This window comes from Acetomicrobium sp. UBA5826 (assembly GCF_002433005.1).
GTDB lineage: Bacteria > Synergistota > Synergistia > Synergistales > Acetomicrobiaceae > Acetomicrobium.
On record NZ_DJHF01000021.1, the window covers coordinates 238 to 90,242 of the forward strand.

Sequence of the window (90,005 nt, forward strand, 5' to 3'; positions counted from 1 at the left end):
GGTTGTTGTCGATCATCACCTGAAAGGCCTTTCCCTCGATGCATTTTCCCTTATACTCGTCGATGGGCCGTCCCCAGATGCGGCCCTTCGGCCTGAAGCGGTAGCCGTAGATGCGCCCCCTGGTGAGCAGCTCTTCCATGAACTCCGGCGCCAGCTTTTCGTGAAGCTCCTCCGGGACGTAGCGAAGGGCGTTCTTTAAAGCCAGCTCCGCCTCCTTTTGGCTTAAAGTGAAGCCTCGGTTCGGCGCTCTTCTTATGTTTGGTTCAAAGGGAGGGTATTCGGGAAGTTCCGGGTCGAGTTTGATGGTCATGGCCTTGCTGTTCAGTTCGTTTATCTCTTTCACGTCAAACTACCTCCTTCTTCGTACTTTTTATTTAAGACTTTCTTTTATAAACTCTTTTTTTAAAGTTTTGATCCTATGCGGCGGGAAGCCTCTTTCAACATCTGCGCTATGGCCTCTTCTCGACCGTCGAAGCTGGCAGCCAACCCCGCCAGCCCCAGCTGGGCGACGAAGGTTCCCCTCGAGTCGAAGAGAGGTACGCTTATATCACCGGCGTGGGTTATCCATTCCTCTCTGCTGTAGGCAAATCCGTCGTTTTTGATCTTTTCAAGTTCACTTATAAGGCGGTGAGCGTCGACATCGGAAGGAAGGCATGAAAATATGATTCGCTCCTGCAGCTCCCTGGGGCTGAAGGCAAGAAGCACCTTTCCCGTGGCGCTTACGTGCAAGGGTATGGTCATTCCGGGATGGGCTACGTATTTTACGGGGCTTGAGGGTTCAACATGGTGTATACATAACCCTACCGAGCCCTCCAGGACGCTTAGGATGGCGGTCTTCTCCGTTTCGCGGACGAGGCGCTCCATTTCGGGAGAAGCTGTGTTGATCAGAGCCTGGTGGAAGAGCCTTTCGTTGTGAAGGAGAAAGAACCTCACGCCCGGGCGGTATCGCTCCGTTTCGGGATCGGCGTAAACCCACTCTTCCCTTTCCAGGGATTTCAACAGACGATGGAGGGTGCTTTTCGGTATCCCTGTCAGGCTTTCTATCTCCCTTAAGCTGTAGGTGCCATCGGAGGAGCACAAAAGCTCCATCACAGCAGTTACTTTTCCGACGGTATCGGCCTTGAAAGATCTCTCTGTCATATTCTCCTCCCAAAAAACGGGACATGTTGTCCCACATATCTATAAGATATGAAATATTCTTTCATTTGTCAATTGAAGTAGAAAAGAAAACCCCTCAAGCGTTTAAAAAAGCGCGAAGGGGCTTACAGCATATGAATTTTGGCAAAAAGGGCTAGCGCCTTGCCTTGTCGTAACCGAAGCCGGGGATTTGGACCTTTCGTTCTATTTTGCCGACGATCCAAGTGGCTGCAAGGACTATCACAAGATAAATGATTGCTACGATGAGGTAGACCCTGAAGAACTGGTAGTTTCTGCTTGCGATGAACTTTCCCTGGGTCAGAAGGTCGGGTGCGCCTATTATGTAGGCGATGGAGGTGCACTTTAAAAGATATATGAATTCGTTCATCCAGGCCGGGATGGACCAGCGAATGGCCTGGGGAAGGACTACGTAAAATATGGTCTGCCATTTGCCCATGCCGAGAGAGTAGGCTGCCTTGAATTGGTCTTCGCCTACGGCCTCGATGGATCCGCGGGTGTACTCGGCCTGGTAAGCTGCCGAGTTGAGGATGAAGCCCAAAAAGGCCACGGATACGGCAGATAACCTGATGCCGTAAGGCGGAAGAGCGAAGTAAAGTATGAAAAGCTGTGCTAACAGAGGAGTGCCCCTGATCAGCTCAACGTAAGCTGTGCATAACCAGGAGAGTAGCCTTTTGCCGAAGCTTCGACCCAGGGCAAGCAAAACCCCCAGTATTGTGCCGAAAAACATGGCGACGATAGCAAGCTCGAAGGTGAAGGCAAGGCCCTTCATTAACGTGCCGAAGTTGGAGATGAAGATATCAACGATCAGGAATTGCCTTAAAAATTCGAGCACGGCCTATTCGCCGCCTTCCCCGTAAAGATCCTTGAGCTTAAAGAGAAATTCCCTCGTTCGCTGATGCTCGGGATCCCTGAACATCTTTTCCGGAGAGGTCTGTTCGACTATTTTGCCCTTTTCTATGAAAATAATCTCGTCGGAGACGGAGCGGGCAAAGCCCATCTCATGGGTTACGACGAGCATCGTCATCTTCGATTCGGCAAGCTCTTTCATGACGGCCAGCACCTCCCCAATCAGTTCCGGGTCAAGTGCCGACGTCGGTTCGTCGAAAAGCATCAGTTTCGGCTCCATGGCGAGCGCCCTGGCTATGGCGACGCGCTGTTTTTGCCCTCCCGAAAGCTGAGCGGGGTAAAGGTCTTCTATTCCCGATAGTCCGACCCTGTTCAGCTCGTAACGGGCCTTTTCCACGGCCTCTTTTTTCGGCATCTTTTTCACTTTGGTGAGGCCGATCATGACGTTTTCCAAAGCCGTCAGGTGGTGAAAGAGCCCGAAGTCCTGAAATACATAGCCGATCTTCTGGCGCACGGCATTTATGTTCTTGCACCTTATGATTTCCGTTTCCTCGAGCCATATCTCGCCCTCATCGGGGACGACGAGGCGGTTTATGGACTTAAGCAAGGTGCTCTTTCCGGTGCCGCTGGGACCTATGATTACCTTTGTCTCGCCTTTGTTCAGTGTAAGGGAGACCCCGTCGAGGACGACCTTGTCCCCGAAGCTCTTTTTTACGTTTACGACTCTAAGAAGCGGTTTACCTGCCATTTTGACCTCTTTACACTCCTATCCCGGGGATCTTAAGTTTGTTTTCGAGCTTCTTTAAGAGCCTCGCCACGCCGAAGGTCAAGACGAAGTAAATACCTGCGATGGCAAGGAAGATGGGCAGCGGTTCATATTCCACCGTGATTATGTATTGTCCCTGTCTCAGGAGCTCTACTACGCCAATGGCGTAAGCTAAAGAAGTGTCTTTTAATATGATAGCGTATTCGTTTGCGAAGGGCGGGATGAAGGCCCTCATCGCCTGGGGAAAGATGACATAAATGAAGGCTTTGTATTCGCTCATGCCGAGGGAGTAGGCGGCAGTAAGTTGGTCCGAGCCTACGGACATGAAGCTTCCTCTGAAGATTTGGCCCATGTAGGCGGCGGCACGAAGCCCCAGGGCAACCACGGCTGCGTAAAAGGGGCTCAACCTCAGACCGATGCCCGGCATTCCGTAAAAGATTAAAAGCAGCAGAACGAGTTCCGGTATGCTCCTGAAGATCCTATCGTAAATGGCCACCGCGATGCGAAGGGGCTTACTTCCATAGATCTGACAAAAGGCCAAAATTAAGCCCAAAATGAGACCCATGGCCACGATCAGTATGGTCAGTTTTATCGTTACAAAAGTCCCTTCCAACAGAGTTGGGAGGGACTTTTTTACTAGTTCAAAAAAATCTAACAAAACAAATCCCTCGTCTGCGCGCCTTTATTTAAAAATATTTCTTTAAAAGTTCGTCCATCTTGCCGCTCGTCTTTACTTCTTCAAGCCCTTTGTTCAACTTTTCGAGGAGTTCTTTGTTGCCCTTGGCGACCGCGAAGCCGTATTCCTCGCCGGTGATTATTTCGGCCACCATCACGACCGGATTTTCCGCCGCATACCGTAGGGCAACAGGGGTATCCAAGACGACGCCATCCACGTTTCCGTTTAAGAGGTCTTGAATTGCCAAAACGAAGGTATCAAAGCGGGTTACTTTGCCTTTCAGTATACCCGTTTTCTCTAAGTTTTCCTCTACCCAAAGGTCTCCCGTGGTTCCCGTCTGCACTGCCAGCTTGTGGTCTCCAAACAAAACAGTGACGGTTTTCCCGCCTCCCTCTTTTACCAGCACGGCTTGATTTGCCGAATAGTAAGGCTCAGTAAAGTCCACGACCCTTGCCCTTTCTTCGGTAATGGTCATGCCGGAAGCTACGATATCGATTGTGCCGGCATTTAAACCGGGGATGAGGGAGTCAAAGCTGATATCCTGAAACTCGACCTCGATGCCCTGACTTTCAGCAATCGCCTTTATCAAGTCGATATCAAATCCCACTATTTGGCCGTCTTTGATGTACTCAAAAGGTGGGAAATCGGCACTGGTGCCCACCACGTAGGTCTTGGCCACGGCGGGCGTGATGGCCATGAACAGCACCAACGCTATTATCGACAGATAAAATAAACATTTTTTCATTACATGCACCTCCCGACGATACTTAATGATAATTCCCATGAAAGAACGATTCAAACTACTTAAAGCCCTTCGACGATTTAAATATATATGCAGTTGGAAGTCTTGTCAATAAACTTAAGTTCATGGTTATGGGGAAGGCAGGCGATATTTATGAAATATTTTTAATGTAATTTTTTCTTGAATAATTCTCATTTGTCAATTATAGTAACTGTTGTGATGATCAAGTTTACTTTTCAAAGTATCCTGCCCTTAAATTCCCCCGAAGGGAAGGGACGACAATGCCGTAACAGAGTGAGATTATTCAAAAAATGAAGTAATACAATGCACAATATATTAAATTGAAATCATTATTAGGTTTATTATAGTATCGCTGGTCCTCTCTTTAGCTTTATTCAAAGCCAAAACCACGAACAAAAGCGCCCTCGTCTCAGATTTTCTATAGCAAAATCATTTAGCCCTGCAGGAGCATGTCGACATTTGGTCAAACCTATATTAAGGAGGTAGCAGAGTAATGGAAGGTTTTATTCAAGCGGTTGAGGCTTTTTCGGCCTGGCTCTGGGGAATTCCCATGATGGCAGTTTTAGTTGTGACAGGTGTCTTTCTCTCCTTCAGGCTTCGTTTCTTTCAAGTGAAGTACATTGGCTACATCATTAAGCAGACGCTGGGAAAGATATTTTCCAAGGAAGAATTGGGGGAGGGGACGATCTCTCCCTTCCAGGCGCTGACTTCAGCCCTCGCTTCCACGCTGGGCGCGGGAAACATAGCGGGCGTTTCTGTTGCGATCTATTACGGAGGGCCTGGGGCGGTATTTTGGATGTGGGTGGTGGCTATGATGGGCATGGCCACCAAGTTTACCGAGCCAAGGTGCTCTGGCATTTCCTCGACATCAGTCTGGCCATGATAGTGATACCGAACGTGTTGGTTTTACTCCTGCTTTCTAAAGAAGTTGTGGAATTAAAGAATGAATTCTTTTATACTGACGGAAGGTACTATTTGAAGGACAAAACGAAAGGTTAAAACCTAAGGGGAGGCGAGGCTGTGGGAGCATCTAAGAGGCTTCGGGTTGCGTCTTTTATTTTTCTGGTGTGCATTATAGCGGTTGCGCACGCTGGCGGAGCCAGCGCAATTTCGAGGGGCGAAGTGGTCTATGAAATAATGACGGCTCTGGATCTGCCGGTGGTGCAGGATGGCGCCGGCTTTGCCGACGTCTCGAAGCTCACTCTTCATGGAGAGTCCATTCAGGCAGCCAAAGCGTTGGGAATATTGCCGCCCTTTGAACATTTCTATCCAACTTTGGACGCGACGAACGCCGAGGCCTTGATGTTCGCCCTTCGCGCCCTCGGTCTTTTCAACGAGGCCGAAATATTGGACAAAATATGCGAGTTTGGCGAAAAAGAGGATGTTCCGCCCCATCTTACGGTCTATCTGACCATGGCCGAAGAGATGTCTCCAAAGGCACCTGAACTGCTTTCAAACGAGCCTGCGGCCAACGTTAGCCAAGAAGGCTTGAATTCCCTCATAAGCTGGCTGAAAAATTGCAAGAGGGGATTTATATTCGAAAAGACCCTTGAAGAAGGTCCCCTCGCGGTGACGATGCACAGGGAAGGTGTAGGGCGACCTCCGAAGCTGTGGCTCGTGTTGATAGACGAAATTCCCCTGAACGCCGAAGCTCGTGCCCGAGACCTGGCGGACTATTTGAAAAATTTGGGGTTTCCCGCATTCATCGTGAAGCAGGAGTGGGCCTATTTGGTCTCCGTCGGGCCCTTCATGGACTACGTCAAAGCCCATGACGTGAAGGCGCGCCTCCCCAAAGGCATGACGGCCTCCATAGTTCCCTACAACGGTTTCGAGGAAAGCCCAGCTCTTTATTGGGTTTGCCTTTCCTACGACGCCACTTCCGAGACGGGGAAGATAGCCCTGTCCAGCGCTCGTTTCGGGACATTTAGACCTTTAAGCGACATGGCCGGGGCGACGGGGGCGAAGGCTGCGGTAAACGGAGGATATTTCAGCGGAACGAGACCCATTGGGCTCGTGGTGACCGACGGAGCTATCTCTTACATGCCCTACAGGGGCAGGACCGCCATAGGCTGGGACAACAGCGGAAAGGTCTATATCGGACAAGTCGAAGCAGCAGCAAGGGTAGTGGTGGGATCGAAGGCGGAATTCGCTCTAGATGGCGTGAACGTGTCGCCGAGCTATCACGGCATAAGCGTATATAGGCCGGAATTCGGCATGGAGGTTTCCAAACTGCCCTCCGATGCCCTGGTAGTAATGGTGAGGGAGGGGAAGGTGACTTGGAAGCAAAGCTCCGCCACGACAAAAAGCCACTACATCCCGCCCGACGGTTTTTTGCTCGTCGCCAGGGGCAATAGCAGGCAATACTTTGCAAACGTGGTTTTGGGCACGGAAATTGAGTTAAAATCAGCCCTTGCCCCCGAGGAGTTTAACGGCGCAAAGTGGGCCTTCCAGGCAGGGCCGCCTCTTTTGCGCAACGGAAGAGAGGTCTATGCAAACGAAGGTTTTAAGCCGAGTTTCACCGATAAAAGACACCCTAGGACGCTTTGGGGATACGACGGAAGGCGGATTTACTGGGTTGTGGTCGATGGTCGCGACCCGTGGCACTCCAGGGGCATGACCCTGTCGGAGCTGAGGGCCCTTGCCAGACAATTCGGCATGAAAGAAGCCGTCAATTTAGACGGGGGAGGATCATCCGGGCTTTGGTGGAAGGGTGCTTTGATCAACCACTCACCCGGCGGCAGGGAAAGGCCCCTTCCATATATAATTTATCTTGAATGATTCTTTGGGGGAGGTGTAGGGTATGGAAAAATTGACGAATCAAAGATGCGTACCCTGCGAGGGAGGCATTCCTCCCATGACAAGGGAGGAGGCCGAAGAATATTTGAGCCAGGTGCCTTCATGGAGAATCGTGGAGGATGAGGGCATTCTTAAACTTAATAAGACCTTTAAATTCAACAGCTTCAGGGAATCCTGGCAGTTTTTCGATAGAATAGCTGAGCTGGCCGAGTCCGAAGGGCATCATCCTGACATATCGGTTCACTACAACCGCGTGATCGTAACTTTGTTCACCTATGCCATAAAGGGACTGTTCTTAAATGATTTTATAATGGCTGCCAAGATAGAGGAAATCCTAAAGGAGCTTTAAAAAGGCCACCGGTAAGATGGTGGCCTTTTTCTTTTCGTAAACTATTCGGTTATTATGTCGTCGTCCGTATCCATGCGCCAGAATATGAACTTGCCCATGGCTGTCAGAACTATGGCCACTATGGGGTTGATGTAGTTAAAGAAGGCAAAGGGCGCGAACTCAAGGGTAGGTATGCCAAAGAGGCTCGTATGATAGGCGCCGCAGGTGTTCCAGGGTATCAAAACGGAGGTAAGGGTGCCGCTGTCTTCAAGAGTTCTCGACAGCATCCTGGGGTGCAGCCCCATCTTGTCGAAGGCAGGTTTGAACATCCTTCCGGGAAGCACAATTGCCGTGTATTGATCGCCAACCAGCAGGTTTGTGGCAAAACATGCGATTATGACGGAGACGACCATTCCCGTAACGCTTTTAACGTGTTTCAGTATTGCCTCAAGCAGCACCTCGAGAAAGCCGCATCTTTCCATGACTCCGCCGAAAGAAAGGGCACAAAGTATCAAAGAGACCGTCCACATCTTTGTCAGCATGAATTATAATAAAGAATAATTAGTATATCATAAGAACATAAAATATTAATAATTCGATAGCAGGGTATATCAAAAAGTAAGTCGTGGACGAATAAAAAAAGCACGAACATCCCTCTGTCCGTGCTTTTTTAAAGTTCCCATATATGCATTCGAAAATCCTATCCGCCTAACTTGAGCAGCTTTATGGCAATGTTGAAGTAAACCATCAGCGACGTGATATCCACCACGGTGGTTATAAGGGGGGCGGAAAAGACGGCCGGATCCAGTCTGAAGGCCCTCCCGACGATGGGAAGTATGGCACCGATGGTGGAGCTTACGATCAAAACCACCGTTACGGTTACGGCGACGACAGCTGCGACGCCAGTTGAACCGCTGACCGTCCAGGCGAAGAAATACCCGATCGTTCCCATCACGATTCCGATGAGGGCGCTTACGCGAAGCTCCTTGAAGAGTATGACGGCTATGTCCTGGACCGTGATCTCGCCAAGGGCAAGGCCCCTTATGATGAGAGAAGAAGCCTGGGTCCCGGAATTGCCTCCCACTCCCGCAAGCAGGGGCATGAAAAAAGTAAGGGCCACGACGCTGCTTAAAACTCCCTCGTAATGTTTCAGGATGTTGCTCGTCACTGCCTGTGTTGCGAAAAGAACCACGAGCCAGCCGATGCGCTTGCTGAAAAGCGTCGTCAATGTCGATTCTAAGTAGGGCAGGTCCAAAGGCTGGCTTCCACCCAGCCTGTGAATGTCTTCAGTGTCCTCTTCCTCGATGACGTCCATGATGTCGTCGGCCGTGATGACGCCTACGAGGCGACCCTGTTCGTTCACCACTGGTAGTATCATGAGGTCGTACTGGCTCATGAGCTTAGCAGCCTCTTCCTGATCCGCCGTAGCTAAAACCGTTATGATGTTGGTGTGCATTACCTCTTCAACCTTTGTCTTGGGCTCGTTTAATAAAAGCTCCTTCAGGGAGAGGACGCCGACAAGCTTGCCCACGGCATCTACGATGTATATGTAGTTTGTCACGCTTTGTTTTCTGCCGACCTTTCTGAAGTGTTCTATCACCCGCTCTATAGTCCAGTATTGCCTGGCCTGGATGTAGTCCAGGGACATTATGCCCCCGGCGGAATCCTCGGGATAGGACATGAGAAACTTTATGCTTTCGAGATACTCCCGGGGAATCATGGCCATGATCTCCTGGGCTTTGTTGGGGTGTATGGCCATAAGCAGGTCGGCTATAGCATCTCGCCCCATAGCGGCGATTATTTTGCTTGCTGACTCTTCGTCCAGATGATCGAGGAGCCTGTATTGGTCGTCGTAATCAAGGTGCTCCAAAGCCTCAGCTGCTGCCTCCGGCAGAGTGAGAGAGAGGATGACGAGCTGTTCGGACTCTTCGAGTTCGTCCAGGAGCGCGCCAATCTCATAGGGGTGAAGCTCCTCCAGATAAAGGCGCAAAGCTTCCAGGTCCTGTTTTTCGAGCATTTCTTCGACCGTTTCCTTGAAGAAATCGATGTTTCTCTGTTCCATGCAAATCACCTCCCAGAGAGCTTTTTGGTTAAAGGGCAAAGGAATACGGAGGCAACATTACGTTGCCCAAGCCGATTGCCCAGGGCCTTCAAAGGTTGCTCTCGTCTTATCGGAAGGTTCTGCCGCTTATTTGGGAAACGCTTTGAACGGAGGCTATCGAGAGTATCGAGAGGCTGAAGCTGTCAAAGCGGCGGCAGTGTAGCTGCGACCTTCCGAAGGAAGAAGAGCGCGCTTGAGGCGATGTCCTTCATTTAAAAACGTAACTTCATCCTTCATTGCACTGTACCGACGACTACCGGGTCCAGCGTCCACGCACTGCCACCACCTTTCTTGTGAATGGAATTCAAAAACCGTAGTTAGCCTAACATATATAATGAAATTTTGCATCCCCCTTACCGTAAATATTTTGATAGCTCTTCCTGACATGTATACATAGACATAGAGGCTTTGCGTATATAATATACATGTAATTATGGAATAAATACACATGCGGAGGTGATGCCCGAGGTTAGAGCAGGTCGGATCGGTTGTGTTCGCATTATTTTACTCATTTAAGTTATCATTATAACAAATGATAGGAGGTCTTTTGATGTTTAAGAGGATGGGCTTACTGCCAAGGCTGATCATAGCCATTATTTGCGGTATATTGATCGGGAAATATTTTCCCCAGTGGTGTGTCGGGCTTCTTGCCACCTTCAACGGCATTTTCGGAAATTTCCTGGGGTTTGTCATTCCCCTCATTATCCTCGGATTTGTCGCCCCCGGCATAGCAGATCTGGGCAAGGGAGCGGGAAAGCTCCTTGGGATGACGGTCGCGTTTGCCTACGGTTCTACTATACTGGCTGGCCTTTTTGCCTTCTTTGTCGGGACTAATATTATGCCTAAGATAATCAACTTCGCCTCCGACATAATGGCCACCAACCCCGAAGAGCACCTGTTGCCTCCCTATTTTACGATCGACATGCCGCCGCTCATGGGCGTGATGACGGCTATTCTGCTGGCTTTTATCCTCGGGATCGGCATATCCGCCCTGAAAGAAAAAACCCTCTACAACGTAACGGTCGAATTCCAAAAGATCGTGAGCATGATCATTGCTTACGTGGTAATTCCCCTACTTCCCTTTCACGTGGCGGGCATATTTGCGAACATGACCCATGCTGGAGAAGTGGGCAGGATAATGTCCGTTTTCGGCAAAGTCTTTCTGCTCGTCATCGCTTCCCATCTCATATTGTTAATTGTCTATTTTGCCATAGCCTGCGCCTACGGAGGCAAAAACTTCTTTCAGTGCCTTAAAAACCAGATTCCCGGCTATGTTACTGCTTTAGGAACGCAGTCCTCGGCTGCTACGATTCCCATAAACGTCCAGTGCGCCGAAAGAAACGGCGTTTCCAAGGCGGTAAGGGACTTCGTCATACCCCTTTGCGCCACCATACATCTGGCAGGTTCTACGATAACGATCACAATGTGCTCCCTGGCGGTCATGATGCTTCATGGAACGCAGTTTACCTTTGCCTCCATGGTCGGCTTTATTGCCATGCTTGGCATTACCATGGTCGCAGCTCCCGGCGTTCCCGGCGGAGCCGTGATGGCTGCCCTAGGCGTGCTGGAAAGTATGCTCGGCTTTAGCGAGGCCCAGCTCGGCCTGATGATAGCCCTTTACATCGCACAAGACAGCTTCGGAACGGCCTGCAACGTTTCGGGAGACAACGCTATCGCCATAGTCGTCGACAAAATCGCCTCTAAGATGAAGATGGGCGTAAGGCGAGAAGAATCGCAGTTTGTAGGAAAGTAACGACATGATTACAGAATTAAAAGTTGCATACTACGGCCATGTAAGCCCACGAGGCTGCATGGCCGTCATTTTTTTATTGTAATATAAATAATATAGTGTTAGGCTATGTTTATATATTGTTAAAACGTTCTTATCGAGCTCATCAACCCCTGCGGTATAAAGGAATTTTCCGTGGCCTCGCTAGATGACTACGTCAAGGGTGTAGATTTTCGCGAGGTCGTAAAAAAAGTAAAAGAAAAATTCTCTTTAGTTTTTGAAACTAACTTCAAAAAGGAAATATTAGAGGGGATGTCGTAAATTTGCAAGTTATCCCGGTAATGGATCTTTTGGATGGTTTAATCGTGCGAGCATACAGGGGAGAGAGGAACAAATATCGCCCTATGGAAAGTCCTTTGGTAAATTCGCCCCATCCTGTGGAAGTGGCAAAGGCGTTGCTTTACGTAACAGGAGGAAGTGACCTTTACGTCGCTGATCTCAACGCCATTCAAGACATGGGAGATAATCTCGAGGTTTTGAGAAAAGTGCGGGAAGAGACAATGGCAACCCTTTGGATAGATGCGGGAACAGGAAGCTTGGATGAAGTGCTTTACCTGATGTCCGAGATCCCATCCTGCAAGGTTGTCGTTGGCTCTGAGACGCTTGAAAGCAGCGTCGAATTTGAAAGGATAAGCAAAGCATGTCAAGAGGATCGTATGATCTTCAGCCTGGACATGAAGAAAGGCAGTATCCTGACTCGCAGCGAATCGCCCCTTGCAGGCAAGACTTTAGAGGAGGGAATTGATCTATTGAGGTTGGCGGGCTGGAGGAGGGTTATCCTGCTTACGTTGGATGGCGTTGGGACGGGGAGGGGATTGCCATTGAAGATGTATGAAAGAGCGACGCGAATGGCGCCCGATATGAGCTTTTACGGCGGTGGAGGGTTTAAGTCCAAGGACGAGCTTTTTGACATAAAGAAGTCGAACATGGCGGGGGTGCTTGTGGCTACAGCACTTCATGAAGGATGGATCAATAAAAAGGACATAAAGGAGCTTGCGTAATGAATTCATTATTTCCTGATAGAACGGCATTTTTGGCAAGCGTCGTCTCAAAGGAAGAAGCTATTGTGGCACTGAAAGCCCATATTGACGTGGTAGACGTAAAAAACCCAGCGGAAGGGGCTTTGGGGGCAGCCTTGCCGGAGACGATAAGCGAGATACGAGGCGTCGTCCCCAAGACAATCCCCGTGAGCGCCGCCATCGGAGACATGCCCTATCTTCCGGGCACGGCAGCGCTTGCGGCCATTGGAGCAGCCCAGGCGGGGGCTTCGATCATTAAAGTGGGCCTTTATGGAGCTAAAACTCCGGATGAAGTCCTGAAGCTGCTTTTTTCGGTATCGACTGCGTTAAAAAAGTATTGCCCAGAATTTTCATTGGTTGTCGGAGCTTACGCGGATGCTCAATTTTTTGGCGGCATAGACTTTCTCGCTGTCCCGTCCATGGCGGCAGAGGCAAAAGCTGCAGGTTGTCTTCTTGATACTTTTGATAAATCCTTCGGCCACAATTTGCTTGAGATTGCCTCCATGGAGGGGGTAAGGGATTTTGTCTCGGCCTGCAGGAAGTGGGGCCTTTTTTCTGCCTTGGCTGGTTCTTTAAAACTCGAAGATATACCTTTATTATTGCCCCTTAAGCCTGATTACCTGGGCTTTAGAGGCGCGCTTTGCGAAGGGGGTCGGTCGGGCAAGCTTTCGTCAAGAAAGGTCCTGGAAATTTCGTCGCTCATTGCAGGCGAAAGCAGCACCTGTCGCCGCTGCTGACGGTGTTTTGTAGCGAAAGCTTCTTACTTCCGTCGCACAGCCAGACCTCTCCATTGTAGCGGGAAAGGAACCGGAAGAACATTGGATCGACCCAACTTGTGCCCCTAAGGTCCTTCACGTCATAGGGAGGAATGTTGTCTTTAAGCAAGACAAGTCTTGAGGCGTCGAAGGCTGCGGCGATAAAGCAGGCCAAGCTGTCAGAGGTTGTTTCCCAGCTTTCGGGTATTCCTCTTTGCTCCCTAAGCCAGCTAGATGGCAAAAATATAGGGATCTTTCCTGAAAGCCAGGCCTTTGATATATCTTCTTTGCCGTAGGCCGTTACGGAGTGTGGTACCTTTTCGGCAAGCACGTATCCAAATTGGTCCATCGCCAGCACGGCCATCCAGTGAGAAGTGAAAGCCGCTAGCTTCCATTGCCTGTCGCATAGGCGCACCTCATCGGCAAATTTACCGCCTCCCGGTACCACTATGGATTTGTGGCCTCGCAGTGACTCGCTTAAATTTCTGCATATCTCAAGAAATCGTGGCAGCCTTTCAAGGCTTCCGCCAAATTTTACTACGACTTCGACAGACATGACAGGTAAATGGCCAAATCCTTGGCAGCAGCATAGGCGGGAAAATGTTTCTTAACCACATCAGGGATGATCGTCTCGGCATTTAAGATTGACAGATTTGTCCGGAGGGCTGCCTGAATTCCTAAGAATTGGCCTGCTCCCGTGACTGCGGCAGGCCCCTTTACGTGAGGCTCGGAGCAAACTTGATACAGCGCGTCAACTATTAGCCCGATTTGACGTTCCTTCAAATATCCGGCCAATGGCAACAGATCTTCTGGCTTTGCAAGAGAAGCGTCCGCACATATAAGTCGAGCCAGCCGACGGGCAGCGCCCTCGGTGTTAACGGATCCGCTGTCAGGTGGGGTACAGCTGTAGTCTTCCGGGTCGATTTCACCTAAAAGAAGGTAGCAGTCTCCCATGACGGCAAAATATTCGTTGGAAGTACGATACCAGTCTCCCCTAAAGGGAAGCCGTGAGGCTAGGGCGTTGGGATTTGAGCGGATTAAGCCCGTATAGACCAGCTCACCGAAGCGCAGTCTGTCTGTGTCGTTTCTTCCTCTAACGTACAGGGCATTTTCTTTGATGGGTATTATGTCCGTTGTGGTGCTTCCCACATCTATCCATAATCCGTCGCCGATGGACCTTGCCATTTCGCGGCCTGCCGCTATCCAGTTCGTTGCCGCAAAGTTGATCGGATCGTCCATAGCTTTTTCTACCGGCACCCACCTTTCGTTCGTGCCAAGGCACATAAGTTGGATGCTAGGAAAGGTATCGATGAAAGCCTCCAGCACGAAGCGCACACCTTCAGCTTTTGTGGTGAAACAATCGGAAAGTTCAGCCGTCATGGTGATAGCCATGGCTGTGTTGGAGAGGGGAATGTCTGAGGCAAGGTACTCAAGCACCGTCGAAAGCTTGTCGGGGTCCTTCCATATCTCAAAGGTCATATCCTTAGAGCTTAAAAAGGCAAAGTCGCCTGAGATGCAGGCGCACTTACTCTGTACCCCACCAATGTCCCAGCCCACGATCACGTCGTATGGTTTTAGCATGATAAACCCTCCACAGTGAAATCAATTTTTGGCACTGCAGGATCTGAGGGAAGCTTGTCGAGGAGACAGGCTTCCCTCAATGTCTCGGCTATGTTCCAAGTTGCAAACTTCCCCAGGAAGGCCAAAGGCGTAGTAATCCTTGGGTTTACCTCAAGCACCTGGGGGCCCTTCGTAGTCATGATCAGGTCAATTCCAACATATCCCATAAGACCCGGTATCGCGTCTACGACAGTCTGACTAAGCCCTTGAAGGTATTCCAGGCTTGTGCCTCCGTAGGCAGCATAGTCATCTTCGGAAAGGCCAGTTTTTCCTCCTATGTACCTGAAGCTTGCGGATTTGCCATCATCGCTTTCGCTTAGGGCGATCTTTTGCTCGTTTACCGAGACGAGATATGCCTTTCCGCTGCCGGTTGCCAAAATAGATAAACTGGCTGGGAATCCTTTTATGAATGGCTGAATAATTAAACCTCTTGAATAGGCCTTCTTGGACGTTAAAAATTCATCAAGTTCGATTTTGTTACTAAGTAAGACACTTCCCTCTCCTCCGGTCCCGCAGGAGGGCTTGACGACAAGAGGAAAACCCCACGACAGAGCCGCCTCTTTTATCGTGGTTTGGTCGCAGACTACGGCAAAAGGTGAACACGGCACTCCTTTGCCGGCAAGCAATTCAAGAAGGCGGGCCTTGTCCGATGCTATCTTTACGGCACCTGGGGCTGACCCTAAAATTATACCGCCGGCCTGAGTCACCTTTAAGGCAAGACGCGCGGATAGCCCCTGTGTCTCTGGGGCAATGAGCACAACGGGCCTGCTGCCGCAAAGCTCAAACAGTGCCCTTTCTCCTTCGTCATTGTGCACGATGTACTGGTTTTGCCCTTCGGTAGGGTCAAAGGCGGAGGAGAACCTTTCGTTCAAGATCAAAAGGGGCTTTATGTAATCCAGACGAGAAAAACAGGAAAGCATCGTCTTCGCCATAAAGAGGCCTTCATTTGCAAACGATCTGTCGTTTTTTCCTTTAGTTTCGCCCGACGAAAAATGTTCGTATATTATTACCTGCCGATACGAGCCTGATACATTTCTTAAAAATGGCAATATATCACCTTAAGCAGCATCATCGACGTATTACAGCCCCGCCACATATCCGTACTTTTCTACGAACTGCTGCGGCGTCATGTTGGCGATGCGCGACATCTTGTTTAAAAGGAATTCCGATTCCAAGTCGCGCTGCTCCAAGCGTATCATGTATTTTCTTGCGATGCGATACTGCAAAGAGTCGGTATCGACGAGCCTTATCTTCATCTTGCCCGTCTCGGGATCCACGATGTCCTCGAAATTGATGGGGTTGAGCTCGTTGTTTTGGATGGCAATTACAGCGTTGGAGCCGCCCTCGGCGAGGAATTTAAAGGCACCGTAACCCAGGTTTCTGGTGTATTCTACGTCGAAGGGGTTTGGGGGAGCGCATCTTACTTCGTATCCGATCTCCTTGTTTTGGACCGATATGGAAATGCCCATCTTTTTTAGCTCGCAGTTGAGCTGCTTTTTTAAGACGTCGGAGAAGTTGATCTCAGCGTATCGGACGTGGCCGAAGTCGTCTTTTTCGATGCAGTCGATGGCCGCAAGTTCCTGTGAGGACACCTTCGATATCAGGCCCTCGGCGGCGACAATGAGGCCGTGATCTTTCTCGAGGGCGAGCCTTTTTATGATGGCGCCGCTCATTATGTCGATGACGTGATGCAGGCTTATGGTTTCGCTTTCAAATTCCTCTGGTATGATTGTGAGTGTGGCGCTTGCGCTTTTGCCTATACCTAAGGCCAAATGCCCACTGGAACGTCCCATGGTAACCACCAGAAACCAGCGTCCCATGGTCTTTGCGTCTTCCATGAGGTTCATCACCAGTTCCGCACCCAGTGCCCTAGCTGTCTCAAAGCCGAAGGTGGGCAGCCCTTCAGGCAAAGGCAGGTCGTTGTCTATGGTTTTGGGGACGTGGACGAAGTGGATGTTTAATCCCAGCCTTTCTCTAGCGAACTCCGAGACCTTATAGGCAGCGTAGGCCGTGTCGTCCCCGCCGATGGTGACGATGTGGGTAACGCCCAGGTCCACTAGGTTTTCCACGACGGTGCGCATGGTCGCCTCGCTTTTGGTGGGGTTAAATCTGGAGGTTCTTATGATACTTCCGCCTTCCTTGTGGATGCGGCTGACCTTGTCGATGGTAAGGGGGATGACCTTTTTGTTGGCCGTAGCAAGGCTTGAAAATCCGTCGCAGATGCCCAAGACGTCCCAACCGTTGTTGCGAGCCTCTATGGTGACTGAAGCTATTACGTTGTTGATGCCCGGTGCGGGTCCTCCTCCGCAGATTAGGGCCAATGTGTTCTCCTGAAAATTCATAAGTCCATACCTCCTTTATTTACCGTATTTTAACTACATTTGTTTATTCTGTCTATCAGCGTATAAGTTCGGCCTGTCGCTGGATCTGGTAGAATAATGCTATGGACAAAGGGATAATTGCGATTTACGAAACTTTGCTTGATGCTTACGGCCCACAGGGGTGGTGGCCCGTTGCAGGAAGTTACCACCAGGGGGACTACGGATATCCCAGAAACGAAGAAGAGACCTTTGAGATCATCGTAGGGGCGGTGCTCACGCAAAATACGGCCTGGACGTCGGTTGAGAGGACGCTTAAAAATTTGAGGCGCATCGATGCGTTGAACCCTCATAAAATCCTTGCCTTAAGCTTGGACGCGCTTAAATCGGCCATAAGGCCCGCAGGGTTTTTCAACCAGAAGGCGATTTATTTGAGGGAAATGGCCGACTTTTTCGTCGGATTGAAGGGGAGGACGCCATCCAGAAAGGAGCTTATGTTCGTCAAAGGTGTGGGAAACGAGACTGCCGATTCTATCTTGCTTTACGCCTACAAACGGCCTGAGTTCGTTATAGATGCCTACACGAAGCGCATCGCTACTTCCTTGGGCCTTGCCGAAAGAAAAGCAGGCTACATGGAACTTAAAAATCTGTTTGAATCAAACCTGCCCAGGGATGTAGCTATTTATCAGGAATATCACGCCCTGTTGGTCGAACATGCAAAACGGTTTTACAGCGGCAAAGCAAGAGCATCTTCGATAACATTTGTGGACTTTTTAAGGGAGATTTTGTAAACTATAGACATTGATTTTATATATAAAGCGGAATATTGGGGTGAAGGGAATGGATAATGAATTAAACAAGCATCATGAGCGCAAGCCGTACTATGAGGAAAAAATTGACCTTTATCAACTTATACAGGTCCTTTTGAAGAGAAAAAAGCTTATCGTAGGCGTGTTTTTGGTGGTTGTAATTGTTACGATTGCGGCTTCATACATTATGAAACCGGTTTACAGGGTTTCGGCGGTACTGGCTCCGGGACAGATCTACGAACCAGAATCTGTACGCGATGCTTTAATTTGGCGTGAGAAAGAGATAGATACGCCCGAAAACATCGAAAGGCTCATTTCGCAAAACCCTTTTCATTATGAAATATTAACTCAGTTGAGCTGGGATTACCAAGATCCGCAGAATCAATTTGATATCAAAACTAATGTTCAGCAGAGAACTAGTTATATATCTGTTAATATCGATTCTTCAGAACCGGAGAGGGCAAAGGAGTATTTATATACCCTTTTAGATAAATTGCAAGCATTTTACCGCCCCAAAATTGAGGCCAATGTTACTTTATTAAATAACGAGAAAAAACGGTTTATTAATCAAAAACAAAACATAAATAACCAAATCGAATTAATAAAAACTAATATAAAAATACTCGACACACAAAGCGAAAGACTTCAGAAACAGATCGAAGAAATAAAGAAAAACAACGAACAAATTATCAAACAACGTGACGCAGTGTTGGCAAAAGGGCATAATCCTGAAGATGCGATGACATTATTGCTTTATTCTAATACTATTCAGCAGAATTTGGCTCAAATAGATCAATTAAATCTAAAGTTGGAGGATAACTCATTCCAACGACAGCAATTAAATAAAGATATGAAAAACTTGACAACGCAGTTGGCAAACCTTGATTTGCGCTTAGAAGAGATAGATTCTCTTCTTGTAAACATCGATATAAAAGCGAAAGAAATAAATAACATTGCCGATGGATCGGAATCCCAACAGGTTAATTCCAAGACTAATGGCGTAGAGCTATACGGCATCAAAATCGTCCAGGAACCGACCATCGATCCCCAGCGTGTTTCTCCAAAGCGCACGCTCATGGTCGCCGTAGCGGGTGTTCTTGGACTTTTCGTGGGAATATTTGCAGCCTTTGCAGCAGATTTTTGGCAAAGCCATAAGGTTTCGGCCTGAATACACCTGAATATATAGGACGCTTTTTGTAATATTTTTGTTATAATAGTAAAAGTTGCGTAACCGCCTTAAATGGCTTTCGGCCAAAAGGGGCGGTTTGCTTTTTTATCAACGGAGGCGTGTCGAATTGAACTACATGATATTTGCGACGGTAAGCGTGGCTTTGATGCTTTCTTCGATCAGCGCTACGTCCATCGCCGTGGCTTTTCCCATAATTACGTCCTATTTCATGGTGCCATTGACCATAGCCGGCTGGATCATAAGCGTTTACCAACTGGGCTTTACCGTTACGATGCCCATAATCGGCAAGGTAAGCGACGTGTTCAGCAGAAAGTCTACCTTTATAGTTTGTCTGGTGCTGTTCATCGTCTCTTCGGCGATGTGCGCTGTTGCCAAAAACATCGAGATGTTGATATTTTTCCGCCTGCTGCAGGCCTTTGGCGGAGGTGGATTCATGCCCTCGGCCGTGGGCATCATATCCGAAGTCTTTCCTGAGTCGAGGCAAAAGATGATCGGGCTGTTTAGCAGCATCTTTCCGATAGGCCAGATCATTGGGCCAAACGTGGGCGGATGGCTGGTCGATTCCTTCGGATGGAGGTCCGTGTTTTTAATCAATATACCCATAGGGCTGTTTGCCCTGGCCTTGTCCGTTTTTTTGCTTCCTGCAGGCGAGCGAAAAAGGGGCAGTATAGACTTCTTTGGGGCAGGGTTGTTGGGAATGTCCCTTGCAATGCTGATGCTGGGGCTGACGTTTTTGGGCTACGGCTCGGCGGCACAGTGGGCATGGCCGTCCTTTGTGGCATCCCTTGTCCTTGCCGTCCTGCTTTTAAGGCATGAACATAAGGTTTCAGATCCCATCCTGGACCTCGATATCCTTAAAAGAAAGCCCTTCGTGGCAGCCAATTTGTACAACCTGATCTACGGCGGTGCCGTGGTGGGCGTGCTGTCACTTATTCCTATGTTTGCTACGGCGAATTATGGCATGACGCCCTCAGAGTGCGGCCTGCTTCTTACGCCCAGATCGGTGGGCATGATAATAGCCTCGGTACTGACAAGCATCTACATAATGAAGTGGGGCTATCGCTGGCCGCTTATTATAGGCAACACCGCGACCGTCGTGGGGCTTTATTTTCTGGGCCTGGAGCCTGCAAGTGTCCTCTTTTTGTACCTCATCATGTTTCTGTTGGGCGCGGGTGTGGGGGTGTTGTCGCCGACGGCAAATAACGCCTGCATAGAGCTTCTTCCAGAGAGGGCTGCTACCATAACGGGCATAAGGGGCATGTTTCGACAAATGGGCGGCGCCCTTAGCGTTACCATAGCTACGCTCATCGTCCAAACCGTCGGTGACCCCTCCCGGGGCTTTACCATCGTGTTTTTTGGCCTTGCCATTGCCTTCATTGCGGCCATGCCCTTGATCTTCATGATGCCAAGCAGGCCAAGCATAGGCGTCGAACAAAGCGAATGTTCCTTAAAGCGTCTGAAACCGACTGCGAAAGAACGTGTTCAATGACAATACATACAAAAGATTTTCACACCGCCGATGCAAGGCCTGCGAGAAATGCAGCCTCTAAACTTGTGGCTTCAAGTGAAAGCGGCCTTTAACTAAAGTGAGGCTGACTTTACATGCAAAGGGGATGCTACATCAATGTCTGTGGAAGATCGCATATACGAAGAGCTGATAAAGCTTGTTCGCATTCCAAGCGTCACGGGTTCTGACGGTGAAGTCGAAATCGCAAGGTACATATATGATAGCCTGAAGAAAGAACGCTACTTCATGGAACATCCAGGCCACTTAAATTTTGTGCCCGGCCCTGACGGCCATCGCCATTCGGTTGTTGCCTTGGTTCGCTCTTTTTTGAATGTGCCCGATACCGTCCTTTTCATCGGACATTTAGACGTGGTAGGAGCAGATGTGTACGGAGATTTGGCGGACAAGGCCTTTGACCCTGAAGCCTTGATGCAGTTTATGGCGAGCCGACCCATGGACGGGCAGGCAAGGGCCGACCTTGAAAGCGGCAACTGGATCTTTGGACGGGGCGTCATGGACATGAAATGCGGCGTGGCCCTGGAACTTGATTTGCTCAAAGAATTTGCCCGTGATCCTTCGCTTTTTGGCGTAAACGTCGTCGTTGATTTGGTTTTCGACGAGGAAGGTTCAAGCCAGGGGATGATATCGTCCTTGCCCTTTTTGGCGGATTTGGCCGAGCAGGAAGGGTTGCACTTTATCGGCGCCATAAACACCGAGCCGACGGATGCAGGCCTTCCCGGTGCCCCAGGGCCCGGATATTTTTTAAGCACCATGGGAAAGGCCCTGGTAATGACCTACGTCATAGGGAAAGAAGCACATGGGGGCAGCTATTTTGAAGGCCTAAGCGCGTTGCTTTTGCAGGACTTCATCGACCTGGAGATTGAAGCCCGTCCCGAGATTTGCGACGTCCTTGGTGCAAGTGTTACCTTGCCGCCCTTTGCGCTCAACCGACAATGCCGGCAAAAGGAAGTGTACTCGGTTTCCATTCCCCACCTTAGCATGGCCTACTTCAATGTCTTTACTGTAACTCGAACGCCCGGTGACGTGCTTGAGCTCTTTAAGGAGGCTGCAGCCAGGGGTGCAAAAAGGGCCTTAGACTACATCGACGCTTCCTATAAGGAAATGAAGAATTTTGGCTACGCTGGAGCGGCACGGGAAAGAAGCGACGTTTCGATAATTGACTTTGCGGAGCTTCGCCGTCAGGCGGCCCGCAACTACCCCGGCGACTTTGAAAGGGCAGAACGCGAGATGGCCTTAAAGCTCAAATCATCAGGCAAGGACTTAAGGGAACAAGGCATTGCCTTAGTCGAGTGGGAGATGTCCTGGCGCGACAAAAAAGAGCCTGCCGTCATAATCGGGTTTCTGCCGCCGTTTATGCCCCATCGATCAAGTTACGGCCGGACAGAGGTGGGACTGCGCTTTAATCGTGCTGTCGAGGCTACGGTATCTTACGCCGAAAACGTCTTTGGCAGGCGTTTGATGGAGTATCCCGCCTTTGGAGGTTTGTGTGATTTAAGCTACATAGGTTGCGAGATAGATGAAGGCGAAAGGCAGACCTTGAAGGAAAACACCCCCGGTTGGGGCATTATATACGACCTCCCCTTTGATCTGATGGAAAAGCTTAACATGCCCATAATAAACCTGGGGCCGCTGGGAAGGGGAGCGCATACGTGGCTTGAAAGGCTGGAGCGGGATTACGCCCTGGGCGAGCTACCTCAGCTGCTGCGACAGTTTCTAAGGGAGCTGGCACGGGAAGATCATTGAAAAATTTATCTGACCCTTAAGTTCTTAAGTTTCATAATGTTAAACGAACATTGATCTGCGATTCCTCGGTGTTGATTGCGTTGAGCTGGGGGTTGTTAGCCAAGGAAAGACTATAACTATAGAGGAAGCTCAAGCGAATTTAAAGTAAGCTGTGGAGTTATATATAGAAAGCTTTGGGTGTGAGAATTTACCAGAAAGTGGCTGTGAAGTGATACTATATCCCTTTGAAGTTGCTATAGGTGAACAAACTGCCGGTTCTGTCTGGAGAGGAGTCAATTAAAGCTATTCAAAAGGCTGGTTTTACAATAGTTCATCAATGGGGAAGCCAGGTAAGTTTTCAAATTATCCCCTTATCCTCCTTGCAAAATCCGCCCTTTCACATGCACTTGGAAAGGGCGGATTCCTTTTATTAATTTTGGCTATTCCTCATAAAATACTTTGAAATTAGGGTCGACCTCTCCAATGTTCATGTATCTGGCGCGGTAGTCCCTCAAGAGAGAAAGGAACTTCGGTGTCAATAACAAAATTGCAAAAAGATTGATGAAAATTGGAACCCCCATGGAGACATCGATAAACATCCACACCTTATAAGTGGGAAGCCCGTAAACATAAGCATATAACACAAGCAGGAATCCCGGTAGAGGGTAAATGATCTTATTGGCCTTTAAAATAGTTCCTAAATGAGGAAAATGTGCGCCTACTATATAAGTAAAAAGCGTTTCAAATTGCGCAAAAAGAGCCGCTGAAGTTGTCAGTCCAAACAAGAAAATACCTGTGACTAATATGACTGCTCCAAGCTTTCCAAACCCCGTAGAAAAGGCGCTCAAAGTCAAAGTAGCCCCCTCCAAACCAGATGTCCAGACACCTGAATTGATAATCATCAATGCCGTGACTGAGCAAATTATTATCGTGTCGACAAATACCTCAAAAATTCCCATAATTCCCTGTTTAATCGGGTGATTAACCATGGCCGTAGCATGAATCATGGGAGAAGAACCCCATCCCGCCTCATTGCTAAATACTGCTCTAGACATACCAACCTGTATCATCTTTGAAAACGCAGCACCCGTAAACCCACCTATAGCAGCTGTCCCGGTAAAGGCGCTTTCAAAGATCATTTTAAAAGTGTTGGGGATCATTTCTGCGTCTTTAAATATAACAAAAAGCCCGGTCCCAATGTAGAAAACACACATAAAAGGAACAATCATAGATGCAATCTTTCCTAACCCCTTTATTCCACCCCATATGTTAGCATAAAGGAGTACTAGGAAAATAATACTTACAATAAGTATATTAATGTTATATGTTCCAGCAACTGCCTCAGAAACTGTGTAATTTTGTATGTTAAAGATGTAACCAACGAAAAAACCGACCAGAAAAAGAAAGCTCATCACCTTCGCAAGTTTTTTCCACCCTCTCTCTTCACCGATACCGCGACTAATGTAATATGTAGGACCTCCATATGTAGCATCTTTGCCAATGTGAGTTCGATAATGGAGGGCCAAGCTAACTTCAACCATCTTAATGATCTGTCCAAAAATGGCTTCCAGCCACATCCAAAAAACTGCTCCTGGGCCACCTACCGCTATAGCCGTTGCTACACCACCAATATTTCCAACGCCAACTGAATTCCCAACTACAACGCTTATTGCCTGATAGGCTGTTAGCATTCCTGGGCCTTTTTCAACATCTTTTGAAAATATTTGCCCAATCGTGCTTTTTATGACATACCCAAAATGCCTGAATTGAAAGAATCCAGAGACCACCGTGAAGAAGACACCTGTTCCAAGGATTAAAACGATTAATGGCGTCCCCCACATCCAGTCGACGAGTTGCTCTACAATATTAAATAGCCACATTCCTTCATTCTCCTCCTCTTCATAGCGACTACCTTAGAAGTCGTGTATTTTCGACAGCTATGCAACTACCAACTTCTCGATAAAGGTCTAGTAAGACAAGTCGGGCCTCCTGTGCCGCAAAGGGAAATATTGTCTCCGGGATATTCATAAACTTCAGCGCCATAGCGCCTCAACTCAGATGAAACGGTTGCATTTCCTTCAAGAAGAACACATATTCGTGGAGCTAACGTTAAAACGTTACATCCGAGGGTCTTATACTCCTCCTCCGGAACTTCAATAAGCGAATAGCCCCGTTCAAGCAAGTACTGACGCAATCGCACCGGCATCAGTGGCGAATATACGACAGCCAAATCCTTGTCTATAAGGCTGACTATCGACATTAGATGGAGGCATTCCTCTGGGCCTCTGTCGTGCGGCAAATCAAAGATCATGTGGTTTTCAACAAAATTCGTAAGCGAGATAAATTGCCAGATGCCCTCGTCATTAGTACGATATCCCTTTCCCAGGGCTACTGTATTCTCGTCCAGCCACAGCACGTCGCCACCTTCCATCTTTCCCTGTTCAGCTATCGCACCATAAATCGGAATGTTAAGGTTTTCTAAATAAGCCTGTATAGCCGCGGGCTCTTTTCTACGCAAGGCTTTGCTCATGTTCATTAGGATCGCACCATTCTTGGTAATCTGCACTGGGTCGTGAGTATAAATAGAATCCAATTCCGTTTCTTCGTATGAGGGAAGGTAAAAGATGTCGTCAACAAACCGTCTCAGCATTGACTCAAAGTATCCATATTCCTCCAACGCCTTGTCAAAGCTGGGACAGCCAAGATAACCGAAACGTTTCCACTCTGCATTGAGATGCTCCTGCGAAAGAAAAGCAACGCGAGGATGTTTTAGGAGCACCGATCGAAGCGGTGCGATCATAGATTGACAACCAAATGACACCATGACGATCTATCTCCTTTTAATTAATACTGCCTGAGCAAAGGGCGTGTGAGGCAAGTAGGTCCGCCGCCGCCTTTCCAGCATATCTCCGTGCCAGGAAATTCCAAAACTTCTAGGCCCGCCTTTCTCATTCGATCCCTCGTGATGGGGTTGCCCTTGATCATGAGAACTAATCCCGGCTCTAATGCAAGGACATTACAGGCCATGGTGTCATATTCTTCATCGGGAACTTCGATCAAGGTAAAACCCCGACGGATCAGTTCCTTGCGGAAAGTAACGGGCATTTGTTTCGAATAGACAACGGCCTTCCTGTGATCTACGGGGCTTATGAAGGACATTAAATGGAGACATTCCGCCGGCCCATTCCAATGGGGAATCGGATAATCTAAAACGGTAAATTTTCCTTGGGCAAACTGTTTAAGCTGCAAGATCCCTTCGGAATTTGTCCTATAACTGATCCCTACAGCAAGGGTTTCCGGGTCAAGCCAGGCCATGTCGCCACCTTCCATTGTGCCCTCTCCTTGAATCCATCCAAGAATCGGAAGGCCAATTTCATCGAAAAATCTGCCTGCGGCAGCTGCTTCACCGGAACGCTGCGGTTTTCCCATGTTGAAAAGAATGGCTCCCTCATCGGTAATCATGCAGCTATCCCTTGTGTATATGGAATCGGGGCCGGTAGCGTCGTCGACAGGAAGAGTAAATACCTCTTTGACATGGCTTTTGATTATCTCAAAAAAACAAGCGTATTCTTCAATAGCTCTGGAGAAGTCAATAGGCCCCGTATATCCAAGGTCTTTCCAATTGGCATCCAGCGTTACCTGATCGCGGTATGCCTCTTGGGGCTTTTTTACAAGTACCTTTTCAAGCTTTCCAACTTCAGACTGTGCCCCCCATGATCTCACAAAAATTCCTCCTTTTTTAGTGATAGCATTATTGTTTATAATCACATATACATGATAAATTGGATCTGTGCCATGACATATGTAACACAATGCTAAAAAATATGTTATATTTATGTAGAAGCATCAACAGAATATAAATATATGTTAATATATCGGAGGAAAAATATGACAAACGTTAAGAAAAAAGTAATCATTGACGAAATTGACAAGAAAATATTGGATGAATTGCAACAGAACGGAAGAGTTTCTTTTAGAGAATTGGCCAAAAGAGTAGGGCTCTCAGCGCCATCTGTGATAGAGAGGGTAAGAAAGCTGGAGGATGCAGGGATAATAATGGGATACGGCGCCTTTGTTGATCATAAAAAAGTCGGCTATCCGATAAAAGCGCTTGCATATATGTATACCAGTTTTAATAACCCGGATTTACGTATTTTAGGAGAGATAAGCGCAATACCAGAAGTATTACGTTATTGGAGCATAACCGGTGAAAACGATTATTGCATCGAGATTATTGCCAGGTCTATCGAGGATCTTGGTCGCATTTTGACTGATCTCGCAAAACTTGGCAAGCTCTCAACCTGCGTAGCCCTTAGCTGGGAAGATAAAAGAATCATTCCAATAAATGTCAATGACTTAGACTAGGGTTAACGTGAAAACAACACCATATGCAAGGCCTGCCGCAAGGTGTATTTATCTGCTACTGTTTTGTTGTGAGCTGTCCCAACCCGAAGGGATACAAAATTTCATCTACCTGCAATAAATTTATAGAATCAAGGAAATGTCATCAAGTTTGCGTGTCTTGCCCTGCTGTCCATTTATTGTCAATGTACTATGGTTGACATATGACGATGGAACGCTTTACATCCATCATATAATCAGATACCATGAAATTACAAAATTTAAGGAGGTAGGGAATTATGCAAGAAGTTCAGTTTGACCCCAAGGTATTGGAGGCAGCTTTTGAGGAAGCCAGGAGGATTTACAAAGAAAGAGGTTTCCAACGCAGGATGGGATTTGGAAAGAAATTGGCGATCATTAATGTAGACTTGGCGAACGCATGGACAAGGCCGGGACATCCTTTCTCCTGCGATGCCGATTCTGCGGTAGAGGCAACAGCCAGATTGCTTGATGCAGCTCGCGCTTGCAAACAGAAAATACTGATTTGGTTCTCCTGTACAGCCTTTAATGAAAACGGGCTGGAGGACAACGGTCGATGGGAGGAAAAAATACCTTTAAGCACATTACATATTGGAAGCGAGTGGGCAGAGATCGATTCTCGCCTGAAAGTGCAGCCCAATGAAACGGTATTCTATAAAAAGATGGCAAGTTGTTTTGCCGGGACGCCGCTAAACTACCAGCTCAGATCGCGCGACATAGATACAGTAATAGTGACCGGTGCCACTGCCTGCGCATGCGTAAGGCACACCGTCATGGATGCCGTTGCACTCGGCTATAAGGTAATCGTCCCCGCCGAAACTATAGCCGACCGCATCCCGGGGGCGATTCAGTGGAACCTTTTCGATATGGACGCTAAATTTGCTGACGTTATGCCGGTAGACGAGGTCATAGCCTATATAAACAACCTGAAATAAGGATATCTTCAGCATGTCAACTCTATGGGTGCTCAAGTGATTAGCTGATTTTTAGAGAACCCATCGAGGTATTCGAACGCTGGTTCTCTGGCAGGACCGGCGTTTTTTAAAAGAGGGGGAGAAAGATGAGCTTACTAATTAAAAATGGCACAATTGTCACGGCGTCAAATGAGTTTGTCGGTGACGTTTACGTAAAAGGAGAGAAGATCGAGGCTATCGGGATTGACCTTAACATGCAGGCTGACAATGTCATTGACGCCACGGGGAAGTACGTTTTCCCGGGAGGGGTCGACGAACATGTGCACTACGGCTCCTTTGGTGCGCTGCTTTTTGAGACCTCCCATGCGGCGGGTGTGGGTGGTACCACGACCATCGTAGATTTTGCGCCTCAGGATCAAGGGGTGCCACTTTTGGAGGCAATTAGCATGCAGGCCTCTAAGGCGGAGAACGTCGCTTCCGTAGATTACGCCTTTCATGGCATCATAATGGACCCGAAGGACAGCGTATTTGACGAAATAGAACATCTTCCGGAAGTTGGCGTTTCGTCCCTCAAGTTGTTCATGGCCTACAAGGGGACCAGCTTCTACAGCGATGACGAATCCATTCTCAAGGCGATGATGAAGGCAAAAGACGTCGGTGTCACGATGATGGTACACGCAGAAAACGCTGACATCATCAACGTCTTGCAGAAATATTATCTCGATCAGGGAAAGACCGATCCCGTGTATCATTATTATTCCAGGCCACCCATCGCCGAGGAAGAAGCGACGAACCGGGCAATTGCCCTGGCAAAGGTGGCCGACTGCCCGCTTTTCGTCGTCCACGTAAGCGTGAAGGGAGCTATGGAATCGATTAGAAGTGCCTACGAAGGCGGGTTCCCGGTTTACGGTGAGACTTGCACTCACTACCTTACGCTAACGACGGATTACCTCGCAAAGCCCAACTTTGAGGGCGCAAAGTACGTTTGCTCGCCCCCGTTGCGACCCCAGGAACATTTGGATGCGCTTTGGGAGGCCGTTCAAAAGGGCTGGCTGGTTTCGGTTGGGTCAGATCATTGTGCATTGGTCGGAGGGTATGAAATAACCAAGAAGAAGGGCTTGGGCAACTTTGCAAAGATACCTAATGGGTGTCCGGGTGTCCAGGATCGCATGGTTATGCTCTGGACTTACGGGGTATGCGAGGGGAAGATCACAAGACAGAGGTTTGTCGATCTATTTGCGACAACTCCAGCCAAGGTAGTGGGACTTTATCCTCAAAAGGGGCAGATAGCAGTTGGTTCCGACGCCGACATCGTAATATTTGATCCCAACTTCAAGGGGACCATTACCAACGCCGAAAGCTATCATGGGATTGATTACAGTCCCTTTGAAGGCTTCCCGATCAAAGGCAGGCCGGAGCAGGTATTCTTGCGCGGAAAGTTGATCGCTAAAGAGGGAAAATTTGTCGCCGAAAAGGGTAAAGGACGAAGACTGACCTGCAAACCTTACGCTTTATGCTATACCTACTATCATAAAGATGATAAGTAGAAGATATAGATGCATATCGATGGCCGTAAAAAATTTTAGGGAGCCTTTAAAGGCCCCCTAAAATTTATGCGTGCAGGTTTTCAGGGATGATAGGGCTATCGTTAGGTGATTTTTCGAGGTCCTCCGCCCATTTCAGCAAAAAAGCCTCGACGTCCTCCTTCTTTTTATATGCAAAGGGATTTTTTCTCCACATCTTTTCTAATACAGTTGAGGTCGCGTTCACTATCGTGTTTTCATCGCAGAAACGCATGCCCTCTTCGTCCATTTGGACCAGCCAGTTATTCTTCTTGCACCATAGGTTCATATTCGTGTCGATTATGTTGTTTTCCTTCAAGGTCAAGCCAATTTTTAAATTTGGAAATTTTCTCATCCTCTCGACGTCGCAGCGAATTCCTCGGGCTATCTGCTTCCTGCTGACTATTACATCCCGGCCTGCAAGCAGCGAAAGGCTGCAGCTTATGAAGGGTCCGACGAACATCTTTCTATACATCTCATCCAATTGAAATAGTACTTTAATCTCGGTTTCGCCATCACACCGAGAAAGGTAATCATTCATGAGGGCCGTGAGCAGTTTATTTGCCTTCATGCAGTACCTTATTTTTTCGTCGATGACGTTATTTTCAAGGAGAACTCCTTTTATAATTTCTGGATCTGTAAACGCAAAAGCAGGTGCAGGAAGATAAACGTATATGGTTTCGTTTCTTCCCGGTTGAGGGCGTACAACGCCGAAGAGTTTCAAAGTATCCTTAGGTTCGATGTCGACGAACATGTTCTTGCAGCTTTTCAACACCATCTCTACCACGTTTTTATGTTGCATGATGGAATGGGGATCTGTGAACACCATGGTGCTCGATTGCTGTGGATCCATCGACATGCCCATGACAGAGGCGGCATGTTCTAGGATGAAGAAGGAAAACCAGTACACGTTCTCATCGTAAAATTCGTGGTAAAACCACTGCGCATTTCGGTGAAAGATGAGGGGGGAACAAAGCTCAAAGAAGCGCAGGACTTCGTCCTTATGAAGCATGAAGTGAATGATGAACTTAGCCTTGAACCCGCGCCTCAGCAGGTTAAGCATTCTCTCCTTCCATCGTTCGGTGTATTCTTCATCCTCCAGCAGCCAGCGGTACTGTTCACAGTCTATGTATATGATGTTTCCTGGATCGCTTTGGACTTCTGCCATGTCAAGGAGGTTGGATATTGCCTGCCGCCGTCCCTCTCCTTTTTCATATAGGAAGGCTTTCACTTCGCGAACTGCTTTGTTTCCTATGAAGTCGTTGGAGGGGGTTGAGAAATTTTCATCGGCGATCATGTTTTGCAAGAAATATCGAAATTTCCCGGTGTCCTCGAAATCCTCCAGGGGGTACTGCTTCTTTAATGGGTCTTTTAGAATGTATCCTCCCTGACGGTCGTTTTCTTCGATCAAAAATTCAACGATCTCATCGAAAAAAATGGATTTTTTCGATATCCGGCGATCGCCGCTTTTCCATTTACTCACTAAGCTGGGATCCACGTGAAGGCGCTTTGCAATGGTGATCGTCGGAATGCCCAACTGTTCCAAGAGAAACCCGAAACCGGACAGCTTTCTTCTTTCCGTCATATTGGATCACCCAGTTATTATGTTGCTTAAACACGTGTGGACCATTTATGAAATGACAAATATATGAACAACATCATAGATATTAGTACACGACCATTATAAGATAATAAATGGCATAAAGCATTATATAATAGCACACAAAATAACCTTAAAAAGGCGCCTTCAATTGTGCATAACAACAACCAAGAATTTGCGAGGTCAGATACTGTATTGCCTGTCAATTGAGTATGGAGGGTCATCTGACCCCAATGATTTGAGGAAGATTGCCGTGGCAAGCTTCATGCTGTCTTTGAAGTTCCAGGGGGAAAGGCCGGTGATGGACTCTATCTTTTTGAGGCGATAAAGAAGTGTGTTTCGGTGCAGCGATAGGTTTTTAGCGGCTTCCTTCGTCTTGAATGAATAATCGCACCAGGCGCAAAAGGTCTCGATGAGCTGGTTAGAATCGGGGTGAGCTGTTAGTTTGCCGAGGACTTGCTCGACAAAGTCATTTTGTTTCTTTAAAGGGATGGACGCTAGGGCGCATTCCATGATGAAGTCGCTTGCAGAAAAGCAGTTCTCACCTTTTTGGCAAATCTTTTTGCCCAGGGTCAAGGCCTCTCTGGCCCTCCTGTAGGATTCGGCAAGCTCTCCGATGTCTTTAGCTGGTTGCCCGATGCCGATCGAGATGGCAATGCCTTCTTTGGAAAGCAAGCTCATGCATGAGCGACACAGTTCGAAGACGTAACGTTCAAATTTGTCGTCGTTAAGTTTGCGGTCGTTGACGAGGAATGCGCATGCAGAGAAGCTGTTTAAGGGGCAGAAGACGTTTTTGGGATGGTGAAAGGTCTCTTTTAAGCGGTCCAGCACACGGCGCATCGTGAATCCCACTTGTTCGCCCACGTAGGATTCAAGCTCTACGATCATCGCTATGCGGCACAGTTTAAGGTCGTAGCCAAGCTCTTCGCCCTGCAGCAAAATAAGCGTCTCGTTTCCGTACGCAGGATTGAAGGACGCTATACTTTCGGCCAAATCGCGTAACGCCTTTTCGCGAAGCATGTTCTGCTGCATGAGGGCCTGTTGCCGTAACATTATTTCAGCCTGCTTTTGCACGAGCAACCCGAACTTTTTGACCTCACCGGGGTCGCCTGCTATGGCGATGGACCCGACAACTTCTTCGACCAGTAAGATCGGCAGCGTGAATCCAGGTTTTACGCCGGACATCTTTGATGCCTCGGCTTCGGTGGTCACGAGGGGCTTCTTTGATTTCATTACCTCAAGCGAAGGGGTGTGGCAAACTCCGATTCGAGACACATCGTCGCACCCGATTATGACCCCCCTGTCATCGGTCACCAGGACTCCGTGGCCGATGATGTCGCTTACCGTGACGGCAATATCCTGTGCCACCTGATTTAACATTTAACACACCTCTATCTCAGAGACATGGCAAATGCATTATGCATCCGCCTTATATAAAAATAATTATAGCATATATATTTATGCCATCACCCAATGTTTTTTGAGCATCGCTATTTTACAATATCTTTAAGTCATTACGCGTGAGGAGGGCTTGTCATGCAGCTAAAGTTGCATAAGGTAAAGGTGCGCGACGTCCGTTGGGGCGACGTCACCAAGGTCCAAGAAGGAGTCTTGTACGTAGATAAGGCGTCCGCTTTAGAGGCGGTAAAAGACGACGCCTTCGCCAAGGTCGACCTTGAGCTTGCAAGACCTGGCGAAAGCATAAGGATAATCCCTGTCAAGGACTGCATCCAACCTAGGGTGAAGTTATCGGGCGGAAAGGAATACTTCCCTGGCTTTTGTGCCCCCTTACAAAGGGCAGGAGACGGGGCAACACTTGTGCTTGACGGCGCTGCGGTCGTGACCTGCGGGTCCATCGTGGCCTTCCAGGAGGGCTTCATCGACATGAGCGGCCAAGGAGCACGCTACACGCCTTTTTCTGAGACCAACAACGTAGTCCTCGTCGTAGAGCCAACCGACGGCCTGGATAAGCACAAATACGAAGCCGCCCTGCGTATCGCAGGATTAAAGCTTGCCACATACTTGGCCAAGGCATGCATGGACACAAAGGCAGACGAGGTGGCAACCTTCGAAAAAGGTTCGATCGCTGAAGAAAGCGCTAAATTCCCTGGCCTTCCAAAGATTCTTTACGTATGCATGTCCATAGCCCAAGGGCTGCTTCACGATACCTACGTCTACGGCACGGACGTAAAGATGAGCTTTCCCTTTTTACTTCACCCAAACGAAGTCTTAGACGGCGCCGTTGTGTCGGGAAACTGCGTTTCGGCCTGCGACAAAAACACGACCTATCACCACGTAAATAACCCCGTCGTGCGCGACCTGTACGAGCGCCACGGCAAGGACCTTAACTTCCTTGGCGTGGTGATCTCGCCGGAAAGCACCGTTTTGGCGGGAAAGGAAAGAAACGCCAGGATGAGCGCCGCGATAGGAGCAGATCTTGGCGCCAACGGGGCAGTCATTACCGAAGAAGGCTACGGCAACCCCGATACCGACCTTTGCCTTACGGCCAAATATTTCGAGGAAGCCGGCATCAGGACGGTCGTCATCTCAGACGAAGCAGCAGGCACGGACGGCAAAAGCCAGAGCTTGGCGGACGCGACGCCCGAGATGAATGCCTTTGTGTCGACGGGAAACGTCAACGAGATGATCGTCGTCCCTCCCATGCAAAAGGTGATAGGCGACCCTAAGGCAATAGCCCTGCTTTCGGGCGGTTCTGCCGAATCCTTGTGGGAAGACGGCTCCATGTACGTTGAGCTTCAGTCCGTCATCGGCTCAACGGTGGAAATTGGCTACAGCCAGGTCGGCTGCGAGTGGGTATAAGGGGGGAGTGCGATGTCTTACCGCGTTGTTTGCTACATAAACCAATTTTACGGAGGAAAGGGAGGAGAGGAAGTTGCCGATTTCAAGCCCGAGCTCGTCGAAGGTCCCGTGGGGCCGGGGCTTGAGCTTCAAAAGTTATTTGGCGACGAAGCGAGGGTAATAGGCACCATTATCTGCGGCGACGGCTACTACGCCGAACACATCGAAAAAGCCCGTGCCGAGTGTTTGAAGATCGTCGAAGATTTAAAACCAGACCTTTTCGTGGCGGGCCCTGCCTTCAACGCCGGTCGCTACGGTGTGGCCTGTGGCGACATATGTGCTGCCATCACGCAAAGCTTGGACATACCTTCCCTAACGGGTATGTTTCCCGAAAACCCGGGCGTTGAGCTGTACCGTGCCCAAACGTTCATCGTTAAAACCGAGGGCAGCGCCAGGGGCATGAAGCAGGCGTTGACGAGCATGGCGCGCCTTGGCCTTAAGCTGATAAAAGGCGAGCTGCTCGGCCCTGCATACGAAGAAGGCTACATCCACCGCGGCATACGCAAGAACTTCTTCAAGGATAAAAGAGGATCGCTTCGGGCCATCGACATACTGCTTCAAAAAATCGCAGGGCAAGAATTTCGTACGGAATACGAGATGCCCACCTTTAAAAAGATCCCTCCAGCGCCTCCGATCAAGGACATTAAACATGCAACCATAGCCTTGGTCACCTCTGGCGGGATCGTGCCTAGGGGCAACCCCGACAGGCTTCGCGTTTCCTCGGCCGAAAGTTATGCCAAATACGACATCTCGGGGCTGGATGACTTGACCCCCGACGAATTTGAGTCGATCCATGGAGGATACGACCGTATGTGGGCAAACTTAGACCCCGACGTGGTAGTGCCCTTAGACGTCATGAGGGAGCTTGAAAGGGAAGGGGTGTTTGGCAAACTTCATCCTTATTTATACACGACCACGGGAACGGGGACGTCCGTCGCGAACGCCGAGCGCTTTGGCCAAGAGATAGGCCGCGAACTGAAAGAAGCGGGTGTGGACGGCGTAATTTTGACCTCCACCTGAGGGACGTGCACACGATGCGGCGCATCGATGACGAGGGAAATAGAAAGGGTGGCACAAATCCCAGTTGCCCAGATAGCGACGATAGTGCCCATAATGCTTACCGTGGGGGCCAATCGGATCGTGCCGGGCGTTGCCATACCTCATCCCGTGGGCAACCCCGAGGCAGGCCCCGAGGAGGACAAAAAGACGAGAAGAAAACTCGTGCTTCGGGCTTTAAAGGCCCTCCAGGCAGATATATCCGAACAGACAATATTTGAATCCTAGCCCTGTGGGGGCTACTTTAAAGGGGGTCTTTATGTAATTGAATCCAAAAAAGATTCAAATTTAGCTATCTGTTCTTCCAATTCACAAATAATATCATCCAATCTTTCGACTAAAGGTTGACATTTATCCCATTTTAGCTCAAAACCGTATATATTCCGAAAAAGATGGCGAAAACGAAGGTATTCTTCGAGATCATTTTCTAATTTTTCATCAATTACTTGAGGTCGGATCCCTTCTATTGGAATTGTCATCCTTTTGAGCAGTTGAATATGCCAACCTTCGCCTGCAGGTAAGTCTTGGTCTATCTTTATTGCAATTTGGCTAAATATTTTTTCAACTCCAGTATAAAAGTCGTGAAGCAAACTGCCGACCGCACGCGTTCTTGCGATTGACCCCTCTTTTGTTGCTGTAAGTATGTCGTCTAATTCTTTGGCTAATCTTTTGAGGTTGCGTAATTCATGGTCGATATCCGCTTTTAGCGCAGCAAATCTAGTCATCAATAATTACCCCTTCTTTTAATATTCGACTCAAAAAAACAGGGTCGACATCTTCTAAAGGAATCAAATCCAACTCCAAGCCGGCGGGCAGTTCACGCCAAAGTTCGGCAAGAGCCTTAAAATAGAGGTGCGACGGAAGCCCTTCGACTGCGAGGTCAATATCGGATCTTTCGTGAAAATCCTCAGGATTGGCAAGAGAGCCGATCAGATAGACTCTGCGGACCCTGTATTTGTCGTAAAGTATGTGCGCACATTTGCGCGCAGCAATATAGGCTTCACGCATTCGTTTGCATCTGCTTTTTCTTTCGACCTCGAGCCTCTCAGTCCAACCTGCAGTAAATGTATCTGTATCCATTTTGATGTCTCCCTTAAACATCTTTCTTTAAAGACATTATAGCAATTATATTAACAATCATGGCAATGGGATGTCTTACCAGTGTGTCCGTGGGGGGCCTACCGTTCATTTAGTGGTTTTATAATGGTAGACTCGAAGTTACCGACCCCGAAGTTACAAAGTGTTTATAAATTCTTTTGCTGTTACGATCTTAATATCTTTGTATTCCTTCAATTTCAACAGATGATGATCTCCAGAAACGATGAACTTGCATTCGCCGGCTAAGGCACATTCTATGAAGATATTATCTTTAGGATCGTCTTCGATCAAGCAGATTTTTTCTTTCGGGTCTACCAATACTACATGCTCAAAGGATAGCATCATGTGAATTAGATTTAGCCTTTCTTCTGTAGTGCCCAGGGCCGAAAATTTATCTCTCACCATGACCTCGCAGTATTCTTGAATGATCTCACTGCTCACTGTAGGCTCAAAGTTCTTGGCAATCCAACTGTCGATTACATTGGCCGGATAACTTTCCCTGCTTATGAAACCTGAAAGTAGCACATTCGTATCTACTACAATGCGCATCACGAATTCCTTGTTTTTTCGATCTCTTCCTTTACATCTGCCTCGGTCAGTCCGGCCTTTGAGGCTCTGTCTCTGAATTTGTTGACCAACAGGGAAACTTCAAGCCGCTTTGCTTTTTCGGTCACTTCTTTTAATTCCCTGTATTTTGAATAACTGAGCAAAACGCCCTTTAACTTTGATCTTGATGAAATGACGAAGGTTTCGCCCTTTTCTGCCTCATCCAAATATTTGCCCAACTTTGGCCTTAATTCGTTTACGCCTATTACTTTTTCCATTGTTAGCACCTCCGTCGACTGCCAAATAAGGTAATCTTCAGCCTATATTATAACATGCCTGTTAACATTATTGTTTATTGTTTTCACAATATTTCCTTCAGGCATTCGATGCACCGCGGGTAATTTCCCCCTATCGACGGCTTGCGACCTCTATGAAATTGGTCATTATTCCATGGTCTCGTTCTTAGATCAAACGCCTGTGTTTTATCACGTTGAAGGGGAAAATAAAGTTTGTTATGTTCAACGGAACAATTTGAAAAGGATGGCCCCCTTAAACAAATTAAACAAATGCTGTCCTCGTTCTGCTTTAACTAAACCTTTTTTAAATTGGCTGGCCATGGTATATTTGTAACGTCAAACGAAACAGACTCTGCGAGAATGGGGGAGGATACCTGTGAACCTGGCTCAGGCTTTTGTCAACTTAAACCCTATTGTGCAGGCGTTATTGGCGACGCTTTTTACCTGGGGTGTTACGGCCCTTGGTGCTTCGGCGGTCTTTTTGACCAAAGAGGTGAGCAAAAAGCTGCTTGACAGCATGCTTGCCTTTGCCGGGGGCGTCATGATAGCGGCAAGCTACTGGTCTTTGCTTGCGCCTGCCATAGAGATGTCCGAAGGAAAGGACATTGCCTCGTGGGTTCCGCCTGCCGTGGGGTTTTTGGCCGGCGGAGTCTTCATGAGGGCCATCGACATGGTCCTTCCCCACCTTCACATAGGGTTGGAAAGGACCGATGCCGAGGGAATTCAGACATCGTGGCGGCGCAGCACCTTGCTGGTGCTTGCCATAACTCTTCATAACATCCCCGAAGGCCTGGCCGTCGGCGTCGCCTTTGGAGCGCTCGCCTACGGGCTGCCAACGGCGTCGCTGGCCGGAGCCGTATCTTTGGCGTTGGGCATCGGCCTTCAGAATTTCCCTGAGGGATTTGCCGTATCCATGCCCTTGCGCCGCGAGGGCGTTTCTCCCAGAAAATGCTTTATGATGGGTCAAATGTCGGCGGTGGTCGAACCCATCGCAGGCGTCATAGGCGCCTGGGCCGTCATGATCGCCCAGCCCATACTTCCCTACGCGCTTGCCTTTGCGGCGGGAGCGATGATATTCGTGGTGGTCGAAGAGGTCATCCCCGAAGCACAGCGCAGCGGTGAAACCAACATCACCACTATGGCCGCCATGCTTGGCTTTACCATAATGATGATTTTGGACGTGGCGCTGGGGTAGGTGTTAAAATAAAGTTTTATTTACGGTAAATGCTATAGGTTAAGTGAACAATTACGAAGTCCAAATTTTGCCAGATAAAAGCGAGGGGGAAATTATGCTTCGAGTAGGAGTATTGCAACTTGACGTTCAAGTGGGTAATAGAGAAGCAAACTTCATACGCGTAAAAGAATGGATAGAAAGGGCATTTGTTCCATCTGAATTGCCGACAGCGATCGTACTTCCGGAACTTTGGGATACCGGTTATGCCTTGGAAAAAGCTTACATGCTTGCATCAGTTGAAGGAAACGAGACCGCCTCTTTTTTGGGAGAATTAGCAAGGAAATACGGCGTTTGGTTCATCGGTGGTTCCACCTTGGCCAAAACAGAAAGAGGCGTTACGAACAGAGCTCAGGTAATAGATCCGCAAGGCAAGCTGATCGCCTTTTATGATAAAGTGCATTTGTTCCCATTGATGGAAGAAGACCAATACCTTGCGGCGGGAGATAGGGATTGCATATTCGACTGGGAAGGCGTAAGTGCAGGATGTGTAATATGCTACGACCTGCGTTTCTGCGAATGGATGAGATGTTATGCCTTAAAGGGGGTGAAACTCCTTTTCATAAGTGCCGAATGGCCATCTGCACGGGCCAAGCATTGGGAAATACTGCTTAAAGCGAGGGCCATAGAAAATCAAGTATTCGTTATATCGTGTAATAGGTGCGGAATCACAACGGAAAATGCCTTTGATGGGAGGTCGCTGGTCGTCGATCCATGGGGTGAGGTTTTGTTAGATGCCGGGAGCAAAGAAGGTTTATATTTCGTCGACATTGATCCAGACAAAGTTCTTGAAGCAAGAACTAAAGTTCCAGTATTCAAAGATAGAGTGCCAGCTCTTTATGATTATATCACTATGATATGACTGTATTATTAAAGTCTTTCTTTTAATTATGCATATTTTAATTACTCATATGATTGAGGATCTGCCATTACAAAAAACACTAAATAAGCGGTAGGCCCCAAGGGGTTTGCTAGTAATAGGCTATCTTTCTTCTGACCCGTTCCGTATCGAGAGTCATCATTATGCCCCCACTATTTCCTTTAGATATTTGATGTAACGCGGGTAATTTTCCCCGTAACGACGGCTTATCATCTCCATGAAATCGGTAACAGCATCATGATCTCGCTCGTAGATCAGCCGTCCTTTTCTTATGACGTTAAAGGCGAAGATGCAGTCCGTTATGTTTAAGGGGACGACCTGGAAGGGGTGCCCATCGATGGGGTCAAGGAGTGTCTCCGCGGCAAGGGCTATGTCTAAATAATATTTGTCCGGCTTGCCGTAAAGCGGTTTTATGACCAGGCCGATATCTATATCGCTGTCGAGTCGGCACAACCCAAGGGCAGAACCAAAGAGGTAAACTCCGGCAATTTCTTCCATATCTCCTAATGTCGTAAAAACGGCATTTTTTATGAGGTTCTCATCGATCTGAACCATGCTTCTCAATTTGCATTTCTCCCCTTTTGATCTTTTAATTCCATGTTTTTATTATACATGCAAGTGGCAGTCGAGTAGGTCATCCTCAAAGCACGACGCAACAGTGAAACCAACATCACCACCAGGCTACCATGCTCGGGGTTGCCATAATGATGGTCTTGGATGTGGGGCTGGGGTAAAAAATCGAGGGGGAGATACATCCTGATCTCCCCTTATGTCAAGCCCTGCTTATTTAGCAGCCTTTATCACGGCGCTGCCGAAGGCCCCGTCGAGCAGGTCGAAATCGGCCGAATCGATCTTTGCCTCGTCTCCGAGCATGGATTTTATCACGTCTTTGGTATACACGTGTTCCAAGGAAATCGTGATGTCCTTAAAGCCGACGTGGGCGAGCGTTTTGTTCAATTCGTCGACGGGCATGGAGCCGGCTATGCATGACACCCAAAGATCCGTAATTTGTCTTACGCGGTCGGGGACCTCCTTTAAAGTAACTATATCTGCTATGGACAGGTGGCCGCCCTTCTTTATGACCCTGTAAATTTCCCTGAAGACCTTCTCCTTGTCCTCCGACAGGTTCACGACGCAGTTTGAAATGACCACGTCGACGGATTCATCGGGCAGGGGGATATCTTCGATGTAGCCTTTAATGAACTCCACGTTCGTAAGGCCCGCCTTTTTTCTGTTTTCCTCGGCGAGGGCAAGCATGTCGTCCGTCATGTCAAGGCCGTAAACCTTTCCGCTGTCTCCGACGATCTTTGCTGCCAAAAATGCGTCGATACCGCCGCCGCTTCCCAAATCGAGCACCACGTCGCCTTCCTCTAGATCGGCAAATACCAGCGGATTGGCACATCCCTGAGAGGCCATCAAGGCTTCCTCGGGCAGACCCTCAAGAAACTCTTCGCCGTAAATGAGCGGTGCATTTGCGATGGGCCCGCAGCATGAGCCGCTGCAGCAGCAGGAATTTCCCGCTTTTGCGTTTTTTGCTATCTCTCCGTAAAAATGTCTTATCTGCTTTTTTATGTCTTCACTCACAGTAACAACCTCCCGATCTTTGGGTTACTGTTTTATTATACAGGGTTTAAATAAAGGTGTGTCGCTCAAATTTCCTATAGCTGCTATGTCTTTTTCTCTTGTGATATGTGATAAAATATTTCGGCCCTTTATGCCCTGTTTCTTTATGTGCTTAAGTGATTCTAATTATCTGACATAATGGAGGATGAAACGATGAATGAACCCCTTGCCAAAACTCCTTCGTGGCCGATGTCTTTAATTGCTTTTGGGTTTTACTTTTCCCTCTTTTTCGATCCCTGGGGTCCCATTCCCAGGTATTTGGGGTGGCTTTTTTGCATCATCGGGATAGTCGGTCTGTTTATCCTTCGAAACCCGGAGCTACGAAGGCCTGTTTTGGACCATGCAGTTAAAATTATTATATACATAATGATAATATGGTCTGTTTTTACCACGCTGCTTAACTTTTACGGATGGTACCATTTTGGCAAGGGGGTATCAAACCCTTTGGAGGCCGCCTTTGGCATATGGCTGACGGCGTTCGTCGTGTCTAAAGAAGGTACAGGGCGTTTTCAAAAGGTGTGGTGGGCTTCCAGCGTCCTGATATTCGTAGCATGTATTTTGCAGGCAGTGAACGTGCTTAAGTTTAACGTCTTTTCTCATCACAACACCCTTGGTTTGTATGCCGTCGTGACCCTTCCCATGTCACTTAACTTTGCAGTTCGAAGATACGACAGCAGGCTGCTGCACGTCATTTCTTCTTTGACGGTTGTCCTTAATTTAATAGCGCTTTTTCTAAGTTTTAGCTCTGGCCCCTGGCTGATAGGCGGCATAGAGATCTTGCTTTTCTTTATAATAGCTCGCCCTGGGAAATACGGTTTATTTAAGGGGTTATTAATTCCCCTTTTAGTTACGGCCATTCTGGGATTTTCGTTTGCTTTAGTTCAACCTACTTACCTTGACCTCTTTAAACGAGAGATATCTCAATTGATATCTTTCTCGGGGGATTTCGCGAAATTTACCACAAATCGCACGCGCATATGGGAAAAAACGGCGCACTTGATCTCCCAAAAGCCCATTACGGGATGGGGATGGATTAGATACAAGACCTTGTTTTTGATGAGTAATTTTGAAGCGATACCAGGAGTAGGCATTCCCGTAGAACCTCACAACATGTATATTCAGTTGCTGACTTATGGAGGTTTTCCGCTTCTTATCGTCGTCGTGGGGTTGATGCTTCGCGGTGCATGGCTTGCCTGGAGAAAACTTAGAAGCTGCAAAGGCGAAAATATGTATCTTTACGCGGCAGTCCTTGCCACAATATTGGCTATCTTGGTCTATAGCATGGGGGGAAGTGTCTTTGCCGCCAGACAAAAGATCGGCTTTCTTTTCTGGGCCTTGCATGGCATCGCTGCAGCACTGCCGGAAAGGGGCAAAGGTAAGGCTTGAAAGGAGTTGTGATGGTAAAGTCAACCACATTAATTATAAATGACAATGAATGAGACTGCTGAAAAAGTGCTTGAACCTCTATTAAAAAGATACAGTTTTAATTGGGGCCAGACAAATATTAAGTTTTATTTTGTAATTAACTTATTATAATATATATCGTGATTTTCAGCAGTCTCCTGAATATTATGAAAAGGTCAATTCCAAGGCAGGGCCAAATGTGATGATGTTAGGCTATCAGCCCTCTGAGGTGCTCCGAGATTATATGCAACGGGCTAAAGCCTTTGTCTTTGCAGCCGAGGAAGACTTTGGTATAGTTCCGGTAGAAGCTCAAGCCTGTGGTACTCCGGTAATAGCCTAGAACCTGGAGGAGATCTTCGGTCCCGTTATAAGTGAGCTAGGATGTATAACGGTACTCGACACCGGAAAGGTAACGCCCTTATACACGACCTTAAAGGGCATATGTCATGGCGGGTTTGATTTTTAGCTGACCTAAAACGTTGCCCCTTAGGATACATGGGGAGTGGTTCAGGGAAATCCTACAAAAACTTGATGCGGTTACGTTTCGCACACTACTTGACACACTTGACAGGCTAATTTCCGAGTAGTATTTTTACTCATAAATAACTATGTGTGCAGGTGAATTCATTGACCATAAAGCTTGATTCTTTGATAACCTCCCAGACAAGGGTAAAGCTGCTTTTAAGGTTTTTCTTAAACCCAGAAAGCAGGTCGTACCTTCGGGAACTTGCAGAGGAGTTCGGCGAATCGACCAATTCCGTGCGGGTTGAGCTAAACAGGCTTACTGAAGCAGGGCTTTTAAATTCCTTCGACGAAGGCAGGACAAAAGTTTATCGGGCAAACACCAACCACCCCCTTTTTCCCGAGATACACAGCATGGTGCGTAAATTCACAGGGATTGACCAGCTGATCCCTCAAGTATTGTCAAAGCTTGGCGACATACATTCGGCCTACATCGTGGGCGACTACGCAAGGGGGATGGATTCGGGTATAATTGACCTCGTCTTGGTAGGCAAAGTTGACAAAGCTTACCTGCAAAATTTAATAGACAAGGTCGAGCCCATGCTTCATCGAAAAATACGCTGCCTGTCTTTAAGCGAAGACGAGCTTGAAAAGTACAAGGCTACGCTTAAGCTTGAAGAGGCCATAGAGCTGTGGAGCAGCGGCAGGGGTGAGTGAGGGTGAGGGTGGGGGATTCAAGATTAAAGATGTGACCCCAAATTGGATGGGAATTGACTGAAAAGGCTACTGGTGTCTAGAATCAAAGCGAAGGTGCTATTCTACGGCACGCCGAAGGCACACGAAGGAGGTAACCAATGCGCGTCTGCATGATAGGAACAGGATATGTGGGGCTCGTCACCGGGGCATGCCTTGCCGAACAGGGCAACCACGTCTGGTGCGTCGACATTGACGAAGACAAGATCTCAAGGCTCAATGCCGGAATCGTCCCCATCTACGAACCCGGCCTGGAGGATATCATCAAAAGAAACGTCTCCCAGGGACGGCTTAAATTCACCACCGACACAAAAGAGGCCGTCAAAAACAGCTTCTTTGTCTTCATCGCCGTAGGGACCCCGCCCGACGGAAACGGCAACGCTGACCTCAAATACGTCATGCAGGCTGCACAAAACATCGGCTCTTGGCTGGAAGGCTACAAGATCATCGCCATCAAGTCCACCGTCCCCGTGGGGACCACCCACAAGATCAAGATCATCATCGCAGAAGAACTTACAAAGCGCGGGCGGACCGACATCGACTTCGACGTGGCCTTCTGCCCCGAATTCCTCAAGGAAGGCTCCGCAGTGGACGACTTTTTGAGCCCTGACCGCATCGTCATCGGGACGGAAAACGACAGGACTTCGGCGTTTCTCAGGGAGCTTTTCTCCCCCTACGTGCAGAGGGAACCCAGGATCCTCACCATGAGCATCACTTCCGCCGAACTCACCAAGTACGCTGCCAACGCCATGCTGGCCACCCGCATCAGCTTCATGAACGAGCTCGCCAACTTTTGCGAGACCGTAGGCGCCGACATCGAGGAAGTCCGCCGCGGCATCGGCACAGACAAACGGATCGGCCCCGCCTTTTTATACGCCGGCGTCGGCTACGGAGGGTCATGTTTTCCCAAGGACGTGAAGGCTCTCATCCGATCCGCCAAAGAAAAAGGCAAAGACCTTACAATACTCCAGGCCGTGGAAGAGGTAAACATAAACCAGAAGTACAACTTCCTCAAAAAAATCTTGAAACACTTCGACGACAAGATAACCGACAAAACCTTCGCCATCTGGGGCTTGAGCTTCAAGCCCCACACCGATGACATCCGGGAGGCTCCGGCCATAGAGATAATCAAGGAGCTGACGAAAAAAGGCGCAAAGATTCGTGCCTTTGACCCCGTCGCCATGGACAACACAAAGCCCCTTTTCGAGGACGACCCAAACGTCTGCTTTGCCGACGATGAATACAACGCCCTCGAAGGTGCCGATGCCCTGGTGCTGGTTACCGAATGGCCCCAGTTCCGCAAACCCGACTGGGAACGGGTGAGGGAACTTTTGGCCGAACCGGTGGTCTTTGACGGAAGGAACCAGTACGACCCGGGCAAAATGAAGCAGATGGGGTTTGAATACTTTGGGGTTGGGAGGCATCAGGGTTGATGGATAAGAAAACACTGGTCACCGGTGCAGCAGGATTCATAGGTTTCCACAAACCTACAGGGACGGAATAGATTGAAAAACACCCACATGAACCTCGTAAAGAAAATTCAAGCCTTCCTCCGAAGACCATTTGTCCGCAACGTCACCATAGTTGCGAGCGGGACTGCAGCAGCCCAAGTCATAACAATGGCCTTTTCGCCATTGATTACACGAATCTATGGGCCGGAGGCTTTCGGATTGCTCGGTATCTTTAAATCACTGGTGGCCATTCTCACTCCCATCGCGGCCCTGGCCTACCCGATTGCTATTGTTCTACCCAAAGAAGATTCCGAAGCCAAAGGGCTGGTAAAACTCTCTTTTTTGGTTTCTGCCGCCATATTTTGCGCCGTTGTGGTTGTCATGCTGACTGGTGGAGAAAAGCTTCTCGCTCTACTCGATTCGGAAGCCATTGCACCCTATGTTATGCTCATCCCTTTGTCCATGGTCTTTGCGGCATACATGCAGATCGGCCAACAATGGCTGATCCGAAAGAAACAATTTGCCATTACCGCAAGGGTAGCTGTCCTTCAGTCTTTCTTGCTCAACTCTGCTAAAACAGTCATTGGTTGGGTCAAACCTGTTGGAGCAGTCCTTGTAGTGCTCGCAACATTAGGGCATGGTCTCCATGCGGCAATGCTTTGGGTGGGGATAAAAAAATCTGGTACACTTACAGAAAACACAGCTCTGAAAGAACCATCCGAGATACCACTGAAAAAACTTGCGAAACAGTACTACGACTTTCCCCTGTATAGGACTCCACAGATGTTTATAAATGCCATTTCCCAGAGCCTGCCAGTACTTATGTTGGCAAGCTTTTTTGGTCCCTCTTCTGCTGGTTTCTATACGATTTGCAGAACTGTTTTAGGAATGCCGTCTAGTTTGGTAGGACAAGCCGTTGGTGACGTGTTTTATCCACGTGTGACGGAGGCCTCTCACAGGGGGGAAGACGTTTCAAGGCTCATCCTGAAAGCTACGCTTGCCCTGGCAGCAGTGGGGTTTCTTCCTTTCGCCGTCGTCGTAGTTTTTGGGCCACAACTATTCTCTTTTGTATTTGGAGCCGAATGGGTCAAGGCTGGGGAATACGCACGCTGGATAGCATTGTGGATGTTTATGGGTTTTATCAACCGGCCGAGCGTCGCCGCAATTGCCACCTTATCAATCCAAGGATTTTTCCTAATCTTTGAATTCCTAAGTATTGGCAGCCGGATTACTGCTTTAGCTGTTGGTTTTTTGTTTTTTAAAAACGACGTTATAGCTGTTGCGTTGTTTGCTCTTGTAGGTATGTTGCTAAATCTTTTTCTGATTTCTGTTACTCTCTTTCGAGCGAAATCACTTAGAGGAGCTGTGTGACAATGAGCGACTTTTTATTTTCTTCCATCCAGAAGCCGCAGGGAGAACTTACTCGACACATTCAATCCATCTATCATTCCGATGCTCCCGAAGTGAAGGAATTCCACGGCCCCTGGGGCTCGCTGGGAGTCAGCCGAAACCTGTACAACGGTTTCCAACCACTGGAAACGGAACAACATATCTTTATTATCATAGGAGGCCCTGTCCTTTATTTTCGGGATAATCGTTTTCTTACGGAATCCGATCCGGTAGCGGGAACAAAGGCGGTATACGAACGATGGCTAAATGAGCAAATAATATGGGATGAAGACTTAAGCGGCCCATTTGCGGTTTTCGTAGTGGATAAGTTTGCAAATCAAATCACATATATTACAGATATGATGCTCTTTATTCCAATATATCGTTACAGGGAGGATAATAATCTCTTTCTTGGGACGCATATAGATACTTTGGCAAAAACGGCTGGACGAACAGACAATGTAGATACAGCATCTCTTGTAGACTTCGTACTTAACGGTGCCGTAACTTATCCGTACACGGTCTACAAAGATATATATCTTGCTTTGCCTGCCTCTATCACAATCGAAACGGCAGATCGTGTTTTAACCACTGAAACTTATTGGGTTCCTGAGGAAACCAATCCCTATAAAAACATAAACGAAGCAGCGACAGCTCTGAGAGAGGGCTTAAAAAAACACGTAGATAGAATAACCGAAAACATGAAAGAGGTGGCGCAGTTTTTAAGCGGCGGTGAAGATTCACGCACGCTTTTGGGGCTTATACCTTCAGATTTAAAACGAGACGCCTTTATCTTTCTTGACAGCATGAACCGAGAGGGGAGAACCGCCCAAAAGGCTGCAAGGGCCTACGGGGCAAATTTCCATGTCGAATTTCGCAGTCCGACACATTACTTAGAGATCTTAGAGGAGGCCAGCGATCTCGTTGGCAGCGGGCACGAATACATACACGCCCATAGCCTCAAGTTTCATAAAACTTGCGGTCTGACCGAATATTCTGGAGTTTTTGGTGGCTATTTGTCTGATTCCCTGCTGAAAGCTCTTTACGCTCGTAAAATACGAGGTTTCGGCAGGTTTCCATTTTTGCCTGAATTCATCCTTCCCGGAGAAACACGGACAAAGCCCATGACATGCCCTTTGTTTGAAAAGAGTATCCTCGCAGAAATTGACGAACGCCGGTTGAAACACATGGAAAGGGTGCGTAAAATTCGCCCCGTGACATCTCATGAGTGGTTCGTTTTATGGCCCTCCACAATGCGAATTGCAATCCCAAACCTTTACAGCAATAGACGCCTCTTTCGCAGCTACGAAGTCTTCTTGTCAAAGGATGTTGTAAAGATCAGTGCCGCCGTTCCCACCAAGTGGAAGCTGAATCGTCGATTGTTCAATAAAGCAATGCGACCCTTTTTGAAACCAACACGTTGGTTGTTTCATCCTGATGGAAGACTTCCCTATTTCCCATGGTGGTTTAATGTACCTGTGCGCTTTTCTGTCTGGTCTTGGCATCAATTTACCAAACGCACTGGGATCGCCAAAGAAACAGGAAATCAGGGACCTTGGTTTGACTGGGATAATATAATAAATAGTGATAAGTGGAACGAATTGGTCAAAAAGTATTGGAAAAACATATCATATCTAGGTCTGGCAAAAATAAGTGATCCTTTAGAAAGGGTTTTTAGTGACGAGATTTTGACAAAAATCCAAAAATTGGATTTGCTTCAAACTTTATATAAACTGGACAGTGTACGTAAATAAGACATACTTATACATTAAACTTTATTTGCCTGAGAAGCAAAGTTTTTAATTCAGAGGTGTCAGATAACAAGCACGACTACTTCATATTGCAATGAAGATATGGGTTAATGAAGGATGAAAATATTTTTTTGCTCTAAGCCGAATTTGGAGAGGAAACAAACATGACAAAAATGCAGGCTAATTCAGTCGTGAGCGTTTATTATTCCGATAAATATAAGGCACCTGGGCAGATATATATATAAGGACAACGAGACGGAAGCCCTGAAGAAACGCGAATCGAAACTTTACCAGCAGATCGGCCAGCTCAAGTACGAGGTCGACTGGCTCAAAAAATCTGAGAAGCTTGCCTAAATCTCCTTCGGACCGTCGCAAGGCGCTGGATCCGAAAAACAGAAAACTTTCCCTGCGCAGACAGTGCGAGCTTTTGGGACTCAACCGTTCGAGCTTCTACTACAGAAAGCGCAGCAGGGAATCTGCACGGAACGTGCTGATGATTGAGATACTTGACAAGCAATACACGCAACATCCTAGCTAGGGCGTCAAACGGATGACCGCGTGACTGAGACGAAAGGGCAAACAGGTCAACCTGAGGCGGGTTCGAAGGCTGCTCCGGCTCATGGGACTTGAAGCTGTCTACCAGAAGCCGAGGCTGAGCAGGAAGCACCCGAAGCACAAGATCTACCCCTATCTTTTAAGGAATCTTGACATAACTGGACCAAACCAGGTCTGGTGTTCGGACATCACCTACATCCGGATGAACAGTGGCTTTGTCTACCTGACGATCCATTGCAGACTGGTATAGTCGGAAGGTGTTGTCTCCTGGGAGCTTTCGATGACGCTGGATTCATTCTTTTGCGTCAGCGCCCTGGAAGAAGCCCTTGCCACCCATAGGAGTCCAGAAATCTTCAACACCGACCAGGGGCGGCGCAGTACACCGACCAGGAATTCACGAACGTCCTCAAGAACCATGGCATCAGAATCAGCATGGACGGTCGCGAGGCAGAGTGTTGGATAATATCTTCGTCGAGAGGCTGTGGCGGACTGTCAAGTACGAGGAAGTGTACCTGAAGGAATACCGGACGCCACTGGAAGCTAGAATCAACCTGGGAGCGTTCTTCTTGCACTACAACAAACGGCCGCACCAGAGCCTGGATGACAGAACGCCTTGCGAGGTTTATAATTTTCAAGGAGCGGAAGTACAGGTCAGTACCTGAGAACCGCCGGACTGATCTCCTTATTTTCGTCACCCCGCGGTACGAAGAGTGGGGATAACGCAATAATCTATTTATATCTAAATACTCAAAGGATTCATATTGGACAAATAAGTTTAGCATTTTCAGATGAAGGAGTTAAAAATGAGAATATGTTTTGTAGCCCATTCAGCGGCAAAAGGCGGAGCTGAAAGGTCTTTACTCGAAACAATAAAAGTGTTGCGGGAAAAAGGACACAAGTGTTACGTAATTTTACCCCGAAAAGGGCCGTTAATAGCAGAATTGGAAGCAATTGGAGTTAATTCATATGTAATACCCTACCGTTGGATGGTGATAGGCCGGGGAAAACCTTTAAAGCGTGCACTAAAAAAAATATTGTTCTTTATTTTGAACACAATAATGTTAGTACCTGTCGCAATTACGATAAAACGTCACAAATGCGATATAGTTTATACAAATACAATAACAATATTTGTTGGCGCTATTACTGCTAAGTTCTTAAAGCTACCACATATATGGCATCTACGAGAATTTGGTGAGGAAGATCATGGTTTAAAGTTTATCTTAGGGGAAAGACTTTCATATGCAATAATGAAAAAATGCACTTCTGCCTTTATAGCAAACTCAAAGGCCGTTGCGCATAAATACAAAAATCACGTTAATAAAGACATCTACGTAATCTACAACCCTGTTTGTATTGAAGATACTCAGCAAAAAATAAAAGGTATCGGTTTCGATGAAAAAAGAAATAAGCGCAATTTGAATTGTACTATCGTAGGGACACTAAGCGAAGGCAAACGACAGGATGAAGCTATACGAGCCATAGGGGAGGTGGTAAAAAAAGGTATTACTGCAAATTTATATATAGTAGGCGACGGACCCGTTGTATATAAAGATTATCTAAATCATCTTATTACGGAACTGGGATTAAAGAATTTCATAACTTTTACAGGTCGTGTCGAAAACATAGGACTGATAATGAGAGAAATTGATATATTACTAATGTGTTCACGAAACGAGGCATTCGGAAGAGTAACAATAGAGGCGATGCGTTATGGTAAGCCGGTCATTGGCTCAAGAAGCGGAGGCACAACAGAATTAATACGAGATGGGTTTAATGGATTCCTATATGAACCTGGTGACTATAAAAGTTTAGCAAATTTGATAACCCTTTTTTATCATAATCCTAATTTATTAAAAAAAATGGGTGAGAACGGAAAGCTTTGGGTAGAAAAAAATTTTACAATTGAGAAATTTGGGAACCAATTAACTGACGTATTAAACAGCGTAGTTTATAGGAACCAATATTATGCGAATCAACGTACTTAAAAGATAAATAACATTTTTTAATCGGACGTGATTTTAATGCTCATCGCCATCACTGGCCCTAACGGCCTCTTAGGCCGCGAAGTTCTTAAGGTCTTTAAAAAAGAATGCGAAGTCGTCGAGTTGCCTCACGACATCCTAGATATCACGGACTTAAATCAGGTACGTGAGGTGCTGTCAAGTTACATGCCTACGGTTCTTGTAAACTGCGCCGCCTACACCGCCGTAGATAGGGCAGAAGAGGAGCCGGAAAAGGCAAACTTGGTTAATGGCCTTGGCGTGCGAAATCTTGCTTTGGCGTGCAGGAAGCTTGATATTTCATTGGTCCACATAAGCACTGACTACGTCTTTAACGGAAACACAGATACGCCCTGGCGCATATTTGACAAACGTCACCCAATAAACGCTTATGGTTACAGCAAATACTTGGGCGAAAGGTACCTTGAGACCATAAACCACAAATACTTTCTGGTGCGCACTTCCTGGCTTTTTGGCTCCGGTGGACCTAACTTTGTAAGCACCATCTTGCGTGCCGCCTTAAAAAAAGGTGAGCTTCGAGTCGTAAACGACCAGTTTGGTTGTCCTACTTACGCTTTAGATTTAGCTTGCTTTCTGCTTAAGCTCGTCAAAACAGGCGCCTACGGGGTGTATCACGTAACAAACCAGGGCATCACAAGCTGGTATGAATTTGCCAAAGAGATTTTACGTCAGGCAGGCATAAACATACCCGTCGTTGCCGTTTCAAGCGACGAATACGTCAGGCCTGCCAAGAGGCCTAAAAATTCTGCCCTTGATCCTTTTCCATTAAAAGAAACCGTTGACATCTTACCTCCTTCCTGGCAGGACGCACTGAGCAAGTTTTTATCCGAAGCCTTAACAAAGGAGTGTCTCGATTGAAAATTCTTGTGACAGGCGGAGCGGGATTCATAGGCTCAAACTTCTTGCGGACGTATGTCCCTAAATATCCAAATCACTCATTTATAAACTTAGACAAGCTCACCTATGCCGCTAACCTTTATAACTTAAAAGATATAAGTGATGCTAAAAACTACTTCTTCATTCAAGCCGACATCGCAGATTTTGAAAGCGTCAAAGCCGTCTTTGACCGCTTTGAGCCTGACATCGTGGTGCACTTTGCAGCAGAAAGCCACGTGGATAGAAGCATCCTTGGGCCTGCAGAGTTTATAAAGACTAACATCGTAGGCACCTTTAACCTCCTTGAGGCATGCCGATTTTATTGGAAGGATAAAGAAGATAAATTATTTCACCACGTAAGTACCGACGAGGTCTACGGATCACTTGGAGATACGGGATACTTCACCGAAGAAAGCAAGTATGACCCTTCAAGCCCTTACTCGGCATCTAAGGCATCAAGCGACCATTTGGTGAGGGCCTATTACCGTACCTATGGACTTCCCGTTAAGGTCACAAACTGCACAAACAACTACGGCCCCTACCAGTTCCCCGAAAAGCTCATACCTTTAACGATACTTAACGCCTTAGAAGGAAAACCCATCCCCATCTACGGAAAGGGCCAAAACGTCCGAGACTGGCTTTACGTAAAAGACCACTGCGAGGCTATCTGGGCCGTGATACAAAAGGGACGCATTGGTGAGACCTATAACATAAGCGGAAACGAGGAAAGAAAAAACGTAAACGTGGTAAACGAGATCTGCCAAATCTTGGCCGAAGAACTTGACAGGTCGGCAGAGAGGTTTAAAAGTTTAATCACCTTTATTGCAGATAGGCCCGGACACGACTTAAGATATGCCTTAGATTCGTCTAAAATAAGATGCGAGCTTGGATGGAAGCCCAAAGAAACATTTAATACTGGTTTAAGAAAGACCGTGAAGTGGTACTTAAGAAACACCGAATGGGTAAGTGCCGTAAAAACGGGCGAATACAAAAAATGGATCGAGCGTAATTACGCAGATAGGCTGCAGGGTTAGGTTAAAACTTTCATTAAACCCAGGTGAAGTTCTAGAAGTTGGGATTGGAAATGGATTTGTTTCTCGTTATCTTCGTGATAGGGGAGTTAATGTTATCACATTAGATATTGATAAAGAGTTGAAGCCGGATGTCGTGGGGTCGGTTTTAGATATTCCATTTCCTAATTAAACCATGCTTTTAAGATTCAGGGGGCAGTAAGCATATGAACCAAAGTGAATTTAATTATAAGCTAGCGCCAAGCGTTGGAATATTAATCATTTTTACAAGTACTCTATTATTCTCTTTAAGCAATAATCTACCTCACGGAAAGGGGATACCGATATTCCCTCGCCCTGGTGTATTGATGTTTACTGTTCTTGTTTTAGTGTTTATAGTAGTGCTTCCTAATATTGAGATTTGGATCTCTGAGCTTTACACACTAGTTCTGCTACTATTAATTGCATTGTCTTTGTTTAGCTTAGTATCCACATTGTGGTCCAATGTGCCACTTCATTCTTTGAAAAGGGCAACATTTATATTTGTTCCTATGGTATGCTTGTTTATTATTACAGTCTGCGACAAGAGGCCGATTGAAACCTTTTGGAAAGTAGCGTTTTTGTTAACTGTCTATGGGGTAATGTTGTCCGTAATTGGAGTAGCTTTGACTTTTTGGGGAACAATAGTTCCAACTGACTTCGGTAAGATACAAATTATGAACATAGGTAGTTTCAAAATAGGACAAACTATTCATATTATGCCTCCCTTTATACGCATTTCGTCCCTAACTGGCCAGCCTAATTCTTTGGCATCATGGTTGATGATTACTATAAATTTAACTCTGGCTCAGAGATTAGCTAGGAGAATTTCACAATTGAAGTTCATCATACTTGGGGGGCTACAGGCAGTAGCTTTGTTTTTAACGGTTTCCCGCACCGGGATTGGTGCAACCGTTATTATTGCAGTACTGCTTTATTGGCTTACCGCTCGTAAAAATTCGAAGATATTGTTTATGATTACGATTATGATTACGATACTGATCATGTTATATATTGCAAATCATTTTACACAGGTGATATTTGTATTTTTAGAGCCCCTTTTGAAAAAGGGTTTAAGTAGTCGAAATTTAGCCTGGTCTTTAGCATGGGATCATTTCTCGCGAAGGCCATTAATAGGATATGGGATTGGTACTTCCACTATGTATATTTCCGAAACAATTGACATATTAGGTGCACACAATCTTTTTTTGACACTTTTATTTGAAGTTGGTATATTCGGGTTTATTTTGGTTTTAGCGATATGGTTACTCGGCTTGTTTGGCTCATGCTATATCAAGAAAGGGTTAAGGTGTAATTTTAATATGGATAATAATATAGTTGTGGTTAGTAATACTATTTTTGCTGTTTTAGTTGGTTTAGTGTTTCATGAATTTTTTGAGACATACATATTTATTGATTTATTTTTTAGCTTATATTGGATATACATTATTGGCGTTGCATTAAACCATAATGCTATCTTAATGTCATGTAATAATAATGATCGTTAAAATATCGATTAATATCAATTATAGAATGTGATGTGGAAGGCAATGCTTACTCTTACTAAAAACAATTATAAAGTTCGGTTTATATGTATTAGCAGTCCGTAAGTGCCAGAGATAATAGAGTTGTAGTGGAATCTATTAATGATGAGAGAATCAAATATATAAGAAATAGCAAATCAATGGGAGCAGCCTTTGCACGAAATCTCGGTATAAAACATTCACGACCGTGAAGTGGTATTTAAGCAACACCGAATGGGTAAACGCCGTAAAAACGGGCGAATACAAAAGATGGATCGAGCGTAATTACGCGGGCAGGCTTTAAGCTTTGCGGTAAAAGCACGAGACTACCATTAGAAAGGGTTGTTACCATGAAGGGCATAATACTGGCAGGAGGTTTAGGAACGAGGCTTTATCCTTCAACGCTTGTGACGAGCAAACAGCTTCTTCCCATTTACGACAAGCCCATGATCTACTATCCCTTGTCCACCCTGATGCTTGCTGGAATAAAAGACATACTTATCATCTCAACACCCCAGGACACACCAAGATTTAAAGAAATACTTAAAGGTGGAAGCAGGCTTGGATTAAATATATCTTACGCCATCCAGGAAAGGCCCGAAGGCATTGCCCAAAGCCTTATCATAGGCGAAGACTTCATAGACGGCGATAAGGTTTGCCTCATACTTGGAGACAACGTCTTTTACGGCCACAGCTTTCCCGAGACCTTAAGGAAGGCATCACGCTTCGATAAAGGAGCCGTGATATTTGGCTACAGGGTAAAGGACCCTCAAAGGTATGGCGTCATAGAGTTTGACGAACAGGGCAAAGCTTTAAATATAGAAGAAAAGCCCGCCCGTCCTAAGTCAAACTACGCAGTGCCCGGCATATACTTCTACGACGGACGTGTGCCTGAAATTGCAAAAAGCTTAAAGCCCTCACCTCGTGGGGAGCTGGAAATAACTGACCTTAACATGGTATATTTAAGGCAAAGCTGCCTTCACGTGGAGCTTATAGGAAGAGGTGTGGCTTGGCTTGATACGGGAACACCCGACAGCCTGCTTGAGGCTTCAAACTTCATAGCCACCATAGAAAAAAGGCAGGGCTTAAAAATTGCCTGCATCGAAGAGGTGGCCTACAACATGGGCTTTATAACCAAAGACGACCTAAGGAAGTTAGCCGAAAGTTTACCGAAGGGCGCTTACAGAGATTACCTGTTGACTTTACTTTAAAAGGATTGATAGCCATGGAATGGACAAAGGGACAGATAGAAGGCGTAGTGATAAAAAAGCTCGTAAAACACGTTGACGAGCGCGGGTTTTTGGTCGAGACCTTTAGGATAGATGAACTTCCTGAAAATTTGCAACCCCTCATGAGCTACGTATCTTACACCGAACCGGGCATAACCCGCGGGCCACATGAGCACAAGGCTCAAACTGACATATTTTCATTCATAGGTCCTGGCAATTTCATGGTAAAGCTCTGGGACAACAGGCGCGACAGCAAAACTTACGGCAACTACATGAAGTTTTTCGCAGGAGAAGACAACCCCCTGACCGTCATCGTTCCTCCCGGAGTCGTTCACGGCTACAAAAACGTCTCAAAGACCACCAGAGGCATGGTCTTAAACTACCCCGACAAACTCTTTATGGGCTGGAACAGGAGCGAAGAGGTGGATGAAATAAGGCATGAGGAGAAAGAGGATAACGAGTTTGGGATGGAGTGAGCGGAAGCTTTATCTTTGGGGATACCCGTAGTCTCGACTGACTGCCCTCACGGACTCTGGAAAATCCTTCAAAATGGACAATATGGCCCATTGGTCCCTGTTGGAGATAGCAATGAGATGGCCAGAGCTATGCTCGATACCTTAGAATCTCCATTGCCATCGGAAATATTGCGTAGAAGAGCGGAGGAGTTCAGCGTTTATCGAGCGGAGAATGTCTATCTTGATCTTTTCGATAGGTGGAAGCATAAAGTAAAATATTAAGCATAATATTTGCATAAGCACAAGGGTGGATTGGAATCGAGATGAGTTACCCCCCGTCGGTATTTATCATAATTGTTAACTATAATGGCTGGAAGGATACAATAGAATGTTTGGAATCGTTACAAAATGTTACCTATCCCAACTATCGCATTATTGTAGTTGACAATAATTCCACTAATAGCTCGCTTGAATATATCAAAAAATGGTGCATTGGAAGCATAAAGGTTAGCTCTAATTTCGTAAAATATAATCCAGATAACAAACCAGTGTTTTATATTGAATATGATAGCGAAACTGCAAAATCAGGAGGAACTACAGAAAAAGAAGGTTATATTGCCGGGGTTACACCTAACAGAAGCTTGGTTTTGATAAAATCAGAGAAAAATTTGGGCTTTTCTGGGGGGAATAACATTGGAATTAGATATTCTCTCAATAGAAATGCGGAATACATATTGCTTTTAAATAACGATACAGTCGTTACCTGTGACTTTATTGAACGACTTGTTGAAGCTGCAGAGAGCAATGATAGGGTTGGGGCAGTAGGTGGTAAAATTTTTTATTATAATAAACCAAATACAATTGCTTTCGCGGGCGGAAAGGTAGATGAGATCAGGGGTAATGGCTATCATTTTACAGATGATAGGTTTAGGAAACCTTCACCTGTAACTTTTTTAACAGGTTGTTTGTTATTGATTAAGGCTGAAGTTTTTGATCAAGTTGGCTTATTAGATGAATACTATTTCCTGTACGTGGAGGATTTAGATTTTTGCTTTAGAGTACAAAAGTATGGCTACTTATTGGTCTATGTCCCTGATAGCATAATCTACCATAAAGAGGGAAGCAGCACTGGAAGGCTCTCTCCATTGTCGCTATATTACTCCAGCAGGAATAGGCCTTATTTTGTTCATAAAAATGTCGAGAAACATTTTAAGGTTATCTTGTTTTGGATGTTCTACCTTCCAACTCGCTTGTTAAGATCCATACAATATGGTAAAAAGGGAAGGTATATCATTAAGGGTATAGTTGATTTTGTTGTGTTTAAAATTAGGAACTATTTCCCTTCAAAAACATCTTAATTTGTCCTTAATAAATTATATATTTAAAATTATCCATCCTTATTTTTTAAGTTCAGAGTGAATTGAAGTTGCCAAAAATACACAAAGTAAGGTAAAATGTTAATGAGCAAATGGTAATTTTTTGGTGATTCTATTAACGTGAGATTTTATTATTCAATCTTACGTTATTTTAATTAAGTACCATGCATTGGAGGTTCATTATGAAGGCCTTTCGGAAAAGTTGTGTTTTGAAGTTATCTATTGATTGGTTTCTCTCTTGTGTTTTATGTGTTTTGTTGGCTTTTTATTTGCGGTTGGAAGGCAGCGTATTCGCTTATGTGCAATTAATACTTCCTTACATATTCGTGTCTACTGCAGCTTTATTCGTTGCTGAATTTATCTGGCGACTTCCTCTGCGTTCTTGGCGAAGCACGGGAATCCCGGATTTGGTGACGTTATTGAAAGCCATGATATTTTTTGGTTTATCCGTTTCTGGGTTATGCTTCATAGGGGGCACGGCTTTTCGGGTGCCCCGCAGCATTCCCATTATACATGCCTTTCTATCGATGCTAGCCTTGGGCGGGTCGCGGATGCTTTTCAGGTGTTACTATGAACGTCACGGCTGTAAAATTTCAGGGCGATATAGCGATGCCAAAAATATCCTGATAGCCGGCGCAGGCGAGGCTGGAACCATGATTGCCCGCGAAATGCTTCGGCATTCGGAAGCAGGCTTGAGGCCTGTTGGTTTTTTGGATGACGACCCGACAAAGAAGGGCATCAAGATATTAAATCTTCCCGTGCTTGGCCCAATTGACTCCTTACCAGAGGAGGTAAAAAAGCACAACATAGAGGAGGTTTTAATCGCAATTCCTTCCGGTGATGGCCGCCTTGTACGACGAATTGTGGATTTGTCTCAAAAAGCAGGGGTTTCCTATAGAATTATACCGGGGATTTACCAAGTTCTTTCCGGAGCCGTCTCCATTTCGCAAATACGAAATGTAGATATCGAGGACTTGCTGGGGAGGGAACCGGTTAAGCTCGATATTGACGCCATATCGAAATATCTAAGGGACAAACGCATCCTTGTGACGGGGGCGGGAGGATCAATAGGATCTGAGATCGTCAGACAGGTTGCGCTTTTCGGCCCTGAATTTATGGTTCTTCTTGGAAGGGGCGAAAACAGCTTATTTGAGCTTGAACTTGAGATCAAAACTTCATTTCCGGGCTTGAAATATGAGCTTGTCATTGCCGACGTGCAAAATCGTCAAAAACTTGAGCGGGTCTTCAAGAAATTTCGACCTCAAGTAGTGTTTCACGCTGCAGCACATAAACACGTTCCCATGATGGAAGTTAATGTTGACCAGGCCATAATAAACAACGTAGGCGGCACCCGCAACGTAGCAGAACTGGCCCTTGAGTGGGGTGTGGAGCATTTTATTAATATATCCACAGATAAGGCCGTTAACCCCACGTCGATCATGGGAGCTTCAAAGCGCATTGCCGAAATGATAGTGCGAAGCATTGCATCGAAGGCTGCTCCTTGGCAATCTTTCGTGTCCGTTCGATTTGGAAACGTCTTGGGAAGTAGGGGCAGCGTAATTCCCATATTTAAGCGTCAGATAGCAGGAGGTGGGCCAGTAACCGTGACACACCCCGAGATGAAGCGCTACTTCATGACGATCCCAGAGGCCGCGCAGCTCGTTTTGGAAGCCGCGGCATTGCCCTATAACGGAAAAGTTTACGTCCTAGATATGGGTGAGCCGGTTATGATAAAAAACTTGGCGGAAGACCTCATTAAGCTATCTGGATTTACGCCCTATGAAGATATAGATATCATATACACCGGGCTAAGACCTGGCGAAAAACTTTTCGAGGAATTGCTTACCGCCGAGGAGGGTACCATACCGTCGCCCCATGAGAAGATCTTTATTGCGAATCAAAACGGCATCGACGAAAGTTTTTTTGAGAAGCTCAATTATTTACTCAAGGTAGCTCATGAAGGGGATGTTGAAGAGATTATAGCCACGATAAAATCGATCGTTCCCAATTTCAGGGTTGATAAAGAAAAAGTTGCTCCGGCAGATAGGATCACTATAAAGAATATCTAAAAATATACCTCCAGCCTCATTACAAACAAGGCTGGAGGTATATTAGGTTTAAAATTAAATCCTTCGGAGGTAAGACTTAAGCAGCGCCATCTTATCAGCGCTTTCTGGATTCTTTGAAGAGTTGTCTATGAATTCCTTGATCAAGGCGGCAAATATACCGACAAATAATCCAAGAAAACCGGCAACGATTAACATGAGCTTTCGTCTTGGCTTTATTTTAAGCTCAGGGGGTATGGCTGGATCTATCACCTGTAAAACCAAGCCTTCGCTTGCTTCGGCCATGACGGCGGCTTGGTATTGCTGCAGCAGCGTTTCGTATAAAGTCTCTTGAAATTTGAGGTCGCGTAAACGTCTTGCATATTCCATCCCTGCCTTAGGTATTTCTTCGAAAGCCGGGATGAAGTTTGGGTTATCTGTACCGGCCTTGGCCTCCAAGTTTTTAAGTTCTTTTTTAAGCCCAGCCAGCTCAGCTTGAAGGCGTTTAATTTCCGGGTTTTGAGCCGTGGCAAATGTCCTGGCAGCTTTTAGTTGGACTTCTTTTACGGCAATTTGGGCTTGGATGTTTGCGATGGAATCCATCAATGCCTGCATCTGAACGTCCACGTTCAGTAATCCTGATTGTGCTTGATATTTTTGAAACTCCTCTTCTGCCTGCATCAAGTTGTGATGGGCTTGCTTAAGTTGGTTTTCCAGGAAAAGACGTTGCTGAGATACTTGAGTTAACGCCAGGCCTTGAAGCAAGTCTTGAAGCTCATCGGCAATAGCGTTAGTTATATCTGCAGCCATGACTGGATCTTTATCCTCGACAGCAATCGTTATGAGACTTGTCTTCTCATCGACATTAGCGCTTATTGCTCCGGAGAGGGCAGAACGTGCAGCATCTCTTTTTTCAGCATGATAGTAATCCATTAGGTTAAATTTATCAATTATATTATCGACTAAGGTGCGACTTTTTGCAATGCCAGCAACCAAGTCAGCCGTTGTTTTTATGGCACCGGACTGAATGGCAAATGTTCGAAACTCCGGGGGAATCATCGTCAATATGCTAGAAGGAAGTTGCCCGGCAAGCGATTGTGGCGGCACAAGGTGAGTTTCCGCCCTATAAATAGGCGTCATTATAAATCCCAATATTAAAGCGACAAGACAGGCAACAAAGGCGATACCTATAATCAACCTTTTATGCTTGGCCAAAACTAATGCCAAATCGAGCAGATCGATTTCATCCTCCTCATAAGCGCTGGATGGGGGGACCTCAACAGGTCCGTATTCTCCCGGTTCAGACAATTGATCCTTTTTATTTTGATTGTATTCATCAACCAAAAATATTCACTCCTTTAAAGGAAACTAATCATCGAAGGCATCGATGGCCACGGCAGCACTAATAGCTGTCTTATAAACTATGTCTACTATATCGCTTGTCCTCCTGAGGTCCGAAGCAACCTGGATTTTTTCGGGCACTATTATAGTATCGCCTCGTTCGATATATGGTGGTTTCTTCAAGTGGCCTACTCGAACGGCACTGCCATCGGCTTTTAGTAAATATACCCTGCTTCTGTCAGCGTTTCTGCCGTATCCCCCGGCTTTTTCTATGTAGTCGTTATAGGTGGAGTAGGGCTCGAATATGAAGGAGGAGGGATTTAACACGTTCCCTGCCACGTTGATTGTCTGGGCCTCGCGTGGTATGTGGAGGCGGTCGCCTTCCTCAAGAAGGAGGTCGTAGGGAGTCTTTTTAAGTAAAGTTGGCGGATCTTCAAGCCTAATGACCACACGGCCCGTTGCTCTAGTCTGCCTTAACATGTCAAGCATTCTTCGCTTTTGCTGGGTTTCCATTTCTACAAGCTTTGCATCCTCGGAAGTCAAAGAAGAAGCAGTGCCTGCGGCGCTTGCCGTGTAAAGTTCACGCTCCAGGCGCTGGACCATCTCGTCGATGCTTCGCCGTTGAGACTCGCGCACCGATTCCCTCGTAAATATGGCTCCCGGCAAGAAAGCTCGATCCGTATATCCTCCGGCACGTTCGATTAGGTCGGACAAAGTCTCACCTTTTTTGATTGTGTAAACTCCAGGGTATTTAACCTCACCTGAAATCGTGACGGTTGCGTACAAATCCCATTCCGGTACTGCCCTTACGAATATATAATCGTTCATCTCGAGAGGAATGTCGTTTTTAGGATCGCCTTTCATCGCTTTTTCCAGGTTTACCAGCAGGTGTTGAGTTACGGGACCCTGTTGTGTCACGGTCACCCTCGTTATTTCGGCCTGATTTGAGGCCATGTAGCTAAGCCCGCCGGCTCTGTTTATAACTTCAGAAAGCTTTGTTATGCCCGGTTCTATGGCGTACTCGCCTGGTGTTGCTACCGGTCCCGTTATGCGAACCGTACTTGTGCTCCGAGCGACGGGAAAAAGCCTAACGATATCGCCGTCCTGCACGGCAAATCTCTGCATGAAATCTTTGCCAAGGGTATCTAGATCCCCTTCCACCAAAGTTAAATAACGCCTGTCTTCTACGCGCATGATTTGAACCCGACCCTTGAAGGACTGCCCTGTAAGGCCACCTGCCATATCTATGAGGTCACCGAGCCTAACTCTTTCTTTTAGTTCATATAATCCTGGCCTTTTTACGTTTCCAACAATACCAACTAATTGCCCAACCTCGCCAATAAAAATCACGTCGCCAGGCATCAGGCGTATATCGTTTGATGTGTCTCCTTTAAGGAGCATGTCATACATATCGAAATTAGTAACAACTTTGCCGTTTCTTCTGACCTGTATGTTGCGCATGGAGCCGGTTTGGCTCGGACCGCCAGAGGCGACAAGTGCATTTACCAGCGTAGCAAGGGAGGATACCGTATAGGCTCCAGGCCTTCTGGCGTTGCCCACTACATACACTAATATCGTGCGAAGACGACCCATGGTGACGTTTAGATCGAAGTTCGTATAGTAGCGGGAGTATTCTTTTTTGATCGCTTGTTGTAACTGAGAAAAGGTCATTCCAGCAGCACCAATTACGCCCGCACCGGGAAGGCTTAAGTTGCCGTCGCGATCCACCGTTACGCTCCACTGATCTTCTATCATACCCCATATGGAGATGCGAATTTCGTCACCCGGTCCGACTACGTAATCCGGCCCCACGGGCACCGCCATCACGGGCGCATACGTCGAAGGGGCTTGCCTGAAAAAGTCGAAGCCAAAGCGGGGTAGCATTCGCATTACCTGTGATGCAGGTGTGTTAAGAAAAAGCTGATCCAACTGAGCATCTGAAAGCGCGCTGAAAGCCTCAGGTGTCATTTGTTCTCCCACTTCAACAGGAGCCTGCGTAGGCGCTTCAGCTGGGGTTTCTTCCTGAGGAGCCGAGATCTGGCCAGGCTGGGCCGCTGGAGCTTCCTGGGCGGGTGCAGCGTTCTGCAGGATGTTTTGAATGTTTTGCAGGTTAGATGGCAATCCGGGAGATCCTTGCGCAGGCGCACTGCCAGGTGCTTGGATAGATCCCCCCGGTGCGCTTACGGAACCTTCTTGGGCCTGTGCCTCGAAGGTCAGCGGCGAAAGAAACATAAGTGTAATAAAAACTAAAGACCAGATAAATGCAAACTTCCACATCCTACGGTACATACGTATTTCCTCCCTCTTGCATCGAGTATTTCATCTCTTTGGCCATGCTTTGGCCTTGCTCTAGTCGTTCGTATAAATTTTTGATCAATTTGTCGGGATTCAACTGTCCCCACATTAAATCGGGATCTTTCCAATGCCATGGCACTCTGCCGGTATAGTAAGGCCAGCCGCCTGTCATTATTATATCCTGATTCCATATATAATTCGTGTCGGATCCAAAAAATATGTTTGTTGGTATTTCTAGTTCAACTCCGACGAAAGAATAATCCTTGCCTGCTCTCAATGTGTCGGCTCGTGTTACGTAAAAACCAATTCCAACATCGTCCCAATGTCTCATCATCGACAATTTAAAGCCTGTATCGTCATCGTCGACAAACTTTCCCACTTCGGCCATAAGATCCAAATCGTAGCGAGGTTCGTGATATCCAACCTGAAACAAAGCAGCTCCCATCCAGCCATCGTTTTCCAAGTCGATGTTCTCACATCCGTCATGATACAGACAGATAGGGTCATCTGCAAAGGATGCAAAGTCCTCGGGGTCTCGTTCGTGGACTAATCCAAGCCTTATCCCTGTGAAATAACGACCATTATCGAAATAAGTCCGCCTCCAATAATTTCCGCCAAACCAAAGGGCGTCAAGCCATCCGGCTTCGTAAAGCTCGAAAGTGTTCTTATCAATACGCTCCATGTTGCTAAACACTGCCTGCCATATTCTTGTCTTTTCGTTGGTCCATGGTTCATACGCGAAGTCTTCTTCCTTGCCATGTCTTTTTACGGGGATGCGAACGTCAAAGACACCTCCCTGGCCATGGGTGGAGTTCCATTCATAAGCTACGTCGACGCTCCAGCGAGCATCGTAATCTTCGTAGTCTGACCGTAAAATCCTGGGTTCGTATGCAACGTAAGCTTTGTAGGTATGTTCGTCTTTGTCCTGGGCAGTCGGGTCAGAGGTGTAATTCCAAGTTTCGTCATTGTCTTCTTTCGAGGACGGGTTTGCCCAGTAAGCCAATGCCTCTTGAGAATATTCCTTTCTAAGCGCGTTTAACCTCAAGAGCGCGCAGTGTTCACCTGGAATTTCGACGTTGGTCACGGGTTTTCCCCGAACGCAGGCTCTTAGCACCAAAGTATTGGTATCCCAGGGTATCATGTGTGAGGCCAGATACAAGACCCTAGCCATGGCTTCGGCCTCCGAGCTGTATCCAACATTTTCATAGCTTATTAATAAATTTTTATTTGCTTTGTCGGCTTTTATCTCTACATTCCTAACGCCTAAACGGTTTGGAATGACCACGGAAAGCTCGCTTACGAGATCTAGTGTATCGACTTCTGTCCATGATTTTAGATTATCTAAAGGAGCATCTCGATAGGGTCGTTTCTTATTGCCGAAGATCGGGCGGTCATGCAAATCAAAGGGACGATAAATAGCAATGCACAATTCGTCACCCCTTTGATAGCTCACGCTTACATCGGCCCAAGAGGTTTTAATGATGGCTCCGTAGTTGTAATCGGCTTCGACTTCTGTTATGGGGCGTTTCCCGCTAAATATGTCGTCGCTGTAGTCCATAGATCCGTATTCGCCCTTAAGTTCGAGCCAATCGAAGGGCTGCCACGATATCCCCCCAAAGACGCCTCCCATGCGATCGGAGGCCCAACCCCCCGTAAGTGCAAATTGGCCTACTCTGTAAGTACCAACTACGTAATATGACCTGAAGTGCTCTGTCGTGCTAATGTCCATGATGCCCGCTGCTATGGCCGGCCTGATGCCTTCCTGAGGCAAAAGAAGGTATTTGACGTCAAACTCATGGTCCTTATAGCTGCCAAAACGAGGATACTTTTCCAAGTTCAGGGGGACATTACTGACGTGAGTGATTCGAAAGTTGAGCTCAACGTTCGGAAGGTAACCCAATGCGAGGTAATATGTGATGTAAGGGTTTGCATCGGTGTAGCCGAACCTTCCTTGCCCGTCATCCAAGATTTCGGCGGTCGGGTACTCCCAAAGGCCCGTAATGCCTCCATTGGACGGAGACATAGCGTAAATTTGTTGTTGAAAAAAAAGTTGAACTAGGATAAAAAAGGTAATGGCAGTCCCAAAAAAACCTTTAATATTTTTTCACCCCAATTTAGTAATAAGAACAGTTGAGAATTAAAGCGTGTCGTGTCTTTTACGTTGTATTGGTGTATAAGACTGCCAAATATATTATATTTATTAGTGTTCGAGGTCAAGTTACACATGACGCTAAATTGAAGATTGGTGAGGTGTTGTCGTGAAGATCGCCTTCGATTGCTCTCCGTTGCTAAAGCAAAAAACAGGCATTGGATGGTATTGTTATCATTTGTTGGAAGAGTTTATTAATATCCCAGAAGATGAGTTTTCATTGTTTTCTTTTAGTCTAAAATCTAGGAAACCCGATCTACCGCTTGGGTGGAAAGAAAGGCCAAAAACGCATTATAAATTTTATGCTCCTTTGCCTAGGGTTTCTCTCTTACTCTTATCTAAGTGCTTTGGTGAGAAAGTTTCTAGACCACTGATGGCCGCGATAGATGTGGCTCATTTTACCAACTTTACAGCCTTTCCAATTAGAGGAGCCAAAACAGTTTTGACCGTTCACGATCTAGCCTTTCTTCGATTCCCAAGAACAATAGAACTCAAAAGCTATATCACATTAAAAGCTTATCTGCAATTTTCTTTGGATATTGCAGACCGGGTTATCGTTCCGTCATTTAGCACTAAAAAAGATATTGTTGATTTTTATAAGTATCCTGAAGAAAAAATAGTAGTTATACCCCACGGTGTGAATCATGATATTTATAGGCCTATAACAGATATACGTTCGTTAAATGCTTTCAAGCAAAAACATTCATTAGGACGATATATCTTATTCTTGGGAACGTTGGAGCCGAGAAAAAACGCGGCTAGATTGCTCGATGCTTACTCGATCTTGTGTATAAAGATGGGAGTGGAACAGGCACCGGATTTGATCTTTGGGGGAGGAAGGGGATGGAAAAATAAAGCCTTTGAAGTGAAATATCAAAATCTCGACAAACCCATAAGAAACAAGATCCGCTTTCTGGGATATTTGCCTCAAGAAGAATTACCCTTCTTGTATTCGGGAGCTGACGTTTTTGCCTTTCCTTCTCTATGGGAGGGATTCGGTTTGCCTCCCCTTGAGGCTATGGCCTGTGGCACACCTGTTGTGACTTCCAACATTTCTTCTTTACCTGAGGTCGTAGGAGATGCTGCTATTTTAGTAGACCCAAACTCTGCTGAGGAAATTGCTGATGCTATATACCAAGTATTAATTGATGAACATTTGGCATTAAGTTTGAGATCCGCGGGTTTTACACAAGCAACAAAGTTTACGTGGAGTAATACAGCTCTGCAAACTTATAAAGTGTACGAAAGCACGGTAAAGGGTTCATATGTTTGATTTGATTAAAACCCCTGTCCCGTCGCTATAGGAGGTCGCGTTTTTGTTTAGGGCATTTTTAGTGCTTTCTTCTGGTAGTGTGATTGGTAAATTCATTGGTTTTTTAAGAGAAATTCTAATGGCAGCACTTTTTGGCACGGGAACTTATGTGGCAGCCTATCGCGTTGCACAAACCGCTATGCTCATGCCGATAGAATTTTTTTTGACGAATAGCTTGGAAGCCGGTTTTATCCCGCTATATGTCAGGTATGCTAAAGAAGATCCAAAAGAGGCTAGGGCTTTTTTAACCGTTACAGTGATGCTCTTTCTGTTGCTTGCAGGGATCATTTTTTTGTTTCTTTACTTGGGATCTTCTTGGTGGGTTAAGATACTGGCTCCAGGTATGGATGATACAAGCAAAGCCCTAACGGCTTCCATGCTTCACGTCATGGCATTGGCTGTTCCTTTATATATACTGGGAATGCTTATGGCCTATCTGGAAATGGCCCATGGTAGGTATTTGACTGCTTCTTTACGTTCTACCATACAAAGCGTTGGATTAATTTCTGGTTCACTACTTGCGATTTACTTTAAAAATCCCTTATTTTTAGCCTGGGGGTTTGTTTTTGCATACTTATTTTATTTACTGTGGCTTTTATCTAGTTTATATAATCTTGGTTTGTTGCATTTTAAAGCAACCTTGTCACGACACTTGGCAATAGAAACTTTTAGGGCCTTTTGGAACAGTGTGCGACCTGTCCTTCTTGTTCCCCTTTTGATTCAAGGGAATATAGCAATTGAAAGGATCGTTGCATCCTTAATTGGGAGTACGGCTATTGCTGCCGTTGATTACGCAAAATTTGTCACGGAAAGCGGTGTGATCTTAATCGCAGCGCCGTTGGGCATGGTTGGGCTATCTACTATGAGTGGTCTGGATTCAAACTTAGTGCGTCAAAAGGTCGGTCAAATAGCTAATGTTGTTTTGATTTTTATGATTCCAGTTTCTATATTTGTAGCTTGCAACAATATCGACATAATTCGTATAATATACGCTAGAGGAGCATTTGATCAAGAATCAGTGGAAGTAACTTCAAAGATATTGCTAGGCTTTTCGATAGGCATGTGGGCTCAAGTGTTATCGTATTATTTTATAAGAGTGTTGAATTCGCAGTTGCGAAACACAGAAGTTTTGATGTATATGATAATCTCGACATTAATAGATATTGGAATTAAGCTGATATTATATAAAAACTCTGGTCCTATGATTTTGGGATTGAGCCATAGTGTAAATTCTATAGTTTTATGGTTATTTATAACATATGCTTTAAACTTATATAAAGAGTTAAAGGATACTTTTTTATCACTAGCGGTAGGTTCTCTATTTTACATTGTAGCATATATATTCATTAGTCAAAAGCTTATTGGACTTTCGCATATTGTTCATTTTATTTCTATAGCTAGTATATCTTGCTTATATTGGATATTTTATGTATTATTACAACCGCGTTTAAGAAAATATGTCTATTTGCTAATTGGAAGTTTACAAGATTTATTTTGATATATTGTATTTGTTATGTGGTCGAAATAATAGGTGTTACATCATTCATTATGCTAATATATAGCGTTATCAGAAGAATAATAAAGATACATTGTGATAAGTATAGTAATATATGTAATTATATCTATTGGTCTCTCTTGACTTTGTTAATAGCTCATTGTATCTCAATCCCTGACATTAGTTTTCCTCCCTTGTTGACATCTATAATTACTTATGTAACAGTCGACAAATGCTGTTATCATAACACAATAAATAAAATTTTGAGGTGATGACTTTTTTGAATAAGATTTGTATAAATACTCGAGTACTTTCCTCATCTTTGTCGGGGGTTCAAAGATATACTCTAGAATTACTGGATAGACTGCAAAGCGAATTACAACCTATTGCCCCTAAGAAACCTTTGCACGGAATTGCTGGCCATATTTGGGAACAGTTTGTCTTACCTACAAGATTAAAGGGGAATTTGCTTTTTAGTCCATCCAATACAGGACCACTAGTGGTGGAGAGACAAGTTGTAACAATTCACGATATTACACCATTAGATCACCCCGAGTGGCTGAATCCTAAGTTTGCAAGATGTTATCAATTTTTGATCCCTCGTTTGGCCAACAAAGTGCGACGAATTATTGCGGATTCCAATTTTACAAAAAGGAGGATTTGTGAAGTTACATCAGTAAGGCCTGATAAAGTCGTTGTTGTTTATATTGGTGTTAACAGTCGTTTTAGACCAAAATCTGATGAAGTAATATCTCAAACCAAAGATATCCTTGGCATTTCAGATATTAAATATGTGCTTACAGTGGCAACCATTGAGCCCAGAAAAAACCTACAAAGATTGCTCGAGGCATGGGATACTTTATGCCTTAAGTTGCCTGACATTTGGCTAATAGTTGCTGGAGCAAAAGGGACGGATTTGGTTTTTCGAGATACATCTCTTAGAAGGTTGCCTCCTAGGGTTTGCATGCTTGGACATATACCTGATGAACATCTTCCTGCTTTATATTCCGGGGCTCTGGCATCAATATACGTATCTTTGTATGAAGGCTTTGGCCTTCCCCCTCTTGAGGCAATGGCCTGTGGTACGCCGGTGCTGACATCTAACGTGACATCTCTTCCGGAGGTGGTTGGTGATGCTGCACTTATGGTGGATCCCTATGATGTAGAAGCCATAGCTGAAGGCATTAAGCGCCTTATAGGGGATGACGATTTACGAAAAGAGCTGTCGCAAAAGGGCCTTGCTCGTGCTAAGCTATTTAGTTGGGATAGAACTGCTGAACTCGTATGGAGCATACTCAAAGAGGCGGCTAGTTTATAATGAATTCCATGTGAAGGGAAGATGGACATTGGCTAAAATTGCATTGGTCACCGGTATAACAGGGCAGGATGGAGCATATCTTGCAAAGCTTTTACTTGAAAAAGGATACAAAGTTTTTGGCGCTCATCGGCGTACGGCATCGCTTAATCTGTGGAGATTGGAAGAGTTGGGTGTAGCTGGAGAAGTGGATCTCGTGCCCATAGACCTTTTGGAATATAGCAATATTCAGCGTACATTGGAAAAAGTTGGTACTGATGAAGTTTACAATTTAGCAGCCCAAAGCTTCGTGGCTCTCTCTTTTGAGCAACCGATTTATACTGGAGAGGTTGACGGTTTAGGAGTGGCACGTCTGCTTGAGGCTATTCGCACTGTAAACCCAGATGTACGCTTTTACCAAGCATCCACTTCAGAAATGTTTGGAAAGGTTCAAACTGTCCCGCAGAACGAAAATACGCCTTTTTACCCTAGGAGTCCATACGGAGCGGCTAAACTGTACGCCCACTGGGTCACCGTAAATTATAGAGAGGCTTATAGTATGCATAATTCTTGTGGTATCTTATTTAACCATGAATCGCCTCTAAGGGGTCTTGAATTCGTTACGCGTAAGATAACAGGAGGCCTGGCACAAATTAGACATGGTAGAAAGGACCACATAGAATTGGGCAATCTTGACGCTATGCGGGACTGGGGATTCGCAGGTGACTACGTTGAAGGCATGTGGATGATGCTTCAACAGCCTAAGGGCGATGATTACGTGCTATCTACTGGCGAGACGCATTCCGTAAAGGAGTTTGTGGAAACGGCAGCAAGCGTCGCGGGATTCGACATCATTTGGGAAGGCGCTGGGGAAAATGCTAAAGGAGTAGATTCCAAAACCGGGGAGGTTCTGGTAAGGGTTAACCCAAAGTTTTACAGGCCTTCTGATGTAGAGCTGTTATTGGGTGACCCAGCAAAAGCACGCAATCAGCTGGGTTGGAAGCCTAAGGTGACGTTTATCCAGTTGGTTGAGATGATGATGGAGGCAGACCTTCGTCGTGCAGCTTCCGGGAGATTGATGTTTTAGCCATGAAGATCGCCATTGTTCATGATTGGCTTGTCACGTATGCAGGAGCAGAACGGGTGCTAGAAGAGATCATAAATTGCTTCCCCGAGGCGGATCTTTTCACCATTGTGGACTTTGTTCCACAGAATGAACGAGGCTTTTTAAAGGATAAGCCTGTGAAGACGTCTTTTATACAAAAGCTTCCCTTTGCCAAAAAGAAATACAGGGCTTACCTTCCCTTTATGCCTTTGGCGGTGGAGCAGTTTGATCTTTCAGGCTACGATATAGTCATCTCAAGCTCACACGCCGTGGCAAAGGGCGTCATAACCGGGCCCGATCAGCTTCATATAAGTTATGTCTACTCTCCAATGCGGTATGCCTGGGATCTTCAGCATCAGTATTTAAAAGAGACAGGTCTTGATCGCGGCTTGAAGGGTTGGCTTGCAAAAAGAGAGCTTCATAAGCTTCGGATGTGGGATTTGAGGACTGCCAATGGAGTCGATCATTTTCTCGCCGATTCCCGCTTCATCGCTAGAAGGATTTGGAAGGTATACCGCAGGGAAGCGACGGTAATATATCCTCCTGTCGATGTAGATTCCTTCACGCTCTGCGAACAAAAAGAGGACTTTTTCCTAACCGCTTCTCGCATGGTTCCCTACAAGAGGGTTGACCTGATAGCTGAAGCATTTTCTCTCATGCCCGATAAACGCCTTTACATTATAGGTGACGGCCCAGATTTCGATAAGGTAAAATCTAAAGCAGGGGCAAACGTCGAACTTTTGGGATATCAACCCTTGGAGGTGCTTAGAGATTACATGCAGCGAGCCAAAGCCTTTGTCTTTGCAGCCGAGGAGGACTTTGGCATCGTGCCTGTAGAAGCACAAGCCTGCGGCACACCCGTTATAGCTTACGGCAAAGGCGGTGCGCTTGAGACTGTAACCGAAGGCGAGACAGGCCTATTTTTTGACGCTCAAACCACACCAAGCATCATCGAAGCGATAAAGAGGTTTGAAGATATGAAGGATAGCTTTATTCCTGCAAAGATACGAGAAAAGTCCCTGCGTTTTTCAAAGGATCGCTTTAAAAGAGAGTTTATGAGCTTTGTTAACGATGCCTGGAAGAAGTTTAAGTCCCAATGATTATGAGAAAGGGGGCTGTGAAGTTGCAAGATGTCGATATCGAAGTAATAGCTGATTATAAAATAAGCGACAAAACGTCTTTAGCTGAATCCTGGATCATGTCCGGGTTTTATTGCTTAAGCGACCTTGCGGCGATTTTTTTTGCAGTGTTGCTCGCGTATTTTTTGAGAAAATGGACCCCTGAATTCATACTTCCGCCCAGCGTGCTTATGCCTAGAGCTTATATCGAGCTGTGGCCGGCAATTTTTTTGTTTGCACTGGCATATCTAGTCTCAGGGCTTTATCCCGGCGTTGGTATTACGGCCGTCGAGGAGCTGCGCCGGACATGTATCGCGACATCTATGGTTTTTACCATACTTTCCGTTTGGATATTTCTTTCGCGTGTAGGTTTTGTATATTCCCGTGCCATATTTTTCATCGCTTGGGTTCTGGCCCTTTTATTTGTGCCCTTAGCGCGAGCAGCTGTTCGACATCTTTTTGGCGATAAAAGCTGGTGGGGAGTTTCTGCTGTCGTTATGGGTGCCGCCAAGACAGGAGCTGAAATCGTTAAGATATTAAAAAATACGAAAGCACTGGGTATAAAGCCCATGGCAATCTTAGATGATGATGCCGAAAAACACGGCAAATCTATTGAAGGCGTGACAGTGATGGGAAGCTTAGAGCTTGCCCCCCATCTTGCCAAACAGTGCAATATAAGTTGGGCGATAATGGCCATGCCGGGTTTAGACAGGGAAAGGTTGCTTCAAATTTGGGAAGAAAGCGCCTCGTATTTTCACCATGTCATCTACATCCCCGACCTTTTTGGCTTTGCAAGCCTTGGCGTCTTGCCGAGGGACTTTGGAGGCATATTGGGCTTAGAGGTGCGCCAGCAGCTTTTGCGATTAGGCCCAAAAATTGCCAAGGCCATTATGGATGCGATCATAGCGGCAGTTGCCCTTGTGGTTTCGGCACTTCTTATACCTTTTATAGCACTGTTTATAAAGCTCGATTCAAAGGGCCCCGTATTTTACAGGCAAACGAGATACGGCAAGGGCGGCAAGCCCTTCAAAGCATGGAAGTTCAGGACCATGGTCGAAAATGCCGATGTCGTTTTAAAAGAATATTTAGCAAGGCATCCGGAGCTTAAGGAAGAATGGGACAGATACCAAAAATTGCGAGACGACCCACGAGTGACCCGTGTCGGCAAGTTCTTAAGAAAGACAAGCCTTGACGAACTGCCTCAGATCTTTAACGTCATCAAAGGAGAGATGAGCGTAGTAGGCCCAAGGCCAATCTTTCAAAATCAGATAGAAAAATACGGAAAATACTATTCCCTTTATACTAAAGTTAAACCTGGAATAACTGGATTGTGGCAAGTGTCGGGACGCAACGATGTCTCTTTTGAAGAGCGCGTCGCATTGGACGCGTATTACGTCCGCAACTGGTCCGTGTGGCTTGATCTTTACATCCTTGCCCGCACCGTTCCGGTGGCCGTTTTTGGCAAGGGCGCCTACTAGCTTTGGAGGTGGTCACAAAAAATGAATAATCTTTATATATTGATCCTCGCCGGCGGAAGCGGCACCCGCCTGTGGCCCTGGTCGCGGGAGGAGCTGCCCAAGCAGTTTTTGCCCCTGGCAGGCGAAGAAAGCCTGTTTCAGCAAACGGTAAGAAGGATGACAAAGATAGCGCAGCCTTCCAACCTTTATATCGTCGCTTCTGACCAGTGCAGCGCACTTTTACGCCATCAGATGAAGACGGTCGTAAAGTTCGACCACGATCCCATAATACGAGAACCAATGGCCAAAAATACCTGTCCTGCCATTGCCCTTGGGCTGGCATATTTGCTAAAAAGTGGCGCAGACCCTGAAGACCTGATCTTCGTATCTCCGAGCGACCACATAGTAAAAGACGACGAGGCCTTTAAAGAGGCAATAAATTTAGGACGCCAGGCAGCCAGCGAGGGTCATATAGTTGTATTTGGCGTTAAGCCCACCAGGGCCGATACGGGCTTTGGCTACATAGAGATAGACGAAGAAAGGTCCAAGGGGCTACCTTATAAGATCGTTTCAAGGTTCGTCGAAAAGCCCGACGAGGAAAAAGCTAAAACATACCTTGAAAGAGGAAACTACCTCTGGAACGGTGGTTTTTTTCTGTTTAAGGCAAAAAGGATGATAGAAGCCTTAAAAAACGACATCCCCCAAATAGGCGAGCCTGCCTCTGAAGGTTACGAGGGCTTAATTTCAAGCTTTGAAGACCTGCCTTCAATTTCCATAGACTACGCCGTCATGGAAAAGGAAAAAGACGTTGCAGTAGTGCCCTTAGATTGTGGCTGGTCTGATATTGGCTCCTGGGACGCCTTGTATGAGACCATGGAAAAAGATGAAGGCGGAAACGTCAAAAAAGGAGACGTTCACGCCATAGGCGGCAAAAACAACTTGATATACGCAAACGGCCGACTGGTCGTAGGCCTTAACGTAAATGACTTGATCATAGCGGATACTCCGGATGCCTTGCTCGTCGCAAAAAGAGGCTCTTCTCAGGCCGTCCGGGACGTCGTAAATTACCTGAAAGACCAGGGCCGCCGCGAGGCCACCGAGGCACCAATAAACGCCCGGCCCTGGGGGACGTATCAGATATTGCACCAGGGAGACAGGTTTAAGATAAAACACATCGTCATAAATCCGGGCTCCAGGCTCAGCCTGCAGTATCACCATCACAGGACCGAGCACTGGGTAGTGGTGCGAGGCACAGCCCTAGCTGTCGTCGACGGCAGAGAAATTTACGTACACGAAGGAGAAAGTACCTTTATACCCAAAAGCACACCCCATCGCCTGGTAAACCCCGGCAAGATCCCACTTGAAATAATCGAGGTCCAAAATGGCGAATACGTCGGTGAGGACGACATAATTAGGATAGAAGACGACTACAAAAGGACGGAGTGACGCTGATGGCTAAAGACCTATCCCAAGTGCTATCTGCAGTAATAAGGGAATACGACATCAGGGGGATTGTAGGCGAGGAGCTAACCCCAAAGCTTTCTTACTACCTCGGCAGGGCCTACGCGGATTACGCAAGATTAAAATGTCACCATATTGACGACGAAACCACTGTGGCCGTGGGGCACGACTGCCGCATGGCCTCATTTAGCCTGGCAAAAGCTTTATGCCATGGCCTTTCGGACGGAGGGCTTCATCCTTTGTACTTGGGCATGGTGACCACCCCTATCGTATATTACGCAACTTGTGCCTTAGATGTGGCTGGCGGTATAGCCGTGACGGGAAGCCATAACCCGCCGGAATACGACGGCTTTAAGATATGCCTGGGAAGCGACACCCTTTATGGCGAGGAACTTAAAAAACTTGGCGAGCTTGCCCTGCGATACGAAAAGGCCGCTCCGGGACTGGTGCCTGAAATATCAGAAGAAGATATCGTAACGTCATATAAAAAGGAACTTCTGTCGCGTACAGATGGGAAGGTAATAGCACGGTCGACGCCAAAGGTCGTCATCGACGGAGGAAACGGCACAGCCGGGCCTATCGCGAAAGATGTGCTCGAATCGCTGGGCTGCGAAGTCCTTGGATTGTATATAGAGCCTGATGGCAGCTTTCCCAACCATCACCCTGATCCCACAGTCGAAGATACCTTGAAGGACCTAAAGAATGAAGTCGTAAGCAGGAAGGCAGATTTCGGCATTGCCTTCGACGGCGACGGCGACAGGATAGGCGTAGTCGACGAAAAGGGCAACGTTGTTCGAGGTGATAAATTGCTTTACCTTTACGCAAAAAAGATACTCGAGCAAAACCCGGGCGCCGTCATCATAGGAGAGGTCAAATGCTCCAAGGCAGTGTTTGAGGCCATAGAAAGGGCCGGAGGGAAACCTTTGATGTGGAAGACGGGCCATTCCCTCATAAAGGCGAAGATGAAAGAAAGCGGTGTGCTCCTTGCCGGGGAGATGAGCGGACACATGTTCTTTGCAGACCGTTACTTCGGCTATGATGACGCCATATACGCCGCCTGTAGGCTCGTCGGATGCTTTGCCTATGCAAAGCTTGGCGACCCAAGCGTCACCTTTTCGAGATTATTTACGGATCTTCCTGCGACCTTTGCGACCCCCGAAATTCGTATAGCCTGTCCTGACGACGAAAAGGAAGGCGTAGTTAGCCAAGTTCAAGAGGCCATATCCGCCTGGCCCGACGTGCAGGAGGTCATAACCATCGACGGCGTTCGAGCTCACTTGAAAGATGGTTGGGTCTTGGTGCGCGCCTCAAACACGCAGCCCGTGTTGGTAGTGCGCTGTGAATCCTACATTTCCAGTGAGCATTGCGATATGCTAAAATACAAGTCGTTAAACCAGATAGGACAAATTATCAAACCTCGAGGGTCAGATCTTTAATCTTGAATTTTAAGCACCATCACGAAGGTTGCTCGGCGATCATAATTTAAAAAGGAGTTAAACAAATGCGCTTGAGCGAAAGGCCGCTTGATTTTGATTTCATATTAAAACAGCTTCAAAGGGCTCCGGAGGCGCTAATGCCCTACAGGAAAGAGGTTGCAGCCCTGCTTTTGTTCGGCTCTGCGAGTCGAGATGAGGTCACGCCTTTGAGCGATATCGACTTGGCAGTTTTGTACCGTGAAGGTTTAAGCGAATGGGAAATGTTTAAGATTCATTCAAATCTTTACCTCGATCTCTCTCGGCTGATACACACGGATGACTTTGACTTAATAAATCTAAGTGTTGCACCGTTAACCCTGCAATTTAGCGCAATAGAAGATAAAGTTATCCTGGTCCTTTACGATCCTCAAGCCTTGGTCGATTTCCAGGCTAAGGTTTTGGGCGCTTACCTAGACTTTTATCCGATTCTGCGGGAGTATTACAAGAGACTCATAGGTGCTTCGGAGGAGCCTTCAATGGATATTAAATTAATGAACCAAATTGAATTGTTACAGGAATACATAAGTCGCCTTGAAAGGATTCGACAAAAGCCTATAGAAGAATATCTAAAAGATGAAACTTTGCAGGCAGCGACGGAACGTTACTTGCAAATCGCAATCGAGACGTGTATAAACATAGGCAATCGTTTGCTTTCGTTGCATCAGTTTAAGGGCAATTTTAAGGCGCCAAAGACCTATGCGGATATCTTCAAAACACTTGCCTCGCTAAACGTCATCCCTAAAGATTTTGCCGATAAACTGGCTCGTATGTGCGCAATGCGCAACATCCTCGTCCATGTATATTGGGACGTTGATAGCAAGCTAGTTTACCGCACAATCCACTATGAATTGGACGATTTCGGCAAATTTCTTTCGTATGTAATGGCCTTTCTCAATAAGTTGGAGGAACAGAAAGGCTAATCCTTTCGATTGCGGGGCCTACCGTTCATTTAGTGNNAGTGGTTTTATAATGGTAGACCCCAAATACGACAAAATATAATAACAAAACTATGAATCACATAAAATAGAGAAGGTGAAGTTAGATGAATAGGAGAGAAATGCTTATCCGTGAAACGGAGGGTTTAACGGCATCGGACCTTCAGGAGGTTTTAGATTTTGTCCGTTTCTTAAAGACTAAGTCATTAAAGAAACGATCGGAAACGCTCACGTTTAGCGAATCCAGTTTGCGGAAAGATTGGCTCAGGCCGGAGGAAGATGAAGCTTGGCAAGATTTGTAAAAGGTGATGTCGTAGTAGTTCCGTTTCCCTTCCGTAACCAGCGACAATTTTGGGGGCTTTGTATTATAAATCCTAGTAGGATTTATAATATTAACATGTTAGATTGAAATTCAAGATTAATGATGCGATACAATTTGGCTTCGGCTATACCCAGAAGAAGGGTATAACAACACAATCGAAAAATCCAAATCCAAAGTTATTGAAATTCTTTCCTCAATTTTACAAGGAAGGAAGAAGATGAACCTCAAATCTCTCCAAAATGTTATACTCTTTTTAGTAAACTGGTATCATAAAAATGGAGGGATAAATTTGCCGAAAAAGATATGGCTTTCGTCGCCCCACATGAGCGGTGAAGGCTACGAATTGCAATACGTGAACGAAGCCTTTGACACCAACTGGATCGCCCCCCTGGGGCCAAACGTGGACGCCTTCGAGAAGGAGCTTGCAGCCTGGGTCGGCGCAAAGCACGCCGCGGCGCTTTCTTCAGGGACTGCCGCCATTCACATGGCGCTGAAGGCCGCGGGAGTGGAAAAAGACGACCTAGTTTTTTGCCAATCCCTGACTTTTTCGGCCACGGCCAACCCAATCGTGTATCAAAACGCGACCCCCGTGTTCATTGACAGCGACTTTAAGACCTGGAATATGGACCCCCAGGCCCTGGAGGACGCCTTCAAGAAATACCCCAATCCAAAGGCGGTCATACTGACTCATCTTTACGGCCTGTCCGCAGACTTAGACCCGATCATTAGGATATGTCAGGACAATAACGTCCCATTAATAGAAGACGCCGCCGAAAGCCTGGGCACGAAGTACAAGGGCAAATACACGGGCACCTTTGGCAAATACGGCGTGTTTTCCTTCAACGGCAACAAGATCATCACGACGTCGGGCGGAGGGATGCTCGTCTCAAGTGACGAAGAACGAATAGCCAAAGTCAGATTTTGGTCCACGCAAGCCAGGGACAAGGCACGACACTACGAACACAGCGAACTTGGCTACAACTACAGGATGAGTAACGTATTAGCAGGCATCGGCCGTGGTCAGCTAAAGGTTTTGGAACGCCGGTTAGCGCAAAAAAGGCACATCTTTGAATTCTACAAAGAAAACTTGAGCCACCTTGAAGGACTGGAAATGATGCCCGTAAACGACTGGAACGAACCCAACTTTTGGCTGAGCTGCATCACCTTGTCCGGCAAAGTCAAGCCCTTAAAAATACTTGAGGCCTTGGAGCGGGAAAACATCGAATCAAGGCCCATATGGAAGCCCATGCATATGCAGCCCTTTTACAGGGATTGTGACTTTTTGGGAAGCGGCGTATCCCAAAAGATCTTCGAACACGGCTTATGTTTGCCAAGCGATACGAAAATGACGGATGACGACCTAAACAGGATATGTGAAATAATTAAAGGGGTTTGGAGATGAGATGGCGGGTTTCTCTAGCAATAATTTTTTTGAAGGAGATGAGGTTATAGTAGTAGCTTTCAATAACAATAGGAACAATAGGGAAGGAGAAATTTAGGTGCAAAAGCTGTATATTATTGGTGCAGGAGGATTTGGAAGAGAAGTGCTAGGATGGGCCAGGCAATGTCCCTTATATGGAAGTGAATGGATTATTGGTGGATTTATAGATGATAACAATAGATTAATAGGGAAACAAATTCACGGAGTCGAAGTAGTGTCTAATCTAGAAGATTACTACATTAGTGGTAAGGAAGTTTTTATTTGTGCTATCGGGGATCCCGAAATTAAGAAAAAAATATGTGGCAGTATATTAAATAAAGGTGGAAAGTTTATAAATATTATCCACCCATCTGTGGTATTAGGCCATAATGTTCAAATAGGATCTGGGGTAATTCTCTGTCCAAATGTTGTTATTACCTGTGATATAACTATTTCTAACTTTGTAACCATAAATATAGGGACAACTATCGGGCACGATTCCTATATTGGTTCATGGGTGACAATTAGCCCAGGTTGCAATGTAAGTGGAGGAGTAGTACTTAAAGAGGGTTCATTTTTAGGGTCAAATGTTACAATACTACCAAAAGCTCAGGTAGGAGCGTATTCAACAGTTGGCGCAGGTAGCACTGTTCTAAAAAAAGTTGCTGATAGAACAATAGTTTTTGGAAATCCTGCATCAGAAATAATGAAGAGGTAAATCCTTCTTGTAAAACTATAAGTGATAAAATAATGTACCTCAATTCTTTGTCTTAATTTTACGAGCAAAGGAGTGCATAAAATGCAAATCACCCATATCTCGTATCTCTTGCCCGAAAAAACCTTGACCAACGACGACCTGGCCATAGAATACGAGTCCAACTGGAACAGCAAAAAGATATACAAGAAGACCGGAATTAAAAGCAGACATATAACGGCGACGGAAACTACATCTCAGCTGGCCGTACAGGCTGCAGAAAAGCTGTTTTCCGAGTCAGGTTTTCCTAAAGACAAGATAGATTTCCTACTTCTTTGCACCCAAAGCCCGGATTACTTTCTTCCAACGACTGCCTGTATTGTCCAAGATATATTGGGTCTTCCTACGAGCTGTGGAGCCTTTGACTTTAACCTCGGTTGTTCCGGATTCGTATATGGCCTTGCCATTACAAAGGGCCTCATAGCAGGGGGCATGGCAAAAAACGTACTGCTTCTTACCGTCGAAACTTACACCAAATACATACATCCTAAGGATAAAAGCGTAAGGACCATATTTGGCGACGGTGCAGCGGCAACCTTAATAACGCACGAAGAAGGCGACCCTTGCAAGATAGGGGAGTTCGTATTTGGCACCGACGGCAAGGGGGCAACTAACCTCATCGTCCCGGCCGGTGCGATGGCCATGCCTAAAAGTGAGGAAACTGCAAAGGAGAGGGTAGACGAGCAGGGAAACGTTCGTTCCTTAAACAACCTATACATGAATGGTCCTGAAATATTTAACTTTACCTTAGACATTGTTCCAGATACGGTAAAATCCCTGCTTGCAAGGGCGAAACTATCCATGGATGACATAGATTTATTCGTCTTTCACCAGGCAAACAAGTTCATGCTCGACAGCTTAAGGGATAAAATAGGCATCCCTGATGAAAAGTTTTACCTGAACATGGAAGACAAGGGAAACACGGTAAGCGCAACCATACCCATCGCAATGAAAGACGCCTTAGACGAAGGAAGGATCAGGCGTGGGGATAAATTGATGCTCGTTGGATTTGGCGTAGGATACTCCTGGGCAGGATGCATAGTTGAATGGTAATTTACTCAAAGAGGTGATTTAAATTGGACCTTAAAGACAAATTGTCCTTGATAGCTCAAGCACTGGACGCGGAACCTGAGGCATTAAAACCTGAGACTAAACTTGAAGAGCTTGAAGAGTGGGACTCCTTGGCAGTGGTTTCGGTGATAGCCATGCTCGACAAACATTTTTCTGTTAGGCTAAAGCCTAACGACATAAAGTCCCTTGTCACTGTGGAAGACATACTTGCCCACATGAAGGAAAAAGAGGCTGAAAAAAGTTGACGATAAATCCCATGTCCCTTTCGGGAAAGAACATAATAGTCACGGGAGCTTCATCCGGGATAGGGCTTGCCACCTCACATCTAATTTGCACCCTCGGCGGCAATGTAGCGATGGTCTCTAGAAACAAAGAGAAACTGAGCGTAGCTCAAAGGGAAATGCCTGAAGAATCATCGAAGGCCTTTTCCTTTGACCTTCGAAATACGGATAAAATACCTGATTTAGTAAGCCTCATACTAGCCGAAGTTGGTCCTATTGGAGGCCTTGTCCATTGTGCCGGAGATTTTGCCGTTAGGCCATTACGGTCCTTTGATCCCAAAGAATACAGAGACCTTTACGACCTGCACGTAACGGCCTTTTTCATGCTTTCTAAGGCAGTTTGCACGAAGAAAAACGTCGATCCGACAGGTGCTTCTATCGTTGCCGTCTCATCCGTAACTGCAATATCGGGCCTGGAAGGCTCATCTACCTATTCTTCTGTTAAGGGTGCCTTGATCTCCGCCGTTCGCTCGCTTGCGGCAGAATACGCTACAAAGAAGATACGTTTTAACTGCGTATGTCCCGGATGGGTCAATACTCCTATGCTCGATAGGATAAAAGCCCTTTACCCTGATCTTGAGTCCTTTGACTTGGCCATAACGAAAAGACACCTTTTAGGCTTGGGTCAGCCCGAAGATGTCTCAAACAGCATATGTTTTTTACTGAGCGATGCGGCACGCTGGATCACAGGGACGAGCATCGTGCTGGATGGGGGTTATTCGTTGTGATGGGGGTTTACAGATAGTATAGGAAATGGTCTAAACAAATCGTATGAGATTGAAGGAGCGTGCAATTAAGATGCCTGGCGAGGCAGATATAAAGCTTCAATCCTACAATATTCGTAAAAATGGCGGACTTTACAGACGTTATTTCAAAAGACTTTTGGATTTTGTTCTCTCGCTGATGGCCATTATCATATTAAGTCCGATTTTGTTACTCATCGCTTTGCTCGTTAGGATAAAGCTTGGAAGTCCTGTTATATTCAAACAGCAAAGGCCGGGCATGAACGAAAAGATATTTACCCTATATAAGTTTCGTACCATGACTGACGAAAGAGACGAAAAGGGAGAATTGCTGCCCGACGAAATGAGGCTGACAGATTTTGGCAAGTTCCTGCGGGCATCGTCTTTGGATGAATTGCCTGAGCTTTTTAACATCCTAAAAGGAGATATGTCAATTGTGGGGCCCAGGCCGTTGCTGATAGAATATCTTCCCCTATATAATGCACATCAAAGGCGACGTCACGAAGTAAGGCCGGGGCTAACAGGTTGGGCGCAAGTAAACGGCCGTAACGCCATAAGTTGGGAAGAGAAATTTAACTACGATGTCGAATACGTTAATAAAATAAGTTTTTTATTAGATGTGAAGATTATTCTGTTAACTATTCTGAAAATAATCAAGAAGGAAGGAATTAACCAACCAGGAGAGGCAACTATGAAACCATTTAGGGGATCAACAGAAGAACACTAGCATGAAATATTATTTTAAATTAAAGTGAGGGATCAAGCATGCTTGTTCATGAACCTCGAGGGTCTGATCTTGAATCTTGAATTTTTAGTTGCACGTTTCAAAAGTATTGACTCTGTACTCTAAAATTTAAAATTTAATTTAAAGATGATCATGGTGGAATTCAGTGTGCCCGTCGGTCTTGAGTTTTTCGGCCTTGCCGATTTTCTGGAAGACATCATGGGTCTTCCTGTTGATCTTACGACCCCTGACAGCATAAAACGGAACAGGAAAAAGTACGCTATGGAAGACATTTGTTATGTCTAGAAAAGACTGAAAGCTTGAGACTTTGGGCGAAGCCGCACAACATGTACCTGATGACGTAAAAGCTCGTCACAAAGATGTTCTTTATTAAAAAGGCGACCCCAATATTTCCCGAACAGCAGCTCATGGAATCCTCGAGGGTCGGATCTTTAATCTTGAATTTTTCGTTGAATCCCTTGAAAAGCAACAAAGGGGTTTTTGAATATACTGAAAGTCAAAATATAATACCGATGTTTTGTAATTTACCAATAACGTAGCAAATCAATTTCTTATCGGTATAGAGAATTTTGGCCATATTCATCATATTTTACACTTCTTAAATTTTTCACTAGTTGCATAGTCCTCGTTTGCATATAATCATTACCGAAAGGCGGAGATTGCAGAACTAATAAATGACATCACGTCAGGCCAGAACGTGATCGTCTTTTCCCCGAGGCGTTACGGGAAGACCTCGTTGACCCTTGAGGTCTTAGGCCGCCTTAAGGCCGAAGGTTTGCTTACTTTTTACTTAGATTTGTTTAAGGTGATGTCGCAAGAGACGTTTATCGCAGCCTACGCCAAGGAAGTAGCGCGCCTTCACGGCGAACAATTTGACGGAGCGCAGAATTAGGACGGACCTGCTGACTGTAATCCGTTAAAAAGGGTGAATATAGCCCGGACCCGCTTTGCAGTTCCCTGGCTACTTTTCAAGGGATTTTCATCCCAGTGGAGACTTGGTCATCGTACGGCATAAAAATAAAGTTAAACATTGGTATTTAAGAAATATCTGTAAGGCGTTGAAATACATCCAGGAAATAGAAGAGATGAAGAAGGACAAATGAGACATATTGAGGTGATAGGTTTGAAAAAGGATTTAGAATATTACATGAAGTTAAATTACCCCCTTGAAGTCACGCAAGTTTCCCAAGAGGAAGGGGGTGGATTTATCATAACCATTCCTGCCTTGGGTTGGGCATCGATGAATGCGTATGGCGAAACTTTTGAGGAGGCCTTGGCGCTGCTGAACGAGATAAAACGGGAATCCTTTGCGCGCTGGCTAAATGAGGGGCTGCCTATACCTGAGCCTGCAGAAGAAACGGAAGAAGAGTACAGCGGCCGTTTTGTCCTTCGAATTCCAAAATTTCTGCACCGCATGCTGGCCGAAAGGGCCGAGCGTGAGAACGTAAGCCTTAATAGTTTAATTAATTCATTGCTTACGCTTGCGCTGTCCGAGTCCAATGCAGTGGATAAAGTAAAAGACATAATTAAGGCTGCTTTCAAAGATTACTTTCGCGAGGCCATCTAAACTAGCAGTTACCGTTATCGGGGCTTAGACAAATAAAATACTATCAGATTTAAAGATTAAAGGGTGATAAATATATGGCAAAAGTAGGGAGCAGGTTCAAAAAAATTTTTGAAGAGGCGCAGCAACACCCAGCCTACCGGATGGAGGATTTGAGGCTGCAATTTCTTGAAGGGATTAGCGCAATAATGGAAAGTCAGGGAATTACGCAAAAGGAACTTGCGGATAGAATGGGGGTTTCTGAAGCTTATATAAGCAGGGTCTTCAATGACAACGTCGAAAAGAATTTTACCCTTAACACTCTTGTAGAGCTCAGTAAAGCCGTGAATGCAGAGATAAAAATTATCGTAACTCCCAAAAAAGCAAAGGGGTCTGATTTGCTTTATCAAGACGAATCCAAGCTTGATGCCGTAGCCGAAGCCGTGCTTGACGCTATCTCCAAAGACGAGGTATTTAAAATATTAAGGTCTACTGATGTGTAACCGTGCTGTTGCCTTTAAATTTTAAAAGCGCCCCATGAAGTTGCCCGCTATAGGCGCTGATTTTGGCAACAAACGTTATTTGGTTAGATTTAATATTTACATTTAAAAATAGGGTGACAATTCGAGGTAATTAGGTTAAAATAATAGCAGACGGAGGTGTGGCTCATGGTAGGTCATTCTGTAAGAGGAATTGACCCAACCTTAAAATGCCGCCTCCGTCTTTTTATATAAACCCATCGGTGTCAGCCAGCCAAAAATTCATCCCCGAGATCATCGCATCCCGATATATCGTGTGTTAGATTATTAAAGTATATTTCAAGATTAAAGATCCGACCCCAAATATTTTCATTTATAGTATATAATAGTTGCTTTTTTAATAATATTGTACTAAAATTAAAACAACGGAGGCGGTCGAACATGAAGTACTATAAACCGTTGTTGAGGGAAGGTTGTTTTACCCGGTATAATGTCGTTAAAATGTCAGGTAATCAAAACACTGCAAGCAGCATCATACGAAACTATTTAAAGAAAGGTTACATACAAAGCGTAAAAAGAAATCTGTATGTGGCTGTGAATTTAATAGATGATGAGCCGGTTGTGAACCGATATGTTATAGCCAGCAGTCTGACTGATAGAGCATATATATCGCATCATACTGCGTTAGAGTATTACGGATACGCCAATCAAGTTTTTTATGATGTTTATGTATCATCTGAAAAAAGATTTCATGACTTTGAGTTTGGGGGATTTACCTATAGATACGTAATGCCACGCCTGGATATTGGGGTCGTTAAAAAGCCCGATGGCGTTAAAGTGACCGATTTGGAGCGCACAATAATAGACAGCGTCAATGATCTTGAGAGGATCGGGGGGTTAGAGGAACTGTTGCGTTGCCTCGAGATCATACCTTACGTCGATGAAGCAAAATTACTTATGTATTTAAAGTGCTACAACAAACAAATCTTATTTCAAAAAGCAGGATACATCTTGGAACATTTTAAAGATTCCCTTAAATTATCTGACGACTTTTTCAAAACCTGTGCGACCATGATAGCAAAAAGCGTGCGCTACCTCTATCGCGGCTTAGATAAAGAAAATGCTACGTATAATAAAAGGTGGAGGCTTATCGTGCCAACGAGTCTAATAGCCATCATATCAGAAGGGGTCGGCGAATTTGCCTGATTACGATAGAAGCAAACTTGCACAATGGGCACGGGAATTGGGTTTTGTCCGTGACTCACTGAAAAAGGTTCTTCGTTTATCTGATGTGCTAGTATTGGATTTTGAGGACATTTGGTAATGGCGGGAAAAAGAACCTCGAGGGCCTACCGTTTATTTAGTGGTTTTATAATGGTAGACCTCAAATATTTTTACGACCCTAAATATCTTCACGGATGACTTTGAGTTAGTAAATCTAGACATAGCGTCGTTAAAGAGAAAATCATGGTTTCGGACAGTAATTTCCTGGGTCAATGCAACTATCATACTCAGTTTTTCTGAATGGGATCCAATCTGTTTTTTCGATTCCACGTTTCATAGACGGATTATAAGGGTAAGCTGAAGCTATCTTGATCCATCGATTTTTTTCTCGTGCCACATCACGAAGTTCTTCCGCAACTTCCGCAAAATCACCATCCTGACTGAAAAGGACTGCAACGTCATATTTGCCTAGTCGTGCCATACGAATCAGGTCCAGGGCTATTTTGATATCAATACCTTTCTCCCTGGCAACTTCACGTCCATCTTCCGTTCTGCTGTATTTTAAATAACGGGTTGTTACAGTAACCCGTGGGTCTTTTCTATAAACATTGAGCTTATTAGTCCAAAACGTGAACCAAGTTCGGTTTTTGGTGGGTTCATGGATTCCCGTGTAAATATAGATCCTTTTAATTTCCCAGTCGTGATATTGTCGTTGAACCATATAAGATAGTTTAATAGGATCGAAATTTGGGCAAGGATAGTCCCAAGCTTTTTTGACTGCGTGAAATAAGTTTTGACAGTCGAAGAAGGTATAAAGACGTTTACATTCAGGTTCTGGCACATAGAATTGAGCGGACAAAAAATAACCCCCTTTGGATTTAGCGTTGAGGGCTTTCCTCAACATCCGCCGGGGGAGAAAACCTTACTCGCACAGGCCTCAGCCTGCAATTATTAGCTTAACATTGTTTTCTCTCATGTCAAGCGCTGATTTTTTTATAATCGTTGAAGATGCCCTTGATATTTGTTTGTACCAAATCATCATAATGCATTCCATATACTTTTACTTGAAAGATATTATACTATACGCATTAAAAATGTCCACTCAATTTGCTGCCATGTAATTTCAAGCCGTCATTTCAAGGGTCTATCATTATAAAGGAGTTGGCAAAACGGATACAAGCAAAAATATCCTCCTTGGTCAAACAGGGATAATAATTTTTTATAATTTCATCTGGTGTAACTCCATCTCCCAAAAGTTCCAAAACCAGATGAATCGGGATTCTAGTGCCCTCGATAACCGGTTTTCCAAAACATATTTCAGGATCGACGACGATCCGATCCGCCCAACCCAAGGCCTACCGCTTATATATTGGTCGTATAAACGGCAGGCCCCAAAGCCAACAAGTGCGGCTAAATAAATTTCTTCATCATTATATATATCATATATATCATCCCACAGCGCAGCTCCAAAGCCGGGCAAGGCGGTTGAGCCAGCCGTGCAGGAAGACCCGCCTGTCGGGGTTTCGTGCGACGATGTCGTTGTAGTATCTCGCGCGCTGCCAAAGCAGGGCGGATAAAATTTTGGTCGCAGGTAGCGCATGCTCCCAGGCGGCATGCATGGTCTTTTGCCCAAAGATGCCGTCTACGGACAGGTCTTCGCCAAGCATGTTTAGCGCTTCCTGCAGGAACTTCACGCCCTGCCTGACTCCGCAGTTGACGCACCCGTCGAATAAGGCTAAATCTACGGGGCGGGGGATGTGGTCGCATCCTGCGGGCTTCCAGTAAAATTTNNCGTATATCTCAAGCGCTTGCTCTTTTGTAAGGTTTATTACGTCCTCGGGAAGCCCGGCGTCTTTTAGCCTCGCTCGGGCCAAGGCGAGGGTAGCGGCAGTGATGCCAAACTTTGTCCTGCCGCCGGGGTCTTTCGGGTTGTCTACGAACCCTCCTTCGACCTTCAAAATATAGTCTGCAACGCTTTCTCTCATGATATCTCCTTTCGTTATATTAATCTATATTTATGCGCCGCCATCGGCGCTTACGTTTTTTTCAATTACGGTCAAAAAACTTGCAAAAACGCCTCGAAAGTCTGCAAAATTTCAAATTAGACCTGCAATTACACCTTGCCGAAGTATTTTGCCACGCCCTTTTCGAGGTTGTTTATCGCTATTGCCAGCTCGTCGAGACGCTTTTCCATGCGGATCAGCAGGTAAGCCGCCACCGCTATGGAAAAGGTCGTCTGAAGAGTGGACGTCAGAAATTCCTCCAAAAATTTTCCCTCCCTTCGCTTAAATTACAGGAGCTTAAAGCCCTTGCGAGCACCTCCCAAGAAGCCCCTGGCTTTCGCCATGTCTGCCTCACATTATGTAAGGCCCGCTAGCCCGCCCGCAAACTGCAAACGCAGCGCACTGTGCCGGCAAACCGCCCCGGGGCTTTAATATTCACCTTACAAAACCCCTAAAAAGCCCCAAATCTTTCCGTCAAAAGGCCGCCTTTAAGAGCGGCCTTTTGTCATCTATATCTACACCAGCTGAGTGGTGTCGGTCTCTATGAGCTCGGCCTTTACGATCCCCGTCGGGGGAATGCCGAATATGCTGTTGTCAACTATTGTCTGCATGACCATTTCCACTTCTTCAGGAAGCAGCCCTTCCTTTACGTCGGACAAAGATAAAGTCCACGGCCCGTCTTCCGTCTCAAAAGTCATCCTAAGCCTTCTGGTCATTTTCGGCTCCAACATGTATCACCTCCTTTTCGTCATAATTTGTTGAATCGCCTAACCGATCCTATCGGTATCGACCTTCTGCGCTTCGACTAGATTGTAGGGTAAAAGCCCGGCGATCGCCTGCGCCACCGTCAACACGTCGGTAGCGTCAGCGGAGTAATCAACGCCTGCGATGGATTTGCTCTTTAGCTTGGGCTTTCCCCATTCGTCTGCTCCTACCTGAAGCCTCAGGGTCAGACGGCTTGCTATCGGTTGATAAGCTGCCATATCTTTTCCTCCTTTCTTTTCGTGATGTACCTACTATAAAGGAGGCCCTGCAATTTCACAATACGCATAGCTAAAGGAATATTATAAATTTTTTAGGCCATCTAAGTCGCCGAAGCGCCGAACGGGGAAACACCAAAGTCCTCCTGCAAGATCAAACACATCAATCCAACGGAGCAGTCAAAAACTTCATACAACATATTCGACCCGCCGACGCACAGGCGAAACCTAAATGACCCTGCGAAGCCCCCGCGCCTGCCCTGCCGGCACCTCGAGCGTCATCCTTGCTATGTCCTCGGGCCCAGCCTTGTAGGGCAGTCCTCTGTTTCCCATTAAATAGGGCTTTACGTCGTCGGCGTCGACGTTTATCTTGAGGGCAAAGACATACCAGTAGATAAAATCCTTCATCGGCCATCTTTTCTTTTCTTTGACGGCCCAGGCGACGTGCGCCCAGCCGCCCATCCGCTCGATGGCGTAGTGGATGCGGTAGTCGGCGAATTTAACGGGTCCCTCGGCGCCCGTCCTTCGGATGGCCTCCAAAACGTCGCACCAGGCCATCGTCGCCTGATCTTCCTCCGTGCCGTAGACGGCCTTGAACACCTCGGCAGGAGCGGGAAAGAAGCTCCCCCAGCGAATGTGCCTTCTGACGCCCTCGGCAAAGCTTTCAAGGGATAATCCCCTGCAGGCCTCGAAGAAAAGCTCCGCCCGCTTTTTTGACAACCTGGTCCCGTAAAGCTCGGCAACCTCCTTAAGTAAGCCGAAAAAGCCCTCGAAATCCCTGCTTTCCATGGCTAGGCCGCCTCCCTCGATTTTATATTGGATTTTATATTGAAAATCAGATCACGAACGTATTTTTGATCTTCCTCCGTCAAGTCTGCGACCTTCATTCTTTGTTCCACGATCTGCTCCCAAGTTCCGCCCCTTTCAAAGAAGCCTTCCTTTACCTTTCGGATGTTTTGTGATAGCAATATCCAGAGGACGCCCGGCCTCCAGTTAGCATCGTTATCCCCCGACAAAAAGGGGCTTTTGGCGATGCCGTCGAAGTAGTCGTCCCACCCCCGGGCGGTATAAAGCTCGTTGTGCACTAAGGCGGCAACCCTCATCCACATACAGTTTGCTTCGTCTAGTGTGAGAGGATTTTGGTCGGGAAAGTGCCGCTTAAAGGACTCGACCACTTCTTCATAGGGAGGATGTTTCATCTCCCGCTCTAAGGGGGCCGTATTTTGATTTTTATAAAAAGAAGGTGAAGGGGGTTCGCTGGCTCTTCCCGGATAGAGGGCAGGCCTCTGAAAATCATGGGGTTTTTCTGCAACTGCATCGCACTGCGGAAGTTCCCCTGAATCTTGTTCTTTAGATCTAGTTATATTAGATATAGTTATGTGGCCGTCCTGCGACCCGGGGTGGGTTTTTTGGAGACCCCCCTCTGCGCTTGTGGAGACCCGGGTGCGGTTTTCTCGCGGCAGGAGGGTGTATAGATTGCTTCGCTGTTTGCCGTCGAGTACCCTGCTGTCCACCCTCAGGTAATTTAACCCTTTTAGGTTGTCCAGCGATTTGCGAAGGCGGGAGCGGGCGCATCCCACCAGGGCGGCGAGGGTGTTTTGGCTGGGGAAGCACTTTCCCTCTCTGTCGGCGAATTTGCAAAGCGCCACGTATGTCATCTTGTCAAAGACGTCTAGATTTTTATCGGTGATTACACAGAAGTCTACCATCACAAAAGCGCCATTTTTAGATGAGCTCATTAGAAATACCTCCATATATGTGTTTTAGCGTTTAATTTTCAAAAAAAGTAGCGTGAGATGTTTCTCACGCTACCTAAAACCGCCGGGCCACGCCCGGACCATGCTTTTAGGACTTTTCGCCCTCCTTGCCTTTCTTCTTTTCATCATCCTCCTTCTTGTCTTTTTTCGATTTCTTATCTTTGGATGAAAACTTATCGAATATGTCGCTGATGCTTATGTCATACTTCAACACGCGGCACAACCTGAGCATAAGAGCAAGAGAAGGAATACGAAGCCCGTTTTCGATACGGGAAAGCTGGCCTTGAGAAATATGAGCATAGCGACATACATCGGCCTGGGCAAGGTTAAGCTCCTTTCGCCTTCGCCTCACCAAATCACCGATGACCTCGCTCAAAATTTCGAACTCCATGAGCCCACCTCCTTTCCGATTATTTTGTCCTCTCGATTGGACTTTTAATTGTGTTAGCGCGCACAAGAAAAATACTTACCACAGGTTGGACAAAAATGCAACCCCAAATTGAAATATAAATTACATAATTCCTTCCAGGAATATTTAGTTATTACATAAATAATAAGTCTTATTAATATTCGACCATTAGCGTAAAAAACAAAAAAAGAAAAAAAGTACCAAGGGAGGGAATTTAAAGATCACCACTTGACAGGCGAATTTATGAGTAGTATTTTTACTCATAAA

At 46.2% G+C, this 90,005-nt stretch carries 88 protein-coding genes and 2 pseudogenes; 54 read left to right on the forward strand and 36 right to left on the reverse strand.

From position 1 onward, the window contains the following. The 6 genes and pseudogenes from B3N34_RS07030 to B3N34_RS07055 form a co-directional block, all read right to left on the reverse strand. A pseudogene (locus B3N34_RS07030) lies at positions 1–310 on the reverse strand (urocanate hydratase); the annotation flags it as partial. 92 nt (positions 311–402) lie between these two features. Then, positions 403–1,140: an IclR family transcriptional regulator gene (locus B3N34_RS07035; protein ID WP_273002261.1), complete on the reverse strand. Its 738-nt coding sequence runs from the start codon at positions 1,138–1,140 to the stop codon at positions 403–405. A gap of 151 nt (positions 1,141–1,291) precedes the next feature. Then, positions 1,292–1,990, reverse strand: a complete 699-nt coding sequence (locus B3N34_RS07040) for an amino acid ABC transporter permease (protein WP_273002262.1) — start codon at positions 1,988–1,990, stop codon at positions 1,292–1,294. 3 nt (positions 1,991–1,993) lie between these two features. Beyond that, positions 1,994–2,752, reverse strand: coding sequence for an amino acid ABC transporter ATP-binding protein (locus B3N34_RS07045; protein ID WP_273002264.1), 759 nt, complete (start codon positions 2,750–2,752; stop codon positions 1,994–1,996). 10 nt (positions 2,753–2,762) lie between these two features. Beyond that, a complete protein-coding gene (locus tag B3N34_RS07050) occupies positions 2,763–3,428 on the reverse strand; it encodes an amino acid ABC transporter permease (RefSeq protein ID WP_286976203.1) in 666 nt (221 codons plus the stop codon). A 28-nt stretch (positions 3,429–3,456) separates the two neighbouring features. After that, positions 3,457–4,191, reverse strand: coding sequence for a basic amino acid ABC transporter substrate-binding protein (locus tag B3N34_RS07055; RefSeq protein WP_286976205.1), 735 nt, complete (start codon positions 4,189–4,191; stop codon positions 3,457–3,459). Positions 4,192–4,702: 511 nt separating this feature from the next. Between B3N34_RS07055 and B3N34_RS07060 the strand changes: the two genes are divergently transcribed. The 3 genes from B3N34_RS07060 to B3N34_RS07070 all read left to right on the forward strand — a co-directional run bounded on the left by B3N34_RS07060 (position 4,703) and on the right by B3N34_RS07070 (position 7,354). Next, on the forward strand, positions 4,703–5,092 hold the full coding sequence (locus tag B3N34_RS07060; RefSeq protein ID WP_286976207.1) for an alanine:cation symporter family protein: 390 nt from the start codon (positions 4,703–4,705) through the stop codon (positions 5,090–5,092). Positions 5,093–5,229: 137 nt separating this feature from the next. Next, positions 5,230–6,987, forward strand: coding sequence for a phosphodiester glycosidase family protein (locus B3N34_RS07065; RefSeq protein WP_286976210.1), 1,758 nt, complete (start codon positions 5,230–5,232; stop codon positions 6,985–6,987). Between the two features lie 22 nt (positions 6,988–7,009). After that, positions 7,010–7,354: a 4a-hydroxytetrahydrobiopterin dehydratase gene (locus B3N34_RS07070; RefSeq protein ID WP_286976213.1), complete on the forward strand. Its 345-nt coding sequence runs from the start codon at positions 7,010–7,012 to the stop codon at positions 7,352–7,354. A 41-nt stretch (positions 7,355–7,395) separates the two neighbouring features. Here B3N34_RS07070 and B3N34_RS07075 read toward each other — a convergent pair whose 3' ends face one another. From B3N34_RS07075 to B3N34_RS07085, 3 genes are all read right to left on the reverse strand, one after another. Beyond that, positions 7,396–7,875 carry a Na+/H+ antiporter NhaC family protein gene (locus tag B3N34_RS07075; protein ID WP_414632105.1) on the reverse strand — a complete coding sequence of 160 codons (480 nt, stop codon included), beginning with the start codon at positions 7,873–7,875 and terminating at the stop codon, positions 7,396–7,398. A gap of 158 nt (positions 7,876–8,033) precedes the next feature. Further along, the gene (gene mgtE, locus B3N34_RS07080) at positions 8,034–9,395 is read right to left on the reverse strand and encodes a magnesium transporter (RefSeq protein ID WP_286976216.1); all 1,362 of its coding nucleotides are present in this window, start codon (positions 9,393–9,395) and stop codon (positions 8,034–8,036) included. Between the two features lie 153 nt (positions 9,396–9,548). Then, positions 9,549–9,707, reverse strand: a complete 159-nt coding sequence (locus B3N34_RS07085) for a hypothetical protein (RefSeq protein WP_009200681.1) — start codon at positions 9,705–9,707, stop codon at positions 9,549–9,551. 277 nt (positions 9,708–9,984) lie between these two features. Between B3N34_RS07085 and B3N34_RS07090 the strand changes: the two genes are divergently transcribed. The 3 genes from B3N34_RS07090 (at position 9,985) to B3N34_RS07100 (ending at position 12,979) form a co-directional block, all read left to right on the forward strand. Further along, complete coding sequence (locus tag B3N34_RS07090; RefSeq protein WP_286976220.1) at positions 9,985–11,187, forward strand: dicarboxylate/amino acid:cation symporter; 1,203 nt, start codon at positions 9,985–9,987, stop codon at positions 11,185–11,187. 299 nt (positions 11,188–11,486) lie between these two features. Beyond that, positions 11,487–12,224 carry a HisA/HisF-related TIM barrel protein gene (locus tag B3N34_RS07095; RefSeq protein WP_286976222.1) on the forward strand — a complete coding sequence of 246 codons (738 nt, stop codon included), beginning with the start codon at positions 11,487–11,489 and terminating at the stop codon, positions 12,222–12,224. Continuing rightward, positions 12,224–12,979 (forward strand): (5-formylfuran-3-yl)methyl phosphate synthase, encoded by a 756-nt coding sequence (locus B3N34_RS07100; protein WP_286976225.1) that lies wholly within the window; start codon positions 12,224–12,226, stop codon positions 12,977–12,979. Before B3N34_RS07095 ends, B3N34_RS07100 begins: the two co-directional genes overlap by 1 nt. On the opposite strand, the gene B3N34_RS07105 is transcribed toward B3N34_RS07100, so the two are convergent. The 4 genes from B3N34_RS07105 to pfp all read right to left on the reverse strand — a co-directional run bounded on the left by B3N34_RS07105 (position 12,942) and on the right by pfp (position 16,959). Continuing rightward, positions 12,942–13,553, reverse strand: a complete 612-nt coding sequence (locus B3N34_RS07105) for an amino acid kinase (protein WP_286976228.1) — start codon at positions 13,551–13,553, stop codon at positions 12,942–12,944. The genes B3N34_RS07100 and B3N34_RS07105 overlap by 38 nt on opposite strands. After that, positions 13,535–14,578, reverse strand: a complete 1,044-nt coding sequence (locus tag B3N34_RS07110; RefSeq protein ID WP_286976231.1) for a hydantoinase/oxoprolinase family protein — start codon at positions 14,576–14,578, stop codon at positions 13,535–13,537. Before B3N34_RS07110 ends, B3N34_RS07105 begins: the two co-directional genes overlap by 19 nt. After that, positions 14,572–15,549, reverse strand: coding sequence for an ATP-grasp domain-containing protein (locus tag B3N34_RS07115; protein WP_286976234.1), 978 nt, complete (start codon positions 15,547–15,549; stop codon positions 14,572–14,574). The genes B3N34_RS07110 and B3N34_RS07115 overlap by 7 nt, the downstream gene beginning before the upstream one ends. A gap of 147 nt (positions 15,550–15,696) precedes the next feature. Further along, the gene (gene pfp / locus B3N34_RS07120) at positions 15,697–16,959 is read right to left on the reverse strand and encodes a diphosphate--fructose-6-phosphate 1-phosphotransferase (RefSeq protein ID WP_286976236.1); all 1,263 of its coding nucleotides are present in this window, start codon (positions 16,957–16,959) and stop codon (positions 15,697–15,699) included. 101 nt (positions 16,960–17,060) lie between these two features. Between pfp and B3N34_RS07125 the strand changes: the two genes are divergently transcribed. The 4 genes from B3N34_RS07125 (at position 17,061) to B3N34_RS07140 (ending at position 22,204) form a co-directional block, all read left to right on the forward strand. Then, positions 17,061–17,726: an endonuclease III domain-containing protein gene (locus B3N34_RS07125; protein WP_286976238.1), complete on the forward strand. Its 666-nt coding sequence runs from the start codon at positions 17,061–17,063 to the stop codon at positions 17,724–17,726. A 49-nt stretch (positions 17,727–17,775) separates the two neighbouring features. Beyond that, entirely contained in the window at positions 17,776–18,912 is a 1,137-nt protein-coding gene (locus B3N34_RS07130) for a Wzz/FepE/Etk N-terminal domain-containing protein (protein WP_286976241.1), read from the forward strand. A 136-nt stretch (positions 18,913–19,048) separates the two neighbouring features. Continuing rightward, positions 19,049–20,422, forward strand: coding sequence for an MFS transporter (locus B3N34_RS07135; protein WP_286976390.1), 1,374 nt, complete (start codon positions 19,049–19,051; stop codon positions 20,420–20,422). Between the two features lie 135 nt (positions 20,423–20,557). Then, entirely contained in the window at positions 20,558–22,204 is a 1,647-nt protein-coding gene (locus B3N34_RS07140) for a M20/M25/M40 family metallo-hydrolase (RefSeq protein WP_286976243.1), read from the forward strand. A gap of 419 nt (positions 22,205–22,623) precedes the next feature. Here B3N34_RS07140 and B3N34_RS07145 read toward each other — a convergent pair whose 3' ends face one another. The 3 genes from B3N34_RS07145 to B3N34_RS07155 all read right to left on the reverse strand — a co-directional run bounded on the left by B3N34_RS07145 (position 22,624) and on the right by B3N34_RS07155 (position 25,906). Next, positions 22,624–24,063 carry an alanine/glycine:cation symporter family protein gene (locus B3N34_RS07145; RefSeq protein ID WP_286976244.1) on the reverse strand — a complete coding sequence of 480 codons (1,440 nt, stop codon included), beginning with the start codon at positions 24,061–24,063 and terminating at the stop codon, positions 22,624–22,626. 65 nt (positions 24,064–24,128) lie between these two features. Continuing rightward, the gene (locus tag B3N34_RS07150) at positions 24,129–25,007 is read right to left on the reverse strand and encodes a dimethylarginine dimethylaminohydrolase family protein (RefSeq protein WP_286976246.1); all 879 of its coding nucleotides are present in this window, start codon (positions 25,005–25,007) and stop codon (positions 24,129–24,131) included. A gap of 20 nt (positions 25,008–25,027) precedes the next feature. After that, positions 25,028–25,906, reverse strand: a complete 879-nt coding sequence (locus tag B3N34_RS07155) for a dimethylarginine dimethylaminohydrolase family protein (protein ID WP_286976249.1) — start codon at positions 25,904–25,906, stop codon at positions 25,028–25,030. Positions 25,907–26,071: 165 nt separating this feature from the next. On the opposite strand from B3N34_RS07155, the gene B3N34_RS07160 reads away from it, so the two are divergent. The 3 genes from B3N34_RS07160 to hydA all read left to right on the forward strand — a co-directional run bounded on the left by B3N34_RS07160 (position 26,072) and on the right by hydA (position 29,024). Next, on the forward strand, positions 26,072–26,548 hold the full coding sequence (locus tag B3N34_RS07160; protein WP_286976252.1) for an Lrp/AsnC family transcriptional regulator: 477 nt from the start codon (positions 26,072–26,074) through the stop codon (positions 26,546–26,548). Between the two features lie 275 nt (positions 26,549–26,823). After that, positions 26,824–27,498 carry an isochorismatase family protein gene (locus B3N34_RS07165; protein ID WP_286976254.1) on the forward strand — a complete coding sequence of 225 codons (675 nt, stop codon included), beginning with the start codon at positions 26,824–26,826 and terminating at the stop codon, positions 27,496–27,498. A 125-nt stretch (positions 27,499–27,623) separates the two neighbouring features. Then, complete coding sequence (hydA, locus tag B3N34_RS07170) at positions 27,624–29,024, forward strand: dihydropyrimidinase (RefSeq protein WP_286976256.1); 1,401 nt, start codon at positions 27,624–27,626, stop codon at positions 29,022–29,024. A gap of 64 nt (positions 29,025–29,088) precedes the next feature. Here hydA and B3N34_RS07175 read toward each other — a convergent pair whose 3' ends face one another. Together B3N34_RS07175 and B3N34_RS07180 are read right to left on the reverse strand one after the other, a co-directional pair. Continuing rightward, positions 29,089–30,624 carry a hypothetical protein gene (locus B3N34_RS07175; protein ID WP_286976259.1) on the reverse strand — a complete coding sequence of 512 codons (1,536 nt, stop codon included), beginning with the start codon at positions 30,622–30,624 and terminating at the stop codon, positions 29,089–29,091. A gap of 198 nt (positions 30,625–30,822) precedes the next feature. After that, positions 30,823–32,019 (reverse strand): CdaR family transcriptional regulator, encoded by a 1,197-nt coding sequence (locus B3N34_RS07180; RefSeq protein WP_286976261.1) that lies wholly within the window; start codon positions 32,017–32,019, stop codon positions 30,823–30,825. A 156-nt stretch (positions 32,020–32,175) separates the two neighbouring features. Here B3N34_RS07180 and B3N34_RS07185 point away from each other — a divergent pair, with 156 nt between their 5' ends. Together B3N34_RS07185 and B3N34_RS07190 are read left to right on the forward strand one after the other, a co-directional pair. Further along, on the forward strand, positions 32,176–33,459 hold the full coding sequence (locus B3N34_RS07185; protein WP_286976264.1) for a glycine/sarcosine/betaine reductase component B subunit: 1,284 nt from the start codon (positions 32,176–32,178) through the stop codon (positions 33,457–33,459). 12 nt (positions 33,460–33,471) lie between these two features. Then, positions 33,472–34,782, forward strand: coding sequence for a glycine/betaine/sarcosine/D-proline family reductase selenoprotein B (locus B3N34_RS07190; RefSeq protein WP_286976266.1), 1,311 nt, complete (start codon positions 33,472–33,474; stop codon positions 34,780–34,782). A gap of 29 nt (positions 34,783–34,811) precedes the next feature. On the opposite strand, the gene B3N34_RS07195 is transcribed toward B3N34_RS07190, so the two are convergent. From B3N34_RS07195 to B3N34_RS07210, 4 genes are all read right to left on the reverse strand, one after another. Beyond that, a complete protein-coding gene (locus B3N34_RS07195; protein WP_286976268.1) occupies positions 34,812–35,279 on the reverse strand; it encodes a hypothetical protein in 468 nt (155 codons plus the stop codon). Beyond that, positions 35,272–35,634 (reverse strand): nucleotidyltransferase family protein, encoded by a 363-nt coding sequence (locus B3N34_RS07200; protein ID WP_286976271.1) that lies wholly within the window; start codon positions 35,632–35,634, stop codon positions 35,272–35,274. Before B3N34_RS07200 ends, B3N34_RS07195 begins: the two co-directional genes overlap by 8 nt. A gap of 153 nt (positions 35,635–35,787) precedes the next feature. Beyond that, positions 35,788–36,201, reverse strand: coding sequence for a putative toxin-antitoxin system toxin component, PIN family (locus B3N34_RS07205; protein WP_286976273.1), 414 nt, complete (start codon positions 36,199–36,201; stop codon positions 35,788–35,790). Beyond that, positions 36,201–36,476: a type II toxin-antitoxin system Phd/YefM family antitoxin gene (locus tag B3N34_RS07210; RefSeq protein WP_286976275.1), complete on the reverse strand. Its 276-nt coding sequence runs from the start codon at positions 36,474–36,476 to the stop codon at positions 36,201–36,203. Before B3N34_RS07210 ends, B3N34_RS07205 begins: the two co-directional genes overlap by 1 nt. Positions 36,477–36,870: 394 nt before the next feature. Between B3N34_RS07210 and B3N34_RS07215 the strand changes: the two genes are divergently transcribed. Both B3N34_RS07215 and B3N34_RS07220 read left to right on the forward strand, forming a co-directional pair. Beyond that, entirely contained in the window at positions 36,871–37,689 is an 819-nt protein-coding gene (locus B3N34_RS07215; protein WP_286976278.1) for a ZIP family metal transporter, read from the forward strand. 94 nt (positions 37,690–37,783) lie between these two features. Continuing rightward, on the forward strand, positions 37,784–38,587 hold the full coding sequence (locus B3N34_RS07220; protein ID WP_286976280.1) for a carbon-nitrogen family hydrolase: 804 nt from the start codon (positions 37,784–37,786) through the stop codon (positions 38,585–38,587). A gap of 159 nt (positions 38,588–38,746) precedes the next feature. Here B3N34_RS07220 and B3N34_RS07225 read toward each other — a convergent pair whose 3' ends face one another. Both B3N34_RS07225 and arsM read right to left on the reverse strand, forming a co-directional pair. Next, positions 38,747–39,160 carry a nucleotidyltransferase domain-containing protein gene (locus B3N34_RS07225; RefSeq protein ID WP_286976393.1) on the reverse strand — a complete coding sequence of 138 codons (414 nt, stop codon included), beginning with the start codon at positions 39,158–39,160 and terminating at the stop codon, positions 38,747–38,749. Between the two features lie 228 nt (positions 39,161–39,388). Then, positions 39,389–40,189 carry an arsenite methyltransferase gene (gene arsM / locus B3N34_RS07230; RefSeq protein WP_286976283.1) on the reverse strand — a complete coding sequence of 267 codons (801 nt, stop codon included), beginning with the start codon at positions 40,187–40,189 and terminating at the stop codon, positions 39,389–39,391. Positions 40,190–40,381: 192 nt separating this feature from the next. On the opposite strand from arsM, the gene B3N34_RS07235 reads away from it, so the two are divergent. The 16 genes and pseudogenes from B3N34_RS07235 to B3N34_RS07305 all read left to right on the forward strand — a co-directional run bounded on the left by B3N34_RS07235 (position 40,382) and on the right by B3N34_RS07305 (position 58,594). After that, positions 40,382–41,614, forward strand: coding sequence for an O-antigen ligase family protein (locus tag B3N34_RS07235; protein WP_286976286.1), 1,233 nt, complete (start codon positions 40,382–40,384; stop codon positions 41,612–41,614). A gap of 151 nt (positions 41,615–41,765) precedes the next feature. Then, positions 41,766–41,972: a glycosyltransferase gene (locus tag B3N34_RS07240; RefSeq protein WP_286976395.1), complete on the forward strand. Its 207-nt coding sequence runs from the start codon at positions 41,766–41,768 to the stop codon at positions 41,970–41,972. Between the two features lie 278 nt (positions 41,973–42,250). After that, a complete protein-coding gene (locus B3N34_RS07245; RefSeq protein ID WP_286976289.1) occupies positions 42,251–42,811 on the forward strand; it encodes a winged helix-turn-helix domain-containing protein in 561 nt (186 codons plus the stop codon). A 137-nt stretch (positions 42,812–42,948) separates the two neighbouring features. Then, entirely contained in the window at positions 42,949–44,280 is a 1,332-nt protein-coding gene (locus B3N34_RS07250) for a UDP-glucose dehydrogenase family protein (RefSeq protein ID WP_286976292.1), read from the forward strand. A 72-nt stretch (positions 44,281–44,352) separates the two neighbouring features. Beyond that, entirely contained in the window at positions 44,353–45,669 is a 1,317-nt protein-coding gene (locus B3N34_RS07255; RefSeq protein WP_286976293.1) for a lipopolysaccharide biosynthesis protein, read from the forward strand. 2 nt (positions 45,670–45,671) lie between these two features. Then, positions 45,672–47,441, forward strand: a complete 1,770-nt coding sequence (locus B3N34_RS07260; protein ID WP_286976296.1) for a hypothetical protein — start codon at positions 45,672–45,674, stop codon at positions 47,439–47,441. A 613-nt stretch (positions 47,442–48,054) separates the two neighbouring features. Further along, positions 48,055–48,619: pseudogene (locus B3N34_RS09855) on the forward strand (IS3 family transposase); the annotation flags it as partial. 177 nt (positions 48,620–48,796) lie between these two features. Next, positions 48,797–49,981: a glycosyltransferase family 4 protein gene (locus tag B3N34_RS07265; protein ID WP_286976298.1), complete on the forward strand. Its 1,185-nt coding sequence runs from the start codon at positions 48,797–48,799 to the stop codon at positions 49,979–49,981. 36 nt (positions 49,982–50,017) lie between these two features. Beyond that, complete coding sequence (rfbD, locus tag B3N34_RS07270; RefSeq protein ID WP_286976300.1) at positions 50,018–50,875, forward strand: dTDP-4-dehydrorhamnose reductase; 858 nt, start codon at positions 50,018–50,020, stop codon at positions 50,873–50,875. Next, positions 50,872–51,927, forward strand: a complete 1,056-nt coding sequence (gene rfbB, locus B3N34_RS07275) for a dTDP-glucose 4,6-dehydratase (RefSeq protein ID WP_286976301.1) — start codon at positions 50,872–50,874, stop codon at positions 51,925–51,927. The genes rfbD and rfbB overlap by 4 nt, the downstream gene beginning before the upstream one ends. A 203-nt stretch (positions 51,928–52,130) precedes the next feature. Beyond that, positions 52,131–53,450 (forward strand): O-antigen ligase family protein, encoded by a 1,320-nt coding sequence (locus B3N34_RS07280; protein WP_286976302.1) that lies wholly within the window; start codon positions 52,131–52,133, stop codon positions 53,448–53,450. 365 nt (positions 53,451–53,815) lie between these two features. Then, a complete protein-coding gene (gene rfbA / locus B3N34_RS07285) occupies positions 53,816–54,676 on the forward strand; it encodes a glucose-1-phosphate thymidylyltransferase RfbA (RefSeq protein WP_286976304.1) in 861 nt (286 codons plus the stop codon). Between the two features lie 14 nt (positions 54,677–54,690). After that, a complete protein-coding gene (locus tag B3N34_RS07290) occupies positions 54,691–55,170 on the forward strand; it encodes a dTDP-4-dehydrorhamnose 3,5-epimerase family protein (protein ID WP_286976305.1) in 480 nt (159 codons plus the stop codon). Positions 55,171–55,185: 15 nt separating this feature from the next. Continuing rightward, entirely contained in the window at positions 55,186–55,431 is a 246-nt protein-coding gene (locus tag B3N34_RS07295) for a glycosyltransferase (protein WP_286976308.1), read from the forward strand. Positions 55,432–55,472: 41 nt separating this feature from the next. After that, a complete protein-coding gene (locus B3N34_RS07300; protein WP_286976311.1) occupies positions 55,473–56,507 on the forward strand; it encodes a glycosyltransferase family 2 protein in 1,035 nt (344 codons plus the stop codon). 200 nt (positions 56,508–56,707) lie between these two features. Beyond that, positions 56,708–58,594, forward strand: a complete 1,887-nt coding sequence (locus B3N34_RS07305) for a polysaccharide biosynthesis protein (protein WP_286976312.1) — start codon at positions 56,708–56,710, stop codon at positions 58,592–58,594. Between the two features lie 54 nt (positions 58,595–58,648). Here the strand turns inward: B3N34_RS07305 and B3N34_RS07310 are convergent, their stop codons facing one another. Genes B3N34_RS07310 through B3N34_RS07320 form a run of 3 tightly spaced genes read right to left on the reverse strand, consistent with a single transcriptional unit; the run spans position 58,649 to position 64,229 of the window. Then, positions 58,649–59,914, reverse strand: coding sequence for a GumC family protein (locus B3N34_RS07310; RefSeq protein ID WP_286976315.1), 1,266 nt, complete (start codon positions 59,912–59,914; stop codon positions 58,649–58,651). Positions 59,915–59,938: 24 nt separating this feature from the next. Further along, complete coding sequence (locus tag B3N34_RS07315) at positions 59,939–62,200, reverse strand: SLBB domain-containing protein (RefSeq protein WP_286976317.1); 2,262 nt, start codon at positions 62,198–62,200, stop codon at positions 59,939–59,941. Continuing rightward, positions 62,190–64,229 (reverse strand): YjbH domain-containing protein, encoded by a 2,040-nt coding sequence (locus B3N34_RS07320; RefSeq protein ID WP_286976320.1) that lies wholly within the window; start codon positions 64,227–64,229, stop codon positions 62,190–62,192. Before B3N34_RS07320 ends, B3N34_RS07315 begins: the two co-directional genes overlap by 11 nt. 262 nt (positions 64,230–64,491) lie before the next feature. Here B3N34_RS07320 and B3N34_RS07325 point away from each other — a divergent pair, with 262 nt between their 5' ends. The 21 genes from B3N34_RS07325 to B3N34_RS07425 all read left to right on the forward strand — a co-directional run bounded on the left by B3N34_RS07325 (position 64,492) and on the right by B3N34_RS07425 (position 84,571). Beyond that, positions 64,492–65,628, forward strand: coding sequence for a glycosyltransferase family 4 protein (locus tag B3N34_RS07325; RefSeq protein ID WP_286976322.1), 1,137 nt, complete (start codon positions 64,492–64,494; stop codon positions 65,626–65,628). 43 nt (positions 65,629–65,671) lie between these two features. Continuing rightward, positions 65,672–67,165 carry a murein biosynthesis integral membrane protein MurJ gene (gene murJ / locus B3N34_RS07330; RefSeq protein WP_286976324.1) on the forward strand — a complete coding sequence of 498 codons (1,494 nt, stop codon included), beginning with the start codon at positions 65,672–65,674 and terminating at the stop codon, positions 67,163–67,165. Between the two features lie 499 nt (positions 67,166–67,664). Continuing rightward, a complete protein-coding gene (locus tag B3N34_RS07335; RefSeq protein WP_286976327.1) occupies positions 67,665–68,480 on the forward strand; it encodes a glycosyltransferase family 4 protein in 816 nt (271 codons plus the stop codon). Between the two features lie 28 nt (positions 68,481–68,508). Next, on the forward strand, positions 68,509–69,543 hold the full coding sequence (gene gmd, locus B3N34_RS07340; RefSeq protein ID WP_286976329.1) for a GDP-mannose 4,6-dehydratase: 1,035 nt from the start codon (positions 68,509–68,511) through the stop codon (positions 69,541–69,543). A gap of 2 nt (positions 69,544–69,545) precedes the next feature. Further along, entirely contained in the window at positions 69,546–70,661 is a 1,116-nt protein-coding gene (locus tag B3N34_RS07345; RefSeq protein WP_286976331.1) for a glycosyltransferase family 4 protein, read from the forward strand. A 23-nt stretch (positions 70,662–70,684) separates the two neighbouring features. Beyond that, positions 70,685–72,157 carry an undecaprenyl-phosphate galactose phosphotransferase WbaP gene (gene wbaP / locus B3N34_RS07350; protein ID WP_286976334.1) on the forward strand — a complete coding sequence of 491 codons (1,473 nt, stop codon included), beginning with the start codon at positions 70,685–70,687 and terminating at the stop codon, positions 72,155–72,157. A gap of 21 nt (positions 72,158–72,178) precedes the next feature. Further along, the gene (locus tag B3N34_RS07355) at positions 72,179–73,582 is read left to right on the forward strand and encodes a mannose-1-phosphate guanylyltransferase/mannose-6-phosphate isomerase (RefSeq protein WP_286976337.1); all 1,404 of its coding nucleotides are present in this window, start codon (positions 72,179–72,181) and stop codon (positions 73,580–73,582) included. A 5-nt stretch (positions 73,583–73,587) separates the two neighbouring features. Continuing rightward, on the forward strand, positions 73,588–75,033 hold the full coding sequence (locus B3N34_RS07360; protein ID WP_286976340.1) for a phosphomannomutase/phosphoglucomutase: 1,446 nt from the start codon (positions 73,588–73,590) through the stop codon (positions 75,031–75,033). 65 nt (positions 75,034–75,098) lie between these two features. Next, entirely contained in the window at positions 75,099–75,992 is an 894-nt protein-coding gene (hepT, locus tag B3N34_RS07365; RefSeq protein WP_286976342.1) for a type VII toxin-antitoxin system HepT family RNase toxin, read from the forward strand. A gap of 122 nt (positions 75,993–76,114) precedes the next feature. Then, the gene (locus tag B3N34_RS07370) at positions 76,115–76,309 is read left to right on the forward strand and encodes a DUF2281 domain-containing protein (protein WP_286976344.1); all 195 of its coding nucleotides are present in this window, start codon (positions 76,115–76,117) and stop codon (positions 76,307–76,309) included. A gap of 309 nt (positions 76,310–76,618) precedes the next feature. Next, positions 76,619–77,731 carry a DegT/DnrJ/EryC1/StrS family aminotransferase gene (locus B3N34_RS07375; protein ID WP_349679703.1) on the forward strand — a complete coding sequence of 371 codons (1,113 nt, stop codon included), beginning with the start codon at positions 76,619–76,621 and terminating at the stop codon, positions 77,729–77,731. Between the two features lie 97 nt (positions 77,732–77,828). After that, positions 77,829–78,467, forward strand: coding sequence for an acetyltransferase (locus B3N34_RS07380; RefSeq protein WP_286976347.1), 639 nt, complete (start codon positions 77,829–77,831; stop codon positions 78,465–78,467). An 81-nt stretch (positions 78,468–78,548) separates the two neighbouring features. Next, complete coding sequence (locus B3N34_RS07385; RefSeq protein ID WP_286976349.1) at positions 78,549–79,556, forward strand: 3-oxoacyl-ACP synthase III family protein; 1,008 nt, start codon at positions 78,549–78,551, stop codon at positions 79,554–79,556. A 23-nt stretch (positions 79,557–79,579) separates the two neighbouring features. After that, a complete protein-coding gene (locus B3N34_RS07390; RefSeq protein WP_286976353.1) occupies positions 79,580–79,819 on the forward strand; it encodes an acyl carrier protein in 240 nt (79 codons plus the stop codon). Beyond that, the gene (locus B3N34_RS07395) at positions 79,816–80,583 is read left to right on the forward strand and encodes an SDR family NAD(P)-dependent oxidoreductase (RefSeq protein WP_286976356.1); all 768 of its coding nucleotides are present in this window, start codon (positions 79,816–79,818) and stop codon (positions 80,581–80,583) included. The genes B3N34_RS07390 and B3N34_RS07395 overlap by 4 nt, the downstream gene beginning before the upstream one ends. 70 nt (positions 80,584–80,653) lie before the next feature. Next, positions 80,654–81,325 carry a sugar transferase gene (locus B3N34_RS07400; RefSeq protein ID WP_286976357.1) on the forward strand — a complete coding sequence of 224 codons (672 nt, stop codon included), beginning with the start codon at positions 80,654–80,656 and terminating at the stop codon, positions 81,323–81,325. Between the two features lie 165 nt (positions 81,326–81,490). Further along, complete coding sequence (locus tag B3N34_RS07405; RefSeq protein ID WP_286976360.1) at positions 81,491–81,628, forward strand: hypothetical protein; 138 nt, start codon at positions 81,491–81,493, stop codon at positions 81,626–81,628. Positions 81,629–82,040: 412 nt separating this feature from the next. Continuing rightward, entirely contained in the window at positions 82,041–82,235 is a 195-nt protein-coding gene (locus B3N34_RS07410; protein ID WP_286976363.1) for a hypothetical protein, read from the forward strand. Between the two features lie 231 nt (positions 82,236–82,466). Next, entirely contained in the window at positions 82,467–82,910 is a 444-nt protein-coding gene (locus tag B3N34_RS07415; protein ID WP_286976366.1) for a toxin-antitoxin system HicB family antitoxin, read from the forward strand. 74 nt (positions 82,911–82,984) lie between these two features. Then, positions 82,985–83,389, forward strand: coding sequence for a helix-turn-helix domain-containing protein (locus tag B3N34_RS07420; protein ID WP_286976368.1), 405 nt, complete (start codon positions 82,985–82,987; stop codon positions 83,387–83,389). Between the two features lie 417 nt (positions 83,390–83,806). Beyond that, a complete protein-coding gene (locus tag B3N34_RS07425; RefSeq protein ID WP_286976371.1) occupies positions 83,807–84,571 on the forward strand; it encodes a type IV toxin-antitoxin system AbiEi family antitoxin domain-containing protein in 765 nt (254 codons plus the stop codon). 259 nt (positions 84,572–84,830) lie between these two features. On the opposite strand, the gene B3N34_RS07430 is transcribed toward B3N34_RS07425, so the two are convergent. The 9 genes from B3N34_RS07430 to B3N34_RS07470 form a co-directional block, all read right to left on the reverse strand. After that, positions 84,831–85,448, reverse strand: coding sequence for an NYN domain-containing protein (locus B3N34_RS07430; RefSeq protein ID WP_286976373.1), 618 nt, complete (start codon positions 85,446–85,448; stop codon positions 84,831–84,833). Positions 85,449–85,725: 277 nt separating this feature from the next. After that, positions 85,726–85,941 (reverse strand): DUF433 domain-containing protein, encoded by a 216-nt coding sequence (locus tag B3N34_RS07435; RefSeq protein WP_286976375.1) that lies wholly within the window; start codon positions 85,939–85,941, stop codon positions 85,726–85,728. A gap of 96 nt (positions 85,942–86,037) precedes the next feature. Next, positions 86,038–86,574, reverse strand: coding sequence for a glycoside hydrolase family 108 protein (locus B3N34_RS07440; protein ID WP_286976376.1), 537 nt, complete (start codon positions 86,572–86,574; stop codon positions 86,038–86,040). 128 nt (positions 86,575–86,702) lie between these two features. Next, positions 86,703–86,855 (reverse strand): YvrJ family protein, encoded by a 153-nt coding sequence (locus B3N34_RS07445; RefSeq protein ID WP_286976378.1) that lies wholly within the window; start codon positions 86,853–86,855, stop codon positions 86,703–86,705. Positions 86,856–87,107: 252 nt separating this feature from the next. Further along, positions 87,108–87,323, reverse strand: coding sequence for a DUF2922 domain-containing protein (locus B3N34_RS07450; RefSeq protein WP_286976380.1), 216 nt, complete (start codon positions 87,321–87,323; stop codon positions 87,108–87,110). Between the two features lie 36 nt (positions 87,324–87,359). Further along, positions 87,360–87,575 carry a DUF1659 domain-containing protein gene (locus B3N34_RS07455; protein WP_286976381.1) on the reverse strand — a complete coding sequence of 72 codons (216 nt, stop codon included), beginning with the start codon at positions 87,573–87,575 and terminating at the stop codon, positions 87,360–87,362. 225 nt (positions 87,576–87,800) lie between these two features. Beyond that, a complete protein-coding gene (locus B3N34_RS07460) occupies positions 87,801–88,361 on the reverse strand; it encodes a hypothetical protein (RefSeq protein WP_286976384.1) in 561 nt (186 codons plus the stop codon). Positions 88,362–88,363: 2 nt separating this feature from the next. Further along, entirely contained in the window at positions 88,364–89,311 is a 948-nt protein-coding gene (locus B3N34_RS07465) for a helix-turn-helix domain-containing protein (protein WP_286976385.1), read from the reverse strand. Between the two features lie 106 nt (positions 89,312–89,417). Then, positions 89,418–89,720: a helix-turn-helix domain-containing protein gene (locus tag B3N34_RS07470; RefSeq protein ID WP_286976387.1), complete on the reverse strand. Its 303-nt coding sequence runs from the start codon at positions 89,718–89,720 to the stop codon at positions 89,418–89,420. Positions 89,721–90,005: the final 285 nt, after the last annotated feature.

Bases quoted from the DNA above. Each gene is read 5' to 3' on its own strand.
- B3N34_RS07035 (WP_273002261.1), bottom strand. From the start codon at position 1,140: ATGACAGAGAGATCTTTCAAGGCCGATACCGTCGGAAAAGTAACTGCT.
- B3N34_RS07045 (WP_273002264.1), bottom strand. From the start codon at position 2,752: ATGGCAGGTAAACCGCTTCTTAGAGTCGTAAACGTAAAAAAGAGCTTC.
- B3N34_RS07055 (WP_286976205.1), bottom strand. From the start codon at position 4,191: ATGAAAAAATGTTTATTTTATCTGTCGATAATAGCGTTGGTGCTGTTC.
- B3N34_RS07060 (WP_286976207.1), top strand. From the start codon at position 4,703: ATGGAAGGTTTTATTCAAGCGGTTGAGGCTTTTTCGGCCTGGCTCTGG.
- B3N34_RS07070 (WP_286976213.1), top strand. From the start codon at position 7,010: ATGGAAAAATTGACGAATCAAAGATGCGTACCCTGCGAGGGAGGCATT.
- B3N34_RS07075 (WP_414632105.1), bottom strand. From the start codon at position 7,875: ATGCTGACAAAGATGTGGACGGTCTCTTTGATACTTTGTGCCCTTTCT.
- mgtE (WP_286976216.1), bottom strand. From the start codon at position 9,395: ATGGAACAGAGAAACATCGATTTCTTCAAGGAAACGGTCGAAGAAATG.
- B3N34_RS07090 (WP_286976220.1), top strand. From the start codon at position 9,985: ATGTTTAAGAGGATGGGCTTACTGCCAAGGCTGATCATAGCCATTATT.
- B3N34_RS07100 (WP_286976225.1), top strand. From the start codon at position 12,224: ATGAATTCATTATTTCCTGATAGAACGGCATTTTTGGCAAGCGTCGTC.
- B3N34_RS07105 (WP_286976228.1), bottom strand. From the start codon at position 13,553: ATGTCTGTCGAAGTCGTAGTAAAATTTGGCGGAAGCCTTGAAAGGCTG.
- B3N34_RS07110 (WP_286976231.1), bottom strand. From the start codon at position 14,578: ATGCTAAAACCATACGACGTGATCGTGGGCTGGGACATTGGTGGGGTA.
- B3N34_RS07115 (WP_286976234.1), bottom strand. From the start codon at position 15,549: ATGGCGAAGACGATGCTTTCCTGTTTTTCTCGTCTGGATTACATAAAG.
- pfp (WP_286976236.1), bottom strand. From the start codon at position 16,959: ATGAATTTTCAGGAGAACACATTGGCCCTAATCTGCGGAGGAGGACCC.
- B3N34_RS07125 (WP_286976238.1), top strand. From the start codon at position 17,061: ATGGACAAAGGGATAATTGCGATTTACGAAACTTTGCTTGATGCTTAC.
- B3N34_RS07130 (WP_286976241.1), top strand. From the start codon at position 17,776: ATGGATAATGAATTAAACAAGCATCATGAGCGCAAGCCGTACTATGAG.
- B3N34_RS07135 (WP_286976390.1), top strand. From the start codon at position 19,049: ATGATATTTGCGACGGTAAGCGTGGCTTTGATGCTTTCTTCGATCAGC.
- B3N34_RS07140 (WP_286976243.1), top strand. From the start codon at position 20,558: ATGTCTGTGGAAGATCGCATATACGAAGAGCTGATAAAGCTTGTTCGC.
- B3N34_RS07145 (WP_286976244.1), bottom strand. From the start codon at position 24,063: ATGTGGCTATTTAATATTGTAGAGCAACTCGTCGACTGGATGTGGGGG.
- B3N34_RS07150 (WP_286976246.1), bottom strand. From the start codon at position 25,007: ATGGTGTCATTTGGTTGTCAATCTATGATCGCACCGCTTCGATCGGTG.
- B3N34_RS07160 (WP_286976252.1), top strand. From the start codon at position 26,072: ATGACAAACGTTAAGAAAAAAGTAATCATTGACGAAATTGACAAGAAA.
- B3N34_RS07165 (WP_286976254.1), top strand. From the start codon at position 26,824: ATGCAAGAAGTTCAGTTTGACCCCAAGGTATTGGAGGCAGCTTTTGAG.
- hydA (WP_286976256.1), top strand. From the start codon at position 27,624: ATGAGCTTACTAATTAAAAATGGCACAATTGTCACGGCGTCAAATGAG.
- B3N34_RS07175 (WP_286976259.1), bottom strand. From the start codon at position 30,624: ATGACGGAAAGAAGAAAGCTGTCCGGTTTCGGGTTTCTCTTGGAACAG.
- B3N34_RS07180 (WP_286976261.1), bottom strand. From the start codon at position 32,019: ATGTTAAATCAGGTGGCACAGGATATTGCCGTCACGGTAAGCGACATC.
- B3N34_RS07185 (WP_286976264.1), top strand. From the start codon at position 32,176: ATGCAGCTAAAGTTGCATAAGGTAAAGGTGCGCGACGTCCGTTGGGGC.
- B3N34_RS07195 (WP_286976268.1), bottom strand. From the start codon at position 35,279: ATGACTAGATTTGCTGCGCTAAAAGCGGATATCGACCATGAATTACGC.
- B3N34_RS07200 (WP_286976271.1), bottom strand. From the start codon at position 35,634: ATGGATACAGATACATTTACTGCAGGTTGGACTGAGAGGCTCGAGGTC.
- B3N34_RS07205 (WP_286976273.1), bottom strand. From the start codon at position 36,201: ATGCGCATTGTAGTAGATACGAATGTGCTACTTTCAGGTTTCATAAGC.
- B3N34_RS07210 (WP_286976275.1), bottom strand. From the start codon at position 36,476: ATGGAAAAAGTAATAGGCGTAAACGAATTAAGGCCAAAGTTGGGCAAA.
- B3N34_RS07220 (WP_286976280.1), top strand. From the start codon at position 37,784: ATGCTTCGAGTAGGAGTATTGCAACTTGACGTTCAAGTGGGTAATAGA.
- B3N34_RS07225 (WP_286976393.1), bottom strand. From the start codon at position 39,160: ATGGTTCAGATCGATGAGAACCTCATAAAAAATGCCGTTTTTACGACA.
- B3N34_RS07235 (WP_286976286.1), top strand. From the start codon at position 40,382: ATGAATGAACCCCTTGCCAAAACTCCTTCGTGGCCGATGTCTTTAATT.
- B3N34_RS07250 (WP_286976292.1), top strand. From the start codon at position 42,949: ATGCGCGTCTGCATGATAGGAACAGGATATGTGGGGCTCGTCACCGGG.
- B3N34_RS07260 (WP_286976296.1), top strand. From the start codon at position 45,672: ATGAGCGACTTTTTATTTTCTTCCATCCAGAAGCCGCAGGGAGAACTT.
- B3N34_RS07265 (WP_286976298.1), top strand. From the start codon at position 48,797: ATGAGAATATGTTTTGTAGCCCATTCAGCGGCAAAAGGCGGAGCTGAA.
- rfbD (WP_286976300.1), top strand. From the start codon at position 50,018: ATGCTCATCGCCATCACTGGCCCTAACGGCCTCTTAGGCCGCGAAGTT.
- B3N34_RS07280 (WP_286976302.1), top strand. From the start codon at position 52,131: ATGAACCAAAGTGAATTTAATTATAAGCTAGCGCCAAGCGTTGGAATA.
- rfbA (WP_286976304.1), top strand. From the start codon at position 53,816: ATGAAGGGCATAATACTGGCAGGAGGTTTAGGAACGAGGCTTTATCCT.
- B3N34_RS07290 (WP_286976305.1), top strand. From the start codon at position 54,691: ATGGAATGGACAAAGGGACAGATAGAAGGCGTAGTGATAAAAAAGCTC.
- B3N34_RS07300 (WP_286976311.1), top strand. From the start codon at position 55,473: ATGAGTTACCCCCCGTCGGTATTTATCATAATTGTTAACTATAATGGC.
- B3N34_RS07305 (WP_286976312.1), top strand. From the start codon at position 56,708: ATGAAGGCCTTTCGGAAAAGTTGTGTTTTGAAGTTATCTATTGATTGG.
- B3N34_RS07315 (WP_286976317.1), bottom strand. From the start codon at position 62,200: ATGTACCGTAGGATGTGGAAGTTTGCATTTATCTGGTCTTTAGTTTTT.
- B3N34_RS07320 (WP_286976320.1), bottom strand. From the start codon at position 64,229: ATGTCTCCGTCCAATGGAGGCATTACGGGCCTTTGGGAGTACCCGACC.
- B3N34_RS07345 (WP_286976331.1), top strand. From the start codon at position 69,546: ATGAAGATCGCCATTGTTCATGATTGGCTTGTCACGTATGCAGGAGCA.
- B3N34_RS07355 (WP_286976337.1), top strand. From the start codon at position 72,179: ATGAATAATCTTTATATATTGATCCTCGCCGGCGGAAGCGGCACCCGC.
- B3N34_RS07360 (WP_286976340.1), top strand. From the start codon at position 73,588: ATGGCTAAAGACCTATCCCAAGTGCTATCTGCAGTAATAAGGGAATAC.
- hepT (WP_286976342.1), top strand. From the start codon at position 75,099: ATGCGCTTGAGCGAAAGGCCGCTTGATTTTGATTTCATATTAAAACAG.
- B3N34_RS07370 (WP_286976344.1), top strand. From the start codon at position 76,115: ATGAATAGGAGAGAAATGCTTATCCGTGAAACGGAGGGTTTAACGGCA.
- B3N34_RS07385 (WP_286976349.1), top strand. From the start codon at position 78,549: ATGCAAATCACCCATATCTCGTATCTCTTGCCCGAAAAAACCTTGACC.
- B3N34_RS07400 (WP_286976357.1), top strand. From the start codon at position 80,654: ATGCCTGGCGAGGCAGATATAAAGCTTCAATCCTACAATATTCGTAAA.
- B3N34_RS07420 (WP_286976368.1), top strand. From the start codon at position 82,985: ATGGCAAAAGTAGGGAGCAGGTTCAAAAAAATTTTTGAAGAGGCGCAG.
- B3N34_RS07425 (WP_286976371.1), top strand. From the start codon at position 83,807: ATGAAGTACTATAAACCGTTGTTGAGGGAAGGTTGTTTTACCCGGTAT.
- B3N34_RS07450 (WP_286976380.1), bottom strand. From the start codon at position 87,323: ATGTTGGAGCCGAAAATGACCAGAAGGCTTAGGATGACTTTTGAGACG.
- B3N34_RS07455 (WP_286976381.1), bottom strand. From the start codon at position 87,575: ATGGCAGCTTATCAACCGATAGCAAGCCGTCTGACCCTGAGGCTTCAG.
- B3N34_RS07460 (WP_286976384.1), bottom strand. From the start codon at position 88,361: ATGGAAAGCAGGGATTTCGAGGGCTTTTTCGGCTTACTTAAGGAGGTT.
- B3N34_RS07465 (WP_286976385.1), bottom strand. From the start codon at position 89,311: ATGAGCTCATCTAAAAATGGCGCTTTTGTGATGGTAGACTTCTGTGTA.
- B3N34_RS07470 (WP_286976387.1), bottom strand. From the start codon at position 89,720: ATGGAGTTCGAAATTTTGAGCGAGGTCATCGGTGATTTGGTGAGGCGA.